General features: G+C 41.6%; 78 protein-coding genes and 1 tRNA gene (1 of these 79 running past the window's edge). 37 read left to right on the top strand and 42 right to left on the bottom strand.

The window, feature by feature from the left end; all coding sequences use genetic code 11:
- The 13 genes from A3860_RS18355 to A3860_RS18410 form a co-directional block, all read right to left on the bottom strand.
- Window positions 1-577: the 5' portion of an ATP-binding protein gene (locus A3860_RS18355; RefSeq protein ID WP_081148232.1), read on the bottom strand. The gene continues 734 nt to the left of window position 1, outside the view; only the first 577 of its 1,311 coding nucleotides appear in the window; the start codon lies at window positions 575-577; its stop codon lies off the left edge, out of view.
- Window positions 578-783: 206 nt separating this feature from the next.
- On the bottom strand, window positions 784-1,365 hold the full coding sequence (locus A3860_RS18360) for a hypothetical protein (protein ID WP_081148234.1): 582 nt from the start codon (window positions 1,363-1,365) through the stop codon (window positions 784-786).
- A gap of 183 nt (window positions 1,366-1,548) precedes the next feature.
- Window positions 1,549-3,510 carry a peptide-N-glycosidase F-related protein gene (locus tag A3860_RS18365; RefSeq protein ID WP_158085300.1) on the bottom strand — a complete coding sequence of 654 codons (1,962 nt, stop codon included), beginning with the start codon at window positions 3,508-3,510 and terminating at the stop codon, window positions 1,549-1,551.
- A 65-nt stretch (window positions 3,511-3,575) separates the two neighbouring features.
- Window positions 3,576-3,728 carry a hypothetical protein gene (locus A3860_RS41140; protein ID WP_158085301.1) on the bottom strand — a complete coding sequence of 51 codons (153 nt, stop codon included), beginning with the start codon at window positions 3,726-3,728 and terminating at the stop codon, window positions 3,576-3,578.
- Window positions 3,729-3,732: 4 nt separating this feature from the next.
- Window positions 3,733-4,182 carry a hypothetical protein gene (locus tag A3860_RS18370; protein ID WP_081148238.1) on the bottom strand — a complete coding sequence of 150 codons (450 nt, stop codon included), beginning with the start codon at window positions 4,180-4,182 and terminating at the stop codon, window positions 3,733-3,735.
- Window positions 4,179-4,793, bottom strand: coding sequence for a hypothetical protein (locus A3860_RS18375; protein ID WP_081148240.1), 615 nt, complete (start codon window positions 4,791-4,793; stop codon window positions 4,179-4,181). Before A3860_RS18375 ends, A3860_RS18370 begins: the two co-directional genes overlap by 4 nt.
- Before the next feature lie 16 nt (window positions 4,794-4,809).
- Entirely contained in the window at window positions 4,810-6,303 is a 1,494-nt protein-coding gene (locus tag A3860_RS18380; protein WP_081148242.1) for a hypothetical protein, read from the bottom strand.
- A gap of 11 nt (window positions 6,304-6,314) precedes the next feature.
- The gene (locus A3860_RS18385) at window positions 6,315-7,445 is read right to left on the bottom strand and encodes an ABC transporter ATP-binding protein (protein WP_143774168.1); all 1,131 of its coding nucleotides are present in this window, start codon (window positions 7,443-7,445) and stop codon (window positions 6,315-6,317) included.
- 168 nt (window positions 7,446-7,613) lie between these two features.
- Entirely contained in the window at window positions 7,614-9,125 is a 1,512-nt protein-coding gene (locus A3860_RS18390) for a glycoside hydrolase family 32 protein (protein ID WP_081148246.1), read from the bottom strand.
- 148 nt (window positions 9,126-9,273) lie between these two features.
- Window positions 9,274-10,980 carry a RagB/SusD family nutrient uptake outer membrane protein gene (locus tag A3860_RS18395; protein WP_081148248.1) on the bottom strand — a complete coding sequence of 569 codons (1,707 nt, stop codon included), beginning with the start codon at window positions 10,978-10,980 and terminating at the stop codon, window positions 9,274-9,276.
- Between the two features lie 24 nt (window positions 10,981-11,004).
- On the bottom strand, window positions 11,005-14,142 hold the full coding sequence (locus A3860_RS18400) for a SusC/RagA family TonB-linked outer membrane protein (RefSeq protein WP_081148250.1): 3,138 nt from the start codon (window positions 14,140-14,142) through the stop codon (window positions 11,005-11,007).
- Between the two features lie 36 nt (window positions 14,143-14,178).
- Window positions 14,179-15,099 carry a carbohydrate kinase family protein gene (locus A3860_RS18405; protein WP_081148252.1) on the bottom strand — a complete coding sequence of 307 codons (921 nt, stop codon included), beginning with the start codon at window positions 15,097-15,099 and terminating at the stop codon, window positions 14,179-14,181.
- Window positions 15,100-15,129: 30 nt separating this feature from the next.
- Window positions 15,130-16,458, bottom strand: coding sequence for a sugar porter family MFS transporter (locus A3860_RS18410; protein WP_081148254.1), 1,329 nt, complete (start codon window positions 16,456-16,458; stop codon window positions 15,130-15,132).
- A gap of 297 nt (window positions 16,459-16,755) precedes the next feature.
- On the opposite strand from A3860_RS18410, the gene A3860_RS18415 reads away from it, so the two are divergent.
- The 5 genes from A3860_RS18415 (at window position 16,756) to A3860_RS18435 (ending at window position 23,050) form a co-directional block, all read left to right on the top strand.
- Window positions 16,756-19,536 (top strand): hybrid sensor histidine kinase/response regulator transcription factor, encoded by a 2,781-nt coding sequence (locus A3860_RS18415; protein WP_245843569.1) that lies wholly within the window; start codon window positions 16,756-16,758, stop codon window positions 19,534-19,536.
- 38 nt (window positions 19,537-19,574) lie between these two features.
- Window positions 19,575-19,739, top strand: coding sequence for a hypothetical protein (locus A3860_RS41145; RefSeq protein ID WP_158085302.1), 165 nt, complete (start codon window positions 19,575-19,577; stop codon window positions 19,737-19,739).
- A gap of 172 nt (window positions 19,740-19,911) precedes the next feature.
- Entirely contained in the window at window positions 19,912-20,907 is a 996-nt protein-coding gene (locus tag A3860_RS18425) for an SPFH domain-containing protein (RefSeq protein WP_081148258.1), read from the top strand.
- A 22-nt stretch (window positions 20,908-20,929) separates the two neighbouring features.
- Window positions 20,930-22,030, top strand: coding sequence for a hypothetical protein (locus tag A3860_RS18430; protein WP_081148260.1), 1,101 nt, complete (start codon window positions 20,930-20,932; stop codon window positions 22,028-22,030).
- A 105-nt stretch (window positions 22,031-22,135) separates the two neighbouring features.
- Window positions 22,136-23,050: an SMP-30/gluconolactonase/LRE family protein gene (locus A3860_RS18435; protein ID WP_081148262.1), complete on the top strand. Its 915-nt coding sequence runs from the start codon at window positions 22,136-22,138 to the stop codon at window positions 23,048-23,050.
- 2 nt (window positions 23,051-23,052) lie between these two features.
- Here A3860_RS18435 and A3860_RS18440 read toward each other — a convergent pair whose 3' ends face one another.
- On the bottom strand, window positions 23,053-24,213 hold the full coding sequence (locus A3860_RS18440; protein WP_081148264.1) for a DUF1624 domain-containing protein: 1,161 nt from the start codon (window positions 24,211-24,213) through the stop codon (window positions 23,053-23,055).
- Between the two features lie 221 nt (window positions 24,214-24,434).
- Here A3860_RS18440 and A3860_RS18445 point away from each other — a divergent pair, with 221 nt between their 5' ends.
- Together A3860_RS18445 and A3860_RS18450 are read left to right on the top strand one after the other, a co-directional pair.
- Window positions 24,435-25,469 carry a sensor histidine kinase gene (locus tag A3860_RS18445; protein WP_081148266.1) on the top strand — a complete coding sequence of 345 codons (1,035 nt, stop codon included), beginning with the start codon at window positions 24,435-24,437 and terminating at the stop codon, window positions 25,467-25,469.
- Complete coding sequence (locus A3860_RS18450) at window positions 25,466-26,179, top strand: LytR/AlgR family response regulator transcription factor (protein WP_081148268.1); 714 nt, start codon at window positions 25,466-25,468, stop codon at window positions 26,177-26,179. Before A3860_RS18445 ends, A3860_RS18450 begins: the two co-directional genes overlap by 4 nt.
- Before the next feature lie 91 nt (window positions 26,180-26,270).
- Here A3860_RS18450 and A3860_RS18455 read toward each other — a convergent pair whose 3' ends face one another.
- Complete coding sequence (locus A3860_RS18455; RefSeq protein ID WP_081148270.1) at window positions 26,271-26,915, bottom strand: hypothetical protein; 645 nt, start codon at window positions 26,913-26,915, stop codon at window positions 26,271-26,273.
- 72 nt (window positions 26,916-26,987) lie between these two features.
- On the bottom strand, window positions 26,988-27,557 hold the full coding sequence (locus A3860_RS18460; RefSeq protein ID WP_081148272.1) for a hypothetical protein: 570 nt from the start codon (window positions 27,555-27,557) through the stop codon (window positions 26,988-26,990).
- 611 nt (window positions 27,558-28,168) lie between these two features.
- Between A3860_RS18460 and A3860_RS18465 the strand changes: the two genes are divergently transcribed.
- The 5 genes from A3860_RS18465 (at window position 28,169) to A3860_RS18485 (ending at window position 35,038) form a co-directional block, all read left to right on the top strand.
- Window positions 28,169-28,489, top strand: a complete 321-nt coding sequence (locus A3860_RS18465) for a LytR/AlgR family response regulator transcription factor (RefSeq protein ID WP_081148275.1) — start codon at window positions 28,169-28,171, stop codon at window positions 28,487-28,489.
- Window positions 28,490-28,715: 226 nt separating this feature from the next.
- Window positions 28,716-31,406: an HD domain-containing protein gene (locus tag A3860_RS18470; RefSeq protein ID WP_081148277.1), complete on the top strand. Its 2,691-nt coding sequence runs from the start codon at window positions 28,716-28,718 to the stop codon at window positions 31,404-31,406.
- A gap of 119 nt (window positions 31,407-31,525) precedes the next feature.
- On the top strand, window positions 31,526-32,836 hold the full coding sequence (locus A3860_RS18475) for a hypothetical protein (protein ID WP_081148278.1): 1,311 nt from the start codon (window positions 31,526-31,528) through the stop codon (window positions 32,834-32,836).
- A gap of 62 nt (window positions 32,837-32,898) precedes the next feature.
- Window positions 32,899-33,885: a DUF2157 domain-containing protein gene (locus tag A3860_RS18480; RefSeq protein WP_081148280.1), complete on the top strand. Its 987-nt coding sequence runs from the start codon at window positions 32,899-32,901 to the stop codon at window positions 33,883-33,885.
- Window positions 33,872-35,038 carry a hypothetical protein gene (locus A3860_RS18485; protein WP_081148282.1) on the top strand — a complete coding sequence of 389 codons (1,167 nt, stop codon included), beginning with the start codon at window positions 33,872-33,874 and terminating at the stop codon, window positions 35,036-35,038. The genes A3860_RS18480 and A3860_RS18485 overlap by 14 nt, the downstream gene beginning before the upstream one ends.
- Window positions 35,039-35,045: 7 nt before the next feature.
- Here the strand turns inward: A3860_RS18485 and A3860_RS18490 are convergent, their stop codons facing one another.
- Entirely contained in the window at window positions 35,046-35,765 is a 720-nt protein-coding gene (locus A3860_RS18490) for an ATP-grasp domain-containing protein (RefSeq protein WP_143774169.1), read from the bottom strand.
- A 355-nt stretch (window positions 35,766-36,120) separates the two neighbouring features.
- Here A3860_RS18490 and A3860_RS18495 point away from each other — a divergent pair, with 355 nt between their 5' ends.
- The 8 genes from A3860_RS18495 to A3860_RS18530 all read left to right on the top strand — a co-directional run bounded on the left by A3860_RS18495 (window position 36,121) and on the right by A3860_RS18530 (window position 47,015).
- The gene (locus A3860_RS18495) at window positions 36,121-39,468 is read left to right on the top strand and encodes a zinc-dependent metalloprotease (protein ID WP_081148284.1); all 3,348 of its coding nucleotides are present in this window, start codon (window positions 36,121-36,123) and stop codon (window positions 39,466-39,468) included.
- 170 nt (window positions 39,469-39,638) lie between these two features.
- Window positions 39,639-41,135, top strand: a complete 1,497-nt coding sequence (locus A3860_RS18500) for an alpha-L-fucosidase (RefSeq protein ID WP_081148286.1) — start codon at window positions 39,639-39,641, stop codon at window positions 41,133-41,135.
- Between the two features lie 447 nt (window positions 41,136-41,582).
- Window positions 41,583-43,112: a TROVE domain-containing protein gene (locus A3860_RS18510; RefSeq protein ID WP_081148289.1), complete on the top strand. Its 1,530-nt coding sequence runs from the start codon at window positions 41,583-41,585 to the stop codon at window positions 43,110-43,112.
- 31 nt (window positions 43,113-43,143) lie between these two features.
- Window positions 43,144-43,209: transfer RNA gene (locus A3860_RS41150), tRNA-Ser, on the top strand.
- A gap of 444 nt (window positions 43,210-43,653) precedes the next feature.
- Complete coding sequence (locus A3860_RS18515; protein ID WP_081148290.1) at window positions 43,654-44,247, top strand: Crp/Fnr family transcriptional regulator; 594 nt, start codon at window positions 43,654-43,656, stop codon at window positions 44,245-44,247.
- 65 nt (window positions 44,248-44,312) lie between these two features.
- On the top strand, window positions 44,313-44,687 hold the full coding sequence (locus tag A3860_RS18520) for a DUF4406 domain-containing protein (protein ID WP_081148292.1): 375 nt from the start codon (window positions 44,313-44,315) through the stop codon (window positions 44,685-44,687).
- Between the two features lie 165 nt (window positions 44,688-44,852).
- On the top strand, window positions 44,853-46,070 hold the full coding sequence (locus A3860_RS18525) for a family 16 glycosylhydrolase (protein ID WP_081148293.1): 1,218 nt from the start codon (window positions 44,853-44,855) through the stop codon (window positions 46,068-46,070).
- Between the two features lie 57 nt (window positions 46,071-46,127).
- Window positions 46,128-47,015 carry a hypothetical protein gene (locus A3860_RS18530; RefSeq protein ID WP_081148295.1) on the top strand — a complete coding sequence of 296 codons (888 nt, stop codon included), beginning with the start codon at window positions 46,128-46,130 and terminating at the stop codon, window positions 47,013-47,015.
- Here the strand turns inward: A3860_RS18530 and A3860_RS18535 are convergent.
- Together A3860_RS18535 and A3860_RS18540 are read right to left on the bottom strand one after the other, a co-directional pair.
- On the bottom strand, window positions 47,004-47,549 hold the full coding sequence (locus tag A3860_RS18535; RefSeq protein WP_081148297.1) for a hypothetical protein: 546 nt from the start codon (window positions 47,547-47,549) through the stop codon (window positions 47,004-47,006). The two genes, A3860_RS18530 and A3860_RS18535, sit on opposite strands and share 12 nt — an antisense overlap.
- 14 nt (window positions 47,550-47,563) lie before the next feature.
- Window positions 47,564-48,100 (bottom strand): hypothetical protein, encoded by a 537-nt coding sequence (locus A3860_RS18540; RefSeq protein WP_081148298.1) that lies wholly within the window; start codon window positions 48,098-48,100, stop codon window positions 47,564-47,566.
- 165 nt (window positions 48,101-48,265) lie between these two features.
- Here A3860_RS18540 and A3860_RS18545 point away from each other — a divergent pair, with 165 nt between their 5' ends.
- Entirely contained in the window at window positions 48,266-50,002 is a 1,737-nt protein-coding gene (locus tag A3860_RS18545) for a T9SS type A sorting domain-containing protein (RefSeq protein WP_081148299.1), read from the top strand.
- 221 nt (window positions 50,003-50,223) lie between these two features.
- The gene (locus A3860_RS18550; protein WP_081148301.1) at window positions 50,224-50,649 is read left to right on the top strand and encodes a hypothetical protein; all 426 of its coding nucleotides are present in this window, start codon (window positions 50,224-50,226) and stop codon (window positions 50,647-50,649) included.
- Window positions 50,650-50,793: 144 nt separating this feature from the next.
- On the opposite strand, the gene A3860_RS18555 is transcribed toward A3860_RS18550, so the two are convergent.
- The 7 genes from A3860_RS18555 to A3860_RS18585 all read right to left on the bottom strand — a co-directional run bounded on the left by A3860_RS18555 (window position 50,794) and on the right by A3860_RS18585 (window position 64,264).
- Complete coding sequence (locus A3860_RS18555) at window positions 50,794-51,831, bottom strand: NHL repeat-containing protein (RefSeq protein ID WP_143774170.1); 1,038 nt, start codon at window positions 51,829-51,831, stop codon at window positions 50,794-50,796.
- A gap of 112 nt (window positions 51,832-51,943) precedes the next feature.
- Entirely contained in the window at window positions 51,944-53,554 is a 1,611-nt protein-coding gene (locus tag A3860_RS18560; RefSeq protein ID WP_081148304.1) for a glycosyl hydrolase family 18 protein, read from the bottom strand.
- A 326-nt stretch (window positions 53,555-53,880) separates the two neighbouring features.
- Window positions 53,881-56,787: a triple tyrosine motif-containing protein gene (locus tag A3860_RS18565; protein WP_081148305.1), complete on the bottom strand. Its 2,907-nt coding sequence runs from the start codon at window positions 56,785-56,787 to the stop codon at window positions 53,881-53,883.
- A gap of 268 nt (window positions 56,788-57,055) precedes the next feature.
- Complete coding sequence (locus tag A3860_RS18570; protein WP_081148307.1) at window positions 57,056-59,524, bottom strand: T9SS type B sorting domain-containing protein; 2,469 nt, start codon at window positions 59,522-59,524, stop codon at window positions 57,056-57,058.
- A 654-nt stretch (window positions 59,525-60,178) separates the two neighbouring features.
- Window positions 60,179-62,608: a T9SS type B sorting domain-containing protein gene (locus tag A3860_RS18575; protein ID WP_081148309.1), complete on the bottom strand. Its 2,430-nt coding sequence runs from the start codon at window positions 62,606-62,608 to the stop codon at window positions 60,179-60,181.
- 382 nt (window positions 62,609-62,990) lie between these two features.
- On the bottom strand, window positions 62,991-63,467 hold the full coding sequence (locus A3860_RS18580; RefSeq protein ID WP_081148310.1) for a DUF2214 family protein: 477 nt from the start codon (window positions 63,465-63,467) through the stop codon (window positions 62,991-62,993).
- Between the two features lie 143 nt (window positions 63,468-63,610).
- Window positions 63,611-64,264, bottom strand: coding sequence for a Crp/Fnr family transcriptional regulator (locus A3860_RS18585; protein ID WP_245843571.1), 654 nt, complete (start codon window positions 64,262-64,264; stop codon window positions 63,611-63,613).
- Between the two features lie 298 nt (window positions 64,265-64,562).
- Here A3860_RS18585 and A3860_RS42120 point away from each other — a divergent pair, with 298 nt between their 5' ends.
- Complete coding sequence (locus A3860_RS42120; protein ID WP_081148375.1) at window positions 64,563-64,904, top strand: cupredoxin domain-containing protein; 342 nt, start codon at window positions 64,563-64,565, stop codon at window positions 64,902-64,904.
- Window positions 64,905-65,030: 126 nt separating this feature from the next.
- On the opposite strand, the gene A3860_RS18595 is transcribed toward A3860_RS42120, so the two are convergent.
- Window positions 65,031-65,456 carry a DUF1761 domain-containing protein gene (locus tag A3860_RS18595; protein WP_158085304.1) on the bottom strand — a complete coding sequence of 142 codons (426 nt, stop codon included), beginning with the start codon at window positions 65,454-65,456 and terminating at the stop codon, window positions 65,031-65,033.
- Between the two features lie 224 nt (window positions 65,457-65,680).
- Between A3860_RS18595 and A3860_RS18600 the strand changes: the two genes are divergently transcribed.
- Together A3860_RS18600 and A3860_RS18605 are read left to right on the top strand one after the other, a co-directional pair.
- Entirely contained in the window at window positions 65,681-66,289 is a 609-nt protein-coding gene (locus tag A3860_RS18600) for a class I SAM-dependent methyltransferase (protein WP_081148313.1), read from the top strand.
- A gap of 248 nt (window positions 66,290-66,537) precedes the next feature.
- Window positions 66,538-67,356, top strand: coding sequence for a helix-turn-helix domain-containing protein (locus A3860_RS18605; protein ID WP_081148314.1), 819 nt, complete (start codon window positions 66,538-66,540; stop codon window positions 67,354-67,356).
- A gap of 38 nt (window positions 67,357-67,394) precedes the next feature.
- On the opposite strand, the gene A3860_RS18610 is transcribed toward A3860_RS18605, so the two are convergent.
- The gene (locus tag A3860_RS18610; RefSeq protein ID WP_216823467.1) at window positions 67,395-67,844 is read right to left on the bottom strand and encodes a YybH family protein; all 450 of its coding nucleotides are present in this window, start codon (window positions 67,842-67,844) and stop codon (window positions 67,395-67,397) included.
- A 411-nt stretch (window positions 67,845-68,255) separates the two neighbouring features.
- On the opposite strand from A3860_RS18610, the gene A3860_RS18615 reads away from it, so the two are divergent.
- Complete coding sequence (locus tag A3860_RS18615; protein WP_081148316.1) at window positions 68,256-68,918, top strand: DUF4395 domain-containing protein; 663 nt, start codon at window positions 68,256-68,258, stop codon at window positions 68,916-68,918.
- A gap of 2 nt (window positions 68,919-68,920) precedes the next feature.
- Window positions 68,921-69,238, top strand: a complete 318-nt coding sequence (locus A3860_RS18620; protein ID WP_081148317.1) for a hypothetical protein — start codon at window positions 68,921-68,923, stop codon at window positions 69,236-69,238.
- Between the two features lie 154 nt (window positions 69,239-69,392).
- Here A3860_RS18620 and A3860_RS18625 read toward each other — a convergent pair whose 3' ends face one another.
- Entirely contained in the window at window positions 69,393-69,680 is a 288-nt protein-coding gene (locus tag A3860_RS18625) for a hypothetical protein (protein WP_081148319.1), read from the bottom strand.
- 452 nt (window positions 69,681-70,132) lie between these two features.
- On the opposite strand from A3860_RS18625, the gene A3860_RS18630 reads away from it, so the two are divergent.
- On the top strand, window positions 70,133-71,374 hold the full coding sequence (locus A3860_RS18630) for a ligand-binding sensor domain-containing protein (RefSeq protein ID WP_245843573.1): 1,242 nt from the start codon (window positions 70,133-70,135) through the stop codon (window positions 71,372-71,374).
- A gap of 256 nt (window positions 71,375-71,630) precedes the next feature.
- Here the strand turns inward: A3860_RS18630 and A3860_RS18635 are convergent, their stop codons facing one another.
- Window positions 71,631-72,353 (bottom strand): 3-keto-disaccharide hydrolase, encoded by a 723-nt coding sequence (locus A3860_RS18635; protein ID WP_081148321.1) that lies wholly within the window; start codon window positions 72,351-72,353, stop codon window positions 71,631-71,633.
- 312 nt (window positions 72,354-72,665) lie between these two features.
- On the opposite strand from A3860_RS18635, the gene A3860_RS18640 reads away from it, so the two are divergent.
- The 3 genes from A3860_RS18640 (at window position 72,666) to A3860_RS18650 (ending at window position 78,077) form a co-directional block, all read left to right on the top strand.
- A complete protein-coding gene (locus A3860_RS18640) occupies window positions 72,666-75,833 on the top strand; it encodes a SusC/RagA family TonB-linked outer membrane protein (protein WP_143774171.1) in 3,168 nt (1,055 codons plus the stop codon).
- 11 nt (window positions 75,834-75,844) lie between these two features.
- Window positions 75,845-77,404, top strand: coding sequence for a SusD/RagB family nutrient-binding outer membrane lipoprotein (locus A3860_RS18645; RefSeq protein ID WP_081148323.1), 1,560 nt, complete (start codon window positions 75,845-75,847; stop codon window positions 77,402-77,404).
- A gap of 304 nt (window positions 77,405-77,708) precedes the next feature.
- Complete coding sequence (locus A3860_RS18650; RefSeq protein WP_143774172.1) at window positions 77,709-78,077, top strand: RNA polymerase sigma factor; 369 nt, start codon at window positions 77,709-77,711, stop codon at window positions 78,075-78,077.
- Between the two features lie 40 nt (window positions 78,078-78,117).
- On the opposite strand, the gene A3860_RS18655 is transcribed toward A3860_RS18650, so the two are convergent.
- The 4 genes from A3860_RS18655 to A3860_RS18670 form a co-directional block, all read right to left on the bottom strand.
- The gene (locus A3860_RS18655; protein ID WP_081148327.1) at window positions 78,118-79,317 is read right to left on the bottom strand and encodes an NAD(P)/FAD-dependent oxidoreductase; all 1,200 of its coding nucleotides are present in this window, start codon (window positions 79,315-79,317) and stop codon (window positions 78,118-78,120) included.
- 261 nt (window positions 79,318-79,578) lie between these two features.
- Window positions 79,579-80,553 (bottom strand): CapA family protein, encoded by a 975-nt coding sequence (locus tag A3860_RS18660; protein ID WP_081148329.1) that lies wholly within the window; start codon window positions 80,551-80,553, stop codon window positions 79,579-79,581.
- 139 nt (window positions 80,554-80,692) lie between these two features.
- Window positions 80,693-81,172, bottom strand: a complete 480-nt coding sequence (locus A3860_RS18665) for a hypothetical protein (RefSeq protein ID WP_081148331.1) — start codon at window positions 81,170-81,172, stop codon at window positions 80,693-80,695.
- The gene (locus tag A3860_RS18670; protein WP_081148333.1) at window positions 81,169-81,987 is read right to left on the bottom strand and encodes a hypothetical protein; all 819 of its coding nucleotides are present in this window, start codon (window positions 81,985-81,987) and stop codon (window positions 81,169-81,171) included. The genes A3860_RS18665 and A3860_RS18670 overlap by 4 nt, the downstream gene beginning before the upstream one ends.
- Before the next feature lie 776 nt (window positions 81,988-82,763).
- Between A3860_RS18670 and A3860_RS18680 the strand changes: the two genes are divergently transcribed.
- The 3 genes from A3860_RS18680 to A3860_RS18690 all read left to right on the top strand — a co-directional run bounded on the left by A3860_RS18680 (window position 82,764) and on the right by A3860_RS18690 (window position 85,478).
- On the top strand, window positions 82,764-83,609 hold the full coding sequence (locus A3860_RS18680; RefSeq protein WP_081148337.1) for an SDR family oxidoreductase: 846 nt from the start codon (window positions 82,764-82,766) through the stop codon (window positions 83,607-83,609).
- 30 nt (window positions 83,610-83,639) lie between these two features.
- Window positions 83,640-84,464 carry a type 1 glutamine amidotransferase domain-containing protein gene (locus tag A3860_RS18685; protein WP_216823468.1) on the top strand — a complete coding sequence of 275 codons (825 nt, stop codon included), beginning with the start codon at window positions 83,640-83,642 and terminating at the stop codon, window positions 84,462-84,464.
- Window positions 84,465-84,557: 93 nt separating this feature from the next.
- Window positions 84,558-85,478, top strand: coding sequence for a helix-turn-helix domain-containing protein (locus A3860_RS18690; RefSeq protein WP_081148339.1), 921 nt, complete (start codon window positions 84,558-84,560; stop codon window positions 85,476-85,478).
- Between the two features lie 549 nt (window positions 85,479-86,027).
- On the opposite strand, the gene A3860_RS18695 is transcribed toward A3860_RS18690, so the two are convergent.
- A complete protein-coding gene (locus tag A3860_RS18695) occupies window positions 86,028-86,678 on the bottom strand; it encodes a putative polyvalent protein kinase domain-containing protein (protein ID WP_081148341.1) in 651 nt (216 codons plus the stop codon).
- Between the two features lie 148 nt (window positions 86,679-86,826).
- Here A3860_RS18695 and A3860_RS18700 point away from each other — a divergent pair, with 148 nt between their 5' ends.
- The gene (locus A3860_RS18700; protein WP_081148343.1) at window positions 86,827-90,207 is read left to right on the top strand and encodes a DEAD/DEAH box helicase; all 3,381 of its coding nucleotides are present in this window, start codon (window positions 86,827-86,829) and stop codon (window positions 90,205-90,207) included.
- 701 nt (window positions 90,208-90,908) lie between these two features.
- Here A3860_RS18700 and A3860_RS18710 read toward each other — a convergent pair.
- Window positions 90,909-91,769, bottom strand: coding sequence for an HNH endonuclease (locus tag A3860_RS18710; RefSeq protein WP_081148347.1), 861 nt, complete (start codon window positions 91,767-91,769; stop codon window positions 90,909-90,911).
- A 72-nt stretch (window positions 91,770-91,841) separates the two neighbouring features.
- Between A3860_RS18710 and A3860_RS42290 the strand changes: the two genes are divergently transcribed.
- Window positions 91,842-91,988 carry a hypothetical protein gene (locus A3860_RS42290; protein ID WP_158085305.1) on the top strand — a complete coding sequence of 49 codons (147 nt, stop codon included), beginning with the start codon at window positions 91,842-91,844 and terminating at the stop codon, window positions 91,986-91,988.
- 198 nt (window positions 91,989-92,186) lie between these two features.
- On the opposite strand, the gene A3860_RS18715 is transcribed toward A3860_RS42290, so the two are convergent.
- The 5 genes from A3860_RS18715 to A3860_RS18735 all read right to left on the bottom strand — a co-directional run bounded on the left by A3860_RS18715 (window position 92,187) and on the right by A3860_RS18735 (window position 104,605).
- Window positions 92,187-95,210, bottom strand: a complete 3,024-nt coding sequence (locus A3860_RS18715; RefSeq protein ID WP_081148349.1) for an AAA domain-containing protein — start codon at window positions 95,208-95,210, stop codon at window positions 92,187-92,189.
- A 94-nt stretch (window positions 95,211-95,304) separates the two neighbouring features.
- Window positions 95,305-100,464 carry a DEAD/DEAH box helicase gene (locus A3860_RS18720; RefSeq protein ID WP_081148351.1) on the bottom strand — a complete coding sequence of 1,720 codons (5,160 nt, stop codon included), beginning with the start codon at window positions 100,462-100,464 and terminating at the stop codon, window positions 95,305-95,307.
- Entirely contained in the window at window positions 100,461-101,357 is an 897-nt protein-coding gene (locus tag A3860_RS18725) for a hypothetical protein (RefSeq protein ID WP_081148353.1), read from the bottom strand. Before A3860_RS18725 ends, A3860_RS18720 begins: the two co-directional genes overlap by 4 nt.
- The gene (locus tag A3860_RS18730) at window positions 101,350-103,086 is read right to left on the bottom strand and encodes a coiled-coil domain-containing protein (RefSeq protein WP_081148355.1); all 1,737 of its coding nucleotides are present in this window, start codon (window positions 103,084-103,086) and stop codon (window positions 101,350-101,352) included. Before A3860_RS18730 ends, A3860_RS18725 begins: the two co-directional genes overlap by 8 nt.
- Window positions 103,046-104,605: a hypothetical protein gene (locus A3860_RS18735; protein ID WP_081148357.1), complete on the bottom strand. Its 1,560-nt coding sequence runs from the start codon at window positions 104,603-104,605 to the stop codon at window positions 103,046-103,048. The genes A3860_RS18730 and A3860_RS18735 overlap by 41 nt, the downstream gene beginning before the upstream one ends.
- A 722-nt stretch (window positions 104,606-105,327) precedes the next feature.
- Between A3860_RS18735 and A3860_RS18740 the strand changes: the two genes are divergently transcribed.
- A complete protein-coding gene (locus A3860_RS18740; RefSeq protein WP_081148359.1) occupies window positions 105,328-105,795 on the top strand; it encodes a hypothetical protein in 468 nt (155 codons plus the stop codon).
- Window positions 105,796-105,867: 72 nt separating this feature from the next.
- Here the strand turns inward: A3860_RS18740 and A3860_RS18745 are convergent, their stop codons facing one another.
- Window positions 105,868-106,092, bottom strand: coding sequence for a hypothetical protein (locus tag A3860_RS18745; protein ID WP_143774173.1), 225 nt, complete (start codon window positions 106,090-106,092; stop codon window positions 105,868-105,870).
- Window positions 106,093-106,909: the final 817 nt, after the last annotated feature.

The raw sequence follows: 106,909 nt of genomic DNA on the forward strand, positions 1-106,909 counted from the left end.
CGCCTATCTTTTTACCGTATGCTTTGTACAGTTCAGGATGCAACAGGGGTTTTATGATCTTTAATTCGATCTCTTTTTTAACGGCGTCCATGCCGCCCACATCACTGAAATTGATGGAAGGCTTTTGTAAAAAACGGCTGTCGTATACCTCTTCTTCCGGTTCGCTGGTTTCACGGCCGCCTTTTACCCGCAACTGGCTATCGAGCTCCTCATCAAAGAAGTTCGGGTCAATGGACAATACTCTTTTATACGTTTCTATAGCCCGTGAAACAGAATTTTCTTTTAGCAACCCTTTGGCATACCAGGTAAGCGCCTCAAGATCTTCGTGGCCGTTCTCGATAAATTCTTCCAGTATTACATTACAGGCAGAATAATTTCCTTTTTTGTAGAAGACTTTCGCCAGCCCGATCGTTGCTTTTGTGTCGTTCGATGATTTCAGCACCAACCTGTATTCAACCTCTGCTTCTTCCAACCGGTTCAAACCCAATAAAGTGTCGGCCAGCAGCAATCTTAATGGCGTATTATTGGGTGAGTGTTTTAATGCTTCCCGCAAACTCTCAATTGTGTTCTCGTTCATTATTATTTCGTATTACTGTCGACTTGAATATTTCTTAATGGAACGTTAAAACGGCGAGCAGGGTCATTATCTCCTCCGGTCCAAATTCCAAAACGGGCGAAATATACAAAATAGCCGGTAACAACGGTGTTTCAATTTAAGACCGGTTACAAAATATCCATTGAACGTCCTGTTGATCGGTGCGGGCGCAGGTGGCGGGGAAATGATCAATGCATACAGCCCATGTATACATCCTGTTTAACTATTTTTGTGGTTGGAATTTTATTTTTCAGGAGCGCAGCTACACTATCAGCTGCCTTTTGTTCGGCGTACATGCCGGCTACCGCTACCATTTTTAATTTATCTGCGTTCTCATCATCGAATTCATTCGACATTTCTATACTAACGAAATTACCTTCATGGTATGGTCTTCTTGGATAATATTCACCCCGGTATATTTCATCATCAGAATTGTCTGGAACAACGATCCCTTTTCCTGATTTATAAATACGGTCAAGCATACTGAACTTTGAGCTCAGGATGGTAACAGCATTTGATGAAATGCTTTTTAAAGAATCGAAGTTATGGCCGGTAGCCACTTCAACAATATAATAGGGTGCATTTTGCGAACCGGTGTCAGATACAGAGAGTTTATCAAAATCAATCGCGGTATCAGAAGCAGCTGCTACTTTCAGTGTGTCTGTTGGAACCTTATTGGCTGAAGCGGGTTTTTGTGAGCAGGAGGCAAGTAGCAATAAAATAACAAAAGAGCTTATTGGTGTAATAGTGCGCCTTACTGGTGTGTACATAGTAATTGATTGGGTTTGCCGTAAGAATACAAATAAATTTCATTTCCGGCAACCGGCAACAACAAAACAAATATACAAACGACCTATTACAGGCTCAGCGAATTGGATGGTCAAAAAGACTTTACCTATAATACCCAAACTCCTTTAACACCTACAATCCATTGTTGAATCTATCCTGCAACCCTAGCCGGGCATCCTTTGCACTACACGTATCCGTTTATTGAAAACCAGTTTGCCTTTTATAAATACTTTCAAATAATATCGTTGTGGTGAGCGGTAAGAAAGATCATATTGAAATACACCTTCTTTAAGATTATGATATTGGTGTTCTTCCACCACTTCATTATTGCCGCCATCGGCAACAATTTGAACCAACGGATCTTGTGGCCCATTGCTGAAATAATCCATCGTTACATTCCCTTTCGTCATTGTCGGAAACAGACCAACTAATATTTCCTCACTGGGCTTTGACCATTGCAGGCTATCGGGCGACACTATAAATTCATAATTCAATGAGTTGCCAAAGTCTGATTCAAAGTTTTTCAACAGCTGTCCTTTTGCATCCAGTAACTGGCAGGTTCCGCGTCCGGCTTTAACCGCATACCAGAATTCAAGCCCATTTCCTGCTGTATCCTGCACGTCAAAACGATAACCACCCGGCTGCAGCTCAATGGTATCCCTATACAAAGTATCTTTTTTGAGCGACCCCAACGGGCGTTCAAAAACGGATTGTCCCGCAACATTTTTAACACTGAAACTATTATCCATGGGCCGGTTATTCGTCCTGAATTGTATAATGACCTTATTGCCGTGAACGGGAACGCTTTGAAAATTGCTTATGATCTTATTATCGGCCAGGTAGCCGTCCTTTTTGCCGTTTGGCTCATCAATAACAACAGCAAACTCATTCAGCCCTTTATTACTTTCAATATTTCCCGGCAAAGAGATCTCTTCGGTTTGATTGAAAGCAAGATCACCTTTCCATTTGAAAACCCGGGTAGGAAATCCTTTGGTTCCATACCTGATAAGACAGGAAGTTAAATTCGAAGCGCCATTGTTTTTAATAACGATAACCGGGTTTATACAGGCCGGATTCTTTCTGCGGTAAATATCAGTTGTTGATGGCACTATTACTTCTTCGAGCGAAGCATCGGTTGTTGAGGCAGGTGAAGCATATTCGATGAGGTAGGCAAAAATATTTTCCTGCACATTGCGATCGCTCGTTTGGTAAGGCTCCATTTGAATATCGAATACATTTTCCTGTTTGGCAACGATCGGCTCACTAAGGACCTCAGGTTGGTTCAAATACCCGGGGCACCAGTTGGCGCGATCGATCACCCAGGTGCCGGCTTGTGGATACAACGGATTATCACCGCATTTTTTCCAGAGGTTTGTTTTCTTTGCCAGCTTGTTATTCCACCATATTTCCCGGTAACGGCTGCAAAATTCGCCACAATCGGAACTATCCATTCCATGGCCTGTTTGCAATACATACAACCGTGCATTAGTGCTTTTGTCTGCGGGTTGAAAGCGGTAAGGGCGCAGCTCATTCTCTATGGGCGCCGCCGCATTCCCATACTGGAACGTGGCGTTATAAACCGGGTGAAAGGCTACCGGCTGGGCTATTGCCGGTCCTTTAATGAAAGAAAAAGCCAGTTGGATCTTCCAGCCGCGATCTTTATTTTCTTCATACCCCGAATGAATATATTCTATTTCAACGCTGTCTCTTAACACCAGACTGAAATCGGTAATCTCAACCTGCCATTGAAAATGCCAGTCTTTTGAAAAAGCGCCGCCATAAGGCGTAAGCATTTGAGCAATGGTATAGTTGAGAACGGGAGCGCTTTGACTACCCTTCCGTTTCAGCACGATGCGGTCTGAATAATCCCAGTCGGCACAACGCATGGAATCGGGACAGCCAAATTTCACATACAGCATGATCTTTCGTATGGGCAAATCTTTGCCGGGGAACAGGGCCCAGCGACTGTAGGGGTTCACGCCTTTTGATGGATCGGTCACCACTTTATCAAATGAAACTACAACGGTGGAAGTATCAGAAGCAAAGGAAACAATTCCCTGCACCATACAGGCAAACAGAAAGATTGCTGTCCTTTGCCATTTGATAAAAGTTCTGGTTGTTCTCATATTACCTGGCTTCATAATGTACAAAGAAAAGCCATTAGCAATACAGTGAGCATAAAAAAATTGAATTACTTCTTAAGAAGGCGCTTTATATACTCATAGTTACAATCCTTTTCGTCGAGTATTTTCATAACAAACGTTTGCGCTTTTGTATCAGCGGTAATATTAGTCCAGTTATAGGCATCTTCGGTTTGTTTGGCTAGGAAAGAGACCTGGTTCATATAATTATTGTTTATCTGAAAATATTTTCGGAATTAATTTTCTGCAAACGAAATACGACAAAGTGTTAATCACTCCAAGCATACATCCCATCAGAAAAAGATTCACTGCAACCATTGCCTCTGGTTTTCCATTTACCAATAATATTAATAGTGATGCTACCGAAATAAATAAAGCAAATGCAAGTATTTTAATTATGTAACTGGAAAAGCCTTTATTATTTACGTGCCTGTTCAATAGCTCAGCTATGGTCAGTTGATAAAAAGTGGTTATGGCAACTATTACAAAAATACTAACCAGGTAAAAAGTGTTGCTAAGGTTATATACCTCGCAGTCTTTGACATCGGTCTCTAAAGTATGTTTATCAATAAGCCAAAAACAGCCAACAAAAACAGTCGTTCCAATTGTAACTGGAACGACTGTATTGATCAATATGTTAAGAATCTTATTCATCATTTATAATTTTTAGGGTCAAACCCCTCTAAATAACTGATCTTCCATATTCCGTTATTCCCGGATGCTTTTACCTTATACATAAACCCACCGCCCCAGGTCCAGGAGAAGGTTGCCTGATCATTAATGATCTTGAGATCTGTAATTCTTAAAATATCCCAAAAATTATCCTGGGGAGTATCCTGACAATTGCACCAGGGATTGGTATCATCTCCAAATGGTGACAGCTCTCCAACCTGCCAGGTCTTTATTCCATTTTGTAATTCCGAATCAATATGTGTAGCAATGGCCGCATAATTTGTGATAAACTGCTGGTCGAAATAATTGCTTTTTACAATGGTATTTAGCAGCTTATTATACGCATCCCAATTTATTCCGGAATATAAAGTATCTGAAGGTTTATTTGTTTCCACATCAAAATCTAAAGGATGATCTATTTTTTCATGCCATTCATACATCTGCCTGACGAGTTTCGTCAATGCAATACTGTCCTTACTGTTATCAGCATTTTTAACAGTGGGGCTTTCTACCTTACCAGAGCTTCCTGCATTATTGCAACCTGCTAACAATAATAATGTACTTACAATGAAAACAACTGAATTTACAATTTTCATCTTATGAATTTAGTAATTAATTCTCCGGCAACGAATACCACCTCCGGTAAACCTTGTGGATATAGGTTGCCAGTAAAACGAGTAATAATAACGAACCGCCGATCTCTGCATACAGAAAATAATGGTCCCAAATACCTTTTGGATCAAATGGAGTATCTACCTGTTTATAATGCCGGTTCCTCGCAATGGCACGACACCAGCCAACGATCACTATAGGCAAAATTGTTATAATAAATACAAACAGGTTGATTCCGATACCTGTTATTGCGAATCTTTTTTTGTTTGCCCATGCTGCCAGTGAAAAAATGAAAAACAGGAACACATAAATAACAAACATGGCATAAACAGCTATTTCATCAAAATGGGAAAATGAAAATAGCAACGCTGAAAAAATAACCAGTAATACGCCCGTCAGCAATGACAGAAAAAATGCGCGCACAGTTGAATGTCTGAAAATAAAGATCAGCAAAGTGATACCCAGGGTTAAATAATAAAATATTCTCACCCCTTCAGTCAGCCACCTGCCTTCCCAGCGGTATTTCTTTACAACAACATTTGAAATACTACTATTTACAGGTTCTAGCTGATATTTATCATAAATCCTCGCAAATGGACCAGGACGCTCAACATCAGCCGCTCCCCAATCCAATTTTTCAGAGTACCTGTATTTATGAAGCAATACATTTAGTTCTTTACTGATCTTTTCCCGGGCGGCCGGTGCAGGTGGATGCCTATGTATTTTGTGAAAAAGTTCAAAAGCAGTTAACACCTTCGTTTTTGTATTATCATCTGCTGAATAGCCGGAAACAAAATCAAAGGGCGGCGTATTGTACATCAGATACATGGTATCATTCATCTTAATCAAACTATCTGTCATGCTCATAGTTCTATAAAACCCTGCAGAATCTAACCTGAAAAAAAGAGGTTTCTCTTTCGCCGTATCTAAATCATTGTAGTCGGAATAACGCAATGCATCCTCAGATATTTCATTCTCACTTTTTTTCAGGACTATGGTATCGTATCTCCAGGCTGTCTTATATAAAGAGTATTCCAGCTGGCCTAATTTAAAGTTGATATCATTTACATCCCGCACTATTTCTTCGTCGCCATAAGCAATATTTGCTCTAATGCTTTCAACAACCGGATGTACGAAGGCAAACAATATAATAATGCCTGTAGCAATAAAATATAAGATAAACGAAACAAGCCCATGCATTGGCTTAATGTTACCATACTTTTTAAATACATTGAACCGAAGCAGGTATATAAGCCATACAATAAGCCCTATTACTGAAATAATTGATACAAACCCTATCCAGTATTCAGTGGTGGAGTTGGCCCTTACATCCTTTGGTTCCAGAAAACAAAGCGCCGCAAGAGTCAGTATAAACAAAATACCATAATACAATACCAGCTGTATACGCGTACTCCAAATGCCGGGATTATTCAGCAATAATTTCTGCTCAGCTCTTTTAAGAAACCCTGGCATCAGGGGTCTTTCTATATTCATGGGTAATAGTATTAAATAAAGCGTTTGGTTGAATGGGTAATGTCGCGGAAGTAGGTAATGGGAATATTTCCTTTGACCAGTTTTGCTAAAATATCCTGTGCCCGCAAAGCGGAGGAAGTAATGGTATAGAAGCCGCCATTATATTGTAATACGCCCTGTCCATTCAACGCATTCACCAACGCCGCTCTGCTGGCGGTTGTTTCCAGTTCCACCACGAATGCGGTGGCAGTCTTTTCCAGTTCACCGGTCCTGAACAAACACGAACCATTTTTGATAAGCAATACAGTATCTGCAATTTTTTCTACCTCGTGCAATTGCTGCGAGCTCAACAGTATGCCCATGGGGTTGTGCACCGATTTGGCCATGAACTGCAGATCGGTCAAAATGCTTTGCTGTGCATTGATGTCAAGATTGGCTAACGGCTCATCCAATATCAGCAGCCTGGGTTTCTGTAATAAAATGCGTGCTATCTCGAACCGGGTGCGGTAGCCGCTGCTGATCTGGCTCCAGGTAAGATGGGCATAAGGCGTGAGATCGAGCCGTTCGAGCATGAAGTCAACCATAACGTTATTCACTTCACCAGTGACTCCCGAAATGGCTGCGGAAAAGTGGAGATTGTCTTTTAATGATCCATACCACCTGGGTATACGCTGCGGTATAAATGCGAGGTGGTGTTTTATATCGTAGTGATCAGGTTCTTTTAGCTGTGCAAAATCAAGGTCGCCCGAATCCAATGCCAGTTGCCCCGCTATACAACGCAACAGGGTGGTTTTACCATTGCCATTCTCCCCTACCACGCCAATCACATCACCGGTATGTATCTGAAGGCTTATTGGCCGCAAACTGAAATTACCTGCAGCATACGTTTTAATAATGTCCCGGGCGGTGACCAACAGGGTGGTTTGATAAGTAAACCGTTCGGTAGCATTATTGATCCTGTTCAGTAGTGCATGGGCCGATTCAAAGAAAGCTGGTGGTACTATCGTTTCTTTATATTGCCGGTAACTTTGGCTAACCTGAATGGCTTCTTTTAGCAATGTCATATCGGCCGTATCAAGCGAAGCATCCAGTATCCGTCTTACTGCTAATGAATGGTCATTGTGCTGCAGGTAGCTTTGAATTTCTCCAATTCTTGTATGCATGGGGTTTTTGGTTGGTATAAAGATGCAGGAAAAAAAAGAAAATTGAAATACCAAACGCAAAAGCTCCGCCCCTTATTTTCATAAAGTAATGCTAATTCCAAAACAGATGCCGTATTTTTACTATACAAAAAGTCCCGTCACGGCTACACCAGGACGGGACTTTTTATTTTACCAGATACCCATATAATCAGTATAGAGGATCTTTTTAAAGGTAGTACCTCCCGGCGATCGAAGGCGTATATGATCAAATGGCTTCGAGGGAAAGAAGATCGAAGTCATAACCGTAATCCCATCATCTGCAAACAATTCCACAGAACTAACATCAATGACCAGCTTAAGGTCCATACTACCTGTTTTGCGTAGCCGGGGTGCTACCGCCCGGCCGGCAAAATCTTTCTGAAAATCTACCTTACCCGATCTGCTGCGGTCAATATAATATTGCTGTTGCTTACTGTCATATCCAATTTCCAGTTCTTCCCCGGCATCGTTGGCAAGAATGACCGCAAAATCATTGGGCTTTTCGAGGTTCAGGTCAAGACGGCCGGGTAATACAATTTTACTGGCTTTCGTACCCACTTCAAATGTATTTTGAACACGTATATTTTGCCAGGCAACCGGGTTCAGGCGGATCGCATTCAATTCTGCTACCGGCGTTGAAGCTATATACCTGCTCGTACCCGCCTGTTTTATCGTTAACTCGCGGGGTACCGTCATCGCATTGCGCCAGGTGGTGGTGGGCACTACGTTCGCATACTGCCAGTTGCTCATCCAACCCAGAAATAGCTTTCTGTTTCCTGTGTTGCTCCAGGTGATTCCGGCATATTCATCGGGCCCATAGTCGAGCCATCTGGTAGCGCTATCTGCAGGTGTAAATTTATTACCGTTAAAATCACCCATAAAATATTGGGTAGCCGAACCGCCATTAGGCCCACCGGGGTTCAGGTTAACGATGAGCACCCACACCTTCTTTCCGTTATCTTCTAGCGTGAAAAGATCGGGACATTCCCATACGCCACCATGCGCGCCCAGTTCCTTTCCAAATTCGCTTTCTTTTGTCCAGCCCTTTAAATCGGGAGAAGAATAAAAGGTGATCCGGTCTTTGGTGGCCAGGGTCATGATCCATTTCTTTTCCGGTTCATACCACGATACTTTGGGATCGCGGAAATCGGTAATGCCCGGGTTCTTCAGCACCGGATTACCGGCATATTTCGTCCAGGTTTTTCCGTTATCGACACTATACGCCAGGCTTTGGTTCTGAAAATTGTTCCGGCCAGCTTTCTCTCCGTTGGGGTCATGATGTGTAAAGATGGCTACCAATGGCGGCTGACCATTTTTGCCAAACCCCGATGTATTATTCTTATCCACTACCGCGCTGCCCGAAAATATATAGCCAAGGCTATCGGGGAAAAGTGCCACCGGCTGCTGCTGCCAGTGAACCAGGTCTTTACTGGTGGCATGCCCCCAATGCATAGGTCCCCATACGGTACTGTCGGGATAATATTGAAAGAATAAATGATATACGCCGTTATAATATACCATTCCGTTGGGATCGTTGGTCCATTTTTCGCGGGGCGAAAAATGGACCTGTGGACGATACATTTCATGATATACGGTCTGTGCATGCAATGATGCGGCACAGCAGGTTGAGATAATACATATAGCAGCAAAAACCAGTCTCATTGTATTAAACAGGATTTGTTTACAATATTCAAATTGGCCAATGGGGAATGGTCAATGGTCAATAGAACCCAATTGTGCAGGCTTTGAAATAAATAGCGAAGCTCAAAATTGAGACGCCCTTTCACCATTGACCATTCACCATTCACGATCAGTAGCCGGGGTTTTGCTTGTACAACCCTTTGGTAAATGTAATTTCCGACTGCGGTATTGGTAAATACTCATCCCGGCCGGCAGTAAATACAGCAGTAGCCAAAAATGTTCGCCTGCTTTTTTCAATGCTTATATAATCGTTCAGCACCTGTGCAGCGAGGCCCCAGCGAACCAGATCAAAGAAACGCTGGCCTTCTGTGGCGAACTCTAACCGCCGCTCCCACTGCAGCGCTGTACGGGCATACGCCTGTGTAAAGCCTATAGCCCCATACGGTTGAATATTATAGGTAGAAGCAAAGGTACCATCTGCCTTTTTCAACCTTCCTGTACTTGCTGCCGCGCGGGTCCTTATCTGGTTAATAAGCGGCAGGGCTTTGGCCGGCTGCCCCAGTTCAATATAGGCTTCTGCCTGCATTAATAAAACCTCGTCGTACCGCAGTAGATCATAATTCTTTGCAACGCCCATAAACGGACCATTTTTAAAATAAGAGGAACTGGTTGCCAATTGCTGGTTACGCATCGTATGAAAATAGCCATATACACCCGGGTCGCGTACCCAGCTATTGCTGAAGGGCTTTGTATTATCATATTTGTACACATGCCCGTCGATGCCTACTGTATGATCAATGCGCACATCAACCGTTGTGGTGCTTAAATTGGCTATGCTGTTGTTAAATGTAGTAAAATTAGGCAAACCAGATGCGTTGGTCGTGTAGGCATTCACGAGGTTCTGACTGGCCGCATGAAAACCGCAGCAACCGTATTGTGGTGCGCCATGCGGATAGTTCAACCCATCTTCATAATTCAACCGGCCCGAAGTAGTGCCATCGTTGATGGTGAACTGAATGGCGAAGACCGATTCCTTTCCATTCTCTGTTTCGGGTAAAAAATTATCGGCTATATCGGCGCTTAAGGCATACTTACCCGACGCAATAACCGACTGGCACAGGTCAACCACTTCCTGCAACCTCGATTGATTAATATTGATCACCTTATGGGTGGCATTCTGTTCGTAGGCCTGAAATAACCGCAGCTTTGCCAGGTAAGCCTGCGCCGCATATTTATTTGGCCGGCCGATCTGTGACTGGGTCTCGGGCAAATTATCCACGGCATATTGAAAATCAGCCGCGATCTTATTCCAGGAGTCTTCCCACGACAGATCGTTCGACACGGTTAATATATCTTCCGAAGTAGCGTTCTCATCAAAGATGGGAATGTTCTTATACAGGAGTTTCATGGTAAAATAACTATGCGCCCGTAAGAACTTTAATTCGGCCAGTCTTGACTTTTTATCCGGAAAGCTTGCATCTGAAATATTATTCACTGCCCGTAGCGCTACATTGGCGCGGGAAATGGATTTAAATAAATTTTTCCAGGTGCGTGAAATAAAAAAGTCCATCGTTGGCGTTACCAGGTTGTAATGTTCCATGGCATCTATTTCGCCTACATCGCCGGTACCACCGCCGCCTTTGTAGGCATCATCGCTGCGCACACTTCCGTACGCCCACATACTGTAGATGGGCCCGGTCATATCACCGTTACCTATGGCCGCGTACGCAGCCGTTACCAACCCTTCAACGGCTGTTGGCGAGGAAAGGGCCGTTGATGACAGTACGCCGGTTGGCGTGTATTCCAATTGTTTTTTACAGGAACCAAATACCAGTATGGCTGAAGATATTATGAGTGGGAGATATGCTTTTTTCATTTTGTTGCTGATTTTGACAGGTTATTAGAATGAGGCATTTACACCAAACGTGAAGGTTTTAGGCACCGGTATGGGATCCAGGTCAATCCTTTCCGGATCGGGACTTTGATATTGTTTGCTCTTGAACCAGAACAGGTTCTCGGCCATAGCATATACCCGCAACGCGGTAAAGATCATTCTGGGCTTTAAATTATACCCCAGCTGCATATTGCGCATCTTGAAATAGGAAGTGCTCACCATGAAGTAGTCGGAAGTACGTCCTTCGTTATTATTATCCTTAAGCGTTAAGGCCGGTATATTGGTATTGGTGTGTTGGGGCGTCCAGCCATTGAATACGCCGGGTCCTACGTTTTCGCGGCTCTTCATCAGGTTATTGTATAAAGTATATACATCAAACCCTTTTCTGCCTGCTACACCTGAGCCAAATATCGACAGATCGAATTTTTTGTAAGTGAGGTCAATGCGCAAACCATATTCCAGTTTAGGTAGTGTAGTGCCTATCCAATTACGGTCGAGGTCATTGATAACACCATCGTTATTGTCATCTACATACCGTATTCTGCCGGGGCCGGCGCCAATTTGCGTGGGGGCCTTATTCACTTCATCCTGCGATTGAAAAATGCCGTTTGTTTTATAGCCGAAAATATCGAACTGGGAATGGCCTATGATGGTATTCACCAGGTTGCCCGCATAGGCTGGGCGTACACTTTCGGGCAGCTCGGTTATTTTATCCCTGAAATGCGCGAAGTTCATTCGTACATCATAGCCAAAATCGCCTTTCTTTTCGCCCGCATAACCTACGACCAGCTCCCAGCCTTTATTGGTTTTGGAAGCACCGTTCACTGCTTTTTGCTGTCCTTCGCCCAACGCTGATGCTACCGGTGGAATAATGAGGATACCGGTTGTTTTACGCGAGAAATAATCGAACGATCCGTAGATCCGGTTCTTGAAGAGGGTGAAGTCTATACCGGTATTGATCTCATCGGTTGTTTCCCATTTAAGATCGGGGTTCGCGGCCTGCGTTTGTACAAACCCTGATGGCAATGTACCGGTGTTAGCGCCGGAAAGCGAATAGGCGGTGCCGATATTCATATACTGTTCCCAGAAGCCGGGCGTAAGCTGGTTCTGGTTGGTGCCATACCGGGTATCGAAAAGCCCAAAGCGGGCGAGGTCGCCGATCTGCTGGTTACCCACGCGGCCAACACCTGCTCTTAATTTTAGCTCAGAGAAAAGCTTTTGGAACTCCATAAAATTTTCCCTGTCTAACCGCCAGCCTACAGAAGCGGCGGGAAAAACACCATACCGGTTATTGGCGCCAAAACGCGATGAACCGTCACGCCGAACAGTGAGCGCGGCTAAGTATTTATCTGAAAAATTGTAGTCGAGACGGCCGAATACAGAGTACAGGCGATTACCGGTCGATCCGCCCGACACATAGGTATTACCCGTGCCGGCATTCAGCGTAAAATACTCCCGGGTTTGAATGGCAAAGCCTTCCTTTTTCGTATTCTGGAAATCAAGATTGGTATTGATGTACTCGGTACCTGCCAGGAATTTTAAACTGTGCTTTTCATTAATATTCCAGTTGTAGCGCACGGTATTAGAAAATGTATAACTCAAATACTTATTCTGATCTAATGTCAGGCTGTTGGTAGTTCTGTTAAAAGCGCCTTCGGTAAACGTTGGCAGAATGGTTTTGCTTAAATAGGTGTTGTAGTCTGCACCCAGTGTTGACCTGATGAACAGATTTTTGATGGGTTGAATTTCCGCGAAAACACTACCGAATGTACTCAGCCGGTTGGCATTATCCCACCTTGACAAATATTGCATGTGCAGCGGGTTATTGCGGTCTGAGTAACCACCGCCTGAGGCGCCGGCAAAGGTAACGCCGTCGTTTTGATATACCGGAATGGTAGGCGCCAGGGTAACTGCCAGGAATGTAGTGGCAGCGCCGCCAATATCACGTGTGGTAAGCAATTCGTTTGAATTGGCCACCCTTACATTAACACCAAACGTAACTTTATTGTCAAACGCTCTTGTTATGGCGTTGATGCCGCCGTACATACGCTCGTAGCCGGTATAGCGCAACATACCGGTATTCTTTAAATAACCCAGGTTCACCTCAAGTGATGAATTCTTATTGCCGGCAGTAACGGTTAAACTGTTATTGCTTACCAGGCCGGTCTTATACATCACATTCTGCCAGTTGGTATTTCCCACGGGTGTATTGGGATCGCCGCCCACAAAGGGTTTAACGGTTACGCCATTTAATACCGGGTTACTATAATCATTGTTCCAGTCAAAATTATATATTTCGCCATAGGCAGCAGCGGGGTCCTGTTTATCATTTACAGATGCCTGCCACAGGGCTTTGCCCCGGTCAACCGCATTCAGCATTTTGAATCGTACCGATCTTTCAGACTGGGCCGAAATACTGGAATTCAATTGAATATTCACTTTTCCATTGGTATTACCGCCATTTTTTGTGGTAACGATAATAACGCCATTGGATGCGCGCGAACCGTATACCGAGGCGGCAGAAGCGTCTTTTAACACCTGTACCGAAGCGATCACTGCCGGATCGAGGTTTTGAAACACTTCGGGCCTGGTGGTTGGTATACCGTCAATAATGTACAGCGGATCATTAGAGCCCAATGTGTTGGCGCCCCTGATGAGTATGCGGGAATTGGTGCCATTGGGTGCGCCGCCATTCTTTTCAATATACAAACCGGCCACGCGGCCCTGCAGGGCCTGCATCGTATTGCCGGAACTGTTATTCTTAACCGGCGTCATGTCTACTACGGCAACTGCACCGGTGAGGTCTTTTTTCCGTTGGGTTTGATACCCTATTACCACAAACTGCTCCAGTTCCTTTTCTCCTTCTTCCATATCAACCGACAGATCATGCATATTGCCGGGCACTTTGATGGTCACCGTTTTCATTCCAATAAATGAAATGGTAACCAAATCGCCTGCTGATGCTTCTATGATGAATTTTCCGTTTGAGTCGGTGACTACCATTTTATTATTGGCTGCCACGGTGGCTCCTGAAAGCGGCGTGCGGTTGGTCTTGTGCACAACCACTCCACTAATCGTTTTTTTCTGGGCAAAGACCATTACCGAAAACAGCAATCCGGCGATGATCATAAACAATCGTTGCATAGTGTTAATTTTGGTTTGAAAGATTTTTTATTTTGATCAGGAATGTATTACAGGCAGGTTCCCGGCCAATTGCATTACCTCAGCAATATCATATTCAGGACAGGCGCCTGGTTTTGAAGCAATGAGCGCGCCCATGGCACAGGCATAGTCGAGCATTTCAACGGGCGGCGACCGGTCGATCAGTTTCGACAACAGGGCAGCCAGGAAGGCGTCGCCGCTGCCCACCGTATCGGCTACCTGTACGCGGTAACCGGGGTGCTGATAAATAATTCCTTCCCGGTTCAGCAGGGCGCCATTCTCGCCCATAGTTACTACTATGGTTTCTATTCGGAAGCGGTCCTGCAGCAATTGTATTTTATCTGTTACTGTATGTGCAGCGGAATACCAGCCGGCGATCAGGTCCAGTTCGGCGCCATTCAGTTTTAAAATGTCTGCTTTGTGCAATAATTGTTCAACAACGCGGGGGCTGAAGTGCGGCGGCCGTATATTTATATCCAGTACTTTGTGTTTAGCTGATTCCAACAGTTTGAACAGTGTATTCCCTGAAGTATAATTGCGGCAGGCGAGGCTGCCAAAGATGAAGTAATCTGTTTCCTGCATCAGGGTGGTAAACCGGTCGTCCCAGGTTATAAAATCCCAGGCAGATGGATATACGATATCGTATTTCATTTCATGCAGCCCGTTTGGCTGGGCATAAACAATACCGGTAGCGTACGTTTTGTTTGTACTTACATAATCCCTATCAATACCCCATTGCGATAAAAGTTGTATGAGGGTGGAACCGTAATGATCACTTCCCACACTGGAGATCAAAGAAGGATTGCGGTTCAATTTATGTAAGTGATAAGCCACATTCATAGGCGCACCGCCCGGCAATTCACCGGCAGGCAAAACATCCCAAAGGATCTCGCCATAACAAACGCAGCTGACAGGCTTCCGTGAATTTTGAATACTCATAAGCTGAATTGTAATGATGATGAATAATAATTAATGGAGTGCCAGCGACCGTTCTATCTGTTCCAGTGATTTACCCTTTGTTTCGGGCATCAGTTTCCAAACAAACAGCAGTTGTATAACCATCATGATGCAGAAGAATAAAAAGGTATTACCGCCGCCCAGTTTTTCGGCCAGCATTGGAAAAGAAAAGGCAATGATGGCGGCCATGATCCAATGGGTAAAGCTGCCCAGTGTTTGTCCTTTTGCCCGCACCTGGTTGGGGAAGATCTCGGCCATAAACACCCAGATCACCGCACCCTGGCTGAAAGCGAAAAAAGCGATATATACGAGCAGGTAAACCGTAACAGCCCAGCCGCTGAAGTTGTGTGTGTAGAAAGCCTGGGCTACCAGTCCGAGTGTTGAGATTAAGCCAATTGAACCGATCAGCATCAATGTCTTTCTGCCAATTCTGTCAATAAAATTGATGGCAATAAGGGTAAAAATGAAGTTTACCACCCCAATGCCCACGGTTGAAAGCAGGGAGGATGTTCGGCCCAAACCGGTCATCTCAAAAATGCGGGGCGCATAATATATAATAGCATTGATGCCCGATACCTGGTTAAAAACGGCAAAGGCGACAGCGAGAAAAACCGGGAACCGGTATTTGCGCGAAAGCAACTGCACATTGGCCGAAGGGCCGTTCTGGTGCTGGCTGTTTTTGATATTTTCAATTTCCCCTTCGTAACCAAGCGGCATTACTACTTTTAATACAGCGGCCGCTTCTTCCAGTTTTCCTTTTCGCAAGATCAACCACCGGGGGCTTTCGGGCACCAGTTGAAGCAGTATCAGGAACAGCAAAGAGGGAAAAGCCTGTACCCCCAGCATCCAGCGCCAGGCAGTTTCCCCCTCCTGCCCTATCAGGTAATTGCTGAAATAAGACAATAAAATTCCCAACACGATATTGAACTGGAAGAGGGCCACCAGCCGGCCTCTTTTTTCAGCAGGAGCAATCTCGGAAATATAAACAGGGGCAGTTACTGAAGAAGCGCCAACACCCAAACCACCGAAAAAGCGAAAGAACAAAAAGACATACCAGTTGGTTGAAAAGGCGGTTCCCAGGGAAGAAACCAGGTACATGGCAGCTATAATTAGTAAAGTATTTCTTCGGCCCAACCGTTCGCAGGGAATGCTGCCAACCAGGGAACCAATAACAGTACCGATCAAAGCAATGGAAACCGTGAGGCCGTGTTCAACAGCATTAAGGGACCAGTAAGCCTGGATAGATTGCTCGGCCCCCGAAATAACGGCCGTATCAAACCCAAACAGAAACCCGCCAAGCGCCACAACAATACTCCACAACAAAACTTTTCTTTTGTTCATACGACAAGCAATTTTATGTAAACATATCGCACGGCGCCCCCGATAGGGTAGCAGTCCTGTTTCAAAGATTTATTTAGCAGAAAATATGGCACTTAACATTTAAATCGTTAAATTTCAATAGAGAACAAATTCGAATTACTGCACATTTGTTGATTGTTTATAGATTTTGTACCACCGTTTTTAGAAAATGTTACATGAATGGGGTTACTGGTATTTCGCAAAAAATGCAAACCGTTTTATGATTACCTATATTTATATAAGCGACGATTTTTTTGATTTTTATTGCCGGCCATTAATATGAAACGATCATTTACGAATTGCCTGTCATTACGATTGCTCCGTTTGTTCATTGCGGGCATGTTATTGCTTTTTCTTTTTTGTGCCTGTACCGGTCAAAAAAAGGAGGCTGCTTATACCATCGGGTTTTCGCAATGTGTGGAATCTGACGCCTGGCGCAAGACCATGCTCGAAGGCATGAAAAGAGAGCTGACCTTTCACCCCAATATCAATTTTATTTACAGGCAGGCTGATGGCAATAGCCAGAAACAGGTGAGCCAGGTAAAGGAGCTGCTGCAAAAAAAGATCGACCTGCTTATTATTTCTCCCAACGAAGCTGATCCGTTAACGCCCGTGGTAGAAGAAGCCTTTTCGAAAGGCATTCCTGTAATTGTTGTAGACCGGAAAATTTCCACCCCGCTTTATACAGCCTATGTAGGCGGCGACAATTACGCCATAGGTAAAATGGCCGGTGAGTACGCCCTGCACTGGCTAAATGGCAAGGGAAAGATCATTGAAATTACAGGGCTGCCCAAATCATCGCCGGCCATGGAACGGCATAAAGGCTTTACCGATGCATTAAAGAACTATCCGGCCATACAGATCATACACCAGGTTAATGGCGAATGGTTGAACCAGACGGCCAAAAAAGAGTTTGCAGCAATTGCCCCACAGTATCCTGATGTTAACCTGGTATTTGCACATAATGATATGATGGCCCATGGCGTATATGAAGTATATAAGAACAGTTCGCACCCGCAACCGGCTATTATTGGCGTAGACGGCCTTCCCAATGCCGGCATGCAATTTATTGCCGGCAAAGAAATTACCGCCACCATGCTGTACCCCACCGGCGGCGAAGAAGCCATCAGGATAGCATTAAAGGTCCTGAACAAACAGGATTATGTAAAAGAGAACCTGCTTCAAACCACGGTCATTGATTCAACCAACGTGCGTATAATGGAGCTGCAGGCAGCCAAGGCCATCAGCCAGCAACAACAAATAGAACGGCAGCTGGGAATGCTGAAAGAGCAGCAAAGGATCTATAACAACCAGCGCACGTTTGTGTATATACTGGTTACCTCGCTGGTGCTATCGCTTCTACTGGGCTCACTGGCTTTTTATTCCCTGCGCGAAAACCGCAAGATCAATAGCAAGCTGCACCGGAAAAACCAGGAGATCCTCGAACACCAGGCGCAATTGGTAGAAATGTCGGCCAAAGCAAAAGCCGCCAACGAAGCCAAGGTCAACTTCTTTACCAATATCTCGCACGAGTTCAGGACCCCGTTAACACTTATACTGGGGCCGCTGGAAGAATTACTGGGTAGCACCAGGAACCAGTACAACCTCAGCCAAACGCTTACCTTAATTCAAAAGAATGTATTACGCCTGTTACGGCTGGTGAACCAACTGATCGATTTCAGAAAAATAGAAGTAGATAAAATGCGCATAAAGGCTTCGGAGAACGATCTGATCATTTTTGTTGCCGACATTATACAATCGTACAAAAGCATTGCGCAAAAAAGGAATATTGATCTCCGGCTGATCACCAAAGAAAGACAACTGCCCGTTTGGATGGACGTGAACATGCTCGATAAAGTGATCTTTAACCTGCTGTCAAATGCTTTCAAGTTTACCAAAGACAATGGCTATATACATATTTATATCAGCAGGAACGACAACAATGCGATCATCCGCATTGAAGACAATGGCGTTGGCATGGGGGCCGATGCCGTTGCCCATGCATTTGATGTATTTTACCAGGGTGAGTATGAAAATTACAAGGGATCGGGGCTGGGGTTGGCGCTGTCAAAAGAACTGATCACGTTGCATAAAGGCACCATCACCGTATTGAGTGAGAAATGGAAAGGCACCTGCTTTGAAATTAACCTGCCGTTGGGCACAGCCCACTTACTGCCCAATGAAATGGCGCCGGAACAGCAACAGGAAACCAAACAGGCTGTTCTATACGAGCACGAGAAAATATTTACTGCCGACCTGAAGAATGAAACAGTTGAAAAGCCCGAAACATCGGTAGCGCCATCAGAAAAAGAATATTCCATCCTCGTTATAGAAGACAATGCCGACCTGCGACAATTCCTGGTCAATAAATTAAACACCCAATACGAGATACTGGAAGCCGATAACGGGCAAACTGCCCTGCAACAGGCATTCGACGTTATTCCTGACCTCATCATCTGTGATGTGGTGATCCCCGGTAAAGACGGTATGGCGCTGACTTCCATTTTTAAAAATGACTTTCGCACTTCGCATATTCCTGTTGTTTTGTTGACGGCCAAAACAGCCATAGAGCAACAAATAGAAGGCATGAAGAACATGGCCGACGCCTATATTACCAAACCATTCAACATTACATTTCTGTTGCAAACCATACAAAGCCTGTTGGGTAACCGGGCGCGGTTAAAAGAACATTTTACGAGCGGGGTACCTACCGGTTTAAAAACCCAAACCATTGGAAAACCCGACCGTAAATTCATCAATGACTTTTCGGCCCTGGTAGAAAGCAATTTGTCGAACGAAGAATTGACGGTAGAAGTGATCTGCAAACAGATGGGCATGTCAAGGGTTCAACTATACAGGAAGGTAAAAGCGCTCATGAATAGTAACGTAAATGATTATATTCTGAATACAAGACTGCAAAAGGCAAAATATCTTTTAAAGAATGAGCCCTATTCCATCGGTGAAATAGCCAGCAAAACGGGTTTTTCTTCATCGGCCTATTTCTCCAGTGTGTTTAAAACCAAAACAGGGCTCTCGCCCAAGGAATACCGGGAAAAATGACGGGGGGTGTGTGACGGTTATTGAATACCGATGAGGCCATGGTTTATTATAGCAAGTTCAAAGCCAATCCAAGATCAGCATCGGCTCCCGGACTTATCGAGATACTGCAACGCACTATTACTTTTATGCAAAGAAGAGAAGCGGGCGTAAAAAGCGGTTATTCGGGCAATTTGCCCGAGAAAATTGCTGTTTCCAAACAATAAGTTTCGCTTTACTACATTATAAGAGCATTCGCCAGCGGCGGATGCTTTTTTGTTTTAGGACCCCGGGATTGCATTTTTCGGTCAATTGCCGTAACTTTTTCGCCGGCTTTGTTACTAATGTTACAGGTTTTTAAAACCACCAACAATCACCAACCCTTTAAATCAAACGAAAATGGGATTATTTGATTTTGTCAGAAACGAATTTTTAGAGGTCATCGACTGGGTCGATAACACTACAGATACCGTTATTTACAAATTTCCCGATAAGGGAAACAAGATTATGAACGGCGCTAAATTAACCGTTCGCGAATCCCAGGTAGCCGTTTTGATGCATGAAGGTTCGTTTGGCGATGTATACAGCCCCGGCATGTACGACCTAACCACGCCCAACATGCCGGTCACTACCACGCTTCAATCGTGGAAATATCTTTTCGATGATCCTTTCAAGGTTGACGTTTTTTTCGTTAGCACCAAACAATTCACCAGCCTGAAATGGGGCACTACCAATCCCGTTATTATTCGCGATCCCGAATTCAAACAGGTTCGTGTAAGGGCATTTGGTACGTATACCATGCGGGTAACGGATCCCCAAAAATTCATCAAGGAATTTTCCGGCACCAACAGCCGGGTAAAAATAGATACGGTTTGTGAACAGCTGCGCAATGCCATCGTAAGCAAGCTGGCTGAAGGACTGGCAGAAGCCAAAATTTCAGTACTTGATCTGGCAGCCAACTTTACAGAACTGGGCGATAAATTAAGACCCATATTCCAGGCAGAATTTGACGTTTGGGGTATTGAACTGGGCCGGTTTTATATTGATGGCGTAAGCCTGCCTGAAGAAGTGGAACGCATGCTCGACAAGACCACTCAAATGAGCATGCTCTCTGATAAAATGACCCAGTTCAACCAACTGCAGAGTGGCATTGCTTTGGAAAAAATGGCCGATAATCCCGGTACCGGAGATACTGCGGGTATTGGTGCAGGTCTTTTATTGACCAATATGATGCAACAGCAACAGCCGCAAAATAACGCCGGTTCCACCCCTGCTGTCAATAATCAACAACAAATGCTCGACCTGTTGAAACAACTGGGTGAGCTGAAAGCATCCGGCATTATAACCGAAGAAGAATTCAATAAAAAGAAAGCCGATATCCTGAGCAAGCTCTAAAAGAACCCCGATACCCCCAGCTATGGAAAAAACATCCACTGATTCCCTGTTGCTGTTCCCCTGCCCGGGATGCAATGCACAATTACATTTTAAACCCGGTAACCAGCAACTGAATTGCCAGTATTGCGGTACCAATGTACAGATAGATAATACAACAGCACCGTTACAGGAATTTGATCTGCAACCTCTGCTATCAGTAGCCGAAGACACTGCCGCCACCACTGAACAAATAACACACAAGTGTACCCGTTGTGGCTCCCAGTCAACAGTCTCTGCCGATACAGCCACTTTTGTATGTGCGTATTGTAAATTCGAGGTGGTAAACCCGAACGCTTATAAAACCCGCAATATTCAGCCGTCGGCCCTCGTTCCATTTAAAATTGGTAAGGAAAAAGCACTATCCCTTTTTAAAGAATGGGTAGTCCTGGGCAGCTTTACGCCCAAAGATGTGGGCAAGGTTGACCTGCAGGAAAACATCCGGGGCGTTTATTTGCCTTTCTGGACCTATGACGCCAGAACCACTTCCAGATGGCGCGGTGAGGCTGGCCGCTATTATTATGTAACGGTAGAAGATACAGATTCCAACGGTAAAAAAACCACGCGCCGGGAGCAAAGAACGGAATGGCTATCGCGTAGCGGTACTTTTGAGCATTCCTTCGACGATGTACTGGTATGCGGTACCAGCAACGTGCCGTCAAATACAATTGGAGCCATTTTGCCTTTTGAACTCAAAGGGCTGGTTAACTTCAATGAAAGTTATCTCTCCGGTTTTGAAGCCGATGTATATAATGTTTCAGCGAAAGACGGCTATGCAAAAGCTAAAAGTTTAATGGAAAGAGAGATCTACCATGCATGCGCCAGTGATTGCGAAATAGACACCTATCGCGATCTCGATATTGATACCAGCATCAGCGACAAAACCTATAAACATATACTGTTACCAATTTACTTTTGCACGTACGTGTATAAGGACAAGACCTACCCTTTCATGATCAATGGCCAAACAGGTAGAATAAAGGGTCAAAGACCGGAAGGAAGAACAGGCGCCGTGAAAATCACTTTAATAATACTTGGCATTATACTTATTCTTTATATACTTAGCAGGGTATTTCCAACCCACTAACTGAAACATACCCTCAGGAAATAAAATCAGAACCCCGTCCCGACAGCTATCAGGACGGGGTTTTGTATTATTCAGTATATTGGACATCATTTAACGAGATTGCCAATGAAATTTTCTGAACTAATGCTGCTGTTACTGCTATGTTGCAGCAGTTATGCATTGAAAGCCACTAACGACCGTTCCTGCATAACCGATACCGGTATCGTAGCTGATGGCGCTACGCCCCGCCTGGTAGCCCGGAATTTTTCCTTTACCGAAGGCCCGGCTACTGATAAGAAAGGAAATATCTTTTTTACCGATCAGCCCAATAATAAGATCTGGAAATTCGGAACCGATGGCCAGCTTTCCCTTTTTATGGACAGCGCCGGCAGATCGAACGGGTTGTATTTTGATAAGAAAGGCAACCTGCTTTCGTGTGCCGACGAGCAAAACCAGCTTTGGTCAATCAACAGGCAAAAAAAGATAACAGTTCTGATAAATGACCTCGATGGCAAAAAACTGAATGGCCCCAATGACCTGTGGGTGGCTCCCCGTGGTGATATTTATTTTACTGATCCCTATTACCAACGCAAGTGGTGGACAAGAACAAAACCCGAAATAGACAAAGAAAAAGTGTATGTGCTGATGCGTGGCAGCAAGACGCCGGTAGCGGTGGTAGATAGCCTGCAACGCCCCAATGGCATTGTAGGTACACCTGATGGGAAATACCTGTATGTAGCAGATATTAAAGGGAACAAGGTCTATAAGTACACGATCAATAAAGACGGCTCTTTAAGTAATGCGCAGCTCTTTGTTAATATGGGCTCCGATGGTATGACGCTCGATAACCAGGGCAATTTATATCTTACCGGCAGGGGTGTTACTGTTTTCAACAGCAATGGTCAGCAGATCGCACACATTGATATTCCTGAAAAATGGACTGCCAACGTTGCCTTTGGCGGAATGCACCGGAACATTTTATTTATCACCGCTTCAGAGGCGGTTTATGTGTTGGAGATGAAGGTAAGGGGGATTGAATAGCGTTACAAATACCGCAACCACTTCTTTTCTTTATGTTTCTCCTTATATTGGCCGTACCATTTGCAAAGCGGGTACATGATCAATACAATGCAAGCCCATACCCAATAGATTGCCCAGAGTGGTAACCCACTACCCGATTTTGGCCGGCCAAAATTAAAACCGAATACCATGTCACGGCTTTTAAATCCCTGCATAAAGATCATTACAAAAACAAGCGGGTGTATGATGTACCAATGCACCAGAAAATAAAACAGCGGCACTTTACCATACACACTAACGTATTCAGTGAACCTGTTTTTTATTCCCTGCACGGCAGCCAGTATCAGGAACATAATACCTAAGAACAGCAAACAGAATTGCAGTGAAGGTGGGTACTTGGTAACGTTGATAAAGGAAAGAAATGTAAACAACCCATTTTTCTGATGCGACCAGGGAACCGGATCTCCGTATACATTGACGAACCGGAGCAAAACAAACAAACCTACAGCTGTTAATCCTGCTTTCACCAAAAGGGACCGTTGCCGCGGTATATCGGGCCCGAAATACTTTCCTGCTGCAAAACCAACCAGCATGATCCCCAACCAGGGAATGGGCGGATAACTCATAAAGAACAACCTGCCTCCTCCCAATGGATACACGCCGGGAGCAAATAAGGGCATCAATATTTTCTTTACCAGGGATGTTTCTGCAAAGGGCGCCAACGGCGCCAGGTTATGCAGGCATATGATGGAAATACCAATAATGCCGGTCACATTCGTTCTTACACGTAACAACAAACTCAATATTATAAACCCCACACCAATGGTGGCGATCACTTCAAAAATAAAGAGCCCAAAATGCACATCAAACCATAATCCGAAATTCACCAGTGTAAATTCAAGCACGATCAGCCAAATGCCTCTTGTTAACAGGAACTTTCCTGTTGCGGAAATATCATTCTTACCTTTCATGGAAAGAAAAGCAGCTGCACCTGACAGAAAAACAAAAACCGGTGCGCAGAGATACGTTACCCATCGCGTGAAAAACAAGACTGGTGTAGTGGTATTCAGGTTCGTTGGCAGCTGCGTAATAGAAGTGGTATGCATCAGGTCACGAACATGGTCAAGGGCCATAATGATCATTACCAGCCCCCGCATGAAATCAATCGATTGAATTCTTTTCATGGATGGTCAGTTTCTTATTATATATCCCAATTTATTACCTGCCGCTGAAACAAAGAGCCCCTTTTCGACGATCGGCTAACAGGCCTGGTATCGGTAGTTTACCTGCATTTTCAGCAGGTTTGTCGAAAAAGCCCCGAAACAGGCGCCTGCAGGCGGTGCCGGGGTAATAAAAACGTTTATTAATATGTAAGTTTGTTACCGGGACCATCAGCACCCGGTTTATGTATTCAATTAACAAAGAGCTCCTTTTCAATATTATTTTCTGGCTGCTCTATTTCATTTATGAGTGGCTGGGGCTTGCCGCACTTTCGGGCCAGTATGGTTTATATTTTATGAACGCCGTCATGGCATTGCCGCTTTCACTTCTTATATCTTACCTCACTGTTCACATCTTTGTAAAGAAGTTCTATCACAAAGGAGAAAAATTAAAATTCTGGGTATGCCAGATCACAGTTTCCATCATATTCCTCTTAATAAGACGATACATAAATTACTATATAATTTATCCGCTCTACGCTCCTTTTGCGCAGCAAATTCCATTATTTTCTTTCGGTAAGCTGATTGTTGAACTGGTGAACCTGTATGCCATAGTGGGCGTTTATGCATTGTTCTATTTTGTGCGGTCGTTGTATGAAGAGCAACAACGGGTGCAGCACCTGGTGCAGGAAAAAACTGTTGCTGAACTGGAGTTATTGAAATCGCAGGTACAGCCGCATTTTATTTTTAATGCGCTGAATAATATTTACTCAACGGCACTTGCTAAAAGTCCGGAAACAGCCAAACAGATCGCCCATTTATCCGATTTCCTGAATTATAATCTGCACGAATCAAAACAGGATCCGGTTTCCCTGGCCGCTGAAATTGTATACATAAAGAATTACATCGAATTGCAGAAAAGCAGGTATGAAAACAAGCTGGATGCATCGGTAAATATTTATGACGAAATAAGCGACCTGTATATTGCGCCCCTGCTGTTATTGCCGCTTGTTGAAAACAGTTTTAAACATGGTATCGAAAATTCCATTAAACCGGGCTGGATAAGGGTGGATGTATCGAGGCAGGATGATAATTTCTCCATTAAAGTAGAGAACAGCCGGGAAGAAAAAATGCCGCAGGCCCCTGTGAAAAACGGCGGTATTGGTTTAAAAAACGTACAAAAGCGGTTACAATTGATCTATCCCAATAAACATGAATTCAGGATCATTGAGGAACCTCATTCGTGGTTAGTGGTATTAAAAATAACAATTGAACGATGACAAAATGCATTATCGTAGATGATGAGCGGCCTGCAAGGGACCTGATACGGCTTCACCTTTCGGGCCTGCAGGATTTTGAATTGCTGGAAACATTCGATAATGCACTGGATGCTTTTAACTTTCTGCAAAGATCAACTGTGGACCTGATATTTTTAGACATCCAGATGCCCCAGGTATCTGGCCTGGAACTCATAAAATCATTAAAGATCTGCCCAAAGATCATACTCACCACGGCTTTCAGGGAGCATGCCGCTGAGGCGTTTGACCTGGATGTATTGGATTACCTGATAAAACCGGTAATCCGCGAACGTTTTATGAAAGCCATCTCAAAATTCACTTACTACAATAATACAATTCCGGAACAAACAAGAATTCCCAGCAGTTTCGATAATGCGTATATCTTTTTAAAAACGGGGAAAGAACAAACCAGGGTCTTTCTTAAAGACATTCTTTATATAGAAGGTTATAAGGATTATATAAAAGTGCATACCCCCAACAGGGTGTTCGTTGCTTTTGAAAGATTAAGCTATATGGAAGAAAAGCTACCCGAAAATAAATTCGCCAGAATTCATAAATCGTACATAGTTTCGCTCGACGGCATAACCCAATACAATGCCGGGGAAATAAAAATTGCAGAAACTTCCCTGGCCATCGGGCGTATATTTAAGAACAATTTTTTAAAGAAGATACAGGGGTATAAGCGCGGTTAACGGATGCAGCTTGTTTCCTGTACAAATATTTCGATCCGCTTCAGGTGAATTTTAATATTCTGATCATCGCCCGTTCATATTCTTATTTCATTCATTGTTTACTCAACAAAGTTCCATTATGATCTATCACCATAGCAGGCCTGCGCAGGCTGATATGAGTGGGTAATTCCTCGAATTGATAAATTTCGTTTTCACCGGCGGCTGATAAATTAGCCATTTCCACCCGGCCCAGATCAACGCCGTAAGAATGTTCGCCCAACAGGTTATACATAGCGTCATAAGCCAGGAGCAAAAATTGACGGTTGTTTTCTTCGGTGCACAGGGGGTGGTAGATTATAATATCTGTATCGGCAGGTTCGTCACTGGCAAAAGAAAAACTGAACTCGCTGGGATGGATACCTGCTTTCTCAATAGGCTTTTCCAACATAAAATCAACCGGCATGGGTTCTTCCAGGGAAATGATCGTCCAACCGGGTATTTCAGGTGCTTTGGCTACGAATGCTTCCACTTTCTCAAAAAACATCGCCCTGCCATTTACAGTGACGGTTAATTTCGCGACTCCATTATCAGGCAATGTTATACTGAACCCAAAGTATCTGAAACATACCCGTAAATGCGCCGTCAATTCATTCATCCAGTAACCAGCTTCTTTTTTCGTCTTTTTCTTCAGTTCCAGGTATTCTTTATTATTACGTTTGAACCATTCCCAGAAATGGCTCTTTGGTAACTTGCTCATACAACTCGTTTGTAATTAATCAAAAAGGAAAGGTGCCCCGGTTTACCCCGGGACACCTTCCTGGTAAACACCTTACAAAGATACTACCAATATTCCTTCATTTCCCGGAACATCAGTGGCTATGGCTTTGATCTTGCTACCAGCCAGTCCGTTGTTTACCTGCGTGGCGGTGTAGGTGAAATCAACACCATTGAAGCTAAGTTCAGCATTACCTTCTTCCAGTAGCTTGCCATCGGCAGCATATATTTCTACCCGTACACTCACTACGCGGAAATCATCAATTGCCAGGCCAACGATTTTGTCGCCGGCTTTGCCTTTGTAATTACGCGTATTGATGTTTTTAATAACAGGCGGAGATATATAATCTTCCAATGCCCTGCTATACACGTTTTGCCTGGGTTTCAGCACAGCTGCATAAGCTTCCGCCATGCTTCTGTCCGGATTTCGAATAATTCCCCGTGCATATCGTGATGCGATCAGGAATTTTTCCTGTGTTTCGGCCTGTTCAGGTGTTGGTTTCCCTTTCCTGCGTTTAGGCGCTTTAGCAACTACTGTTTTACCATCCCACTCGCGAAAAACGAGTTCTTTTCCGAGTGTTCCGCTGAATTTGCCTGTTACCAGACTATTGTTTGAATGTGCCATGATTATTAAATTTAAAAAGTGATTGAATAATGATACCGTATCAACCGCCGCCAGGGAGAGGGCTAACAGGTTCGCTCTTCCTGTTATCCCTGAGCGAAACTCCGTTGGCTGCGACTGATGACACAAATGTATATCAGTGATCAACGCACATTTTCAAAAATGTGACGATGTTTTGGTATTGATGTGACGGTCTTCGCTTATTGATGTGACGTTTGGTAATTTCTCCTCGAAAGCAGTTCGTTTTTAGGGACGGGAGTAGGAAAACGGTGTGACGAACTGTAGCTGTCGTGGGATGTTTGGTAGTGCTTCGTCAATTCGTCCTCTTAGCCTCCTCGAAATCACATTTATTCTCCTTATGTGAAACCTCGAATTTACCTCGCGTTGACCTCAAAATCCGAGGACCTGCCCCCGGCTTCTCCTCTTTGGGTCCCCGGAATCCGAGGAAGCAAAGAGGACCCATAGTGAAAAAGCTGTGGTATCATCAAGGTGTCATCGAGTTAGCATCCGGGCTACAATCCAGACCAGGCGTACATCTTACACATCCAAGTATATATAATCTTTGAAGCATTTTCTTTACATTGTAATCATTTCTAACGCTAACTTTATTCACTATGTCGAAGCCTTTTTTTGTGTGGAAAAATAAAGTATTGAAGAGTGTGAGCCCTGAAGATGTGATGTGCCTTGAAACAGAAGGGAATTATACCAAGATCATTCTTTCAAATAAAAGTTATTACCACGTGCGTTCGAGCTTATCGGCTGCATTAAAAAAACTTCCTCCCGACATGTTCATCAAAACACATCGCTCGTATGCAGCTTCCATTCATTTTATTGATGACGTAGCCAGAGATCATTTAGTAGTTGGCGGGGAATCAATTCCCATTTCCCGGCAATATTACAAGCCCGTGATCAGGCAGTTGAATATTATTGAGTGAGGAGATAAAGCCAGGAATTTTGAAAAAGGATTAATATTATTACCTTTATATTTTATCCTGTACTTACCTCTTGAGTATTAAACAAAAGTGCCCCAACCAAAGTATTTGACATTCCTTTATTTATTGATATGCTGGTTCTTTGAATGATTTCATTCAATGCCAGGTAAAAAGATATTAATCCAGGCATTTCCAAGGCAGGGTATTTATTCAATTTAAAAGTTCGACAATGGTTTCTATTCATTTAAGTCAATTAAAACTTTATAAAAAATTATTAGAAAAAGTCACCAATGATCCTGTAGCAGGAGTTTTAAATGGATTAATAATTTCACTTTCCGGCGATGCCCATGAATTATTGGGTTTCATCCGAAATAAATTTCCGTCATACACAGGACACGACCTGCAACATTCCTGGCGAATCATTAAACGCCTGGAAGACGTAATTTCAGAAGAAGCAATTGAAAATTTAACTCCTATTGAAATATTTTCCCTGATAATAGCTGCCGCATTTCATGATGTCGGTATGATAGCAGACGGGCTATCGCAAGATGAATTACGAAAGAAGCACCACATAAAATCGGATGATTTTTTAAATGAATTTCTAACTCATCGGATGGCAAATATCAGCGAATATCTCAATAGATTGACTCCCTGTATTGGATTTATTGCCAGATCTCATGGAATGACATGGGAAGAAATGACCTCGCATGAATTTTTTCGCAGAACTGAAAGAATTTTTGAACAACAATTAAGGGTCAGGGTACTTTCTATTTTATTACGTATTGGGGACCTGCTTGATCTGGATTCCGACAGAAGTTGTGATCCATTAAGAAGATATGCTCCATCCTACTTTCAGGATAGAACATCGGATATACATCACAATCGACATAAAAATGTCGCCCATTTGCTCCTCACGCCAGAAAATATAGAAATTGAAGTCATTTCACACACAAAAGAAGAGCATACCATCTGGACTGAATGGCTAGGGTACCTAAAGCAAGATATTCTACATGCCAACACATATGTATTTAAAGGGGAATTAAATAAATTCCAGCTACCAAAAGTAATTGATAAAATTATCCGTGACGAAAAAGCAACTTATGAATTATGGCCGTTAAGATTTGAAATTGACGAAAAAGGAAAAATCTGGGATGTAATTTCTCAATCCATCTATACAAGCAAATTTGATTTTTTACGAGAATTAATACAAAACAGCATAGATGCCTGTTTGAGGTGGATATATATTCATCCTGATGGCAATGTTAGTGGCTGCAATCCTAAATTCTGGCAGTTGCAAGATTATGAACCACATGTCTGTATCTCTTTTTCTGAGTTAAAAAATGAGTTAGTGGTTTCAGATAATGGAGTTGGAATGGATAAATATGCATTAAAACATTTCCTTTTTAATGTGGCTAGTTCGGGATACAAAAAAGAAGCAGAAAACAGAAACATTCCATTTCCTTCGATCGCAAAGTTTGGAATCGGTTTTGTTTCATGCCTTGTTAGAGCCGATAAAATTATAGTCAAAACCCAGTCCCGGGAAAATAATAAAGAAGGCGGCAGGGATGTGACTTTAAAAACAGAAGCGTTGGATGCATACTCCGAAATAGTTGATTGTGCGTTTGGGACACAAGTGAAATTGTATTTGAAGAAATCAACCACATATAATGACATACTAAATTATATCTATAAAAATTATTACAGCCCTTCTGTAAAAATTTTCATTTATAATGAAGACTATCTGAAGAAATTAATTGAAATATTGAATACCATTTCATTTAAGGGAAAATCATATGACCTTAAGTACTATCAAAAACCTGAAAACATTGAAAAGCTTATACAAAATACTGATTATAAGGAATTGGAGGATATGCTAAAATCTAGAAAATCCGAAAATTTAAATAATTTGAATAAAATATTCAACTTTTATGGATATATAAAACCGATCACAGAACCAATCAAAACCAGACTTATGAATCCAGTCTTTTTACGCCTGGATAATAATTTTGAGATAGCGGGATCTTCCCCAAATCTTATTGGAAAGAGTAACAAAAATCAAGTATCATTACTATTTATACCTGTCTTTTTTCAGGACAATGAACTTGGTATCGAATGGAATTCCATACATATCTTTATCATTAATCGAAAATCACATGAAAAAACACTTTTTCGCTATATCACTTCGGCTGACAGGGAAAATGATAGCATTCTGATCTTAACCAGAAGTGAATATGAAGATGAGGCCGAACAGATCCAGGAAGATTATGATGATAATGAAAGTGAAGCCTACCTCGATTTTGGCCATGAAGATACCACTGAATATACTCTTCCTTTTAACCAGCCCCCAAAAAATAAACGAAAACCCGATGTTTTCAAAATTGATTCAAATATTGAAAGAATATCCGAGAAACTTCATGGGATTGTCACTTCCGAATCTGATGGCGAATCCGAAAAACCTTACGATTTTGTACCTGGTTTCAAACAAAATGAAGAAAATAAACAAAAGGCAAGTAACTATGTTTCACGAACAGACAAAATAATTGGGGACATAGACAACATGTTTAGAAATTTACTGACAGGAGATGTTTTCCAGGATGGGATAAAATTACCCATAAAAGCCAGTTCTATAGCCCCTATTGGAGCAACACATGCCAGATGTTGTTTATTTGGTAATTCGCGCTTTGATTTAAACGTGACCCGCAATTTTATCAATGAGTCGCACGCATTGCTTGGCAACTGGATGTCAGCTGCGGGAAAAAAAATACAAAAAAAGATTCTCTCCAAAGTGAATTCTGTCTTTGAGATGAATGATATAAAATATTCTCCACGCGATTTCATAATGGAAAAAAGCTACCCTGATCCGGATATCATTCATGAATATTCAACAATATTGCTTAAGTCAATTTTGGAAAAGTTTTAATTCAGTTTGCATTTGCATACGCACCAATTACATTTCAGGCTTTTATTATAGCATTTCATTCATCCGTTTCAAGCCAGAAAACACAGGCCAATTAGTTTCGCAGCATTAATACTACAAACATGCTACGAAAATTGAATCTCCTTTTTTCTGCCACCCTGTTTTTCGCAATACTGTTTTTGAATAGTTGTAAAAAGGAAAGCCCCGGTATACAATCACCAGAAGAACCCGTAACGCCTTTTCCCACTGCAATAGGAAAACCAGTTGGCAACGCATCCATAAAAGAAATAGGCGCAGGCGGCGGCTCAATTACTTCGCCCGACGGCAGGATCACGGTAGCTATTCCTGCCGGTGCTTTAAGCAATAATACTTCTATTACCATTCAACCCATAGAAAACACTACCCCATTAGGCATTGGGTTGTCATACGACTTTCTTCCCAACGGACAACAGTTTGCAAAACCTGTCACCGTAACACTTCATTATACCAATGAAGAGCTGGCTGGCACCTCTGCCGCCCTGCTTGAGTTTGGAACGCAGAACGCTCAAAATGTATGGCAGGGATCAGGCAATTTGCAGGTGAATACTACCGCTCAAACTGTTTCTGCTACCATCAAACATTTCAGCCGGTGGTCATTTTACGCCACTTTCAAACTATTACCCAGCGAAAAAACATTGCTGGTAAATCAAACTGCTTTATTACAGGTAATGAAGCTGCCTTACAGCGAAGACCCCGACCCCAACAATGTGCAGGAACTCCTTCACGTACTTGGCGAGCCAACAATTGTGGCCGCAGACAAGGTAAGTAACTGGACTGTGAACGCACAGGCAAGCGCTGCCGGAAACAGTAATGGGTGGTTAACAGGTTCAGCAACCAATGAAAAACAATACCATGCACCGGCCAACGTGCCAGCCAACAATCCCGTAGCAGTAAGCGCCAACATTAATACCGGCAAAGGCACTATAACCCTGGTTTCGAACATCACCGTACAAAAAGAAACGTCGTTTGAATTTAGCTGTGATGGGCAAAGCTATAAGAATCTCGAAGGAACTGTAAGTGCCTCTACAACTGCAGGAACATTTTATCTTTTTATGCTATCAAAAGAAATCACCGGCGATAAAGTGCCCAGTCTTGTATTGACCATGGGCGAAGGATTTAAAGGAGCGGGCAGTTATTCTTTTGGCGAGAAGAACCTGGTGGCCTGTACGGTTACAACCTCTCCTTATGAATGGAAGACAGAATACTTTGAAGAAGGCACTGTGATGCCCCGCTTTGGAAATGGAACAGTGAATATTACAACCTGGGGCAAGGTGGGTGAATTAGTGACCGGGACTATTTCAGGCACCCTGCATTATCAAAAAACAGTTGGCAATATCACCGAACACAGAACAGCTGCCGTAAACGCCCAATTCTCCTATATCAGGAATGAGTAAAGGAATGCATGGGTAACTAACAAAAAGAATTATATTTACTTTCTGTTATTAAACCCTGCAACGTGAACATACCTTTATTTGAACGACTGCACAAAGAAGGCCTGATTTCAGACGCGTCGCTTGAACAAGTAAAGCAACGCGAAAATTCAAGCCTTTTTTCAGTGCATTGGGAACTAAAAACGATCTTATATCTCGGCATTCTTCTGCTTACCGGGGGATTGGGTATTTTGATCTATAAAAATATCGATACGATCGGCCACCAGGCCATACTCACCGCAATAGGACTTTTATGCGTAGGATGCTTTTATTATTGTGAACGTAAAAAGCTCCCCTTTGCCACCACCAGGGTACCGGCGCCTAATTCATTTTTTGATTATATTCTCCTGCTGGGCTGCCTTACCCTCATCACTTTTATAACCTACCTGCAGGTGCAGTACACCGCTTTCGGCAACGCGTATGGGCTGGCGACGTTCATCCCCATGGTCATTTTATTTTTCTGTGCCTATTATTTCGACCATCTGGGTGTTTTAAGCATGGCGATAACCAATTTGGCCGCCTGGATGGGTATAGCCATTACCCCCCTCAGCATATTGCAGGCAAACGATTTTGACAATTCGAAGATCATTTTTGCGGGGTTATTATTAGGTGTTGCGTTGAATGCGATAGCCTGGGCCAGCAAACAGCGGAATATAAAAGCGCATTTTGGCTTTACGTACATCAACTTTGGCATGAATATCCTGTTCATTGCCTGTTTGGCCGGCATGTTCCACTTTTCAGCATATTACGTGCTTTGGCTTTTACCCCTTGCTGGTATTGTATTCTATTTCTATAAGAGATCGCTCGCTACTGCTTCTTTTTATTTTCTGCTAATGTTAACGTTGTATGGATATATAGGCCTCAGTTATGTGATAATACGATTGATACTATCTACAGATCTGGATCTGGGAACAGTTTGCGTTGCTTTAATGTATCTCATTTTATCAGGTATAGGAGTGGTCGTATTTCTGATCAGGATGAACAAAAAACTGAAGCACAATGATAGCATATAACCATACATCTCTTGATAATTTACTAATTAATGAAAAAGCAGAAGCAGCTTTGCATCATACCCTTATTTCAAAAGAAGAGGCAGCAGCTATCAAACAAACATATCCTGTCAATTTATACTCGCCCAATATATTTATACGGATAGGATTATTTCTGCTTACAGTAGTAATCATTCTTTTGGGGTTTGGTTTATTTTGCCTGTTAATATTAAACGGCAGAGAGACGGCGTTTGGTGTACTTGCCCTTGTTACTTCTTTGGGCACGTATGGAGCGCTGGAATTTTTAATCAGCGAGAAAAAGCTTTACCGGTCGGGAATCGACGATGCCATGATATGGCTAAGCATCGCATTCATGGTAACGGCCGTCAACCTGCTATTTTCCTCCCCATCATTCCTTGCCCAATCGGTACTGGTTTTTATACTGGCCGCTTATTTCCTGCTGCGGTTTGGCAATATTCTTATGGGCGGTCTTGCTTTTATTGCGTTCCTTTCCATTGTATTTAATGGCGCCATTAAATTGGGCGATAGCGCAAAAACAGCCATGCCCTTTCTGCTCATGGCCATTTCCATTTCTGTTTACTGGCTTGTACGGAAATACAAAAATGACAACCGCTTACGCTATTATAAAGCCTGTTGCACGTTTGTAGAGATATTGGCCCTGCTTACCCTGTATATTGCCGGAAATTATTTTGCAGTAAGAGAAGTAAGCAACTTACTATTTGAGCTCAATTTAAAAGAAGGTGAATCTATACCTGCCGGATGGTTTTTCTGGATCTGGACAGCGCTTCTTCCTTTAGTATACATCTTCAGAGGCATACAAAAGAGGGATGGTATAATATTGAGAACTGGTTTAATTCTGGTGGCAGCCATTGTATTCACTGTACGATATTACCATCACATTGCGCCCATTGAAATAGCGATGAGTATCGGTGGCCTTATAATGATACTTGTGGCGTATGGCATTACCAAATACCTTACCCCGTCCAAACATGGATTTACGCATGCCGAACCGAATGATCCGCAGCTGGCGGGATTGCTTCAGGTAGAGTCATTAGTAGTTGCGCAAACTTTCCAAACAACACCGGCAGCGCCAGATAAGCATTTTGATTTTGGTGAAGGCAGCACGGGTGGCGGGGGCGCTACGGGGAGTTATTAACAATGTTTCATATATTATTCACCGTTGCCCCAATGATACAATCAATTACCTTCTCAGCATTGCAGCTGTTCAAACCCGCACCCCAACAGGCATTGAATTCAAGGACGAACCAACCCGTTTGTTCACTGAATGCAATATCTATAACCACTACGCGGGGCAGCTGCTCTTTATTATTGGTAATAAAGTCAGCCACAAATTTTTCTGCTTCCTGCAGATTGGCCGAGCCTTCGTAAAAAGCTATGTCGCGCACGGTGCCATCGTTACTATAACACCTTGCCTCTGCCTGTATAGTATCAATGATATTGGAAATTAAGATCTCCTCTGTTTCCGGAAGACCTTCCGTTGCCCTTTGAAAGTCGTGTAATGTTTGAAAAATACCTGCTAAAAATATTTTTGGAACAACGGGTTTAGCAAAAAGAGGGAAATGGCTATCGGTTAGTTGTCCGGCTTGTTTTAACTGAACTGTTCTCTTTGTCCATTTATGTTCAAGCCTTGCAATTAGTGTATCATCAGGCGAAACTAACTCCACATTATAGATCTGGGCCAGTACAAAAGCAAATGCCTGGTTTCCATATATGGCAATTTTTTGCATTGCCAGGTCTTCGTCTCTAACCCAGAACTTACCTAACCTTCTGACCCCGCCGCCATGTTTTACCCAAGCAGCGGCTACCTGATCTGATTCCGGGTCTGCTTTTTCCGGTATTAAAAGAGTGATGAAGTTATTCATAACATCTCATTACAAATGAAAAATACAAAAATATCTACTGATTAAAATGGTCGTTACAACAAAATAATATCTTTATATATTATCAATAGCCAATTATCCTTTGAAATAACTAAAAATCCATCTATGAAATACCGTCTACTGTTTATACCCCTACTCTCCCAATCGGGATTAAGTTCCTCAAAACCACCTGATCTCCGCTTTTTGTAATACATATGATCAATTTAGGTTAATGGGTACTGTTGCATTCAGTTACCCCTTAGGTATGGTTTTTGTTTAAGTCAAAGCCAGTGTGATTTGACTATGAAAACATAATCCTTTTATATAATACAAAATCACCTTAAAACAACCTTACTCTATGACGCGCAGACTGCTGCTGTCGCTTGCGACCTGCCTGCCTATCTTGCATGCTATGGCGCAAGACGGACTATGGACTCCTGTTACGAAAAGCTCCTTACAAACCTATCTGAATGGCCGCTCTGCAGCTTCACCAATGCCCACACATTATGAGCTGGTAAAGCTGAACTTCAACCTGCTGCAAACGTTGCAACAACAAGCGCCATTAATAAAGCCAGGTGAACGTTCATCCCTATCGCCTGTACGCATTTCCCTTCCCCTACCCGTTGCCGGTAAAACTTTATCGAGCGCTTTTACAGAATCGCCTGTACTTGTTGATGCGCTCACAAAACAATTAACCGGTTTAAAAACCTACGAATTAAAAGATCCGGTTACCCTTGGTTTGCAAGGACGGTTAACCATCACAGCACAAGGTGTTACCGGTTTGATCTTTACAACCAATGGCAGCGCATATATCAGTCCGTTGGGGGCCGATCAACCGGGCGTGCATATGGTATATTACGTAAAAGACATCCCTGTTACGGAACCTATCTTATGCGGGGCAAAAGAAGTAGTGGAAGGCGCAGCCAACCGTGTTGCGGCCGTACAGGCAAGTGATTGCAGACTGCGTAATTACAAACTGGCTGTTGCTGCTACCGGCGAATACACTTACTGGGCAGGCGGCACACAAAGCCAGGCGCTCACCTATATCGCCACGCTGGTGAACGATGTAACATCCATTTACCAACGCGATGCGGGAATCACATTTACGCTGGTAAGCAATAACAGCATTATTTTTACCGACTCACTTTCCGACCCATATCCTACTGTATCATTTCCTGATGGCACTACTTTAAGTAACAACCATAGTACACTTGTCACAAATTTGGGAAGCGGCAATTTTGATGAAGGTATTGTATTGAACTATGGTTGGAACGGCGGGCTGGCCTCTTTAGGCGCCGTTTGCAACGCTACCCGTAAAGGGCAGGCTGCCGCCGGCCTTAATTTCGGTTCAGGCAGCAACCCGACCGCAGGCCCGCAAGGTCCCGTTTTCGTAGGCACGGTGGCCCATGAAATGGGACACCAGTTCAATGCTACGCACACGATGGCTGCTACCAATGGCGCCTGCAGCGGTAATACTACTTCAGCTACGGCCTATGAACCGGGCGGCGGTTCCACCATTATGGCTTATGCCGGCTCCTGTACCGGCAACTCTTATCAAAATAATTCAGACCTGTATTTTCATGGCGGCAGCATTTTACAGATCGCCAGTTTTTCTGTAAACTCTGCCACCTGTGTTACGCCTATCACTACGAGCAATACAGCACCCACTATAACGGTGGCGGCTACGGCCTATACAATACCTGTATCAACGCCTTTTATGCTTTCAGCAACCGGTACAGATATGACCAATAGTACTTTGTACTATTGCTGGGAACAAATGGATGCAAACGCTACCACCACAGCACCGCCTGCGGCAACTGCTACCAGTGGACCGAACTTTCGCTCGTACCCGCCTACCACAAGCAATACCCGGGTGTTTCCCCGCCTGGCTGATCTTGTTAGCGGCGCCACCACCACTTACGAAGTGTTGCCCAGTGTAACCCGCGCCATGAACTTTCAGGTAATGGTACGTGATGCAGCAAGTGGCGGCGGTTGTACGGCGCAAACAACCGTAACAGTGAATACCAATACTGCTGCAGGGCCTTTTAGCGTTACTTCACAAAATACAGCCACCAGCTGGACGGCCAATGGCACCAATACAGCCACAATTACCTGGAACGTGGCAAGTACCAATGTGGCGCCCGTCAACTGTTCAAATGTTGACATTATTTTATCTACCGATGGTGGCCTCACGTTCACTGATACCCTGGCAGCCAATACCGGCAATGATGGAACAGAAAACATCACCATACCCAGCCTGCCAACATCGATCGGCCGCATAATGGTAAAAGCCCGCGGCAATATCTTTTTTAATATCAATGCCGCCAATATAACTATTACGAGCAGTTGTTCTGCCAATGGCACATCCTTTACACCAACCACTGATGTTACCGGTGCTGCCGGCAGTTCGGCCCTTGATCTGAGCTTATCGCCTGTTTATGGAACGGTTGTAAGCATCAGCGGTTCCCTGGCCACCACCGACCCGGCCAGTAACCTTACTTTATTAAACACCAATACCAATTCCTGCGCAGGTTTCAGCAACGTTTACCTGTACGATGCGTACCGGTTCACCCCCAGCGTAAGTGGTACCTATACCTTTACCCGTACCACCGGCAGTTCTTCCGATATTTTTAACCTGTATTCAGATGCATTTGTCCCCGGCAACGCCTGTAGTAATTTTATTACTTCGAGCGGCCGGTACAATGGTGCTTCTGCCTCTATTGTAAATAGCTATACGGCTACTTTAAATGCGGGCCAGTATTATACCATGACGGTTGGCTCTTTTAACAACAGTGGAAACAGCCCCATTTTCCCCGACAATTATACTATCACGGCCACCGGCCCAGGCACCCTGTATTCAAACACGCCCAATCCCGGTGCAGGATTCAGCTACACATACGTGATAGTTGACAATGCCACCGGCCTCATAAAAGCCATTGATGCGAGCGCCAACCTGAGCAATGCTGCCACTTACCCGGCTGGCAGCAATTATACGGTGTATGGCCTTTCCTATTCCAATGCTGTTTCTGCGGCAGCACTGAATTCATACGCGGGCACCTCCTTTACTTCATTCAAAAACGCCTTGCTGTATAATCCTGCCACACTTTGTGGAAGCGTTAGCCTGAACAATATAGATGTAGCTGTTACAGCCATATTGTTCGCACAAACAATACCGCTTAACGCCTATAAGAAAGGAAATACGGTCAATCTTAAATGGACGACCACCGCAGAACAGAACAGCAGCTATTTTGAGATCTGGCGTTCGGCAAACGGCAATGATTTTAATGAGCTTACCGGCAGGGTGACTGCAAAAGGAAATAATAGCTCAACTGTTGACTATGAGTTGAATGATTATTCTCCACTGGCTACCTGGAATTATTACCGGGTAAAACAAGTTGATGCAAACGGCAATTCAACATGGGGAAGTGTTGCGCGCATCAATATGCAGCAGGAGCAAACAACGCTGTCGGTATATCCCAACCCGGTAAAAACATCCCTTACGCTTGAATACCTTTCTGCCAGCGTAGAAACAATAGGTGTTCGGGTGCTCAATAGCGAAGGTAACCTGGTTTATCAATCACGCTTTACCGCGCAAAATGGCACCAACCTGTATAAGGTACCGGTTGGCGCATTACCCCAGGGTATATATGTAGTGCAGTTGGTTAGCACTTCAGGAAGTGTTACCGCACGGTTTGTGAAAGAATAAGAACAGGCAACAACATAAAGAAAAGGGCATTTAACCAGCTAAGGGTTAGATGCCTTTTTCTTTTCAGGCCCTACATGGCAAGATCGTTGAATATTTGGCTAATCCTTTATTGCATAGCCAGTACATTTATTCTTTAGTTGCATGCCTGTTATGCATCTAAATTTTGCCGTATGAAGAAATTTTCCCGGTTTTTCTTACTAAGCAGTTTTCTTCTTTGTACAGTAACTATATACGCCCAAAATGTTGACAAAGACGCCAGGGCGGAACACTCCATGATCAATGTAAAAGAAGAAAAGACTGCCACGCATACCACGCATACCGGTGCGCAATGGTTTCCCGAAGCCGGGCTTGGCCTGTTCATTCATTGGGGGTTATCTTCTGTAAAAAACATGGACATCAGCTGGCCAATGATCCCGGGCCGGGCGCTCAGTGAGAAGAAACTGGATTCGGCAGAACTACAGCGGGTGGTTCGCGAAAAAGATTATAACCTGAATGGAAAGCCGCCCGTTATTACGCCCACTGAATATTGGGCGATGGCCAGGGATTTTAATCCACAGCATTATAATCCTGATAAATGGATAAAAGCAGCAAAGGATGCCGGCTTTCAGTATGTAGTGCTTACAACCCGTCATCACGAGGGCTTTGCACTATGGCCAAGCGCTTATGGAGATTTCAGTACCAAAAATTATATTGGTGGAACAGATCTGCTGAAGCCTTATGTGGATGCAGTTCGAAAATATGGATTGAAATTGGGTTTTTATTATTCTCCCCCCAATTGGTATTTCGACCGGGATTATATGAGTTTCATTTACGGCCGGGCTTATACCCTGAACCCCTCTTTACCAAAAGTTGATGCAGACCTGAATCCCAGAACAGCCAAAAGATCAGAAGAGGAGATCAAACAACACCAGGCAGCATATGCAGCCATGGTGAAAGGCCAGGTTGAAGAATTGCTTACCCGCTATGGTAAAATTGATCTGATCTGGTTCGATGGAAAACCACCTGTTCCCAATGCCACTGAAATAATTACCCAGGAGGAGATGCGAAAATTACAACCAGGCATTGTTATCAATCCGCGCCTGCATGGAAAAGGCGATTATATCACTTTTGAACGAAATCCACCCAAACAGGACCCCGGAGATACCTGGGCTGAGTTTTGCAATACCTGGACGAATAGTTGGGCCAATAGTAATACGCAACCCTTCCGGTCGAATGCATTTGTATTGGGAGAATTCGTTTCTGCACGAGCCTGGGGTGTGAACTACCTGTTAGGTGTAGGCCCTACAGCTGATGGTGTTTTTCCACAGTCAGTGTACGACAACATGAAAGTTGTTGCCGGCTGGATGAAAAAGAACAGCCGTTCGGTTCAGCAGGTACAGCAATTACCTGCCGGCGAAACGGCTTCGGTTCCTGCTACAGCCAACAAAAATTACCGGTACCTGTTCGCCATTCCTGCATTTAAAGAAGGTGGCAAATATGACGCAGACCGCTTACCGGCAAAGGATACTACGATCAGCCTGCAAACAACCTTGCAGCCAACAGCAGTTTCCCTGTTGGGTTCCAAACAAAAAATAAATTATAAATATACCAACGGCCAGCTGATCATTGATTTACCGGCCGGCATTCGTACCGATCTGGTCGATGTGATTGAGGTTAAATTAAACTGAGGCCGCTGTTTGTTCATCGGCGAACAGCCCGGGTTCAGCATTTTGTTGGAATATCAAAACAGCATTGGTCATTGCTGCATGATAACCCAGAAAATAAACAGCGATCAGCGGTAAGGCCAGAACGCTTTCTACAAAAAATTGCGATTCTTCAGGAACCGGTATCAGGAGTAGTTGAAAAACATGCCCCCTAATGAAAAGGGTAAATTCAAATGCCAGTTCATTTATTAACCAGAAGGAAATAATTTCCTTTTTCCTGCCATGGTGATGCCAATTACGCAATGTATCTGCGCAGCCATCTCCCCAGCCCCACTACATTAAAAGAATCTCCCAATTAAAAAGCTGAAAACCAGGAACCTTAAAATATTTTCAGAAAAATATTTTACTACGCAGGTCGGCTGCGTAGCAGCATATGCATATTTGCTATGTCAATACGATAAAACAAATTTTATGAGATTCAATTTCAGTACTAAAGACAAAACAGCAGCAGTAAACCACGCGGGTGCTAAAGCTTATACTTTAACTCCTGAAATGGAATTATATACTGCCATTGCTACCACAATGCTTAATGATTCCTTTTATGAGAAAGCAGATGCCCGGTTAGCAAGGATAAAAAATTTGATGACGAAGGTAAAAGCTCCTTTCATTGCCAAACTCGCAGTATATGCACGGCAGGAAATGAATTTGCGTACCGCACCAGTTGTGCTGGCCACTGAACTGGCTAAAATTCATAAAGGAGATGACCTGGTAGCAAAAATGGTTGAAAAAGTAGTAAAAAGACCCGATGAGATAACCGAAATGCTGGCCTATTATCAAATAGCCAATGAAAGAACAGGAAATAAAAAATTGAATAAATTTTCTAAACAGCTGCAAAAGGGGTTAGCTGCCTCATTCAACAACTTTGATGAATACCAATTTGCAAAATATAACCGGGCCACGGAAGTAAAATTGCGTGATGCATTATTTCTTGTTCACCCAAAAGCCAGGGATGAAGCGCAGCAATTGCTTTTCAATAAGATCGTGAACAATGAACTGGCTGTTCCCTATACATGGGAAACCGAGCTTTCTGCACTGGGACAACAAACGTTTACCTCAGCATATGCGAAGAAAAATGCGATCAAAGCAAAATGGGAAGAACTGATAAGCAGCAGGAAATTAGGGTATATGGCCCTGCTTAGAAATTTGAGAAATATCCTGGAAAGTGAAGTAAGTAAAGATCATATAAAAATAGTGTATGAATACCTTACCAACAAAACCGCGGTTGGTAATTCAAAACAACTGCCATTCAGGTTTCTGGCGGCCTATAAAGAGTTGAAAGCTGTTGACTCAGGGTATACTTCCTATATAATGAAAGCTTTGGAAAATGCATTGGTATTAAGTGTGCAAAACATGAAAGGCTTTGACCTGGAAACAAAAGTGGTTATTGCCTGTGACGTATCCGGATCTATGCAGCAGCCGGTTTCTGCGAAAAGCAAAGTGTTGATGTATGATATTGGTTTGTTGCTTGGAATGCTGTTGCAATCGAGATGTGAAAATGTACTGACTGGTATGTTTGGTGACACCTGGAAAACAGTGCCTTTGCCTTCTACCGGAGTATTGGCTAATGTGGATGCATTCTATAAAAGGGAAGGTGAAGTTGGTTATTCAACCAATGGATATCTCGTTCTGAAAGACCTGATAGCTAAAAAATATGTGGCAGATAAGATCATGTTGTTTACCGATACCCAATTGTGGGACAGCAACACCAATAACCAGGGTGCAGAGAATACTATTAGTTATCAATGGAATGCCTATAAAAAAATAGCACCAAACGCAAAATTGTATGTCTTTGATCTGGCAGGGCATAAACATGTGCCATTAAAAGTTGAGCAAAATGGGGTTCATTTGATTGCAGGCTGGAGCGATAAAGTGTTTGAAGTGATGGATGCAATTGAAGATGGCGCCAATGCACTTGATGCAGTTAAAAAGATAGAATTATAATAAGCTATTTGCAGATAAAAACTGTAAGTGTCGTAGAGTAGAGTTACTTCGATTATGGATCGGGATGTTGCGGGTTCGAATCCCGCTTCCGCAGCCATTCATTCACTCAATGCGGAATAGTTCAATGGAAGAACACCTAACGTACTTTATTCGCCTTTTACCTTACAATTTTTTACCGATGTTAAACACAGGCAGGTGCCGTAGAAAAAAGATACTTCGACTATTAATCGGGCGGTCGCGGGTTCGAGTCCCGCTCCTATTACAACAGTAATATGATAGCTCAGTTGGTAGAGCACCACATGCTTTTTTCGCCTTTTGCCCTGCTTGTGTTTAAATCGCTTTCACATTCTTTAAGATAATAAACAAGTGCCGTAGAGAAGAGCTACTTCGATTAGGGATATGGGGGTGCAGGTTCAAGCCCTGCTCACGGGTACAATCCGTGATAGCGCAACCGGTAGCGCACCATACAAGAATACTCTTTTCGGGTTGTTGCCTTGTTTGTTTTCATTAACCGGAAGATGCGTATATTTAGATCTTCCTTATGGATATCCATGACCACATCTTAAAAAACGTTGCTAAACACATTTCCCTTTCCCGGGAAGAGGCTGCCCATTTTACTTCGTTGCTGATCTATAAAGAAGTACCCAAAAAGACAACGCTGCTGGCAGAAGGCCATGCATGTAACCAGTTAAGCTATGTTCATTCCGGTGCATTGCGATCATACTGCCTCGATAAAGAAGGAAAAGAATCAACCATTATGTTTGCTGTAGCCGACTGGTGGTTAACGGATATGTATTGTTTCCTGAATGATAAACCGGCCATGATGTATATAGAGGCCATTGAAGACAGTTGTATCCTGAACCTGAGCAGGGAAAACTTTAACAACCTGTTCAACGCGGTCCCAAAGTTTGAACGCTTTTTCAGGATACTGCTACAGAATGCCTACACAAGAGAACAACTGCGCACCATAGAAAACCTTACCCTTACAGCAGAAGAACGATACTTCCGGTTTATAAATAAATATCCGCAAATTGCAAGTCAGGTAACACAAAAACAAATTGCATCCTACCTTGGCATTACACCTGAATTTTTAAGCGCCATCCGGAAAAAGAATGTACCACGCAGGGCGCGATAGAAAAAAATCTTAATATACCTTAAGACAGAATTGCCTGTTTCTTTATTGCTTTGTAAAAAAAACGCATGTTAATTCTAATTGCCGGCCCTTACCGAAGTGGCACCAATGATGATCCGCAATTGATGAAACAAAACCTCGAAAAGCTTGAATCGGTTGCATTGCCTTTATTTCAAAAAGGGCATATTCCCTTTATTGGCGAGTGGATTGCACTGCCTCTTATTCGTTTGGCCGGCTCGCAAAAACCCGGTGACGAGGCCTGGGAGAAAATACAATATCCCGTGGCGCATCGAATGTTGGAAAAATGCGATGGGGTGCTTCGGTTGGCGGGTGCATCGAAGGGAGCCGATGAAGATGTTAGAAAGGCGAAAGAAAGAGGGTTAAAAGTTTATTACAGCCTCGAAGAAGTGCCTGATGCCAATGAAGAAAATGGGGGTTCCTGAAGCTGTTACCCTTAAACTTTTCCATATGTAGTAGTATTGATGGGGCAGGTTTTTCCAAAATCAGGGCGATGTAGTGTTTTTGATGTACCTCTTATTTTGGCAAAAGTTGATTTTAGTGGCAATTTCAGCGCACACACTAAAATCAACTAATTAAAACTTGTCATCATGAGAAAAAGGTCTTTGCGCATCCTTGCATGCGCCATCGTATTTATTACATTAGCTCTTTCCGTCAATTCCTGCAAAAAGGATATTCATACCAGTGACTCCACTGCCCCTGCCAAGGCTATTACGCCCCGGGCAGTAACCTATCAGCTCATCTGGTCCGACGAATTCAATGGTTCCAGCGTGAATGCCGGCAACTGGAACATCGACAATGGAAATCCCAATGTGAACAACGAGCTGGAATATTACCAGGCGGCCAATGCTACCGTAACCGGTGGCAACCTGGTGATCACAGCCCGGCAACAAAGCATGGGCGGACAACCCTACACTTCTGCCAAGCTGAACTCATATGGAAAATTTTCCACCACCTATGGGCGTATTGAAGCACGCATGAAACTGCCCATGGTGCAGGGAACCTGGCCCGCTTTCTGGATGCTGGGCAACAATATCAACACCGGCGCAGGATGGCCACAATGCGGTGAAATTGATATCATGGAGCACGTAAACACTTCCAACAGCATACTCGGAACCATGCACTGGAACAGCGGCGGACATGTTCAATACGGAAGCAGCACTACTACAACACCCGGCGACTTTCACGTATATGCAGTGGAGTGGGATAATTCCAGTATCAGGTGGTATGTTGACAATGTGCTATATGTGACCGGTAATATTGCCAACAATATCAACAACACCGGCGCTTTTCACCTGCCTTTCTATATCATCCTTAACCTGGCTGTAGGCGGCGATCTTCCCGGTTCTACCGTTAACAATGGGGCCCTGCCTACGTCGATGTATGTTGACTACGTGCGGGTATATAGCATGAATTCATCTTCTACCCCACCTATTGGACAAACCATTACCCTCAAAGGCTCCAACAATCTTTATGTGAGCAGTGAGAACGGCACGCAGGCTATGACCTGCAACCGCACTGCCGCACAAGGCTGGGAGCAGTTTCTGGTAGTGGATGCCGGCGGTGGCAAAGTGGCGTTGCAAAGCCAGGGCAAATATGTTTCCAGTGAGAACGGTCTTAATCCCATTACCTGCAACAGAACCTCCATTGGCGGTTGGGAGCAATTTAACTGGATCTCCAATTCAGATGGAACAATTTCCCTTCAGGGCAGTAACGGACTTTTTGTGAGCAGTGAAAATGGCACCCAGGCGATGACGTGCAACCGCACAGCCATCGATGCATGGGAAAAATTCCGCGTAAACCAGTAATATTTACAGCCCTGTTCCAAAAACTATTGGGACGGGGCTTCTTATTCCATCAATAGTATGGTAAAGCTCATCCCGCTCTTACTACTCTTCGGCGTGCACGCAGGCATGGCCCAGGACCTTCCAGCAAAATTGCAGGTATCAGTAACCAGCGGGTACGAACAGCAAGACCTGCGATGGTCCATTGCAGGTAATACCAATGGCCAGAACCCGAATATACTGTCAGAACTTAAATGGAAAAACGTTGCCGGACCTGTAACCGGCCTGCATATACAATATAGATTCTTTAACCACTGGCAGTTGGAAGGCGAATATGCGCACCCCTTCTTTTTATCGGGAAAAGTATATGATACAGATTATGGCAGCAACGATCGCACTAACAAAGTGTATGACGAACAGTTCAACGCAGGCAAAGGTGGCGCTGATCGCTGGCAGGCGGGTTTGGCAAACCGGATACCACTCACAAGAACAATTTCGATCACTCCTTCGGCGGGTTATGGCATATTCCATCAAACACTTTATATAGCAGGTAATACCTCCATCTTCAGCAATCTCAACAGCACCTACAAAACAAAATGGGCAGGCCCATACGGGCAGATCCTGTGCTCACTGGCACCAACAAAGAAATTAGGGATGAATGCCGGCATCCGTTATAGCCAGGTGCGATACAGGGCCAGCGCCAACTGGAACCTGATCAGGGAGTTCAACCATCCTGAAAGCTTCCGGCATACGGCTAATGGCTATGGCATACACGCGCATACATCTATGTTATATCGCGCATCGCGTATGCATTCAATAGGTATTACAGGTACTTATTCCTGCTGGCAAACAGGCCGAGGCATTGACGAAATGTATTTGGCCGGCGGCGGATCGCAGCAAACACAATTGAACGAGGTACATTCGGCGGGCTGGCAGGTGAAGGTGGAATGGCGGATATCATTTTATTAGCATAGCTACTTCCTCTTTATTTTTTGAAATAAAAATGAAATTGTCGCCGTAAGCGATAAAGTTAAAAGGGTCGATACTTAAAATTTCTTCCCAAAACTCAGTCACCAATTGTTCATGAAACTCGATATTTTTCATTATTCCAACCTTATCCCAGATTGGATCTGCATTGGTTAATTCCTGCCCTTTGCTCGCTAAGGAAAAGCCTCCATAATTCACAAAATAGGTCATACCGGGAAACCCGGTGGGTGAGGTAAACAAACACCACTGATCATTTCGTTCATAAAAGAGCTCGCTAATATGCCTTTGTGTGAGCTCAGGAGAATAAGCGATCCCATTCACTTCATGCCATCCATTTGCTTTTTCTTCACCCGTCAGGCGCAGCGGGCCACCATCAAAACACACCATTGCCAAATATTTACCAATTAAGATCTTGCCTTGTTTTTTTAGAAAGTCCGAAAAATTAAATGCCTTTACAGGGAATTCGATCCAGTAGTAATTGCCATATTGGCCTAATATGTAGTTTGATTTGTTCATTGTAGCTTTCTCGGTTACCTTATTTCTCCTTTGAGGATTGTTTCATAATTCTTTAATTCCTCAACTGAAAAAGAGTTACAGGGAAGGGCCAGCACCTCACCATAAACTCTTGGGTCAACATTCTCCTTAACTTTTGCAAACTGCGGGTCATCTACAGATTGTAAACGCAACAATTGATTATCTAAAATAAAAGCAAGTTTTCTTCCATTTGCCTTTTGCATAGCAGTATTCAGCGCTTGTGCGCCTGACTTGTTCAACCAGATAAAAAGACACCAGAATATCTTTTCGTGAAACAAGTAAGCTTTTTCAAAGCTGGCTGCAGTTACAATAGGTGCAGGTTCAATGTTATAGCTTTCACTGGATTTAACAAGCTGCCTTTTGTATCCTGTTGCTGTTTCCGAAACGAAATACCAGCCTGTGTAAAGCACACTATCAGGATTGTTATTAATAGGATGCTCAGGAGCATCATTCGTTTTGCGTTTACCTGTTGCGTCAGAAACATGGCAGTTAACCAGTAATGAAATCAGGATGAATGTTGCTATAATTCTCATTTTATAAAAATACGCAATGCGATCATGCTACCCAAAAACACATTAACTAAAATGCGTATTCGATTCGTGACTACATCAATATAAAAAATCACTAATCGGAATATATTTGCCTGAAGCATTTTTTTATATTTGATTGTTGACATTTTTTTCCATTAAACACTTATTATGAAAAAACTTTTATCCTTGCCTGCAGCCCGCAGATGGCTGTATCCCCTTACTATTTTCCTTTTCTTCTCAATGCCAGGCCAACTGTTGGCCCAACTGCATCCCCTCGGCGCGGTGCTTATGAGCAAATCGGAGTACGACAAATTACCACGGGCCAACTGGGACTCACTCCGGAAATATTCCAATACCGCCACGATTGCGAGCCAATCGGCGCCCAACGCCAGGGCCGGTTATACCATGCTCATCAATCCACCGATAGGCAACCAGGGCACCGAAGCTTCTTGCGTAGGCTGGGCAGTAGGTTATTCAGCAATGGGCATTTTGATGTATCCCCGCTACAATAGCTGGAATGCTGCTGAAAGAAGCCCTAACTATGTATTTAACCAGATCAGGCAGGGTGGAAATGATTGCACCGTTGGCTCCTACCCTACCGATGCCCTGAACCTGGTTAAAACCCAGGGCGATTGCTCCTGGAATCTGATGCCCTATGTCGACGGTGCCTGCACCGTGCTGCCCAATGCGACGCAAATAGCCGATGCAAACCAGCATGTGGCCACGCAATGGACCACCCTGGGCGCCACAGATGTGACCGGAATAAAACAGGCCCTTGACCTCGGCTTTCCAGTGGTGGCAGTTTTCAATGTATATCAATCATTCGATAACATGTGGAGTACCGGCGGAGGCATATGGAACATGCCCAATTCCGGTACCATCCGCGGTAGCCATGCCGTTTGCATCATCGGGTACGACGATACCCGGCAAATGTTTAAAATGCAAAACCAATGGGGCGCTTTTGGGGGCGACAACGGTTATATCTGGGTAAGCTATAACGGTATTCAAAACTATGGCTACTTTTCAGAACTGTATGTGCTCTACGCTGCCAACCAGGCTAGCCCAATGAGCATCACCGGTGATAACGTGGTTTGTACTACCTCTACTAACTATACTGTCAGCAACCTGCCGGCTGGTGCTACCGTAACGTGGACAGCTTCGCCCGCTGCAGTTGCTACCATCAACAGCCCTAATGCTACACAAACCACCATCACGAGCAATGGTACCTATGGTGTAGTGACGCTTACCGCATCCGTTAACATCCCGGGTGGCCCGGCGGTTGTTTTAACATCTACGCCGATATCAGTAAATAAACCGTATCCCGTAGGCATCGCCGGCTATTCTAACCTCACTTATTGCGAGTACTATGATTTTGCGGTGCTGGCAGGTGGTGGATCCTCCTATCCCTATTACGGAACGTTGCAGGTATCGGCTTATGGGGCTACTTCTTATTCGTGGAGCGTTCAAAATTCTACTAACATGTACTGGTCTAACCTGGGTGGCGGTGCTGTATCTGCCGCTTCCAAACTCAGCAACGCGAGCCTGACGCTTCTTTGTCGTGCTTCTAATAGTTGTGGATCCACATCGCAATATTTTTATTTTCAACCGTTGGTCTGCAACCAGGCAAGAATGGCTACGCCGGTCGCAGAATCGAACACCAACGTATTGTTGGTGGTTTATCCCAATCCGGTCACGGACAAACTCACCATTACCCTGCCAAATGATCTTATTGCCGGCCATGCCGCAATAACCATAACAGATATCTATGGCCGGCAGGTGCAACGGCAGGAAGGCGTTTCCAATAAAACCACGCTTTCTGTTGCCTCGCTGGCGCCGGGGATCTACATGGTGCAGGTACATTCGGGCAACAAGCTGTTGATGACAAAGAAAATAGTGAAGAACTGACAATAGTAACGGCTGCCTTTTAATATGCAAATGCCTATAGCCGGTACAGGCTATAGGCATTTGTTTTTGGCAGATGCTGAATATAAAAGCTTGCCGTTGTGTGCAAATTATTAATAGGTTGCATCTTCTAAGAAAGATAATTCATGCAAAATATTCTTTCATTTTCTGCTATCCTCAAACTAATCAATTCCTGGACAGCGTTTGTTATAATCGTAGTTTGTATGAATAGTTGCCAGGGTAAAATACCAAGGAAGCAGTGGGCCTTTGCAAGCGTTAACCCCACAATCGCTAACAATGCCATTTATAGTCAACTGGATAAGGAGAACGAAGTTTTTTCAATCTATGAAGACCGGGATTCTTCGAAAAAAAGGACAAGTGGTGTGGCTTATTTCACCAAAGGACACGTGAACCTTTCCGATAGTAATGCCGCCAGGTTCAATAACTGTCGGTCCTATTTCTATCATGACATTTTACTTATAAACATTGGAATTGGAAATGGCGTCGGTGGTTACGGGTTTACCATTCATTACAAAGACAGGAAATTTTATACAGAGCCTTATTATATCACTGACATAGTTATTCCCGACAAACCCGAGCCCAATTTTGAAGTTGTCCGTCTGCAGAAGTTATTGACCCGTCAAAACTAAAAGCGAAATGATATTTTGCCAGCTGCTTCTGCTGCCCGTCTAACGAGTATTGTTGTCCTGCGGAAACCCAATCAATAATATAGCCATTTACCCAATCTATCGTTTGTAAAAAATTGGTTTTGATGGTTCGTCGTGTCATAAATACTACCGAATTACCTCATTTGATTTAACCGGAAAGAATAATGCGATGTGAGTTGGTCTTTTAAATAATTTAATGCCATCTGAGGCGTTCGACAAAACCGTCCTTCCCGCGCCACTGATATCATCTAACCGGGTCACATACCCGGCATCTATATCGGTAACATAAATGCGGTCGTTCTTATCTATCGCTATTCCAGCTGGTTTTACCAAATAATGACCACTTGCTCCGCCCGGGCCTATGCCTTCAAAAGATTGCATATTGCGGCCATCCATATCGTCAATCCTTACTATTTTGGAACCATCCGGCTTCACATAATAGATCCTGTTCTTGCTGTCTACAGCAACGTCACTTACCGATTGAACCTGACAGCCCCTGCCTCCATATTGTTGCCCGTCGTAGGTCTTCCATCCATCACCATTCATATTGTCGATACGCACAATTCGGTTGTTCCCAAGATCGGCTACATAAATTCGACCGCTTGCATCAATCGTGATCCCAAAAGGATTTTTAAACTGGCCTGCACCCGATCCGGTTGATCCAAAACTGACGAGATTGGTGCCAGACAGATCGTCGATCCGGATCACCTGTCCCAGATCTGCATCTGTAATATAGATCCGGCCCTGTCTGTCGCATGCTATTGCAGTAGGACGTTTTAACGGTCCGGTGAATTTGCCGAATTTTCTCGCCTCCTTAATGTACGGAGGTTGTGAGTACCCAACCCATACTACCTCATAAACATTCCCTTTGTTATCGGCGCCAATTCCCTGCACTCCAGACAAACGCTCTGTTATCACGTGGTTTTTGCCGGTAAAATCTTCCATAAGGAGCATGGGATAAGCCCCATTATCTACATACTCATCATATACATACATGGCAGGTTCCCTTACAATAACAGCAGTATTAATGACATTGACAGGTTTTTGCATTGGTTTTGCCAATTCAACATTTACCTTCTGCTGGGCTATTCCGGTGGAGCAAGTCGTTGAGCATAAAATAACGAACAACGCGTTCGCTACTATTTTAGCAGGTTTGGTTGACATAATATTAAATTATTATACGCCAAAATAAACAAAAAAAGGATATGAATAATATTCCAATGAAAAAGGGCCGCCTGGAACAGCGGCCCCTTCTCACATTATTGCGTGTGACCGCCTATTTCACAATTACTTTTTGCACATAACTATTGCCCGCATTTTCAATTTTTACGAGGTATGTTCCTGGTAAATATTTTACCGGAATGTTAATAGTACCTGTGCCGGTTTTATATTGAGCCAGTGTTTTACCAGTTATATCCATTACCGTTACATGTACAGGCGCATTGGCATTGTATTGTTTTACGGTAACAGTTAAAGCTGATCCTTTTTGTACCGGGTTGGGGTAAATTCCTCCTTGGGTGCCCCCGGTAACAAAATTCAATGCTGCTGTTGCCACCCTTGTACCTGTTGCAGTAACGATGCCATATTTGAACTTTTCCCAGCCCTGAATGCTTGTACGGTTACAGTTCATAGCCTGTGCGCCATTCTCTGAACTTACATACAAGCCATTGTTGCCACGCAACGAAATGGTACTGTCTGCATTTACCAGCCAGTCAAACTGCTCCCAGCCCTGTGCAGTGGCGCGGTTGCAGGTCATGGCCTGCGCACCATTTTCAGATGACACAAATTTATTCATGCTCTGCAACGTTACTTTTCCATTACCGGCGTCCCCTACAATAAACTGTTCCCAGCCCTGGGGCACAGTGCGGTTACAATTCATGGCCTTTGTACCATTTTCTGAACTTACATACAATGCATTATTGCCCTGAAGCCAAATTGTTTTTCCTATGGGGGCTGTAACAACTGGACCACTACCACTCCTGTTCACTACTACTTCATGAATAGCCGATACCAACGAGTACTGGCCGCTTACATCACCCGAAAGTTCCCACATCATAATACCCCCGCCCTGATCAAAAGCAAGGTTGGTTTTATTTTTAATGGTAGTAATTCCATTATACCCTTTCCCATTGTAGGTATCTGAATAAGGGTCAGCCCCCTGGGCCAGCAATTGCGCATACGTTTCCCAGGTAGGGCGGCAGTAAAAAGGAACGCCCAGAATGGCTTTGGCAGCCGGCACACCTCTTCCGCGCCAGTAATTCATACACTCAACCGCCAGGTTGTAGGTAGAATGCTGGTAATCATTGTCGTCATATGCCATAATGGTCAAATAATCAACCGTATCGAAAACGCCGGTCACAATGTGGGTGCCATAATTACCGATAACCGCAATAGTGCACAGCTTTCCATTGTTATGCATGGTAGCTGACAGCTGTTGCATCATGAGTAAGAAATTATTGGCTTCTGTTCCGTCAGATGGGTATTCCCAGTCAATGTCTATACCGTCGAGGTTATACTGGTTGGCAAAAGCCAGCATATTATTGGCAAAGTTGACACGGTTGGTTGCGCTGGCTACTATTCCATGAAAGCCATCTCCTCCACCCCCACCGCCTACTGAGACCAGCACTTTCACCCCATTGGCGTGCGCAGCGGTAACCAGGCTTTGCAGCTTCGAAGGGTTTTCAATGGACTGATACCCGCCATTGGAAGTGGGTATCAAAAAAGCATAATTTACATGTGTTAATTTGCTGAACTGGATATCACTTACCGAACCGGCCCAGGTAGGCAGGTATCCTACTACTTTAAACTGCGCTTCTGCCGGTGTCATTAGTGATGACAGCAATACCAGCAGCATACAGTACATCATTCTGCATAAACTTGTTTTCATTTGGTAATTGGTTTAAATGTATTATGAATGGTATTAATGCATTGGAAGTTTATCTTAAAACTAATTTTATGGCGGCAGGTTGCCCGACAATAACCTGCCAGGATTCTTCATCATGTTTTCAATTTTAATGGTTAACAAAAAACGTATACTGATTTACGGGGATGCTTAGGGGGATCAGTGCGAAGGGGATGCAAAGATGCAATCAAAAAGGGGTGGATGCCAAAATTGAGGGTACGTCAAAAACTCTACAGCAGAAAACGGCTGTATGATTATCAGCATATTACAAAACACTCGCGCGTACTATATTACGTAAACAGATAAAATCCTCAACTGGTAACCGTAATTAAAAAATCGTACAGGTTGATGTCGTTCGAAGTAATACCCAGTTTTTTGCGCAGGCGGTATCGCCCGGTTTCAACCCCGCGAATGGAGATATTCATCAGCTGGGCAATTTCCTTGGTGTTTAAGTTCAATCGAAGATAGGCTGCCAGTTTTAATTCGGAACTGGTAAGTGCGGGACTATAATCTTTAAGCTTTTTCAAAAAATTAGCGTGCACCTGGTCAAAGTGACTGGTGAACTGCTCCCATTCCTGGGTAATGTCGAGTTCATTGTCAATTAAACGGATGATCTTTTCAAATTCTTTGGAACCGGCTTTGAACCCTTCGTTATTTCTAAATTCGTTCAGATCAACTTTTATTTTTGAAAAAACGCTCACTTTTCGAACGAGGTTCATGGCGGTAGAAGCCAGTTGCGCCTTTTTATGCTCAATATCGGCATGCAGTTTTTCGTTCGTGAGCCGAATGATCTCCTGCTCATTTTTACCCCTCTCCAGTTCGTGAAACAGCTTCAGTTGCTTTTGCTGTTCTTCATATCGCTGTTGTTGTTGCAGCAGTTTTTGTTGTTCGCGGTGACGAAATTGCTGCTGCTGCCATTTATAAAACCAATACATTATGCCTGCAAACACACAGAAATATAACGAGTAAGCCCACCATGTTCTGTACCAGGGGGGCAAGATGGTAAAGGAAAAGCTGGCAATAGCCGATTCATTATCAAAGTTACTCCGGCTTTTTACCTGGAATATATAGTGGCCGGGCGGCAGATTGGTAAATTCCCGCTCTGATTTGTGGGTCCAGGCACACCAATCCTCATCCAATCCTTTTAAAAAATAGCTGTAAGAAATATGCTGCTGTTGACCGTATAAAACTGCGCTACATTGAAAATTCAACGAGTTGAAGCGGTAATTTATCCTGGGTTCCAACCATTTTTTCCCGGGCTCAACATAGCCGCCATACAGGAGGTTTTCTTTTTTACCGGCCCGCTGCACCATCCTGATAAATGTAGTTAGCTGAAATTTACTTTTTTTATAACGTGCATAATTAAGATGAAAGAACCCTCTTTCAGCGGCGATCAACACATTGTTACTGTCGATAATATTTATATGTTCAAAGCCATCGGGCATGATCTTATCATCTAATTCCGGAATGTATATTAACCGGGGACCTCCACCCGACCGGTCAATTACCCCCACCCGTTTGTTGCTGCAAAACCAGATATTACCTGCCCCGTCTTCCTTCAGGTAATCGACCCGCAAAGTGCCAAACAGCTTATTAAAATAGCCGGAGGGTACAAATTCATTTCCTGTGGGGTCCAATTCAAAAATACCATTGTCGTTTGTCAGCACCACCCTGCCTGCAACCGGGTACAGGTGGTTATTGTTTTTAGACAGGATCATTTTACGATCACTGTAACTCGTTGCCACCGGCCTTTTTTGTTCGTCAAAAGAAACCCTATACAACCCTCTGTAGGGATGAAGGGCCCAAATGGTGTTATTATTCTTTACTACAAAACGGGCCGACTCAAACGGTACGTACACATCGGAATAAATGAAGCGATTGTTTTTATAATTGAAAAAGCTAATGCCGTTGTAAGTACCTGCCGCAATCACCGAAGAAGGGAAGCTATCGTTTAATGGAAGGAACGTCCAATAACCGGTTCCCTCATTAACAGGCACGGCTTTGTTGCCGTTCACCCAAAAAGCGCCTTTGTTATGAGCCAGCAACAATTGTCCGTTCACTTCCGAAACATTCCAAACCTGGCCCTTTGAGTTTTCGACCAGCGTAAATGAGCCAATGGTAAAACTAAGATCTGTACCGGCAGCTGACAGGCCCGTGCTGTATAAACCACTTGAAGTACCGAGGTATAACTGGTTATTGTGAACAATAGAGCTGGTTCCGCTATTCCGGTCAACAGGTTCGGGAAAAATATTTTTAATAGCGTTATTCCAGGTAATACAAACAATACCATTATCAAGCCCCATCCATAGATTTTGGTCCCTGTCGAGGTAAATGCATAAAACATTGTTGGTTTGAACACCTTCCCTGATTGTAAACCGTTGTATAAATTTTCCTTCTTTATTTATAATAACACACCCGCCGAGACTGGTGTTCAGGGCGATCTTATCGGGTGACAGCAGGCGGGCGCCGGCTATGTTACTGGCAGCGATCTCTTTAATATCCCTGCTTTCAAAACGCACCAGGGTATCATTTTTCAGAATAAACAAACCATGAGCTACAGAAGTAATTAACAGGCTGTCTTTCCCAAAATGAGTTATACTTTTTATTTCAACATTTGCGGGCAGGCTGCCGGTCTTAATGCAGGGGATCCATTGGCTGTTCTTAAAACATACCAATCCCTTTTCGAAATCATAGGCCAGTAGTTTGCCATCGGCATAGTCTAAAAATCCCCAGTTAATGCTGTTGTATACTTTAATAGTATGGCCATTGTACTCGAATATTTTTTTACGGGAACAGAAGAAAATATGTTGCTGCACGATCTTTACATTCCATACATCTGTGAAATCATAATCACCAGGTTGCAAGCCGCTTCGCAAAGAAGTGTAGGTTAGTTCGCCATTTTTGTCCGGATAGAAATAACCAAATTCCTGTTGTGCGCCAACATATATTCTGTCATCCCTGTCAATTGCCAGGGACCGTACGGTAGTAGCATTGGGAAGTGAATAGATGCGCCAGAAAGTACCATCGAAGCTGAGCAGCCCATTGCTGTTGGCGAAATACATAATACCGCGGCGGTCCTGTGCTATATCGCCATTTTGCCGCCCGGCTTTATAATCCTGCTTATAGTAGTTTAAGATAGTAGGAATACCGATCGTATTCTGTGCCCAGGTCAGTTGATTAAGGCATAAAACGGATATCAATAAAAATACTTTTTTCATAGGTAACTACCTGACAATTATATAGCATCATCTTTTGCACGGGGGATTATAGTGGTAGCTACGGAGAGTTATGGGGGCAGGTTCTATTAAACTTTAAAAACAAATATAGGTTGCTGATAGAAATTGCCATATTGGCTTGATAACTTTATTTGTTAACATTTCTGTTTTCAATGCCCGGCTTCAAACATATATTGATTAATGAGATGCTTAATGAATAAATTCTTCGTTAGCGACTTTATCAATTCCTTTCATTCATGGAACCGACCGGCTAATGAATTAGCTCAACGACACCTTTTCTTTCAACCAGGTTACCCATATAGTCAATGCCTGCTGCTTTCCAAACGAAGGTATTTGTAGTTTGCGAAGCTGCATTCACCATCCCATTCCATCCCACATTAGACCGGGTAGAAAAAAATACCTGTTGTCCCCATCTATTATACACCGCGAAGTAACGGAATTCCTTTATTCCAACTGGTATTGCTTTCAATACATCATTACGGCCATCGCCATTTGGCGTAAATGCATTGGGTACATATATTTCAGGCCCGGGATACACTTTTATGTTGATATTGTCCATATCTGTGCAACCGGCCGGAGTAGTGGCTGTTATGGTATAGCTGGCAGGCTGATCAATTGATAGAACCGGGTCTTTTACTAATGGATTGCTTAAACCCAAAGCCGGGGACCAGCTATAGTTTGTAAATCCGCTGTTATTCACATCTACCGCATTTAACTGAAATGAGCGATTGGCCATGATAACTGTATCGTTTCCTGCAAACACTTTGGCAGGTGGCGTTACGTTTACGGTAACGGTTGCAGGCTGAACAGAGGAGCAGCCGTTTGCATCAGTAACAGTAAGCTGATAAGTAATGTTTTCAAGAGGTTTGTTAACTGCAGGGGTATAAGAATGAGGATTATCCAGATAAGTGGCCGGTGTCCAATAGCAGGTAATACCTCCGCTTCCCTGTAAAGCAGTACTTTGGCCATAACATATCGGTGGCACGATATCAGCTATAGCTTTAGGAGCAGGATTTACGAATACTATAACCGAATCTTTTTGAGTACATGGGCCAAGAGTGGCGGTAACATAATACTTTGTAGTAGTGGCAGGAGATGCTACAGGATTGGGAAGCGAAGCATTGTTCAACCCTGCGGAAGGCGTCCACACAAAGCTGTTGGTATTTGAAGTGGCCGATAAAGCACTGCTGGTTCCTTCGCAGATGGTTATAGCTGCACCTGCATCAACAACAAGATTATTAGTAAGTGGTACCATGATGGCTGAAGATATTATACAACCATTAGCATCTTTTACACTGGCAGTATAGGTGCCTGACGGCAGATTGTTAAACATATAATTATTACCAAACACCGTACCATCAATACTATATTGCAACGGCAAGGTGCCACCAGTGCCGTTTATAGTTACCATACCATCGTTGTTGTTGCAACTGGCCGCAGAAGCGCTTACTGATAATTGGGGCCCGCTGTTAAAGCCTATTATAATAGTGGTGGTATTGGTAGCGCCTGTTGCGTCTTTTATTGTAACCGTATAAGTTCCTGCTGCCAGTTGTGTAAAGGTGTTGCCTGGTTGAAAATTGATCCCATTAACCGAGTACAGATATGGTAATGTTCCGTTACTGCCTGTGGCGGTAATAGTGCCATTGGCTAACCCACAGTTTGCACTCGTTCCTATGGCCGATACAGCCACACAATTCCTGTTAACCTGTGCACTTATTGATTTGGATTGCCCGGCACCGTCTTTCACCGTTAAATAATACGACCCGCTTGGCAGGCCTGTAAACGTGTTGCTGACCTGAAAGTTGATCCCATCTATCGTATAGGTATATGGCGGTGTGCCGCCCTGGGCAGTTACCGTAACAGTGCCATCGTTTCCACTACAGGTTTCATTGGTAGTAGTGACAGCCGGTGAGCAGGACGACAGGATTGTAAATACAAATATCCGTAAATTGCCTGCAGCATCTTTAATATATACCGGATAAATGCCGGGCCCAAGATTATTAAATGTACCATTACCTGTATAATTAATACCATCCAAAGAGTAGGTGTATGGAAGTGCTCCTCCTGAAGCAGCTGCAATTATGCGTCCATCATTTTGGCAGGCAGAGGCAGAGGCCGAAGAATATCCCAAACCAAAAAAACAGGGACCGCCGCCTCCTAACGCATATTTATATGAGCCTGTACAGCCGTTTGCATCTTTCACAAAAAAAACATATTCGCCCGGCAACAAATTAGGGAATACATTACCCGCCTGGTAATTTACACCATTCATGCTGTAAGTGTAAGGAGGCGCTCCCCCACTTGCGGCCAACGTTACAATGCCATCCCTCGTTGCACAGGTTGTTGGTATTGTAAAACCTGATACCTGCACAGATGGTGCCGAATAGGTACCGGATATATATATCGATACAGTTTGAATAGCGCCTGTTGCATCTTTAACAGTAAGGGTATAATAGCCTGACGCAAGACCAGTAAAATAACCTATAGGATGAGGACCTGAGTTATTAAGGTCATAGCTATACGGCGCCGTTCCATTACTTGCGTGCGCAATCATGCTGCCATTATTGTTACCACACAAAGCTCCCGTTGAAGTAACGTTTACTGTAATATTGCTGGCTGCTCTGGCAGGGTTATTGCCAGCTGTTTGACCTATTCCTTTATTTATGTACAAGAGGCAACAGCACAGGATAAAAACCAGGACTTTCTTACAGGAGGGCATTGGGGATAACAGATTTAGGGATAATTATTTCTTAATATGATGTAGAAAAGCACGGAATTGATAACATCAATAAAAATCATGGCAAATTAAAAGAACCGGTGGGCATTGTCAAATTATTTGAATGGGTGTGCTGATTTGACCAATAGGTGTGTAGTTTTTGGCAAAAACTGCGTAATCAAATCATCTTGTTATTGACTGTAAATAAGAAAAACTAACCCGTTCATTAGTTTTTACGGTAAGTAGGTAAAATCTCCCCGCTTTACCCGCAAACAAGGTTTGTGAAAGAAAAACAGGAGGCGATAGAGAAAACAATTAAAATGATAGAAGATAGACGTTAGAAAAGAGCCCTGCTAAAAGCGGGGCTTTTTTATGTCATTAATGTTATGGGTATTAGTTAAATAAAAAGGGCTCCAATGAAGCGCGCTGAATTTATCACATTTTTCAGCCGGTTTATCACATTTTTATTATATACCGTGTAAGCATTTGTATCAACTAACACTAATCCATCAGTTTCGCGCAATAAGATCTCTAAATTTGACCGTACACAGATCAATATTAACCATCATACCATACCTATTGGGACTAGGACTACGTATGCCCAATGTATACAGGATTTTTACTGAGGTTTTACAGGTTAGCAGGCATTATGCCTTTTTACCTTATCAGTATAATATTTCCCTTTTGATTAACCACTTTACCGTTGTAATCGACACCCTGCACCATGTACACAAAGTTTTCGGTTGATTGCCTGTTGCCACCAACGTTACCATCCCAGCCCTTGCCTACCTGGTTGGTACTGAATACCAACTGACCCCAGCGATTATAAATCCTGAAGAAGTTCAGTTGCCCTATGCCCACCAATACGGGACGGATCACATCATTATGCCCATCGCCATTAGGTGTAAATGCGGAAGGCACAAAGATATTGGCCCCGGTTTTAAATACCCGCACAGTAACGGTATCATAGCCAGCACAACCGGCGGCGGTAGTAGCACTCACTATATAAGTAATATATTCCAGTGTGTTGGCAATGTAGGTAGCAACAGGATTGTAAATATTATCATGGTTCAATCCAGTGGCTGGTGTCCACTTGAATAAATTGGCATCCCTATTATTAACAGTAGTGGTTAACTGCAATGGTTGGTTGATCACTACAGAGGTATCATTACCGGCATCTACAATAATAGGTAATGTCACTTCTATATGGAAGGTATCCCTGAATTCATTGGGACAGCCGGTATTGTACACGCTTAGTACAACATCTGTTGTAACAAGTGGTGTAGCGGTGGTGCGCATAGTATATGGTAACGAAGGGATCACGCCGTCGCCCGTACCTGTTAAAATGGCCGTATTGCTCCAGGTATAACTGGTACCCGCGGTAATAGTTGTATTCAATATAGCTGGCTTGCCATAGCAAATAATGGCAGAGTCAGGATCGATAGTGGCCGCAGGCATATTGGCATTAAAGAAGTGCGTAACAGCCACGTTACTCGTATCAAGCGGACACACGCCACTTTTCACAATTGTTCGATAAAATATTGTTTGTGTAACATTTCCTGTATTGTAGCTGGTATCCTGATATACAGGTGAAAAATCGGCCCAGCTCACACTGTCGTACGATAGCTGCCAGTTCACCACGGCGCCTGTATAATTAGTTAAGGTAAGCGTAGGACTGATGGCTTGTCCGGCGCATACATTTGTATTACCGGGTTCCAGTTCACCGGCATCAGCTTTGGCATCTACAATAACTGTTGCCGCGCTACTGGTATCAATACTACAGGATCTTCCGTTTTGTACCACTGCCAGGTAGTGTGTGGTGGTAGTAAGATCCTGTGCAGTATAATTATCGGCAGTAATAGCTATCTCCTGCCAGTTAACGCCATCGGTTGAGGAAAGCCATTTCAGCACATTTCCTGTTTCGCCGGATAGCGTAAGCGTTGCCCTGTTGATGCCGGAGCAGATAGCAGTATCCCCTTTTACCTGACCGGGCACGGTAGCCGGCGTGGTAGTTACAGCAATGGTATCTCTTAGATCAGCGCAACCATTTACTTCATGGTTAATTACATTACCATCTGTAGCTCCTATTGTTGCTGTAATAATATTGGTATTGGCGCCGGATACGATGGTCCAGCCGGCAGGAACTTCCCAATTGTAGGTAGCACCCGCCAGTGCCGGTACTGAATACGTTACGGTGCTATTGATGCAGGCAGCCGTTTCACCACTTATCTCCAACCCCGCACAGGTATTACGCAGGGCAATATACGCATAAGCAAAATGTGCACCGGCAGCACAATTATCAGCTTCAAAGGTGAGCGTAACCTGCTTACCACGGTAAGGCGCCAGATCAAAAGTAACTTCAGTCCATCCTTTTGTCCATACATCATACAACCAGGTGCCATTTACGTTGTTGGTTCCCGAATAAGATAAAAACGGAACAGCACTATTGGTAAATCCATTTGCAATTGCCTTAGCAGTATCCAGTGTAGCGCCTTGAGTAGAACCACCGCCCGTATTGGTGCCATTATTCAAAGTAGGCAAGTAGTAGGAAGGCGAAGCACAGGTAATCACACTATCGCCCGTACTTAAGGTTGCTTTAAAAAGAGGTTGTTCATTTGAATTGTGTGTGCCGTTCTCCAACACCATGGCGTAAGCATAGGTCATGGTATAAGCATCAGTAGTAGACCCCGCAGGCACGTTAATAGTATAGGTAACGGAACTGGTAAAGCCACCCGGGTTGCTTTGTTGCGAATTATAATCGTGCGAGTTCGCTGTTGACCCCAGTTGTATAGAATAATTATACGAATAACCGTTGATCGCAGGAATTGTTGTAAAACCACCATATGGATCTGTACCGGCGGAGGTGATCACTCTTATCCCTGTTTTCGAAATAGCATATTCATTAATAGAGGAAACACCCGTATTAGGAGCAGGATAATTTATTTTGGCTCCTTTTACGAGACCGGTTGCGGCAGCCCAATTAGACAGATCACCTGTATTAAAGTTAATATTCGTTGGGCAAGTATGTGTTTGCGAGAAGCCAGGGACCGCTATTATTATGACAGCTATGCACAAAAAGTATTTCATCCTTGTTTTTATAGGAGCACAATTTTTTTGTATCCTGTAATACGTTCAATTGATTGCCCTGGTTGGCAGGATACTTATTTTTCTACAGCTCACGGATCATTTATCGACGACAACGGCAAAATACTCGACGAAACGGGTAGGCGCACTTAATGTGGAAACCTTCCCTGGACATTTTTTGTTTTATTGTCGAAGATCATTCGCCGGCCCTTGAAATATGGTTGGGGGGCTGACAGTAGCGAAGCACTGATTTTTTTGAGTTCCGGGAAGACTCGTTAGAGGGTATAGTTCGAAGTGGCATTTTAAAATCTGTGAATTGTCGAGGGAGATAATAAGCCCTCCCGAATTTTATGGGAAGGCTTAACGGAAACATGTAATAAGCAGGTTAATTAAATTTTAAAACTGCCAGTGCAATGATTCCCAAAAACAGCAATAGTTGAATCGTGTAAAAAATAGCGATTTTAGGTACTGTCATTTTTATCACGGTAGCGCTATCGGGATTATTTTCAAAAAAAGCGGTCTTTAACTTTTTTAGTTGCTTGTTCCCTATCAGAATTTCATTAAGCGGCAGCAGCAGAATAAGGGACAGTTTTAGCTGAAGCCATAGCATTTGCAAGAATACCCAACCGGTTATAAAGGTAAGTCCAATACCGGAAAGGATCAGCAAAATACCGCCTATTCCTTTTACTGGGGCCAGATTCGACAAGAGTTGTAAAAGACCTGTTGAGCTTTCACTTTTTATGTTAAACCTGTTTATGAAAGCACGAAAAGTGACGAAAGAGGCAACCGTGGTTCCGACCATCAGTATCAAACCGGAAAGATGCATAATGAGCAGTAACTGTCGCAACATTTGTGTATACATTAGGTTATTTTTGTATGTTTATCTAAAATAATTCCCGACAAAACGAAGTTCCCGGCAGGTTGTTCCATTTTGTTTTTTATGAATTACCTGTTTGTAGCACAAAGTTCAGAAATGAAAAACGGCTGGTCGTTCACCCAGGTTAATTAATTCTTTCCAGACATTCTTTTTCTGATGCGACTTAGTGATTGCGGCTTTATTCCTATGTAAGAGGCGATATAATATTGTGGTATGCGCTGTCCGGTATCAGGGAATCTCGTAAGGAAATTTTGATAGCGAAGTTCAGGAGGATCGTTGTACAGTGAGTTTACCTGGTTGATTAAATTTACATATACATCTTCAAGGCCTAGCCGCCCAAACCTTTCACCATATTTCACCCGCTCATAAAATAGCTGCATATTATTATGGCTGATGAAATAAACAGTACATGTTTCCAATGCCTGAATATTAATTTTGGATGGCTTTTGAGGCAGGAAGCTGGCATAGTCACAAACGAATTCACCTTCCTTATTAAAATAGCTCGTTTTTTCCTCGCCATCAGTAATAGCATAATAACGAACCAACCCCTGTTCAATAAAAAAGATGTTTTTGCATACATTTCCTGCCTGAAGCAGGTGTTGACCCTTTTGCATTTTTTCTACGCGAAACAAAGACCTGATGATAGCTTCATCATCAGAAGAAAGCGGAATGTAATGTCGAATGGCTTTGAGTAGCATATCCATATTCAAATATACACGTTTCTCTAACTTTTCAGCCACACCGAAATGCCTCATTGAAGGCTGACTTACAGCCTTTTCCATTCTTGTTTCTATTACAGGGCGAAAAGAAATACCACTGCTGTAATGCAAGATATAATGGCAAAAAACAGCTCGCCGGGAGCCTTTGATTATTGTATAGACCGAGATAATCAGTGACAATTAACAGAATGGTATTTGAGTAATTGCTAAACCGGTGCGGCTGCCCCAACACTATTGGCATTCCCCCGCCAGATTAATTTAACATATCCTATTCCTGTTTGAGCAACCGGGAGGTTTCATTATTCGTAGTAGGTTATAAAGATTGTATATGAAAAAGCAATATTTAATACCATTGCTTATCATGGGGGCATTGGTAATAACCCTTGCAATACGTTGCAGTAAAGGGAGTTCGTATGGATCGTCTACTAATAATAATTCTAATAATACAAGCTCTAACACTCCCACGGTAACTATGCAAAATATGAGTTTTTCAGTAGCCAGCCTTACTGTTAAAGCAGGCACTACTGTTACCTGGACCAACAATGACAATGTAACGCATACTGTTACAGCAGATGACAACAGTTTCAACAGCGGCGACATTACAGCAGGGCATTCCTATACGAAAACATTCAGCGTACAGGGTACTTTTCCCTACCACTGTATATACCATTCTATGATGAAAGCTACTGTTATCGTTAATTAGATCCCTGGAATGCTCAACACACCACAGAATGAAGGCTCACATTGTTGTGAACCTTCACTCTGTGGAGTCTGCCGGCAGATTATCGGGCTGAGGTTTGCCCACAACACCCAGGCGCTCATATTTAAGTTAAGTAGTTGAAAGTTTTTGATTGTGCCATAAACTTAAAACAATTGCCATAAATAACATTTTCATCAACCAGTCTCCAGTATGCACCAACCCCAGTTTCCAGGGCATATTATCCCAGATGATTGCGCCTGCCATACCAACGGCATGAAAAGCCAGCCATAATAAAAAAATTAATTTTACCGATTTTTTCCAGTCAGCAATTGCTAAACGGGTTATAAGTAATGCCACCACATAAGAAGCGATGAGTTCGCGCAGTGGGGCAAAGATCATTGTCCATGATGGTGCAGACTGAACAGGAGCATGACGGTATTCCATCCAGATCTTTCCGAAGACAAAAGGGCTATACCAAATCAAGCTAAGAATAAAAGCGATAATGCCGGTTACAATAACGGCCCGGTAATTTATTGAATGCGATTTTGTGTTCATGGTTATTTGGTTTCGGATGATTAAAATAAAAGCAGTTAAAAGGCTATTGAATGTTGTTACATACCTATAACAACTGAAGGAAGGCAAACTGGACAGAAGAAGGAAAAAAATTAGCATGAGCACCCTGATATTCTAAAAAGCGAAGGTGACCGGTATATAACCCGGAATACTGCAATTTTGATCTTTTCAAATTAATTTGAAGTAAATTGTGTTCTATACGACACATGCAAAACAAACTTCAACAAGCCTACGGCAATATCGACATCTATCTGTTTGACCAACTGCTGAAGGGTCGTTATGATAACTGTAAAAAATTGTTGGATGTGGGCTGCGGCAATGGACGAAACCTGGTTTACTTTTTACATAACGGTTACCAGGTCTTTGGTGTTGATCCACAACCACACGCTATTGAAACAGTCAGGGAGTTATCAGCTGCATTGGCCCCTGATAATCCCCTGGAAAATTTCATGGTTTGCGAAGCTGAAAATTTGCCATATGACGATGCCGCCTTTGACTTGATCATTTGCAGCGCGGTATTGCACTTTGCAAAGGATGTTCAGCATTTTGATACCATGCTGCGGAGTATGTTCCGGGTTTTAAAACCAGCGGGGTACTTTTTTGCCCGGTTAGCATCGGATATTGGGATAGAGCACCTCGTAAAACCATTAGGCAATGACCGCTATTTACTGCCCGATGGCTCAGAACGCTTTTTAGTTAATGAACAGGTGTTGTTAAAATATACCAACGAGTTTGGTGTATTATATGAACCCATCAAAACCACTAACGTGCAAAATATGAGGTGCATGACTACCTGGTGTGTTCAGAAGCGCTGAGATTGATCAAAATGGTCGAAGCAGGTATTTACGGGTTCAGTCAGCACCGGATCAACCGGCCAGGGTTCTTCTTCCAGGTTAAGGGATGCTCCTATAGCAGTTAACATACAGGCGTTGGCTTAATACGGTGTCTCGCACAATCGCACCGCCAACAAAATGATTCTCATTACTTTGTAATTTCCTCTGATGTGGAGGAGCGGTAATGATGGCCATACCGGATTTTGTACATTCGGGAAAATGAAGTCGGAATGCAGTTTTCCCCATCTGATATTTTAAAACCTTATGTGAAGAGCTATACTTTGATCTCGATTGACAGGGATTTGACAGATGAAGTGTTTTATCCCAGCGGCTATGTTGATCTGGTCATAAATGTTTCAGCGGGTAGTGCCTTTACGCTCATCGATGGCCGTAGCAGGAAGCTGCCGGGCGTTGAGTTGCTCGGACATCTTACATTGCCTTCCAGGCTTTCGGTTACAAAGGGCACATCTGTATTGATTGCCAGGATCTATCCATATGCCAGCTCACTCTTCTTTACTGATTCCATGTGGGAGTTCACCAATTATGCCACAAATGCTTACGGAATATTTTCGAATGAGATCAATGATGTTTATTACAGTTTGATGGAGGCTGGTTCTATTGAACAAAAGGTTGCGCTGCTGGACAGGTTCCTAATTGGGAAACTCATTAAGAATGAAAAGCAACATAGGAAGTCTACAATTATCGGGCAGATCTGCAAACATATTTGTTTGACGGGAGAAAAATACGACAGTAAAACAGTATCATCTGGTTACGGGCTTTCAGAAAGGTATTTGGAAAAATTGTTTGTAGACCTGGTGGGCATATCACCGCGTGCCTTCTTTTCAGTATATAGATTTAATAAAAGCCTTGACCTGGTCCTTTCATCTGGCCGCAAGTTAACATCGATTGCCTATGACTGTGGGTACTACGACCAATCTCATTTTATAAAAGAATTCACGAAATTCACAGGGATCACGCCTTTTGAAGCAAGGGCTTCGCTCCTGACCAATGGAGAGGAATTCCAGCAGGTGGTCAATATAGGCTTTTGAGGAATGATAAGCATCCCTGGAGATGCCTATCATGATTTTTACTGTTGGGGCGCACGATTGCTGCTAAACATATCCCGATGCATTTTCCAACCGGCGGCAGTCTTTTTCCAGATCACCATCACCTTTCCCTCATCTAATTTATTATGGTTAAGGTCAAATAATTCATAGTTGCTTTCTTCTGTGACGAAGTCGTTCCCTTCGCCGTAAATATGCTGGATTATAAAATTGCTATGCACTTTCGGGCCGTTTTTGAAGAAATTCAGAATATTGTCCCGGCCGCAAACGGGGGCGGAATTAGGAGGCAGGAGGCAGGCATCATCTGTGTACCTGGTTAAGATGGATCCATCGCCTTTATTTGCCAGATCGGAATAAATGGCATTACTGGCGATGATAGCTTTTCTGGCCTCCTCCAATTGCTGGTCTTTTTTTGACTGAGCCTGGCAAATGCAGGTTGCCAGGAGCGATACTGAAAGAATGATCATTTTCATACACTTATTTTTGACAAAATAACTTCCCCTGGAGGACCGAAAATTGTAAGATTCCGCACAAAATGGGAGGAGATGGGGATCAAACCAGCGTATGGGTATAAAAAGAGCCATATTGCTGTGACTTTTTTCGTGGAGCCAATCAGGTTTAACAGAAAGAATACGAGTCCTATCCACCCGTAAAGCTTAAACCGCCGTATATCAAATAATTTGCTCATGCATTAATTCGGTGGACTAAAGATCGGTAAATCTTTCCCTTTTTCCTATGCTGCGTACCTGGTTGACCTGGATCTGCTGTCTGTTTACCATAATACGCTGTTTGCTGACAGCCCCTCATTGCATTTGATTTAATTGTTGATCATTGTATCGGCGACATCCGGAAAACCACCTATTTAACCTTTAAAAAAGCAAAACATGGGCAAATTGATTCAATTTGGCGAAACTGTAAAGGGATACGATACTCCAGTTCTTAATGAAAGAGAAATCAGAGCCGCCGTGGGAATATTATTTCTGGCAACCTATACTTCGTTAATGCTTATCATTTTTAAAAACAATTTTATTCTGATAAAATATGTCGTAACCTTATCTCTTCTCGATTTTCTCATACGGGTATGCATCAATCCCAAATTCTCTCCTACGCTGATCATCGGACGGTTAATTGTACGGAATCAGGTACCCGAATATGTGGGCGCGCAGCAAAAAAAGTTCGCCTGGATCACCGGAGTGTTTTTGTCGGCTATCATGTTCGTTTTCTTTGTGATCGTAAATGCATACAGCCTCATAACAGGTATCATCTGCCTGATCTGCCTGGTATTCCTGTACTTTGAATCGTCATTCGGCATTTGCCTGGGTTGTAAATTCTACCCGATCTTCCATAAAAAGAAAGCGCAGCTTTGTCCCGGTGAAGTGTGCGATATAAAGTCGCGGCAAAACATTCAAAAAACTTCGGTAACACAGTTACTCGTATTGGCTTCCTTTATCATATTCCTGTTCTTTACAGTACGGTTATTCAATGACCGTTTCAGCAAGGAACCCTATGATTTGTTTGGAATTTCTGCTACTGCCAAATCCAAATGAATATGACCTTATTATCCTTACACCCAAAAAACGTCCTGGAGGAGTACTTCTCCGGCTACCGGAAAAACATTACCGGCGATCAACAAACTTTCGAATCTCCATTTGGAAAAAAACGGATCATCTATGCCGACTGGACGGCGAGCGGCAGGGCCTATCAACCCATTGAGAAATATATACAGGATGAGATACTACCTTTTGCGGCCAATACACATACAGAGACGACCATTACAGGTTCCCTGATGTCGCAAGCTTATGAAACCGCAAAAAGCATTATAAAAGCCCATGTTAATGCGAACAATGAAGACGTGCTGATCGCTTAGTGAAGAGTATAATATGTAGACAGTGTAAGGCATAAAAAAGGCTCACTCAAATTTTATGCATATAATACCCTCACTTTATCGTTAGGTGAATAGACTTAAATATTTGACGATCAAATCGCCTTTAAAGGCTATTGTTGGAAAATATTGATGCTACTTACCAAAATTTCCACCAGGGTTTATATCCTAAATTTCGTAAACCAATTTTCAATGCGGACCTTACATAAGGATCGTCATCTAAATTATTTTTGGGATATTTTTCACCAGCAATTTTGAATTGCGCCCGAAAAAGCCCAATTTTTATACGCTCAAATATCCATTCTACATCATCTTCAGAAATATGAAATTCGGATTGAATGATCTCCATTACTTTTTCTTCATCTTTCAATCCAGTATCCCAAAGGCTTATAATCCTTTCCGCGATATTATCTGGGTTCATTTTCATTACTTGCTGGTATTATTATAATTCCAAATTTATATCGCCATTCTTTTTCATCATGCCATTCGTACAAATATATAAAGCGTTGCCGACACCTTTTCTGTAAATTTCTTATCCTTGCTTTCATAGTGAAAAAATCCTATCATTAGGGCAAAACTAATTGAAAGGATTTTCACAGTAGTGAAACGTGGATCTCCTTATGAAATTAGGTTAGCGGCTTAAATTGTTTTGGTACCTGCTTCCGGTTCCTTGGACAGCTTCGTTGCGTCGCAATCCGTTCATCGTCCATCTCACGGAGCAGCAACCTTTTTTGCAGTCAGTGATGATCTTAAGCAACGAGTTTCTAAGGTCCAGGGTACTTTTACAATAATTTACAAAGTTTACATTTGAATTTACAATCCTGACCCTTCAAGCTGAAAGGATCAAAGTAGTTTCGCTGTATCAAACTTTAATAGGATATGAAAAATAAAAGAAATGTTTTGTACAGCCTGATTATCATGCTCGCAGGAGTAATCTATTTTCCCGTACAGGCCCAACAAAAAAATGGCGCTCAGGATACCGTTGAAACCAAAGACGTATCCACTTCCCATGGACCCAACAGCTTTGTTCGCACCATCAAGCGAGATCGAAAGGGGAACATTTGGCTTGTTTCAAACGAAGGTATTATCCGTTACGATGGAAAGTCTTTTACCAATATTACCAGTAAAGTGAGTTCAGCCCGCTTCTGGAATGTTCTGGAAGATCGAAAAGGAAATCTTTGGTTCGGTACCAGAGATTCAGGTGTTTACTATTACAATGCCCGCCTGAATGACGGAGTCGGGCAGAGGGAATCCCTGCCTACCGGACAGGCAGGCTTTCAAAATTTCACAACCAGGGATGGGCTTGCTAATGATCGGGTTGGGAATATTTATGAAGATAAAACCGGTAATATTTGGTTCGGCACTGAAAACGGAGTAAGCCGTTATGATGGGAAATCCTTTCAAAACTTCACAACCAGGGATGGGCTTGCTAATGATCGGGTTGGGAATATTTATGAAGATAAAACCGGTAATATTTGGTTCGGCACTGAAAACGGAGCAAGCCGTTACGATGGGAAATCCTTTCGAAGTCTTAAAATGAAAGAAGCCCCTTCTGTCACTTCTACTGATTCTTTCCATATTTCAGTTTACCAACATCCGATTCCAGAAGATAGTTGGATGCATAATGCTGTTAATTCTATCATTGAAGACAAAACAGGAAAACTTTGGTTTGGCACAAGGGGCTATGCCTCCGTTTATGATGGAAAGACATTTACCACTATAACCAATAAGGATGGTAAATCTTTTGCAAATGTCCGTTCGATAATCAAAGATAAAAAAGGCAATATCTGGCTGGGGGCTTTTGATGGCCTTTGGCGCTATGACGGCAGTACATTTACCAATTTTACTCAAAATTTTGTTGGATATATCTACGAAGATAGAAAAGGAAATATTTGGACTAATTCACAAAGAGCTAATAATGGCGGGTGGGTACTTTCCCGCTATGATGAAAAGTCATTGACCAATGAAAAGCCAACTGTAACCGAAATAACAAATAAACCAATGATCTCCGGGATTTTAGAGGACGATAAAGGAAATATTTGGTTTGGCGCATCTGATGGAGTGTATCGTTATGATGGAAAGACCATCACGGACTTTAAAAGTAAAGAGGGTCAGAAATAAGCTGTATTGCCGACAATTTTAAGATGGAATTGTGCTTCAGGCGGTACATTTTCGGCAACGACTAGGGGTCAACATTTTTTACTCGGTGGTCTTTTAATCAATATACATAATTTACTTCATCGAGCCTGAAGGTCTTCGCGGTCTTCAGGCTTTTTTTATTCCTACATTTTTTCGTTTTACACTCCTTCTCATTTTTTCTGTTCAAATCTATGGTAATCCCGTATCCACACTTATATGCGCGTTCTCCTAGTAGCAGCTATTCTATTTCCCTTATATAAAGTGATTTAACTTCTACGGCTGTCGGATTGTGCATGTGGCATAATTGAAAGCCTATGCGGCCTTCAGAGAAACCGGCATCGTGAACAATATCAATGGTTTTTACACCATTCAGCCATGCTTGTATATGATGACCTTTTGCAATGATATAGTAATGGTTCCAGTCATTCTTCTTTACAATTTTTGAAACAAGGGTATCCGGGAACTTCTGTACCATGTTGCCCCTGCGTTCTTCCCATAAAGAACCCCAGTAGCCTTTGCCCATATCTACCTGGTAGCCGGGTGCATTGTCCCAGTTAGTAGGATTGATCCTGACACAGACACCGGAATTTGCATCATCGTCTCCCACCATTTTGATCAGTACATTTAGTTCATAGTCTTTATATGGCTTTTTTGTATAGCTGTAATGATGCTCTTTTTCTTTTCCTATTGTACCTATAAGTAAATGATCTTTCAATTGCCAGAAAGCGGGTTCAAATTCCCAGTTGTTCCCGGAGATGAGGAGGTCTTCCCATCCTTTGCCAGATGGTTTGTCGTTCTTCATTTTTCCGGCAGCCGGTAAAGTATTCTTTAAGGTGGTATCCGGTTGTGCAGCAGCAGAAAAGGGATGGAATACCAGCAGAAGAAAAAATGTGTTAAGAAGAAAGACATGGCTCCTGCCATGCACTTTTAATTGAAAAGTATCTTTTTTGTGGCAAGCCATTTTTTTATTAAAGATAAGGATTGATATCAAACGGGAACGATTGAAATGTGAAGCTACAGGATATTGACAATCTATTTACTTCGTGTATCCATATATGATGATCCCTTCAAAATAAGCACTCCACATTATACCCTCCGCTAAAACCATTTGGCGGTTCGTCGAAGCCGTTTGGAGTCCGTATGAAATTGTATAAAATTCAACGGCGTTCATTCTTGGACTCTTTTTATTTTAAGTTATCCTACCTTTTGCAGATGTTATAAGCGTTCAAGTTCCTCCTGAAGGAAATTATTTATAACCAAACGACTTGCTACCATGAGAAAAAATATTATCCCGGCATCCTTGCCGGCTATGGGCAAACAGCTCATGCTATTGGTCTTTCCTCTTTGTTTTTCTATTAAAGCTTATTGTCAAATCGTAACCGGAAAAGTTACAGATCGGGATGGAAAAGGACTTTCCGGAATTTCAGTAATAGTAAAAGGTTCAACTACCGGAACCACTACTACTGCTTCGGGGCAATTCAGTATTGCGGTTCCTTCCACCGGAGTTTTACAATTTACTTCCATAGGGTATAAAACACTGGAAGTTTCTGTTTCCGGCCGCAAGGTCGTTAATGTCGTTTTAAGCACCACTGCCGGAAACTTGAATGAAGTGATAGTTACCGCTTTAGGTATCAGGAAGGAATCTCGAAAACTGGGTTACGCAGCTGCCACTGTAAAAGTTGATGAAATCACCCAGAACCGTACTACCAACGTGATGAAGTCTTTGGAGGGTAAAATAGCCGGTTTGGATATTGCTCCGCCAACGGCGGGTGCAGGCGCGAGTAACCGGATCCGTTTGCGTGGGCAGTCGGGTTTTAATGGTCAAACCAACTCGCCGTTAATTGTAATTAACGGCCTGCCGATGGATCAGGGTACACGTAGTGCCGAGGGTGGTTCGCCTGCCACAGACCAGGGCGACAACCTGGCACAAATCAACCAGGATGATATTGAGTCAATGACCGTGCTGAAAGGTGCAACAGCTGCGGCGCTTTACGGTTCCAGAGCTTCCAATGGTGCCATTATTATCACCACCAAAAGCGGCGCTAAAAATTCGAAATTTGGCGTGGAATTTACCTCCAACTTTGCCGCTGATGAAATATTGGATTTTACCAATTATCAAACCGAATATGGTACCGGCGTTGGGGGTAAGCGTCCTGCCACACAAACTGAGGCGAAATCAAACGGAAACCTGGCATGGGGCGCAAAACACGACGGCGTTCCTACAGTACAGTATGATGGTGTTTTAAGGCCTTATTCTGCTGATAAAAACCGCTTTAAGGAATTTTACAGAACCGGAACTTCGTTCATGAATACGGTAGCACTTTCCGGCGGTGGCGCCTCAACAAGCTACCGCATTTCTTTTTCCAACCTGGATGCTAATGGTATTTCCCCTGACAATAGTTATCATAAAAAGGTTTTTAATTTAGGACTCAACAGCCAGGTTACAAAAAAGCTGACGCTTCAGGCGAATATTAACTATACCCACGAGGAAAATAAAAATCCCCCGCTGGTTGGTTCTCAAGGTATCGGGTTCTCCAGTTTCCTTCACCGTATGCCATTAACTCTTTCGATTGAAACGTTGAAAACGAGTGTTGTAGGCCCTGATGGCAGCTTATTTTCAACCAACCCCTTTGATGGCCTTTTAACGAACCCGTATTATCTTATCGGGCGAAAGTTCGATTATACCAAAAGAGATCGTTTGTTAGGTACTGTTTCCGTCAGGTATGATTTCTTTAAGTGGTTGTACTTACAGGGGCGTGTAAATGCAGATTTCGGGTACAATAATAATGAATATAACACACCACATGGCGTAGGGGCCCCACTGCGTAATGATGGCAACACTGGCTGGAGGGGGAATTACAATATTAACACGAGTTTCAACAAACAAATGAATATGGATTTCCTGTTAGGGACCACCCATAAAATTGGCAATTTTACAATCGACGGAAGCTTTGGCGGTAATATGTATACAGTTAACAATAACAATACCAGCCAGGGAGTAACAGACTTTGTAGTGAAAGACGTTTATAGCATTGCAAATGGTATCACCAAAACCCAGGATTACAGGATTTACAGATGGCAGGTAAACTCTTTATATGCTTTTGCAGATATTGGCTATAAAAACTTCCTGTACCTGAATCTTACCGATCGAGTTGACTACTTTTCTGTGCTTACGCCGCCAGGTGAAGTAGTAGCTGACCCAAACAACTCTTTCAACTATCCATCAGTAAGCGCCAGTTTTATTTTTTCCGAATTGCTGCCCAATAACAAATGGTTGAATTTTGGTAAATTAAGAATGAGTTATGCCGATGTGGGTAATGCAAACGGTGTTGATCCCTTTAGCACCCAGTTGAAGTACACGATGGCACAACAACTGTTCGGTACCTATCCAGTTGCAACCGTTGATAACACAATTATTCCAAATCCCAAAATAGAACCTTACCGCGTTAGTGAAAAGGAAATAGGCCTTGAGTTAAGAACCTTAAATAACCGTTTAAATTTTGATATCGCCGTTTACGACAAGAGGACCAATGGCCAGATATTGGAGGTTCCATTATCATCCTCTACGGGTTATAGTAGTATAAAAGCCAACGTCGCAAAGCTGAAAAACACTGGTTTAGAGGTTATGATTGACGGAACACCTGTTAAAACATCCAACTTTAGCTGGAATATATCGGCAAACTCAGCCTATAATACCTCAAAAGTATTGGCATTGGCTCCGGGGCAAACCCGCCAGGTGGTAGTATATTTTAATGGTACCGGAAACGAGTTCCTGGGTTCTTTAGCATACGATGTGGGCAAAGAGATGAACCAGTTGATAGCAAAAACGTATCTCCGAAATGCAAAGGGAGAGATAATGTTAGATGCCCAGGGAAAACTCCAGGCTTCAGCCACGGAGGTAAATTTTGGCAGTGCCAACGCAAAGCTAACGGGTGGTATTACAAACACTTTCCAATATAAGAACCTGAGCTTATTGATCCATGTTGATGGGAAATTTGGCGGCAAGGTGTTTTCGTCAACAGCATTGAACGGTTTAAGGTCAGGTATGAGCCAGGCATCTTTAGTAGGTCGCGAGGGCGTTGTTTTCGATGGTGTGCTGCCTAATGGATCTAAGAATACAATATCAGTTGAACCAAGAACATTTTATTCTGATTATCGTACCAAGCAAATAGCAGATCCATTTGTTTTCAGCAGCGACTTTATCAAGTTAAGAAATATCACGCTTTCCTATGACTTAACCCGTTTAATGATTAAAAACACAAAGTTTGTTAAAGGGCTAACGCTATCTGCCAGTTGCCGGAATGCAGCAGTACTTATGAAACACATACCTGATGTTGATCCGGAGGCGTTCGCATCATCAAGCGACAGCCGCCTGGGATACGAGCAACATACTGAGCCAACTACCCGAACTTTTGGGCTTAACTTAAATGTAAAATTCTAAAATCATCCAGTATGAAAAAAAACAGTGGTCTTATAATCCCGCTCGCTGTAGCACTTTGCTTCGTGAGCTGCACAAAGGGGTTTGAAGAAAAAAACCAGGACCCTTATGCCATTACAAAAATTGATGCAGGGTTGTTATTTACAGGAGCAGAGCGGGGTATGAATGTGGGCAATTGGGATGGTGAACAAACCATAGTACAACAATATATGAATGCTTATAACTCAGGTGCTACGGCAGGGTTTAATTTTAATGAGGACGTGGATGGATATAACACGCCGCGTTGGAGTGTTTACACAGATGTTATCAAATCTTTGGCACAAATCATCAGCCTTGTTAAAGATGACCCGGCTTCTCGAAACCTGTACAACATGGTACAGATATGGAAAGCGTTTGCTTTTATGACCCTTGTTGACACATATGGCGATGTACCTTACAGCGACGCAGGAAAAGGATACCTTGGACAGATAAACTATCCAAAGTATGATAAAATGACCGATATCTATGCGGACCTTTACAATGAGCTTAAAACGGCTACTGCTGATTTGTCTGCTTCAAATGAATATGTAACCAGTGACTTATTTTTTGGTGGTGCAACCAGCTCTACTCCCGCTTTAATAACCGCACAGATAGCCCAATGGAAAAAAATCGGTTACTCTTTATTGCTGCGTTTAGGTATGCGTTACTCAAAAATTGACGCCGTCAAAGCTGCAAGCATTGTACAGGAAGCATTTGCAGGTGGTGTAATTCTATCAAACAACGATAATGTTGTTGTTAAGTTGTATAATACTGCAGTTCCAAACAATTTTTCCAATACTCAGCGGAACGTCACTCCCCGTTTTTATTATTTAGCTGAACCTTTTGTTAATCAGTTAAAAAGCACTGGTGATCCCCGGTTGAAGTATGTCGGAGCCAGCTATGCCGAGCCAAATTCAATTACCTCTGCACGTGATACTACAACAGCTAACCAATATGGATTTCCCGTGGGATACGACCAGGTAACTGTTTTAAATTATCCGGGATACAGAGGTACAAAGGGCCAAGGGCAAAACTACACGCAGCTTAATTACGATGTAGTTGCCAATACGGTTACCCCTGCTTTTTTTATTACCAACTCGCAAACCCAACTATTGTTGGCAGAAGCTAAATTCAGAGGGTGGATCACAGGGGGCTCAACAACAAAACAATACTATGAAGCCGGCGTTAGAGCTGCTTTGGATGAGTGGAACTTATTTCCCGGCACATTTAGCCCAGCCATTTCAGACGCGGAAAAAAACAACTACCTGCTTCAACCTGCCATTGCTTACAGCGATGCGAAGGCACTTGAGCTTATCAATACACAATACTGGATCGAGTGTTTTACAAACGGCGCCGAAGGTTTTGCTAATTGGAGAAGAAGCGGATTTCCGGTATTGCAACCCAATAAGTATAACAATAACTTAAACGGCGGTTTTGTAAGACGTATGGCTTATCCTAATGAGGAGCTAAGTAAAAACGCTGATAACTACAATACAGCGGTTACGAGCATGGGCGGCGATGGACTAACACAACGTGTGTTCTGGGATAAACCGTGATAAAATGGGCTGGTTTATTGATGCCAAAAGAAAGCCGGGTTGATGTCTGCTGCCACCAACAAAAAAGCCCCTGAAAAATCAGAGGCTTCAATTTCGTGGAGTCCGGTTACGGGAAGTCCCTCCGGTAAATAACCAGACAGTTCACTCTGTAAGGCTGGTGCTTCGCACCCACGAAACTTGATGCTATGGTGATAGCCCAATTAGCCCACTAAATAAATAAAATTACTTTATTGTTGTAACCTTTTTGTAATTCTGAGTAATATATAAAAACAAACTGCGGTTGGATCTTACCGATGAAATATACATGAAAGAAGTACAGAATGGCCGGTTGGAAGCTATGGCTGTATTGTTTGATCGTTATCAGGTTCGTATGTATAATTATTTCTTTAAACTCAGTTTCGATGCTTCGCAAAGCGAAGATCTGACACAGCAGTTGTTCATCCGTGCCCTGCATTATCGCAATAGTTTTCGACCGGAGCAAGGACACGTAAAAACTTGGCTATACCGAATGGCGGTAAATCTGCATATTGATCACATGAAGCGGCAGGCGAAATACAGGATGACCGTTATGCCATTGGATGATGTGCATGGAGAGGTGGTGGAGATGACCACCAGTAATTTTACCGAGGCTGTGGGATTCGTCACCCACCATTTTGGAAATAACTTAGATTGATGATTTGCTCCAGCCAATCAATCTTAAGAGTATTAAACTACTATGGCAAATGCGCATATCCATTCTTCATCTTCCAGATAAAATATTTTTCCAGCATCACTTTGCCAAAATCATAAAAGACATTCGGCAGCATAATAGCAAAAGATCTTGGTTTAAATAAGTGATTTGAAAATATCAATACTTCTTTTTTGCCGGCATCCATAATGCAAAGTCCCGGAATTTTACCCCACGGCTTTTCTTTTAAAGTTGTATTACCCTTAGCTATCCTTACAATATTTTCTGCAACAATTTTTCCTGTTTCATCACTTGGGAAACCGGTTTTGGGCACTGCAAACGGAATACTGCCCTGCTTAAAAGGAGCTGGTACATTAACTGATAAACCTGCTACCCAGATGTTGCTGTATTTCTTATGACGGTATGAAGGCAATACATCAATAAATCCATTAGGTGCGGCTTCCAGTTCGGGCGAATTTCTGATTAAGTCAACACCAATAAAAGGAGGCATCAGCATCATGAATTTTGAGCGAATACGTTCTCCGCTGCTTAATACGACTTCGTCCTTTTTTACTTCTGAAATACCTACACCTACCCTGTAATGAATGTGAAACATTTTCATGAAGGCTTTTAACATCCTTTCTCCCCAAGGCATTCCGTCGATACCAAAATGGCCAAGATAGGTTTCGGGCGTTACCCAATACAAATCTACCATTTTACGGATATTTTGTTCGCGCAGCCATTTTTCGATGTTGAATAGAAATTCATACGCTGCACCCATGCATCCTGCCTGTTGTGTGGCGCCAATAACAATAGGGCCGGGATCCTTTTTGAATGCTTCCAGTTTTTCGCGTGTTTTCATTGCTCCATCGGGTGTGCCGATATAACACGCATGCTCCTTTATACCAGGTGCAATATCATAATTTACCTTCGGACCAGTTGCTATCACCAGTTCATCGTATTCAAACTGGCCATCACGCGTATATACTAACCGTTTGTTGGGATCTATTTTTTCGGCAATTGTTTGAACAAATGTAACACCCCGTTTTTCAAGCACCTGCTTTCGGGGGATGCTGATATCCTTTATTTCTCTTCTTTTGGTGGGAACCCATATCAGAGATGGAATAAACAGAAAATTTTCATTTCTATCGATTAATGTAACATCGACTGTATCTTTTAATTTACGTTTTATTTCGATGGCTGCAGTAAAGCCTGCAAAATTTCCACCTATTACTATTACTTTCATTGGTTGATAATTTTAAAGTTAGCTTTTCAAAGCAAATGTCTAAAATTTGAAGACCATGGTTAGTAACAAATGTTACTTGCAATAAATTATTGTATCTATTTTGTAATGATAATAATCATCAATAACCGAAATAAATGACCATTGTCATTTGTTATACAGATATAAGTTCTGTTATTATTCATCGTTGCTTCGTATGGCATTTGACCTGTAAGGCGAAATTCGCGGCCTGACTGTTTTAGTCACTCCTGGTCACCTTACAGGTCAACCTATTTTAATATCAAGTGTTCCTGATGCCTCGTTCCAGCGGGCCTGAGTTCCGAGTTCCCTGCACAGTGATTCCATCCGGGCAGCAATGTTGATGGCGCGTGACAAACCGGCCAAACGCGCCTGGAAGTTCTCGATAATCGTCGGGTACAGTAAAATTTTTTGAATACTTTGACCGAATATTTCGATCATGAATATGAACGACTCGTCATTTCGTTCGATCGCATCAACTGCATAGTCGTCAATGAAGTCCCCGGCACTATAAATGATGGGCCTCTTCCTGTATATTTCAATACCGCGGAAAACATGACATGAGTGCCCGAAGATGATATCGGCGCCGGCATCGATAAGCATATGCGCAAATTCACGATGGCCTGGTTCCGGCTCGTCTCCCCAGTTAGAACCCCAGTGCAGGGCAACGATGAGTAAATTCACTGTTGTCTTTGCTTCTTTTATGCTTTCGATAAGATCACGCGCCCTGGGATCCCTTTTTTCAACAGGCACATACCATATTCCGGAACGATCTGATCCTGCGCCCCAGCCCGGCTCATTTGCGTCTGTACCGGATAACAAACCAACCTTCACCAAACCCATTTCAAGGATGGCAGGATGTTGCGCCGCCAGCAGGTTGGGTCCTGCCCCCGCATATCGGATCCCCGCCTTCTCCAGTAAAACGAATGTATCAGCAAGGGCTTCCCGGCCATAGTCAAGCGTGTGATTATTGGCCAACGACACGGCATTTATGCCGGCCGCCCCAAGCACAGCGATATTGCCGGGATCAGAACGGAATGTAAAAACTTTCAAAGCCGGCGAACCTTTGCTGGAGATCACACATTCCAGGTTGCAGATCCGTACATCCGCTTCTTTGAATACGGGAAGCGTATCGCCCCAGGGGTAATCAGGAGGATGGCTCTTCAGATTTTCATTTACCAATCTCCCGAGCATTACATCGCCTGTAAGTAATAATTTCATACACTGAAATAGTTACGTTATAATCCGGCGCCTGACAAGGAGAGCTTTACCAAAAACCTATATTATATATTATATTATTCTTGTCAATAAAGAATTTGTTTTATGATACCCGCTCTGACAATTAATTGTACTGATGTTTCTATTTTAGGCTAACCCACAAATAATCTTTTGTTCCATTTTTAAGAATAAAGTATAATGCCAATGAAGCAGTGATTGAAAAGGGAAATGCCGACCCCACACCAAGCGGTGCAATACACATCAGGAAAATAATTGCTCCGATAGCTCCCAATTTCAACAACCACCCCTTGAGCAACATAGACACAGCAATCAAAGCCTGGCAAGTGGCAATGAAACCAACCACTTCAGTAACATGCGTGCTAAACCAACCCCGAATGAATTGCTTGTATATGTCGAGAAAACTGAGATCAGCATACTCTATGTAAAATTGTGGATTTTGCAGAGCTGTTTTCCAGTTTGTCCAGCTTGCCCAGGTAAACACAAGGAAGAATAATAACCTTGCGATCCTCGGTTGTTTCCACGCAGCCCACAGCATCAACAATGCGATAACATTGGAAATAATGTACAGGAACAAATAGGTTTGATTTCCGAAACCTTTCATGGCGTCCTAATTTTAATGTGCTTAATATTCCATACAAGAAATACAAAACTTATCAGGCTAAGCACCGCCATTACTATTGTGACAGATAAGCTTGATTCAAGTTCTTTCCGCTTCATCATCAAAGCGAGCCAGCCAATTGTGACATTCATCAGTACAAAAAAGGTCAGTATGATTATTGCAAAGGAAAACCCAGCCGGTCTTCTTTTCAAAATCCAGAAGCCTGTTATAAAAATGCCGGGGAGAAACACAGAAAGGTCAATGACTTGAACAGGATTGGTTACCAGCCCGGTTTCTGTTACTCCTTTTGGGACTCTATTATTAATTACGGCAGGAATAATTTCAGAAAGCCAGAGAAAATAGAATACAAATGAGAGAACAAGGAAAAAGATCCCGGTTACTTTAACCACGGCATTTTTGTTTATCCCGAATTTAACCGGACTTTTGATCTGAGAATAAATAAACCAGGCCAATGAATAAAAGGAAAGGCCAAGCGTTAAACAATAAATCAGAAATAACCGGTTGAAATGAACACCAAAGCTATAAATAAGGAAAGTATAAAGTATATATAGCATTACTCCGGCCCATAGCAAATCCGCAATATACTTTTTCCTGTATGCAAGCATCGCGGTTATGATCAATGCGGGAACGACTATAAAAAGGTCAATCATATCCTGACCAACAGACTGAATCCGCCAGTTGAATGTTTCTTTTACATAGAAATCAGGAGTTAAGAGACTGATGCAGCTTACCAGTGTTATCAGTATTGACAGTGGAATTGATAGTGATAATATAATCTTGCCGCTATTATTATCCATTTTTACAGCATTAGGATTTTATTCCTTTTTTTTATTTCTTCTGCCAACTTCCCTGAAATTTTTCTGCATCCGCAATGTTTCTGGTGTTCTAGATGCCATTTTACTCTTTGCTCAAAGCTTGGATTCTTTGGCATTGGATGGGCTATATGCCAGGCAGCATTTAACTTTGAACTCCCGGATTTCATAGAAATAAATATCTCTCAAAGGTTAGTATTATTCCAAAGCTGATAAATGACCTCGATCAGCCAAAGAGATGAAAAAAGACAAGATTCTGGTGAAAATCATTGCTAACTAAGTTGCTTTTAGCCAAATATTCCCCAAAGTGCATGATCCAAAAATCCAGTCCGCGGTAAACGCTATATCAATAGTCGAATGGAAAACTGTCCTCGTCCGTCCGGTAGAGTTAATAAAAAAAGCCCCGCTTTACGCGAGGCTTCCTTATTCGTGGAGTCCGCCGGCAGATTGTCGAACCAATTAAAGGAATTCTTCAATTGTATAGCCTCTGTAAAGCAACTGATAGAACAATTCGATAAAGCCTTGTAGTTTTTTAACTATTACTTTTTCAGCCATATCTACGCCTCTGTCGAAAATAATTCACCTACTTGCCCATTATAATCCAACCCCAATGAAATCTTTTACCCGAATAACCGGTTCACTCTTTAATTAAACAGCCAATCGTTGATTTAAGCACAAACACCATTAATACGGCTATATCTATCTTTTTATAGCAACCCATCTTTGTGTTGTAATTAATTACTCACAATTAAAAATTAAAAATGGATAAAAAGAAAGTTTGGTTTGTAACTGGTGCCTCAAAGGGTTTAGGATTAACTCTCGTAAAAAAGTTACTTTCAGAAGGCTACCAAGTAGCTGCTACATCAAGAGATGTAGAATCGCTAAACAAAGCTGTTGCAAATGACACTTCCAATTTCTTACCTCTACAGGTAGAATTATTAAATGAAGTAAGTGTTGTAAAAGCAATCGAAAGTACAATCAAAACCTTCGGTGGTATTGATGTATTAGTAAACAATGCTGGCTATGGCCAATTAGGTACATTAGAAGAAATGTCTGATGCCGAAGCTCGTCAGAATTTTGACATCAATGTTTTTGGTTTGCTTAACATCATCAGAAATGTTATGCCCCATTTTAGAGCCAAAAAAGCAGGACATGTTATAAACATTTCTTCGATAGCAGGCTTACTTGGTGCATTTCCTGGATGGGGTGTTTATTGTGCCACAAAATTTGCTGTTGTGGGATTAACAGAAGCACTTTCAGTAGAAGCCAAAGAGTTTGATGTAAAAGCAACAATTGTTTACCCGGGTTATTTTAATACAAACTTCTTGAAAGAAGGCTCTATGAAACTAGCTCAAAATCCAATTGTAGCATATACAGCGGCTCGTAACACCGAAATTTGGCACGAAACTCAAATGGTAGGCAATCAACCTGGTGACCCAAACAAAGCTGCACAAGTGTTGATTGAATTGGCAGAAATGGAAACTGCACCACTGCACTTCTTTATGGGTTCAGACTCTTTTGGCATGGCAAATAGTAAAATTGAAATATTGCAAAATGAGCTTGCCGCCAATGAATCTTTAAGTAAATCAACAGATTACGTAAAATAATTTATTCAATGAGTTTTAAAAATTAATAAAATGAAAAGTAATATTTTAAAATCGTTAACAGCATTATTAGTGCTAATGTTTGCCTTCACAGCAAACACCTACTCACAGTCTGCAAGTGTAAAATCAAGCAGCTCTAAACTTACCAAAAAAGTACTCATTGTGCTTTCAGCCGCCGACACATGGACAAGGGCAGATGGCTCAAAATATCCTACCGGTTATTGGACAGAAGAATTCGTAGATGTTCATAAAGAATTTGTAGATGCTGGCTATAAGGTAGATATTTCCACTCCTGGTGCAAAGAAACCAACAGCAGACCCCAAAAGTCTTGAAGTAAGTACACTAGGTGCTGAAAAAGCAGTAGCCTTTGCAAAGTATCTAAAATCATTGTCAACCACGTTAAGCAATCCATTGGAATTAGCAAAAATCAATATGGATGATTACGATGCAGTGATAGTACCTGGCGGACATGGCCCAGTTGAAGATTTGTATAAAGATAAAGACATGGGCAAGGTGTTATTTGCAGCAGACAAATCCAAAAAAATTATCGGTGCTGTGTGTCATGGTCAGGCTGCATTTTTAAGTGCAGTTGATAGCAAAGGCAACTGGTTGTTCAAAGGTAGAAATATGACATCATTTAGTGATTCTGAGGAAATTGAATTTGGAACAGCAAACAATGCACCTTGGCTTTTAGCTTCAACATTGAGAAAGTATGGTGCTAACTACACTTGTGGTGCAAAAAACTGGGGCAATTATGTAATGGTTGATAGTAACTTGATAACTGGTCAAAACCCTGCATCAAGCATTCCGATGGCAAAAGCAATCATTGAAGTATTAAATAAAAAGCAACAGCTTTAATTTGTTTCAAGTGATCAATGCAAATAAAACTAACATTTTTAACTTTGACAGAGCTTTAAAGGTTTAAAGCTCTGTCATTTTAATTCCTTTCACATGAGCAATAAACACATATATCGTTTCAATTCAATCGCTGAGTTTCACAAAATGAGCGGTTTGCCTAAGCCTGAGCATCCTTTGGTAAGTTTAGTAGATTATGGTTTAGTAGATTACCAGACTGATGATACTGAAATTAGCTGGATGCAAAATTTCTATTCAATAGGTTTAAAAAGAAATATTCAGGGCAAGTTTAAGTATGGGCAGCTACAATACGATTTTGATGAAGGGCTTATGACATTTGTAGCACCAAAGCAAGTCGTTAGCATCACGTTAGATAAAAGCCAAACTACAAAACCAACGGGTCTATTGTTGTTTATTCATCCTGATTTTCTGTGGAATACTAACTTGGCAAAGGCTATTAGTAAATATTATTTTTTTGGATACAATGTAAACGAAGCCTTATTTATGTCTGAAAAGGAAGAAATTGTAATTACTGATATATTGAAAAATATTCAAAGAGAATACCATTCTTCCATTGATAAGTTTACACAGAACATCATCATTGCACAAATAGAACAATTATTGAGTTACTGCGAAAGATTTTATCAAAGGCAATTTATCACAAGAGCAAAAACCAATCATCAGATACTTGCAAAGGTAGAATCTATACTTAATAATTATTTCAATGATGAAAACCTATTAGAAAAAGGCTCACCTACTGCACAATATATTGCAGAACAGCTACATCTTTCTCCAAATTATTTAGGTAGTTTATTAAAATCCCTTACAGGCAATTCAACCCAAACTCATATTCATGAAAAATTAATAGAAAAAGCAAAAGAAAAACTATCAACTACGAATCTCACTGTAAGCGAAATAGCCTATGAACTGGGGTTTGAACATTCGCAATCATTCAGTAAATTATTTAAGACTAAAACCAATCAATCGCCATTGGAGTTTAGACAATCGTTCAATTAATTTTTTTCATTTCAAATAAGCTACATGTTTCATCTTCTCCGATTTTTCCTTTATCGAAGCTTTTTGCCATTAGATATAAAATGTTTCATGTTAGCATTGCCCCAAAAACTGCCGCTATTTTTCAAGTATTGCTGTAGGTGGGGTATCCTATGACGTCCAGCCAGGAATCAAAAAAGTTATAAATGACCGGGAACTGGTAGATACTGCGCAAGAATTGCAATACAGTAATCAACAGATTTCGAGATTACAAAGATTTGATGTAATAAAAGCGGGTGTTTTTCACGTATTTTAATTGCCTAGTTTTTATTAACAAGAATTTTAGCAAGAGTTCGACCGTCCGGTGAAGATAAAAAAATAAAGCCCTGCAACGCAAGGCTTTACAAAATTGTGGAGTCCGCCGGCAGATTGTCGAACCAATTAAAGGAATTATTTAAGCGTATAAGTATTGAAAAACAATTGATAGATAAAATATCGTTCATGCCAAAGTATAGGAAACCAATATGCAGCAAGGCTGTGAAGCATCAATGTTAGCAATTGCTCGATGAGTACTTACTTTCTTTCCATAATATAAAAGACAGTATCAATGAAAAATAATAAGTCGTCTTTGGCAATCACGTTTTCATCATGCATATCTTCTAACTCCAATCCAAATTCTTTGTTATAGTAATCCTGCCGTCTGGTATTCTCAAAACCATTAAAAGTCAAAAGTTCTTTGATATTTTCAAGATCAGCCTGTCCCCCTTCAATGAATGGTTGTCGGAGAACAGCACAAAGTGTCTCATCTTTACCAGAGGTAAAACCCAACAATTCATAAACAGTACCTGGAAACAATAAATTATGAATCACCAGGCTATTGAAATATTCAGTCCATGTAGCATAGTATACAGCATCATTGATTTTGATAACATGCATATGATCTGGCGCCAGGTATATTTCAGATTCTCCTCCCCTAGTCAAATACTGACTGCCCTCTGCTAAAGCAGGAATCCAAAGCTTATTATTTTCTGCGTGAATTTTTAAGAAGCGAGCCTGTTCTTCTTTGACAATTGACCTACTTTCGAATTCTCTTTTAACAGTTGGATTTGAGCCAAAGCCTTGGCAAAGGAGATTTCTGATTGCTGTGCAATGATCTTCTTGCTCTTCAATGAGAGTTCCGCTAATGATATTTTGAAGTTTTTGCCGGATTTCATCGTCGATCATTTAGACAATAATAAGAAAAATTGCCCAATACAAACAAAACCGCACACAAACTATTAATAATCAAACACTTGCCAAAACACCAGCACCATATAAGGGCAAATTAATAGTTTACATTAAATTTAGCCGAAAAGCATTTACGAACTAAATAATGATGACACCATTGTCAAATGAATCATTGAATGTTTTCATGCCTCTTTTCAAAGGTAGACAAGATGTGTTTGCTATTCGTTGGGAAAGAGATGGCCGAAGTGGTTATATGCCCGCTTATGATTTGAATTGGGATGAATTTGCCATTCATAAAGCAAATGGCGGTACGCTTAAGGACTTCCCCAATAAGACCTATTCACAGTTAACTGAACAAAGATTATTGAATCACTTGGCAGGCAAAGAAGTGATTGGCCTTTATCCGCTTTTACCAGATAATTCATCCTGGTTCATAGCAGCCGACTTCGATGAATCAGAATCTGGCAAAATAAGCTGGCAGGATGAAGTGAAGCTATTTATGGATGCCTGTGAAAGATATAAGCTGCCAGTATATCTTGAACGTTCAAGAAGCGGACGAGGAGGCCATGTATGGATGTTTTTTGAAAACAGCTATCCTGCCTTTAAAAGCAGGAGGATCATGCTTCACATTCTAGAATCAACGGGCATTATTTCTCCTTTCGATAAAAATTCTAATTACGACCGGCTGTTCCCTAACCAGGATTCACATTCCGGCAAAGGAATCGGCAATCTGATCGCATTGCCGTTACAAAAGAAATCACTGGAGAATAATAATTCCTGTTTTATAGATCCAGTTAATTATATGTCTTATCTAGACCAATGGTCATTTTTGCGAACTATAAAGAAAGTGGGTATCCAGCAATTGGAAGAAGTATACAATTCATTGACAGGTTCAGATCATAAACATATACAAACGGTTTCAACAAATTCAGCAGTACTGCAAATCACATTAAACACCAATATTAAAATTCCGCGAGCAAATTTAAGTCCTGACCTGGTAAACTTTTTAAGAGATAGCCTCAACTTCATTAATTCTGAATATATCATAAAAAAGAAGCTGGGTAAAAATACATTTGGCACAGAAGCCTACTTCAGAATGCTTGAAGAAAGGGATGGTTATGTTCTTATTCCAAGAGGATTTGTTAGAGAACTACTTCTTTATTGCAAAGAAAAGCGCATTCCTTATCAATTAAATGACGAACGAAAAAAACTTAGGGAAGTAAATTATTTATTTAAAGGATCATTATATGATTATCAGAAAGCCGCGGTTGATACAGCAACCAAAAAAGAGATGGGAATTATTGTAGCCCCGCCCGGTTCAGGAAAAACCATTATTGGCTTATCAATTATAGCTCAAAAAAAGCAACCAGCACTGATAATTGTACATCGCAAGCAACTTTTTGATCAATGGACAGAACGTATTCAGTCATTTTTGGGAATTGCAGAACCCTTCATTGGTAAAATTGTACAAGGGCAACAAAAAATAGGCGCACATATAACCGTTGCCATGATTCAAAGCGTTGCAGGTATAAATGCGTCCCATGATATTTTTAAATCCTTTGGCACCATTATTATCGACGAATGCCACCATGTACCTGCGAAAACATTCAGACAAGTAATATCAAATTTCCACTGCTATTACTTGTATGGATTAACTGCTACACCCATCAGAAAGAATAATGATGAGAAGTTAATATTCATTCATATTGGGGAGGTAATTCATGAAATGAAATTACCCACCCAAAACAACGCTCCTGTCAAAAAAGTTTCGATAATAATTCGGGAAACTGAATTATTGGTTCCATTTGATTACAAGACTGATAAGACAGAGACATTGCTCCAGATACTTATTCACGATTCATCAAGGAATCGCCTTATTATAGATGATATCATAAGCGAAGTAAATACCGGAAAAAAAGTCTTGGTATTAACTGAACGTAAGGCTCATATCCAAACTCTTTACCAATACCTCAAAACTAAATTTGAGGTCATTACTATTTCAGGTGAAGATTCCGAATCGGCAAAGAAAACCAAGTTCAGCCAAATCAACTCTGGAAATTTTCAGATACTAATTTCCACCGGACAATTTTTGGGTGAAGGTGCAGATATACCAAGCCTGGATTGTTTAGTGCTGGCATATCCATTTTCATTTGAGGGAAAAATGATTCAATATCTTGGCCGGGTGCAACGCACAGAAGCCACTCCCGTTATTTATGATTATAGGGACATACATGTGGATTACTTAGAAAAGTTATTCAGGCAAAGAAGCCGATATTATCAAAGACTTTTACATACCGGCCAAATACAGCGGTTGGATGAATTGGTGCTGATTTTCAATGAGGATAAAGTTTTCATAAATACGGATGCTACTATATTACAAATAGACCAACTTGATCTCCCTATACAAGTAGAAAAGTTCAAAACAGAGGTCGCTTGGAAAATAAGAGTGCTGAATTATGATGAGGAAAATAGTGAAATCAGAGCTGAAATAATAGACTATGCAGCCAATCCGGAAATCAACACCGGCAATCAAATTTCCCTGCAATTCCAGCCTATCGATAAAATAAGATTTCGTTCGCTTGATACAGCCAGGCTATTACATGCTGTTGAACTAAAGAGATTTACTTCAACCCCTAAAGTATCTGAAGAACCCAGCGACAATGCTTCTCAGCAAACTTTTAAAACAATAACGAAACCGGCTGAATGGGTAATTAAGAAAATCATGAAAGTACCCTTTCCAAAGATTCAATTTTCAAATGCCTGTGTAGCGTTTACTATATTTATTGAAGAACTAGGTCAGGATATCAAATTTCAAATAGAAAATCCGGATATACGACCTGAGTTTGAAGCGGTCAAAGACTACTTTATAAAAATTCTGAAGAAAAAATTGATCGCCACTGAAATTGAAATTCGTTACAACGAAAATCAGATATTATCTACAACTACCTCCTCTGAAGACATCAATAAAATAAATAGCGGTATTATCGATAGCGTTCGTTTTGAATTTGTAAAAAAGAAAATCCTTCCATTTAAAGGGAATAAAGACAATAATCAAATCCTAAACACTCTCGATACATTGTTGATATCAAATGAAACGCCATTAAAAGAAATGTTTAAATCCGACAAGGATTTAATTGATGATATTTTAAGTGTAAAGGACTCAAAACATTATTACCATCTCAAATTCCTCGCCGCACAACACCTTTCATCGGTACTGAAAATAAGATTTGTATTACAGCCTTTTTCATTTTTGTTTCTATTGCAGGGCGACAAGAAATACCATATTGTATGGGAGACGCTAAATAGCGAAGAAGCCACTTATGTATGGCATTTTGAAAAAACAATGGATGCGTTGCGAAACGGGCTAATTGAAATCGAAGCAGTGCTAAATGAAATCAAGAATACAGGCAAACAGGATTATCTTAACAAAGATCATCCAAACTTTAGCAGGATCATGCATGACTATTCTGCTGCCCAAAAGGGGTTTACCGTATGGAAAGGTTTTCTGGAGCAAAGATTGGTATAGTGGCATTATCATAAAATGAAGTTCAACACGTGCCTGCAGACATTCTTACTTATACAAGAATTTTACCGGATTCGAACCCGAAAGCTGTTCATTCCAAAGACATAAAACATTTCAAAAAGATCAATTCAATTGCTTAAACGCAAAAACCCGCTACAGGAGCGGGTTTTACAATTTCGTGGAGTCCGCCGACAGATTGTCGAACCAATTAAATATTTTGTTTAATCGTATGAGCACTGTAAAGCAACTGATAGATAAATTTAAGTGCATGTAATTTTGGGAAACGCGTTTACGCTTTCTTTATGGATTGCACTACTTTCGAATTCGCCTTGCTTGCTGCTAGCCAAAAAGAACTGGAAATAATTGCTTTGAAAGAGCCAGAGGCGTTTTGCATACTATTGCACCGAAAAATACTCTTGTCCAATAATTCGGGATGGACATTCGATTCCAATCAAATGCCCAGTTATAGTAAAGAAAACATCAATATAGCTGTCTAGATATAGATGGCTCACTTACCAATTTGTCGCCCCGCAGTCATCAACGAGTGTTTCAACTTCTGTGCCTGCTGCCGAAAATAAATATTATCAGGGTTTACGCTCTATCGGGTATGCACTTATTTTGTTGAACCAATGTAAATCCTGGTTATTTATAAGAAATTTACCTAAATAAGTTCCAGAGTTACAATATTAACCAACAAAGGCTATTTATGAAAAGAACAATTGCTTAAGTTCATCAACCAATAAATATCTGCCCCGGTATTTTCTATGCAACATACGGTGACAATTGGAGCATACGATAGCTAGGTCTTGCACGGTTGTTCTCCGCATTCCTCCAATTGCTATCGGTTGGCGATGATGGCATTCAATAAAGTCATCCCCCAGCTCAGGGTATACAGTAGAAAAATTGAAAGAACAAGCTTCACAAAATAAACGATTTTCTTTTTTTGCTAGGGTTTTGGCTTTTTTTATCGCCTTGGGATCCCTTTCGTAAAATTTATGCGTACGCAATACAGCTCTTTCTGCGCCTTCCATAAATGTTTCGTCATCCTCCATGGTTGGAGAAACAACAAAGTCAATTGCATTGTCTGTATCTGGCAACAGATTATCAAACGCATGCCATACATAGTTTTGTTTTTGGACTATAGCTAATCCGGGTTGATTTCTTTTTTCAATAGTTTCAATGGTGCATATCTGACCACGGTTACATTTAAAGAAACTCCATATTGCTTTATTTACTTGATAAGGGATAGTTGGCGTTCCCACCACCAGCACATCACGTGTATAAGGATGAGAAGGGATACCATCCCTTCTTATTAATCTATTTATAGGAGTCACCAAATGGGTAATATACCACCCTTCTTCACGATTTCCAGCCGGCAGCAAAGATTGAAATAATACCATCAATTCACCTGGTTGTGCCTTTATGTAATTAGTAGGATACCACTTTTTGTTCTTGGAGAAGTTTAAAGGGAATATGTCACCGGTGGAGAATTCAGTGTAAGCCCACTCTGCCCCTTCGTCACGGGTAACACTTTTGATCCATTTAATATCCGTTGCATTTGCCATAACTACGTTTTAATAAATAATTAGAATTGGATGGGTGGTTGAATAACTTTATTTATTGGGAATGCTTATAAAATGCCTCATGATACTAGCTTTGCCTCCAATCCCTTTGACGGTATTTTATCACTTGCCACTTGTAAGCTATTGCATCGATTAACCAAACAAACCGGTGACAATATGCCTTACCTCCAAACGTTCCTGTTCCGATTTTTCCTGGCATAAATGTCTTATAAAGGCATAGTGATAATTTACTCAACAAAAACTACCGAGGTTAATGGTAAAGTAAGCCGATATCGCTTACATGAAACTTAAATAATGCCCTGGCAATAGCCTAACAATGAATGCGTAAAATTTTGTGATTATCAAATAGGTTTGACTTTTACCAATTTTCCTATAAAAGCGGTATAAACTATAAAATTCTTAGCTCGATTGTCTTTCAAATAAAAGAAAATTCGATAATATACCAGATGGGGTCTTAGCGTTTCTATCGAATATCTCTATATTAGCGAAAACGATAAAACTGTCTTTAGCCCGCGAAACTGCAACATTTAACATATTGGGCTTATTACCGCGATCAAAAAACATTGAAGCAGAATCACCCTTCCCGTAAACCATAGAAAATAGCACGATGTGTTTTTCGGCACCTTGCAAGGCATGAACAGTTCCTATCTTCATAATATCTGTGTCAAAGCCAACTTTCTTCAATTCAAATCTTAAACTATTTTTTTGTCCAACGAAAGGGGTAACTATACCAACTGCATTTTCAACTTTCCCATATTTTGCTTCGATTTTGGATCTACTATTTAATAACCAATTTACAATAGCCTTCACCTCATTTAAATTTTGCCTGCTTGAATGGATCAAAGATGAATTTCCATCTACATGAATACAATACATTGGTGGAAACGGATTTGATTTGTCTGCTTTTCCTTTAAGAGGTTTAAGCCGGCCATTATAGGCTAAAACATTGCAATAACTAATTATCTCATCATAACATCTTCTGTGTTCAACCAATAAGACTCCTTTTTCCTTTGAACCTTTTTCCTTATAAATACTTGCATTTTGAGCCATTTTCATGATGCTACCAGAAGAGGCCAAAAATCCTTTTGGATCATACTGCTCCTCGAAAATAGAGTCTTCATAATTATTAATGAGTCCCCCCCGTCTCAGATTTCCAATATCGACTTTACTGATTATATTCCAAACGGGTTCTATTTGTTTAATATCTCCAACAACGACAGCTTGTTTGGCAAGAGCAAATGTAGCAATACCAACCTCTGGCGAAACTTGACCAGCCTCATCAACAATTAATAAATCTATAAATTCAAGAAGGGGTGGGTTATCAAAAATATTCTTGCCATCCTCTCCTTTTTGGAGAAATTTATACGAACTGAAAAACTTTGGCGCCATGTAAAAAGTACTTACAAAGCAAGGTGTAATCATAGCTTGGCGGGTCCATCTATTAATAGTCTGATTTGTCCCTTTTCTCTCAAAATTCGGGTCCATTAAATCCTCCTCAATAGCCATTAGCCACCTTCCTTCCCAATAGTGAACGGCCAATTGAAAGGCTTGGTGTCGAAGTGTGATATCTAATTCATCATAGAAACCGTTTTGCTTAGACATTTGCAAATCTTGCTTTTGTTGCGCTTCAATTTTAATATTCTCAGCTGCCAAATATTCATTCTCATTTTTAGCTGGATTGCCTTTTATCCCGTACACTCTCTTCCAATCTTTCCAATCTGAAATGGCCTGAATTAGCTTTCTTGCGGTTTCTATTTTCTTATTAATTTTTTCTAAAATGCCAGCTTTTGTTAACTCCAATTGACTAATATCAGATATTAAAGAGCCTCTTAAAATTATTTTAATTTCGGCGGTCCTATTTCTTAATGCTACTTTTATTCCTAAAAAACAAAACAACTTCCTAAAAAAAGACTCGTTTTTAAAATATAACAAAATTTCCTTTTCCAGCTTTGTCAAAGTAGTTATGTCAGTATCAAAAGCAGAGTCATTTAAAAGACCTCTAATGTAGTACCTCGCACGGTCAGCGCCATCTGAAAGATAATCAGATAGAAACAGCTCCTCTTTTTGCAAGTATTCTTTCCAAAGTCTAGTGGCATCATTTAATGACACATTTAATTCTTTAATTTCATTTTGCAATCTTTGAATAACATCTTCAATGCTTAATAATGTTGAATTAAAGTAATCAGCCCCTTTTTGTAAATAATAGCTCTTTGCTTCATTGACGTAATTCAGATTTTCAATTTTTGTAAATAACCCATCGTCGTTTTGCTTTTTGTAATTGATCCCTTTCAATTCCACATCGGATTTATTATTAGCAGGCAAAAAAGTGGCATAACCTTCGATATCTGGAAGCCACCGACCTTTTAACGGTCCATTTCTTTCATTCGATTTTGAAAAACTATCAATGATATTAGTTACAGCTTGATTGTTTGTCGAACAGGCAAGAATAATTGGAGGAGATGCACCATTTAAAGCGCTTTCAACAATTTTGTTCGCAACTAGGCTTTGTATGAGAGTTGTCTTTCCAGTTCCGGGAGGACCATTTACTGCGAATACATGCGACTGCGATTGCAATAATGTATATAATGCCCGCCTTTGTGATAATGATAGTGAAAAATTAAAACCCATTTGTCCTAGATGCAATGAGTTTAACTCAATAAATTGCGATACTGTTAGAGGAGGGTTCTCAGTATTGTTTTTTAACTCTATTAAAGTGGATAGTAATTTCGGTAAACTCTTTTCATTCAATAATTTTTCATACAGCTGTATTATCCCAATCCCGGCATTAATATCTTCATCAGGCAATAAGACAATACCATTTTTTACTACGGTATATCCTTCGATTTGATAAGTCTCGATTGATTGACCGACACAACGCTTAAATATTTCATTAATACTTTCGATATATTCTGGGTAACTGTCGTACTTTTCCTTACCAATTGCAGTTGCTAGGTCTACTTTTTCTACAGTACTAAAAATGAATTCGGTTCTTTCATCTGCCAACGGCTCCAAAAATCTACGTTGAAATATAGGAAATAGTTCCTCTGAATTACTAAGTTTTCCTTGTCTGTCTAGTATAGCGAAGTACCAATAAGGAAATTTTGGAGTTTTGTCTTTTAAATAGATTAAACGGTCTGGCAATGGAACGATTTTAATAGGAGCTATCAGAACAGCGACATACTTTAACTTCATCCAGTTCTCACTTTCTCTATTCGGAATACCCTTTTTCTTGTTGATACGATCTTCTTCAAAATCAATTAAAGCATTTACTCGTTCCAGGTCAACGATCAAGTCATTTTTGATATCCCAAGCCTGAATCTCAAAATGCCGCAGTCTATCAAGATCAATATTGGTGTTTATTGAATCAGATAAACTCTTTTTCCAATAACCTATCCATTTTTTTTGCTCTATTAATGACGTCATAAATAAATTTTGTATTCTAGATATGGATTTATTGAATACTCAGGGAGTCCGTTTCATGATCTTAATTATTCATGCCTCCCCTGTTAAATTTATTTTAATATCGTGTTTTCACAATTGCATCCATAATATTTAATTCCTTTAACGGATAATTAAATAATTTCCTGACACTATCCTTTTTATCGTTGCTCCAGAAAGGATGAGTCACTAAATAAACATCTTTACCAGCATTAATTAGATAGTTGCCATTCACCATATCCCGTGTACCATTTAATTTCTGCTCAAGAGTGGCAAGCAATACATTATTTATATACCCATGCCAATGCCGGGCTGAAAAATCCAATAGCACATCTTTACAGTCAGCCATTGCAGCAAGATCAAGTGCAATTCTCCAATTTAGTAAACTATGATACGGTTGATTATAATAATCCCTTAAACAATCATAACAAGAAGAAGTGCAATTTAGCTCATGCTCATTCAACATCAATATTTGTTCGTATACATTACCATTAGGAAGCAAAGAGCGGATAAACACTTCTTTGGATATTTCAAGATCAGTACTTCCATTCAAATAATTACAATATCCGGCACCATTATCAGCCTTTTCAACTATATATGCTTCAAGTTTTAAACTTTTTGGAGCAATACGGTATCCTACATCCAGTTCTTTTGTTTCGATATCCAATTTATCGCAAATAGCCTTTCTTACTAAAAAAGCCCAAGACAAAAAAGCTGCCTTGTGATAAGGATTTTTTGGTTCCAATTCACAAAACGAAGGAACAGTATCAATAGAAAGTGTAATAACTCCAGTGTGTCTTGAAGCCACAAGAACATAGTCATCCTCATGTAATAATCTTTGCGGCGGCAACTTTAAAAGGTTCTTCACTACCCATCTTTTTGTGCCAGGGATTTGTCCAAGCTTAAAAAGATTTCCATTATTGTCATTAATCTGATGCACTATTCCATCATCCGGCACTTTGTTGGAACGGATCCAAATATTTTGTATCGGGATTTCATGATTTAATTTCGAATTAGGGTCCAGAGAGACCTGTCCTGTACGTGAAGACCATTCAATTTTCCCATCAAAATCATCAGGTTTAACACCGTACTCCAGACAAAAACCTAAAGGAGAGCAAGCATTTATTCTTTCCAATTCCCCTCCACAAACTTTACACGGAATACCCTCCTCAATTTTTCCGTAAATTGTATTACAATCGGGATTAATGCATTTATGTAAACCATCAGGCAGGACTCCTCTCCCGTCGGCTTCATCCGGCCTTCTGCGACCGGATACCGGAACATAATGGACAAAGCCAACTGGCATCAGGATGCTTTTATCCTTTATAACCTCACTACCAGGAGCAAACTCTGCTATAGCAATTTCTAAATTTCGGTCAATAACATTCTCCGGTGGATAACTTCCAGGTTCATTTTGATAAAGTATCCTTGCTCTGGTTGGAAACCCAAACATTGGTAAATGACCTGCGTTTGCTAATCTTTCACTCAATGCAACCTGAGTATACTCTTTACTTGAAACAACTTCGCTAATCTTATTCACAAGTTCACCCTGCAGCCGACAATATAAAACTTCGTTATCATCATTAATATAGGTACCTTTTCTCAACTGGGATATCAATTGCAAAATAGTTGCCTTATGTTCATTTATCCAATGCTGAACTGTGTCTTTATGATAGAACCATGCCTCCGTCTTGCCTAACTCACCATGTACATTATCTGTAAGGTCATCCCCCTGCAGATCAATATTTCCAAAAGCACATCTCAAAACTTCTTTATTTAACATACGCAGAAATATCTCTGGCCGTTCCAGCTCTAAATATGGATCGGGAGGTATACTTGATACCATACGGTGTGACTGTATGTAATGAGTTTGGTCATGACTATTCCCCTTAGCTATGGTTAATGCCAGTGAAAGGGGCATGCCTCTTCTTCCAGCACGCCCAACCCTTTGCTGATAATTGAATCGCTGGGGAGGAACATTGCCCATCATAACAGCGGACAAAGAGCCAATATCAACGCCTGCCTCCATAGTGGTAGTCACGCTTAAAAGATCAATTTCCTCAACTTTCGCTTCCTCTCCATCCAATATCCTGCCCTGAAACAATCGCTGCCTTTTCCTAGCATGTTCTTTATCCGTTTGTCCTGACAATTCCTCACAGTGTAAACGAGAGAATCCATGCTCCCTTGATAGGGAAGAGATATAGATATAGTAATTGTTAAGATTTCTTATATTTTCCTCATTCAAGCTTACTGAGTCCGGAAGCCTTGCATTACAGTTAATGCAATAACCGGCACTTGAATGCAGATGCGTTGTACCACATGTTGCACATATCCATGCAGGATCCCCGGCATGGGCAGGTGTAAATACCAAGCCTTTACCTGTCAGTAACCTATTCGTTTTTGAATCAATGATATTGTTCTTACATAGGAATTCTATTATTGCTTCCGATTCCCTTTCAGGAAAATCCCATCTGCTAAAGTTGAAAACCTTCCTTGCATATTTCCATAACTTATTAGGAAACCCATCTGCGCTTTCCTTAAAAACCCCCTTTATTCTCCACGTTTCACCTAAAATCCGGATACAGGCATTAATAAACTCCTGTATCCTTTCATTTCCAAAATCAGCAGACGCCATGATTTTGCCTTGTACCAGAGACTCCAGGGATCTTTTATTATGCGAAAAAGCGTTGATAAGAATCTCGTTTTTAGCAGCTTTAATAATGCTATTATGCAAGGTCATTTCAATAGCTCCTTCATGTATAGGAGAGAATGTATTGCCTGAAAAATCATAATTTTTCACCCAATCCTGGTTTATCAATGGGGATGGGCCTCCGGGATTAATACCGGTTTGAAATAACTGATCAATAACAACATTTTCGATACTATTAAGTTTTACTGTATTTTTATTCTGAAAGAACTGCATGATTTCCTTTTTATCATGTTCGTCTTCCCACATCTCGTAATTAATTATTTTCCTGTATACATCGCTATAAATTCTATGATTGGGTATGACTTCCTTAAAAACCTGCGTTTCCTCAGGAGTTAATGATGCTTTAAAAGCATTCAACGACTCTTTATAAAAGTATTTCTTAAGAATATCCTTTTCGACAGAACCACTATCGAGACTATTGAGCAATACAGCCCTCATAATGTCCCGGTAATGATCCCACTCTATCCCTGCGGATAGTTTTGCGGCAGCAGATCTGCTATCTGAAAACAGTACAACCTTTGGACTAGGATGATCCGTAAAATATAGGCGGATCATCCGGATAAGAGAATCTGCCATAATTTGATTTATCTTTTGGACACCAGTGGAATGTCTGTATACAGGGGTAAGTCCCCCACTCTCTACATTCTTTTCTGTGTAATCACAATTGTAACAATGGTTTGGATATACGCTGGAATAACCTGATTTTGGCTTATACATTAAATTCTTACCCATCAGCGAGATAGAAAATGCTCCTGTTCTATGATCAAATGCACATTTTTTCCACTGATCATTTTTATCAGCTTCATACTCAAGATCATTGAACGGGTACAATGTATGAAAAGAGGGATTTTCCCTAAAGATATTTTTTTCTACCAGCAGAGACTTCCCTTTACTGTCCTCTGTATTCTCCCAGCCTCCCAGGTATAATTCACCACATTGACGGCATATCAGCACCTCCAGTACAACACTGCCACACTTACATAATACACGGGGGCGCCGATACAATTTGCCAATTGGCCTGCCTTCATATTTATATCCGTTATCCACCTCATGACACCCGGGATTAGTACAAGCCCAGAGTCCTTCAATGTTTCTGAAGAAATAGTGCGCTCTTATCGGCTGACGTGCATCTTTCTTTTCATTCTTTAGCCTGCTTAATCCGATAAGCAATCCCTCGAAAGCATCACCTGCTTCGTCACAGTTATCAAATAACCGGTTGGCGATTTCCCGACATTCCGTTGCTTTCCGAACTGTTTGCCGCAAACGTTGCAGAATCTGGTCGCGTGAAAACAATTCTTCAATTGTCTGATCAGTAACCGCAGGATCCTTTAACCCTATATATTCATCAAGATTTTTCAAATATGGATAGGTGCAGTTATCCTCCTGTTGCTTATCATTAATAAGGGCGAACTTCTCATAATCAGCTTCCTGCAATCCAAAAAATCCGGTTATAAACTTTTTGGTTCGCTCTGTTTTCTGCATGGATGCGCTAGAACAAAGAAACTGTACCTGCGAAGAATCAGGAGTAAGGCCTAACCGAACTAATAACAATTTGAGAAGATAGGCTACCTCTGTACCAGAAGTACCTCTGTAAGAATGGAGCTCATCTACCACTAAATGAAAAACATTTTTAGGATCAGATTGCAGCCACTCTCTAGTTTGATCAAATATATTATGCTCCTGCTTACGCATCAACATAATGTTGAGCATAGAATAGTTTGTGATCAGAATATCCGGTGGTGTATCCTGCATCGTCCACCTGTCCAGATATTCAGCGTGTACACCTTCATCCATATTTGGATGATCATAGAGATATTCATTATCATCTTTTTCGGCCGCAATCTTTTTTACATTTTTCCATTCCTCTTTTAGCTGAGCCAATGCTTTTTTTAATATTGCTTTGTTTCCATCATTTCTTCTCCCTGCAATTAAGGTGATGCCTGTATAACGACCAAAGGAAATACGTCTTCCTTCTAAATGTGTGTCCAGGTAGTTAACGCAGTCCCCGCCACTCAGCCCCTTTCTCAAACGGCGCATTTGATCCTCAGCCAGTGCGTTTAGAGGATATAATATCAACCCTCTCATCGCAGGATGGCATCCAGTTTTTCGGTGAAGTTTTTCATGAAAGATGTCATAAATCAACGGAAAAAGGAAGCATTCTGTTTTTCCGGATCCCGTACCTGTTGTAGCAATAATATGCTTTCGTTGCCCTATGGCCTGATCTAGTGCCTCATACTGATGCTCATAAATCTTGCTTTCTTCCCCATTTTTGTCTGTAAACAATCCCCTGCGTGCAAATGCGGCGAATCTGGTATCCAACCCTATCTTCCTGCAAGCCTCATCCAATGTACAAAGTTCTTTATAACGAGGCACCAGTTCAATGATGAGCTCCTTACAAATCGCATCCGGCTCACTAAGTAATTTTCTCCGCTCTTCTTCCAGCTTTTCATATCTTAAAGGGATACCGGTATCAAGATATTTAAGGTATATATCCCGCAGTTGCCTCCATATTTCGAAAGCATTATTCATAGCATGACAATTTTTTGATCCAATAAATTATTGAGAACTTCAACATCTTTCTGGTTTATGAAATATTTACCCAAATAACCATCTGCTCCAGAATGCCCCGAAAGCAAAGTATTAATAAATAATAATCGTTCTAGTGAAAGAGGGAAATATTGATTATTGACGGACAACACTTGTTCGGACGCAACATAGCTTAACCCTATATTATAGTTATTATAAATTTTTCCAAAAAGAACAGCCAGACTGAACGCATCAATATTATCCTTAGCCTCCGGAATTCTTTTCCATTGATGATTATTTATTCTTAATAATTTTTTATTGTAATTCTCATTGCCGTTTCTAAAAACCCCGCATTTAGGATAATCGTCTTTTTTAATCCAGATGTTTCCTTCTCCCCAATAACAAAGTTCTGCAATACCTATCGCCTCGATGTCATCGTCCTCCCATTCTTTTATAATTTGTTGTAGAGGTAAAATTTTTGATAGTATACTTCCCAGATTAAAATGGTTACAGGGAATTCCTTGATTCATAAAGCCTCTTAAGACGCGATCGCTATAAGCATATATTGCTATTCCAGAAAACGGCTCAGTAACAGAAGCAACACCAATTTTTTCCCGGATGCTTTCGGGGGCACAACAGGCAAGTAAAAAATGCTGATTAAACAATATTGAAGTAGGCGACAGCCTGAATTTGCCATCACCATAAAACTCTATTAATCCTATTTTGATCAAGGGATATAACAACTTATATACAACATTATTTAGGTAACCAGTTGTACTGTAACGCTGAGATATGCTCCGGCACAATTTATTAATAGAATAAAACGACTTCAATTCGGTTGGCGAATACCTAAACCAATTCAATAACCCTTCCTGTAAATGCTTTAAATTATTCATGATGGAAATAATCGTTCATTTGAATTGGTGCATCTATCCCATGATCGTATAGGACATTTAATGGCAGATAGCTCCCTGATACGTCCACTGTAGTGTTAATCTGATCAAAAGAAGGAATAGCCCCCCAGTATTTAAAAGAACTCCTTATTAAAGGAAGGCCGAAGTTTTCCTGTTTATCCAATTCCAGCGGGGCACCAAAAAGCCACACATTTGGGGGCCATGATTCATCCAGACCAGGCAGCTTTTGCCTGCGGTTAGCCAGAAGATCAAGAAATGGTCGTCCATAGCATTCAATACTGGATAAATTAATATCTTCCAGTAAGAAAAAATGAATGATCTCTGGGTTTTTAACCGCTGATTCCCAGCACTGCCTGAGCCCATTGCGGTATAAACATTCATACTTTAACCAGTCAGCTTCGACCTGTTGAATAAATAATTTACAGTTATTAGTGAGTCTGGCAAATTGTATTACCCAGTCTACTTGTTTACACAGAATAGCTTTATATTGCCTTAACTGGAAAAATGATAGCATGCCCTGCTTCCGGACATTCACATCTTCTCCAAACAATGCTTCACATTTCTTTGCAAAAGATTTCAAATCAGGGTAAACATCACCTGTCTTCTCAAATACCCTGACTTCAAAAGTCTGAAGTCTCTCGTCCTGTCGTAAATCGTATACGGAGGAAGTATTAGTTTTTTCCGCTACAGTCGTATGAATTTTGATATCATTTATCAGTCTATCTTTTTCCTCATTTATAAACTGATACTCCTCTGTTAATTTCTTTCTTTGTTTATTCAAAGTTTCACTTTCTTCCTGCAATGTCGCTATCCTTGTGTTAAGGGAGAGAATCTCTTTCTCCAGCACTTCCTTTTCCCTTAGAAGAGGTATTAGTTCTTCTTGTCTGATAAGTTCCCTTATATCATTTATGGATTGTTTATACATATTCTTCAATGTTGCAGAAGAATCGGCGAGTGTTTTGATTTCCTGGTGTGACAATCTTAACTCCTCCATAAAATTTCCGACCTGATTGAATCTGCCCAACCCTTCTCCATTGTCATTCCAGGTTCCCAATAAGTGTTCCCACTCATTCCAGTCAATTTTTAATCCAGAAGCTCTTACTTCACGCCTGAACCAGTCAGCTAATTGGGATCTCGTATAACATTCAATCTTTTCGATAATGTTATTCTCGGAGGGGAGCTCAAGCAAATACTGGCGACCGTTAATTTCATGGATTCTGGGGAGGCGTCCAAACAGGTTTACATGTCTTCCCAATTCGGGTACCACCTCTCCGCTAACTGTTTTAAATGGTCCGTATAGCGTTTCTTTCTGATGAATATAGAACTTACTTGTTACCTCATTAAAATAGCGGTTTAGTAATGGTTGATTGAATTGTTTGGCAGTTACCATTACATCTTCATAAATATCAAAAACTTGAAAATCCAGTTTTGTATAATCCCGGCTACTATCAAGAAACATAATATCGCCGCCAGCAATAATGTTATCTCCGGGAATAGCATAAAACTCCCAGATAGTATCTTCTGTGAATTTTGGATTATTAAATATTCCGGGTGCGAAAACAAATCCATTAGGAAGAAATTCTTTTTTTATTTCTTCCGGATCATAAACAAACTGGCCTTGCCGTTTGAACCCAAGCACCCTGAATCGCCCACTGTTTAAGCGTCTTTCTTCAAGTACACCCTTTGTTCTTATACTTTTGTATTCCGGCATTTTGTAAAATTCTTAAGAGTATATTAGATTGCTGATTCTTAATATTAAAGGATGATGAAGTCTGGATATTAATCCATTCACGAACAGGATGGATCTTGCCTGAAGGAAACGACTTTATTAAACAACCTTCCATTCCAGGTGCGTCGGATACTGAAAGATTAAAAAGATTCCAGCCCTTATTACTACTAGTAATGAAAATTTCCTTTGGTGAATCTTCAATGTAAAAAATTACATCCCTGTAATCGTTCGTTCTGACTATATATTTACCTGTCTCTGCAGTTTCCGGATTATAGATTACAGGATGGGAATTATATATTACACGAAAAAGTCTGTCATATTCAATTGATGGCCCAAACCCTTTTAGAAATGCATTAGTTCGGTTCAGCTTGATTCCGGAATGTAGCTGCGCTGGATTAATCAGATAAAAATACTTCCTCAGGCAATAAGGTATATGATCATCAACTTTGAAACGAAACAACCAGGCTCCAGACGGAAAATATGTCTTAGATAAACAGCAGCACTCCAGATACGAAAATAAGTTCTGATCATAACTACGGCTTATAAGTATGTAATATTCACAATCTGATTTTATCAGCAAACGGCTATCCTCAAAATCATCATCATAGTCTGGTATTGGATTGAATAACAATACCCCTTTGTGAAAATAAAAATAGTTCTTAAGTTGTAATACTTGGTGTGGATCAATGCTTTCGTTATCGAATATAAATTCGGGATGTCCGTCAAAAACGCTCAGCAATATTCTCCCCTTTGAGTCAGCATGCTTCACAGTAATATTTTGAGCATTCTTGTTGGGGTCGTCCTTCTTATAAATATTACCATCCCAACGCTGATAGTAATTAAATACCTGTTCCAAACATTTCTCTCTTTTATCCTCGTCAGAAAGTACACGCACACACCTCGCAGTCACTCTCCCAGGTATCCATCTTAATAGCATTTCCCTGAAAAGTTGATATGGAATATTTTCATCGGCAATTAGATGCTCTGCAAAAAAAACAGTAAACTGTTTCAGGTCCTCAGTATTCAGTAATATCTGAGATATTGGAAATTGTACATATCGCCTACTAAAAACTCTGGGTTCAGGAATTTTCAGCCGTAATCCATGAATCTTTAACAAATATTCCCTGGCCGCACACCATATCAGTTCTTGAGCGGGATTATCAGAATTACCATCTTTATAAAGTGACTGAACATCTATTCCCTCCAGCTGAAGTACCTGTAATAATCTCGCGTTATATACACGTTCCGAAATAACCTCATCATCCTCCATACGTGTTCCAGCATAACATTGTAAGGCAATCAGTCCAAAGTATTGCGGAATCCCTTCATCCTCCTTTAACAATAGAGTCCAGTTTGACTCCAAACGCCTAAAAAGCGGAATTCGATCATTTGTAAGAATGAACATAAGTTCGGAATGATCAATGGAAAAAGTAAAAAATGCAGAATTGGCGCGAGAGAGATAGAAATTTAGCGCCTTTTTATTAAAATCCTTGTAGGTCATGACTTTCCTTAAGGAATTAAGAACACATAAATGAAAGGCCGCTAATAGGAAGCTGAAATTTGATGACTATGATCTATAAGTGTTGAAAAACGAAAGCCTAATCCAATATCCTCTTGGATTAAAGAAATAGAAATCATACAGTGTAGATTAAAAGGGGTTAAAGGTATCAGTTACGTTAGATCAATGTACTCATTTTTTTATAAAATCACTAATAATTTAATTTAATTTCCATCAAAATGTGCCTCAAACGCAAATTAATTGATTACAATCAAGAACGATTAAGCACAATCAACTGGAATAGCCCCGGTATCAGCGCATAAAGATTTTTGTAACGCTAAACGATACAGTATAAAATTCTAGATAGACGAACTCATCATAAAGGGCTGGACGAAACCATCCATAAGATTTATTAATCGGCCCCTTACTTTACAGCCACACTTGAACAGCTCTCTAAAAAACTTTATTGGAGACCCTATTAGCGGTCTTCAAGCTTTCGTCCCCACGGCTGCGAAAAAAGATGCGCTCATTCGCACATGACCTATCGCAAATCGCCGAAGAGGGGAACACCTTTCTCCGTTCCATTTGCCAGGAATACATCTATACGATATGATCAGGACTGGCGCAAGGTTTTCTATTTTAGTTATCAACACTTAGTGAATTACTATTCAATCACTCAAAAATTTGGGACTTAATAAGTCTAAATTTCTTAGTATTTTTATAGTATGAGCGAGTCCCAAAAATCTATCGAAGAAAAAGAGTCTGAAATAGAATTTGACCCTGCAGCCGTAGCTAGAATTCTTGCCTATAGAGATGAATTAAATATTGTCTTTCACAAAAATCAAGAATCTTTCGAAAAGCAGCTAACTTTTATCGCTGCTGGTGCATTGACCTTATCTATCGCCTTCATAAAAGATATTGTTAAGACTTTCGATCACTCCAGTTATAAAGGGTTACTCGGTTGGGGTTGGGGGGCGTTAGTTGTTACCTTATTAGCGAACTTGATTTCTCATTTAGTTGCGTCGAATAATGCGAACAAGGCAATAAAGGAAATAAATGAGAACGACTATGAGCCTCAAAGAATTGAATGTAGAAACAGAACAATTGTCAAATTGAATTGGACTTCAGTATTTATCATGATTATTGGTATAGCATTAATTGTTTCATTCATTATAATAAATACATTACTATGAGCAACGATAAACTTGGTCCAAAAGAGGACAAAATAATCATTCATCCTTTCGAACCAGATATTACAAAAGGGTTTACAAGTTCTGCACCTCCGCCCAAACCACAAGCCCCACCACCTCCACCACCGCCAAAAGAAAAGAAATGAGTAAGAAAGTACCTATAAAAGCAACAGCAAAGGGCATAAAGGACAAGTTCGGAATAGCTTCCTCCTCCCCTCCTCCTAAACCGCAGGTGGTGAAGACTCCAATTTCTAAAGGAAAAAAATAAACATAAGTTTGTAACGAAAAAGCCATCAACAAATACCGGACAGATTATAACTGTTGAAATTCCATCTGTCAGGAACCAAAGATCCGAAGAAGTAAAAAAATCGAATGGCAAAGCTGGTACAGGGTCTAAAATAGTAATTCGTAACCAAAATCGTTTTCTAAGGATAGGTGTCGCCGATCATAATAAAATATCTCGAAGTATCCATAAATTCACCAGGATTTTGATATGCAAACCCAAAGACGTCATGATAAATCTTCGTAATATTCTTTCGAAAATATATGCAAACCGTACAGCGGAAGAACTTTATAGCTGGCTGGATAATCAGGGTCTCCAGGTAACATTTAAAAGGGTAGTAAGCCAATTAAATTCTTTGCTGAAAGATGAAGAGTTGCTGATAAAAAAATTGCAAAAGCCTTCCAATTGGTCACATTGCTACTAATTTATTATGTGCTGTAAATAAACAAATCGCGTCGGAGGGTAACCCTGAAAGGGCAAAGGAAATGGAAAACATACTTGGTGACATTTGTCTTCAGGTACTATTAACTTTTTTGGAATCCCTAAAAACAGATAAGGTAGCCGCGTGGACACAGATCAACTATGCCCTAAAAGATACATGTGAATTCCACAACTATGATTACATTCAATTAATTCAGTTCCTAAAGATCGATGCGGCTGTTTCTTACATTCAAAGTCAGCGATCGGCTGATTATATAGTAACTGTGGCGGCAACTCCATCACTTTGCTGGAAAGGAAACCCAGTTCACCAATCCGATTTCTTAGATATATTCACCAATTGTAGATTCCTGCGCATGTTGACCCCCCATTCTTGTTTATGTTGACCCACTATTC

The sequence above is a fragment of the Niastella vici genome (assembly GCF_002077945.1).
Taxonomy (GTDB): domain Bacteria; phylum Bacteroidota; class Bacteroidia; order Chitinophagales; family Chitinophagaceae; genus Niastella; species Niastella vici.

What these genes read in the sequence shown, in the direction of transcription:
- A3860_RS18455 (WP_081148270.1), bottom strand. Translation starts at nt 26,915, where the DNA reads ATGAGCAAGTTACCAAAGAGCCATTTCTGGGAATGGTTCAAACGTAAT.
- A3860_RS18490 (WP_143774169.1), bottom strand. Translation starts at nt 35,765, where the DNA reads ATGAATAACTTCATCACTCTTTTAATACCGGAAAAAGCAGACCCGGAA.
- A3860_RS18475 (WP_081148278.1), top strand. Translation starts at nt 31,526, where the DNA reads ATGCTACGAAAATTGAATCTCCTTTTTTCTGCCACCCTGTTTTTCGCA.
- A3860_RS18575 (WP_081148309.1), bottom strand. Translation starts at nt 62,608, where the DNA reads ATGAAATACTTTTTGTGCATAGCTGTCATAATAATAGCGGTCCCTGGC.
- A3860_RS18470 (WP_081148277.1), top strand. Translation starts at nt 28,716, where the DNA reads ATGGTTTCTATTCATTTAAGTCAATTAAAACTTTATAAAAAATTATTA.
- A3860_RS42120 (WP_081148375.1), top strand. Translation starts at nt 64,563, where the DNA reads ATGGGGGCATTGGTAATAACCCTTGCAATACGTTGCAGTAAAGGGAGT.
- A3860_RS18430 (WP_081148260.1), top strand. Translation starts at nt 20,930, where the DNA reads ATGGAAAAAACATCCACTGATTCCCTGTTGCTGTTCCCCTGCCCGGGA.
- A3860_RS18485 (WP_081148282.1), top strand. Translation starts at nt 33,872, where the DNA reads ATGATAGCATATAACCATACATCTCTTGATAATTTACTAATTAATGAA.
- A3860_RS18395 (WP_081148248.1), bottom strand. Translation starts at nt 10,980, where the DNA reads ATGAAAAAAGCATATCTCCCACTCATAATATCTTCAGCCATACTGGTA.
- A3860_RS18550 (WP_081148301.1), top strand. Translation starts at nt 50,224, where the DNA reads ATGAATAGTTGCCAGGGTAAAATACCAAGGAAGCAGTGGGCCTTTGCA.
- A3860_RS18710 (WP_081148347.1), bottom strand. Translation starts at nt 91,769, where the DNA reads ATGGCAAATGCAACGGATATTAAATGGATCAAAAGTGTTACCCGTGAC.
- A3860_RS18540 (WP_081148298.1), bottom strand. Translation starts at nt 48,100, where the DNA reads ATGAGAATTATAGCAACATTCATCCTGATTTCATTACTGGTTAACTGC.
- A3860_RS18600 (WP_081148313.1), top strand. Translation starts at nt 65,681, where the DNA reads ATGCAAAACAAACTTCAACAAGCCTACGGCAATATCGACATCTATCTG.
- A3860_RS41140 (WP_158085301.1), bottom strand. Translation starts at nt 3,728, where the DNA reads ATGAACCAGGTCTCTTTCCTAGCCAAACAAACCGAAGATGCCTATAAC.
- A3860_RS18560 (WP_081148304.1), bottom strand. Translation starts at nt 53,554, where the DNA reads ATGAAAACAAGTTTATGCAGAATGATGTACTGTATGCTGCTGGTATTG.
- A3860_RS18370 (WP_081148238.1), bottom strand. Translation starts at nt 4,182, where the DNA reads ATGATGAATAAGATTCTTAACATATTGATCAATACAGTCGTTCCAGTT.
- A3860_RS18615 (WP_081148316.1), top strand. Translation starts at nt 68,256, where the DNA reads ATGGGCAAATTGATTCAATTTGGCGAAACTGTAAAGGGATACGATACT.
- A3860_RS18375 (WP_081148240.1), bottom strand. Translation starts at nt 4,793, where the DNA reads ATGAAAATTGTAAATTCAGTTGTTTTCATTGTAAGTACATTATTATTG.
- A3860_RS41145 (WP_158085302.1), top strand. Translation starts at nt 19,575, where the DNA reads ATGGTTTATTATAGCAAGTTCAAAGCCAATCCAAGATCAGCATCGGCT.
- A3860_RS18655 (WP_081148327.1), bottom strand. Translation starts at nt 79,317, where the DNA reads ATGAAAGTAATAGTAATAGGTGGAAATTTTGCAGGCTTTACTGCAGCC.
- A3860_RS18415 (WP_245843569.1), top strand. Translation starts at nt 16,756, where the DNA reads ATGAAACGATCATTTACGAATTGCCTGTCATTACGATTGCTCCGTTTG.
- A3860_RS18690 (WP_081148339.1), top strand. Translation starts at nt 84,558, where the DNA reads ATGAGCAATAAACACATATATCGTTTCAATTCAATCGCTGAGTTTCAC.
- A3860_RS18640 (WP_143774171.1), top strand. Translation starts at nt 72,666, where the DNA reads ATGAGAAAAAATATTATCCCGGCATCCTTGCCGGCTATGGGCAAACAG.
- A3860_RS18650 (WP_143774172.1), top strand. Translation starts at nt 77,709, where the DNA reads ATGAAAGAAGTACAGAATGGCCGGTTGGAAGCTATGGCTGTATTGTTT.
- A3860_RS18450 (WP_081148268.1), top strand. Translation starts at nt 25,466, where the DNA reads ATGACAAAATGCATTATCGTAGATGATGAGCGGCCTGCAAGGGACCTG.
- A3860_RS18645 (WP_081148323.1), top strand. Translation starts at nt 75,845, where the DNA reads ATGAAAAAAAACAGTGGTCTTATAATCCCGCTCGCTGTAGCACTTTGC.
- A3860_RS18720 (WP_081148351.1), bottom strand. Translation starts at nt 100,464, where the DNA reads ATGAATAATGCTTTCGAAATATGGAGGCAACTGCGGGATATATACCTT.
- A3860_RS18605 (WP_081148314.1), top strand. Translation starts at nt 66,538, where the DNA reads ATGCAGTTTTCCCCATCTGATATTTTAAAACCTTATGTGAAGAGCTAT.
- A3860_RS18445 (WP_081148266.1), top strand. Translation starts at nt 24,435, where the DNA reads ATGTATTCAATTAACAAAGAGCTCCTTTTCAATATTATTTTCTGGCTG.
- A3860_RS18390 (WP_081148246.1), bottom strand. Translation starts at nt 9,125, where the DNA reads ATGAGACTGGTTTTTGCTGCTATATGTATTATCTCAACCTGCTGTGCC.
- A3860_RS18510 (WP_081148289.1), top strand. Translation starts at nt 41,583, where the DNA reads ATGAGATTCAATTTCAGTACTAAAGACAAAACAGCAGCAGTAAACCAC.
- A3860_RS18685 (WP_216823468.1), top strand. Translation starts at nt 83,640, where the DNA reads ATGAAAAGTAATATTTTAAAATCGTTAACAGCATTATTAGTGCTAATG.
- A3860_RS18670 (WP_081148333.1), bottom strand. Translation starts at nt 81,987, where the DNA reads ATGGATAATAATAGCGGCAAGATTATATTATCACTATCAATTCCACTG.
- A3860_RS18410 (WP_081148254.1), bottom strand. Translation starts at nt 16,458, where the DNA reads ATGAACAAAAGAAAAGTTTTGTTGTGGAGTATTGTTGTGGCGCTTGGC.
- A3860_RS18625 (WP_081148319.1), bottom strand. Translation starts at nt 69,680, where the DNA reads ATGAAAATGAACCCAGATAATATCGCGGAAAGGATTATAAGCCTTTGG.
- A3860_RS18545 (WP_081148299.1), top strand. Translation starts at nt 48,266, where the DNA reads ATGAAAAAACTTTTATCCTTGCCTGCAGCCCGCAGATGGCTGTATCCC.
- A3860_RS18660 (WP_081148329.1), bottom strand. Translation starts at nt 80,553, where the DNA reads ATGAAATTATTACTTACAGGCGATGTAATGCTCGGGAGATTGGTAAAT.
- A3860_RS18725 (WP_081148353.1), bottom strand. Translation starts at nt 101,357, where the DNA reads ATGAATAATTTAAAGCATTTACAGGAAGGGTTATTGAATTGGTTTAGG.
- A3860_RS18700 (WP_081148343.1), top strand. Translation starts at nt 86,827, where the DNA reads ATGATGACACCATTGTCAAATGAATCATTGAATGTTTTCATGCCTCTT.
- A3860_RS18740 (WP_081148359.1), top strand. Translation starts at nt 105,328, where the DNA reads ATGAGCGAGTCCCAAAAATCTATCGAAGAAAAAGAGTCTGAAATAGAA.
- A3860_RS18735 (WP_081148357.1), bottom strand. Translation starts at nt 104,605, where the DNA reads ATGACCTACAAGGATTTTAATAAAAAGGCGCTAAATTTCTATCTCTCT.
- A3860_RS18535 (WP_081148297.1), bottom strand. Translation starts at nt 47,549, where the DNA reads ATGAACAAATCAAACTACATATTAGGCCAATATGGCAATTACTACTGG.
- A3860_RS18385 (WP_143774168.1), bottom strand. Translation starts at nt 7,445, where the DNA reads ATGCATACAAGAATTGGAGAAATTCAAAGCTACCTGCAGCACAATGAC.
- A3860_RS18405 (WP_081148252.1), bottom strand. Translation starts at nt 15,099, where the DNA reads ATGAGTATTCAAAATTCACGGAAGCCTGTCAGCTGCGTTTGTTATGGC.
- A3860_RS18580 (WP_081148310.1), bottom strand. Translation starts at nt 63,467, where the DNA reads ATGTATACACAAATGTTGCGACAGTTACTGCTCATTATGCATCTTTCC.
- A3860_RS18695 (WP_081148341.1), bottom strand. Translation starts at nt 86,678, where the DNA reads ATGATCGACGATGAAATCCGGCAAAAACTTCAAAATATCATTAGCGGA.
- A3860_RS18530 (WP_081148295.1), top strand. Translation starts at nt 46,128, where the DNA reads ATGGTAAAGCTCATCCCGCTCTTACTACTCTTCGGCGTGCACGCAGGC.
- A3860_RS18610 (WP_216823467.1), bottom strand. Translation starts at nt 67,844, where the DNA reads ATGAAAATGATCATTCTTTCAGTATCGCTCCTGGCAACCTGCATTTGC.
- A3860_RS18730 (WP_081148355.1), bottom strand. Translation starts at nt 103,086, where the DNA reads ATGCCGGAATACAAAAGTATAAGAACAAAGGGTGTACTTGAAGAAAGA.
- A3860_RS18635 (WP_081148321.1), bottom strand. Translation starts at nt 72,353, where the DNA reads ATGGCTTGCCACAAAAAAGATACTTTTCAATTAAAAGTGCATGGCAGG.
- A3860_RS18380 (WP_081148242.1), bottom strand. Translation starts at nt 6,303, where the DNA reads ATGAATATAGAAAGACCCCTGATGCCAGGGTTTCTTAAAAGAGCTGAG.
- A3860_RS18565 (WP_081148305.1), bottom strand. Translation starts at nt 56,787, where the DNA reads ATGAAAAAAGTATTTTTATTGATATCCGTTTTATGCCTTAATCAACTG.
- A3860_RS18665 (WP_081148331.1), bottom strand. Translation starts at nt 81,172, where the DNA reads ATGAAAGGTTTCGGAAATCAAACCTATTTGTTCCTGTACATTATTTCC.
- A3860_RS18425 (WP_081148258.1), top strand. Translation starts at nt 19,912, where the DNA reads ATGGGATTATTTGATTTTGTCAGAAACGAATTTTTAGAGGTCATCGAC.
- A3860_RS18620 (WP_081148317.1), top strand. Translation starts at nt 68,921, where the DNA reads ATGACCTTATTATCCTTACACCCAAAAAACGTCCTGGAGGAGTACTTC.
- A3860_RS18525 (WP_081148293.1), top strand. Translation starts at nt 44,853, where the DNA reads ATGAGAAAAAGGTCTTTGCGCATCCTTGCATGCGCCATCGTATTTATT.
- A3860_RS18520 (WP_081148292.1), top strand. Translation starts at nt 44,313, where the DNA reads ATGTTAATTCTAATTGCCGGCCCTTACCGAAGTGGCACCAATGATGAT.
- A3860_RS18570 (WP_081148307.1), bottom strand. Translation starts at nt 59,524, where the DNA reads ATGCCCTCCTGTAAGAAAGTCCTGGTTTTTATCCTGTGCTGTTGCCTC.
- A3860_RS42290 (WP_158085305.1), top strand. Translation starts at nt 91,842, where the DNA reads ATGCCTCATGATACTAGCTTTGCCTCCAATCCCTTTGACGGTATTTTA.
- A3860_RS18435 (WP_081148262.1), top strand. Translation starts at nt 22,136, where the DNA reads ATGAAATTTTCTGAACTAATGCTGCTGTTACTGCTATGTTGCAGCAGT.
- A3860_RS18555 (WP_143774170.1), bottom strand. Translation starts at nt 51,831, where the DNA reads ATGTCAACCAAACCTGCTAAAATAGTAGCGAACGCGTTGTTCGTTATT.
- A3860_RS18585 (WP_245843571.1), bottom strand. Translation starts at nt 64,264, where the DNA reads ATGGAAAAGGCTGTAAGTCAGCCTTCAATGAGGCATTTCGGTGTGGCT.
- A3860_RS18500 (WP_081148286.1), top strand. Translation starts at nt 39,639, where the DNA reads ATGAAGAAATTTTCCCGGTTTTTCTTACTAAGCAGTTTTCTTCTTTGT.
- A3860_RS18365 (WP_158085300.1), bottom strand. Translation starts at nt 3,510, where the DNA reads ATGAGAACAACCAGAACTTTTATCAAATGGCAAAGGACAGCAATCTTT.
- A3860_RS18715 (WP_081148349.1), bottom strand. Translation starts at nt 95,210, where the DNA reads ATGACGTCATTAATAGAGCAAAAAAAATGGATAGGTTATTGGAAAAAG.
- A3860_RS18440 (WP_081148264.1), bottom strand. Translation starts at nt 24,213, where the DNA reads ATGAAAAGAATTCAATCGATTGATTTCATGCGGGGGCTGGTAATGATC.
- A3860_RS18630 (WP_245843573.1), top strand. Translation starts at nt 70,133, where the DNA reads ATGAAAAATAAAAGAAATGTTTTGTACAGCCTGATTATCATGCTCGCA.
- A3860_RS18400 (WP_081148250.1), bottom strand. Translation starts at nt 14,142, where the DNA reads ATGCAACGATTGTTTATGATCATCGCCGGATTGCTGTTTTCGGTAATG.
- A3860_RS18495 (WP_081148284.1), top strand. Translation starts at nt 36,121, where the DNA reads ATGACGCGCAGACTGCTGCTGTCGCTTGCGACCTGCCTGCCTATCTTG.
- A3860_RS18515 (WP_081148290.1), top strand. Translation starts at nt 43,654, where the DNA reads ATGGATATCCATGACCACATCTTAAAAAACGTTGCTAAACACATTTCC.
- A3860_RS18460 (WP_081148272.1), bottom strand. Translation starts at nt 27,557, where the DNA reads ATGGCACATTCAAACAATAGTCTGGTAACAGGCAAATTCAGCGGAACA.
- A3860_RS18465 (WP_081148275.1), top strand. Translation starts at nt 28,169, where the DNA reads ATGTCGAAGCCTTTTTTTGTGTGGAAAAATAAAGTATTGAAGAGTGTG.
- A3860_RS18595 (WP_158085304.1), bottom strand. Translation starts at nt 65,456, where the DNA reads ATGAACACAAAATCGCATTCAATAAATTACCGGGCCGTTATTGTAACC.
- A3860_RS18360 (WP_081148234.1), bottom strand. Translation starts at nt 1,365, where the DNA reads ATGTACACACCAGTAAGGCGCACTATTACACCAATAAGCTCTTTTGTT.
- A3860_RS18680 (WP_081148337.1), top strand. Translation starts at nt 82,764, where the DNA reads ATGGATAAAAAGAAAGTTTGGTTTGTAACTGGTGCCTCAAAGGGTTTA.